Genomic DNA, 97354 nt, shown 5'->3' on the forward strand with positions numbered 1-97354 from the left:
CATTGATTGGCGAAGGTGAATTGCTGGGCAGCGATGGCAGCCACTACAAGGGCGAGTTCGTCGACTGGCGCCTGTCTGGCCAGGGCAGCCTGCAACTGGCCGACGGCAGCAAGTACGTTGGTGGCTTCCTGAACGATGCCTACCATGGCCAAGGGCGGCTTACCCTGGCCAGTGGCAAGGTTGAAAGCGGCGTGTGGACCAACGGCGTGCGCGTGCGTGACCAGAAAGGCCAGTTGCTGCCCGACCCGCTGGACCTGGCCCTGCTCAACCAGGGCCGCCTGCTGGACGAAGCGCTGGCCCGCGTGCCGCGCTCAACACCGCCCATCCAGTTGTACAGCCTGGTGGTGGCCGGCGATGGCCAGCAAAGCGTGTTCCTGCGTGAAGCCGACTATGTCAGCAACATGCTCAAGGTGCGCTTTGGCGCCCGTGGCCAGGTGACACTGGTCAACCACCGTGACCACATGGCCACCCGCCCCATGGCCACCCGCGAGAACCTGACCCGCGCCGCCCGTACCCTGGCCGAGCGCAGTGCCCCTGAAGACCTGGTATTCATCTACCTCACCAGCCATGGCAGCGAAGACCACCAGCTGGTGCTTGACCAGCCGCGCCTGCAGCTGGCCGACCTTTCCGCCGACGAACTGGCCACTGCCCTGGCGCCGCTGAAAGACCGCGACAAGGTAATCGTCATCTCGGCCTGCTATTCAGGAGGCTACATCGCCCCGCTCAAGGATGACCGGACGCTGATCATGACCGCCGCACGGGCCGACCGCGTGTCTTTCGGTTGCTCGGAAGAAGCCGACTTCACCTACTTTGGCGATGCCCTGTTCGCAGAGGCGTTGAACCAGACCGACGACCTGAAGCAGGCGTTTGAAATGGCACGCACCAGCGTTGCCGAACGGGAACAAAGGGAAGGCTTCGAAGCCTCGGAACCGCAGTTGTGGGCACCGCCCGCTGTGCTTGAGCACTGGCAGCAGCTGCGCCGCCAACAGGCCGAAGAAGCGTTGCGTAACGCCACACAGGCCAACGTGGGGCCACAGGCAAAAACGCCCGGCAGCCACTAGACTTGTGTGTAACAAGGGAGAGACATCATGTATTTGACGCCTCAGCATGTCCTGCTTGCCGGTGCCACCGGCCTGACCGGTGAACACCTGCTAGACCGCCTGCTCAACGAACCCACCATCACCCGCGTGCTGGCGCCTACCCGCCGGCCGCTGGCCGAGCACCCGCACCTGGAAAACCCGGTGGGTGACCCGGCCGTGTTCCTGCCGCAGCTGGCCGGGCGGGTCGATATCGCCTATTGCTGCCTGGGGACCACGCTGAAACAGGCCGGTTCCGAGTCGGCCTTCCGCGCGGTGGACCTGGACATGGTGGTGGCCTTCAGCAAGCGCGCCCGCGAGCTGGGGGCGCGGCATCTGCTGGTGGTCAGTGCGCTGGGCGCCGACTCGAAATCGTCGATTTTCTACAACCGGGTCAAAGGCGAGATGGAAGAGGCGCTCAAGGCGCAGGACTGGCCACAGTTGACCATCGTGCGGCCGTCGTTGCTGCTGGGCGAGCGGATCGAACCGCGGCTCACCGAACAGTTGGTTTCGCCGTTTTCCAGGCTGATACCGGGCAAGTACCGGGGGATCGAGGCTTGTACCCTGGCCCGGGCACTGTGGCGCCTGGCGCTGGAGGAAGAGGACGGGGTGCGGGTTGTGGAGTCGGATGAGTTGCGCAGGTTGGGCAAGAAGTAAACCTCCTGGCCATGCACGACACCTGTGGGAGCGGCCTTGTGTCGCGAAAGGGGCGCGAAGCGGCCCCCGAATATCAGCTGCACCGCAAATAATGCTGGGGCTGCTTTGCAGCCCTATCGCGACACAAGGCCGCTCCCACAGATTTCACAGGCCACCTGTTGCCTGGAAGCCTACACCGGCCGCGGTCAGCAACGACAACGGCAGCAACAGGGTATCGAGCAACATGCTGCCAGGCAGGTCCAGCCCAGGGTAGGCCGGTGCATCAGCCCCGTAGTGGTCCCGCGGGCAACACCCACCATTGATCACGTACAAATCCAGCCGGGTACCGGCATACACCACCGGCGCCCCGGGCTTGGCGGCATCCAGCGTACGCACCGTGGCGCAGCCCACCAGCATCACCAGCGCCAGCAAAGCCACCAGCGCTCGCTTCAATCATCCACCCCGTAATGGTGCTCGCCCCAACGGGGCAACATGTCCTGGGGAATATTCAGCAGGTTGAGAATGCGCGCCACCACAAAGTCGACCAGGTCGTCGATGGTCTGCGGCTGGTGGTAGAAGCCTGGCGCTGCCGGCAGGATAACCGCGCCCATCTGCGACAGCTTGAGCATGTTCTCCAGGTGAATGGTGGAGAACGGTGCCTCGCGTGGTACCAGGATCAGCTGGCGACGCTCCTTGAGGGTAACGTCGGCAGCGCGCTCGATCAGGTTGTTGCAGGCACCCGTGGCAATCGCCGACAGGGTGCCGGTGGAACAAGGCACCACCACCATCGCCGCCGGAGCGCCGGAGCCGGAGGCCACCGGCGACATCCAGTCTTCCTTGCCGTACACACGGATCTGCCCATCGGCGGCACCGGTGTATTCGGTGAGAAAGGCCTGCATCGCCTGGGGCTTGGCCGGCAGCAGCACGTCGGTCTCGGTCGCCATCACCAACTGCGCGGCCTTGGAGATCAGGAAGTGCACCTCGCGGTCCTCGCGCACCAGGCAGTCAAGCAGGCGCAGGCCATACTGGGCGCCCGAGGCGCCCGTCATGGCCAGGGTGATGCGTTCCGGCCCGCTCACTTCAGGGCCTCGGCCAGCTTGCCGTGCAGGCCACCGAAGCCGCCGTTGCTCATGATCACCACGTGAGTGCCTGGGCGAACCTGGCCTTTGACCCGCTCGATGATCGCGTCGAGGCTGTCGGCCACCACGCTCGGTACCTTGCATTGCGCGGCGGTGCCTGCCAGGTCCCAGCCCAGGTTGGCTGGCGCGTACCAGATCACCTGGTCGGCATCGTTGACGCTTTCCGGCAAGCCGTCACGGTGGGCGCCGAGCTTCATCGAGTTGGAGCGTGGCTCGATCACGGCGATCACCGGCGCCTCGCCAACGCGCTTGCGCAGGCCGTCGAGGGTGGTGGCGATGGCCGTCGGGTGGTGGGCGAAGTCATCGTAGATGGTCACACCCTGCACTTCGGCAACCTTCTCCATGCGCCGCTTGACGCTCTTGAAAGCGCTGAGGCCTTCGATACCCATGGCCGGTACCACGCCTACGTGGCGGGCCGCTGCCAGGGTAGCCAGGGCGTTGGCAACGTTGTGCTGCCCCGTCAGCGCCCAGTCCACCACGCCCTGTGCTTCGCCTTCGAACACCACTTCAAAGCGCGAGCCGTCGGGGCTGAGCAGGCGCGCCTGCCACTGGCCACCAACGCCTGTGGTCTGCACAGGGGTCCAGCAACCCATGCCGATCACCCGCTCCAGCGCGTGCTCGGTGGTAGGGTGAATCACCAGGCCTTCGCTCGGGATGGTGCGCACCAGGTGGTGGAACTGCCGCTCGATCGAGGCCAGGTCCGGGAAGATGTCCGCATGATCGAACTCAAGGTTGTTGAGGATCGCGGTGCGTGGGTGGTAGTGGACAAACTTCGAGCGCTTGTCGAAGAAGGCGCTGTCGTACTCGTCGGCTTCGACCACGAAGAACGGCGTATCGCCCAGACGCGCCGATACCGAGAAGTTCTGCGGTACACCGCCAATCAGGAAGCCCGGGCTCATGCCGGCGTGTTCCAGCACCCAGGCCAGCATGCTGCTGGTGGTGGTCTTGCCATGGGTGCCGGCAACCGCCAGAACCCAGCGGCCTTGCAGCACGTGGTCGGCCAGCCATTGCGGGCCGGAAACATAGGGCAGGCCCTTGTTCAGCACGTACTCCACGGCAGGGTTGCCACGCGACATGGCATTGCCGATGACTACCAGATCGGGCGCCGGGTCCAGCTGGGCCGGGTCATAGCCTTGGGTCAGTTCAATGCCCTGGGCTTCGAGCTGGGTGCTCATCGGGGGATAGACGTTGGCGTCCGAGCCGGTGACGCGATGGCCAAGTTCCTTGGCCAGCACCGCCAGCGAGCCCATGAAAGTACCGCAAATACCGAGAATGTGAATATGCATGGTCGACCTCGCAAAACATCGAGGCAGGGTAGCCCAGGGCGAGAAAAATCGCACACGATGTTTCGCTTACTCAGCCCTGGTAATGCCGTGTTTGCGCAGTTTGCGATACAAGGTATTGCGGCTGATGCCCAAGTGCTCGGCGACACGGGTCAGGTGCCAGTGTTTTGCCTCCAGGGTCGCCATCAGCGCCTGCCGTTCCGCGTCCTGCAAAACTTCGGCACCCATTGTCTCACCGTCAATTCCTGACCTAACGCGAAACCTGTGGGAGCGGGCGAGCCCGCGAACGAGGGCAACGCCCTCGCCCTGTGTTTCCTGGTAGGACGCCTTCGCGGGCGCGCCCGCTCCCACAGGGTTGGCGCTGCTGCGGACAATTGCTGGGAGATCCGAAAATGCAATCCGGGGTTCTTCGCAAAGCGCCACCAGGGTACGCAGCACATTGCGCATCTGCCGCACATTTCCCGGCCAGGCGAAGTCGAGCAGCGCCTGCCGTGCCTTGGGTTCAATGTCGATCAGTTGCCCCTGCGCCTCCTGGCGCAGCAGAAAGTCCAGCAACTGTGCCTTGTCACTGCGCTCACGCACCGCCGGCAACGCCACTTCCAGACCATTCAGGCGGTAATACAAGTCCTCGCGGAAACTGCCTTGCTCCACCCGTTCCAGCAGGTCCCGGTGCGTGGCGCTGACAATGCGCACATCCACCGCTTGCGGCTCGCCGCCAATCGGCACCACCTGGCGCTCTTCCAGCACCCGTAGCAGGCGGGTTTGCAGCGCCAGTGGCATGTCGCCGATCTCGTCCAGCAGCAAGGTGCCGCCATCGGCCTGCAATAGCTTGCCGCGCATGCCTTCCTTGCGTGCACCGGTAAAGCTGCCGCCGCGATAACCGAACAGTTCGCTCTCGATAAGGCTCTCCGGGATCGAGGCACAGTTGACGGCGACGAACGGCTTGCCGCGCCGCCCACTGGCCTGGTGCACCGCCTGGGCGAAGGCCTCCTTGCCGCAGCCGGTCTCGCCGCGCAGCAACAATGGCACGTCACGCTCAAACACCCGAACGCTACGGCGGAATTCGCTCTGCAACGCAGGGTCGAGCAGGCAGATGGCCGGCTCCGCTTGGTGCATGGGCAAGGGTTGAGCGACAGGCACCGACCACACTGGCGCACGGGCCTTCCCGCGCAGGCAGGCGAACACCTGGCGGCCATCGCGCGTATGCAACGGCCAGACGGTGCTGCCGGAAGGCGTCGCCCGGCTGAACAGTTCGTCGTGGCTACAGGCGAAAAAGCGCTCCACGGGTTTGCCCAGCACGCCACCACGCACGCTGCCCAGCAGGTTCAACGCGCTCTGGTTGGCGGCACAAATCCGCCCATCGCCGTCGAATGCCAGCAAGCCCTCGCTGAACAAGCCGACCGACTCCGCCTGCAGGTGAAAGCGCAGCAGCCACTGCTGCTCGAAATGGCGCAGGAAATAACAGCTTTCGATCATCTTCGCCGACAGGTTGACCAGCGCCATGGTGTGGAACTGGCTCTGACGGGAAACGTCCGTGCGGGCCGATGACACATCGAGCACTGCCAGCAGTTCACCGTGCGGGTCGAACACCGGGCTGGCCGAGCAGGTCAGGCCGGTGTGGCGGCCACGGAAGTGCTCGTTCTGGTGAATGGTCAGTGCCTGGCGTTCCACCAGGCAGGTGCCGATGCCGTTGGTGCCCTCACGTGCCTCGCTCCAGTCGGCGCCCAGCCACAGCCCGGCACGCTCGAAGCTGCGCCGCTCGGTGGGGGCGCTGACGCAATTGAGGATCACCCCACGGGCGTCGGTCAACAGTACGGCGTGGCCCGCCCCGGAAAGCTGCTGGTGCAGGCTGTTCATTTCATGGTCGGCAATGTGCAGCACCTGGCGCAGGCGCTCGCGGCTCTCCAGCAAACGCCCATGTTCAAGCACCACGGGCGCTTCGATCAGCGAAGGGTCGAGGTGGTAGTCCTCCAGGCAGCGCAGCCAGGAGCGGGCAATGGACGGGTCACTGCCGCCCTCCCCGGCGCCACCATGGGCAACGGTATGGACTTGCTGGGCATGACGACTGAAATGATTGCTCTGCATTTGTTGTAGTTCTCCGCAGATAGAGAGTCCCGCCAGCATCCTCCACCCGGGAAGGCTTTGCAATGCACCCTCCCGTGACGTGTCGCAAATGGCACAAAGTGTCACCCCTGCGCGTACCAGGGCTGGCACACTGAGCGCGTACCAAACCCATCCAGATGACCCAAGTCATTGAATTTACTGGTGTGCGAAACGCTGGCCCAACCTTTGCTCTACGCTTCTCAACTCCTCAACAAACATAACAGCCAGGAGACACACCATGCGTTACGCACATCCCGGTACCGAGAGCGCGAAGGTTTCCTTCAAGAGCCGCTACGGCAACTACATCGGTGGCGAGTTCGTAGCTCCGGTCAAGGGGCAGTACTTCGAAAATACCTCCCCGGTGAATGGCAAGCTGATCGCCGAATTCCCCCGTTCCACTGCCGAAGACATCGATAAAGCGCTCGACGCCGCCCACGCCGCCGCCGACGCCTGGGGCCGCACGTCCGTGCAGGACCGCTCCAATGTGCTGTTGAAGATTGCCGACCGCATCGAGCAGAACCTTGAACTGCTGGCCATCACCGAGACGTGGGACAACGGCAAGCCGATTCGCGAAACCCTGAATGCCGACATTCCGCTGGCGGTCGACCACTTCCGTTACTTCGCCGGCTGCATCCGCGCCCAGGAAGGCGGCGCAGCCGAGATCAACGAAGGCACCGTGGCCTACCACATCCACGAACCGCTGGGCGTGGTCGGGCAGATCATCCCGTGGAACTTCCCGATCCTGATGGCCGCCTGGAAGCTGGCGCCAGCGCTGGCCGCCGGTAACTGCGTGGTACTCAAGCCGGCCGAACAGACCCCGCTGGGCATCACCGTACTGCTGGAAGTGATCGGTGACCTGCTGCCAAAAGGCGTGCTCAACGTGGTGCAGGGCTATGGCCGCGAGGCCGGTGAAGCACTGGCCACCAGCAAGCGCATCGCCAAGATCGCCTTTACCGGCTCGACCCCGGTGGGCTCGCACATCATGAAATGCGCAGCCGAGAACATCATCCCGTCCACCGTGGAGCTGGGTGGCAAGTCGCCGAACGTGTACTTCGAAGACATCATGCAGGCCGAGCCAAGCTTCATCGAGAAGGCCGCCGAAGGCATGGTGCTGGCGTTCTTCAACCAGGGCGAGGTGTGCACCTGCCCGTCGCGGGCACTGGTACAGGAGTCGATTTACCCGCAGTTCATGGAAGTGGTGATGAAGAAGGTGCTGCAGATCAAGCGCGGCGACCCTCTGGACACCGACACCATGGTAGGGGCCCAGGCGTCGCAGCAGCAGTTCGAGAAAATCCTGTCGTACCTCGACATCGCCCAGAAGGAAGGTGCCGAGCTGCTGACCGGCGGCAAGGTCGAAAAACTGGAAGGCTCGCTGGCTACCGGGTACTACATCCAGCCGACCCTGCTCAAGGGCAACAACAAGATGCGCGTGTTCCAGGAAGAAATCTTCGGCCCGGTGGTCAGCGTCACCACCTTCAAGGACGAAGCCGAAGCCCTGGCGATTGCCAACGACACCGAGTTCGGCCTGGGCGCCGGCGTGTGGACCCGCGACATCAACCGTGCCTACCGCATGGGCCGCGGGATCAAGGCTGGCCGCGTGTGGACCAACTGCTACCACCTGTACCCGGCGCATGCGGCGTTCGGTGGTTACAAGAAGTCCGGGGTTGGGCGTGAAACCCACAAGATGATGCTTGATCACTATCAGCAGACCAAGAACCTGCTGGTGAGCTACGACATCAATCCGTTGGGCTTCTTCTAAACCGCGTCGCCTTCTTCGCGGGCTCGCCCGCTCCCACAGGGACCGCGCAAGGCTCCCGACCTGCGCAGTACCTGTGGGAGCGGGCGAGCCCGCGAAGAGGCCAGACCTGCTCTGGCTCGCTTCCTGCAGTACCCATCACCATCGGCCCGGACCCCTTCCCGGCCACCAAGAAAAACAACAGGTGAAACTATGCCAAGCGATCATTCCGCCGGCTCGCCGGCAGGCTCTTCTGTCGACTTCGAAAAAGTCGGCTCAGACTATTTCCAGCAACGTGAACTGAAAAAAGGCGCCGCAGGCTGGGTACTGCTGGTCGGCCTGGGCGTGGCCTATGTCATTTCCGGCGACTATGCCGGCTGGAACTTCGGCCTGGCCCAGGGCGGCTGGGGCGGCATGTTCCTCGCCACCCTGCTGATGGCCACCATGTACCTGTGCATGTGTTTCTCGCTGGCCGAACTGTCGTCGATGATCCCCACCGCAGGCGGCGGCTACGGCTTTGCCCGCAGCGCCTTCGGCCCGTGGGGCGGCTTCCTGACCGGCACGGCAATCCTTATTGAATACGCCATCGCGCCCGCCGCCATCGCCGTGTTCATCGGCGCTTATTGCGAGTCACTGTTCGGCATCGGCGGCTGGGTGATCTACCTGGCGTTCTACATCGTGTTCATCGGTATCCACATCTTCGGCGTGGGGGAAGCCCTAAAGCTGATGTTCATCATCACCGCCATCGCCGCCATCGCCCTGGCGGTGTTCCTGGTGAGCATGGTGCCCCATTTTGATGCAGCCAACCTGTTCGACATCGCCAAAACGGACGCCGTGGGCGCCAGCAGCTTCCTGCCGTTTGGTTACGTGGGCGTGTGGGCAGCCATCCCTTACGCTATCTGGTTCTTCCTGGCTGTCGAAGGCGTGCCGCTGGCGGCTGAAGAAACCAAGAACCCCAAACGTGACCTGCCTCGCGGCCTGATTGGTGCCATGCTGGTATTGCTGGCCTTCGCCCTGCTGATTCTGGTGGTCGGCCCCGGCGGTGCAGGTTCCGAAGCACTGAAAGCCTCCGGTAACCCACTGGTCGAGGCATTGTCCAAGGCCTACGGCGGCAGTACCTGGATGGGCGGTTTCGTCAACCTGGTCGGCCTGGCCGGGCTGATCGCCAGCTTCTTCTCGATCATCTACGCCTATTCCCGGCAGATCTTCGCCCTGTCCCGCGCCGGCTACCTGCCGCGCAAGCTGTCGGAAACCAACAAAAGCAAGGCCCCGGTGCTGGCCCTGATCATTCCCGGCATCATCGGCTTTGCCCTGTCGCTGACCGGCCAGGGTGACCTGCTGATTCTGGTTGCCGTATTCGGCGCTACCCTGTCCTACGTGCTGATGATGGCCGCGCACATCACCCTGCGCATCCGCCGGCCGAAGATGGAGCGCCCGTACCGCACCCCCGGTGGCATCTTCACCTCGGGCATTGCCCTGGTGCTGGCCTGCATCGCCGTGGTAGCCGGTTTCCTGGTCGACCCACGGGTGGTGATTGGCGCCGCAGTGATCTATGCGGTATTAATTGCCTACTTTGCTTTCTACAGCCGCCACCACCTGGTTGCGGGCACACCGGAAGAGGAATTCGCCGCGATCCAGAAGGCCGAAGAGGCCCTGCACTGATCGCCGCCACCCGCCGCGGGGCAACCCGCGGCTCTGGAGATTCTGTATGGCAAGTTTCGTACACACGGTCGGCCACCTGGTCTACCGCTTCGACAGCCTCAAGGACGTAATGGCCAAGGCCAGCCCGGCACGTTCGGGGGACTGCCTGGCAGGCGTCGCCGCCAGCAACGACGGTGAGCGCGTCGCCGCGCAGATGGCGCTGGCCAATATCCCGCTGACGCACTTTCTGAATGAAGCGCTTATCCCTTACGAGGCCGATGAAGTCACCCGCCTGATCATCGACACCCACGATGCCCAGGCCTTTGCCCCGGTCAGCCACCTGACCGTGGGCGGCCTGCGCGACTGGCTGCTGAGCGAAGAGGCCAATGAAGACACCTTGCGTGCCTTGGCGCCTGGGCTGACACCGGAAATGGCCGCAGCCGTTTCGAAGATCATGCGCGTGCAGGACCTGGTGCTGGTGGCGCAGAAAATCCGCGTAGTCACCCAGTTCCGCGGCACCATGGGCCTGCGCGGGCGCTTGTCCACCCGGCTGCAACCCAACCACCCGACCGACGAGCCGGCCGGCATTGCCGCCAGCATTCTCGACGGCCTGCTGTACGGTAACGGCGACGCCATGATCGGCATCAACCCGGCCACCGACAGCATCGCCTCGATCTGCACCCTGCTGGAAATGCTCGACGCCATCATCCAGCGTTACGACATCCCCACCCAGGCCTGCGTGCTGACCCATGTCACCACTTCGATCGAGGCAATCAACCGGGGTGTACCGCTGGACCTGGTATTCCAGTCCATTGCCGGCACCGAGGCGGCCAATGCCGGGTTCGGTATCAACCTCAACGTATTGCAGGAAGGTTACGAAGCGGGCCTGTCGCTGAAGCGCGGCACCCTGGGGCAAAACCTGATGTACTTCGAAACCGGCCAGGGCAGCGCGCTGTCGGCCAATGCCCACCATGGCGTCGACCAGCAAACCTGCGAAACCCGCGCCTACGCAGTGGCCCGTCATTTCAAGCCGTTTCTGGTCAATACCGTGGTCGGTTTCATCGGCCCGGAATACCTGTACAACGGCAAGCAGATCATCCGCGCCGGCCTGGAAGACCACTTCTGCGGCAAGTTGCTGGGCGTGCCGATGGGCTGCGACATCTGCTACACCAACCACGCCGAAGCCGACCAGGACGACATGGACACCCTGCTGACCCTGCTGGGTGTGGCCGGGATCAACTTCATCATGGGCATCCCTGGTTCCGACGACATCATGCTCAACTACCAGACCACCTCGTTCCACGACGCGCTGTACGCGCGCCAGACCCTGGGCCTGAAGCCCGGGCCGGAATTTGAAGCGTGGCTGGCCCGCACCGGCATCTTCACCCAGGCCGATGGCCGGGTACGCTTTGGTGACAACCTGCCGACTGCCTTCCGCCAGGCCTTGGCACAGCTTGCATAGGGATGACCATGGACCATCGCACGCCTACCCCCGACAACCCTTGGCTGGCCCTGCGCACGCTCACCCCGGCGCGTATCGCCCTGGGCCGCGCCGGCACCAGCTTGCCGACCGGGGCGCAGCTGGACTTCCAGTTCGCCCATGCCCAGGCCCGCGATGCCGTGCACCTGGCCTTCGACCATGCCGGCCTGGCTACGCAACTGAGTGACCGAGGGCGCGAAAGCCTGGTGCTGCACAGCGCCGCCAGTGACCGCCACCAGTACCTGCAGCGCCCGGACCTGGGCCGGCGCCTGAGCGAAGCGTCGATTGCCACCTTGCGCCAGCACGCGCAGGCCAACCCCGGCGGCGTCGACCTGGCCATTGTGGTTGCCGATGGCCTGTCGGCCCTGGCCGTGCATCGCCACACCCTGCCATTCCTGGCCCGTTTCGAGGAGCAGGCCGCCGCCGACGGCTGGAGCAGCGCCCCGGTGGTGCTGGTCCAGCAGGGCCGCGTGGCGGTGGCCGATGAGGTCGGTGAACTGCTGGGCGCGCGGATGACGGTGATGCTGATTGGCGAGCGCCCGGGGCTGAGCTCGCCCGACAGCCTTGGCCTGTATTTCACTTACGCACCGAAGGTTGGCCTGACCGATGCCTACCGCAACTGCATTTCCAACATCCGCCTGGAGGGCTTGAGCTATGGCATGGCGGCGCACCGCCTGCTGTACTTGATGCGCGAAGCCTGCAAACGCCAGCTTTCCGGGGTGAATTTGAAGGACGAAGCCGAGGTCCATAGCCTGGAGAGCGAAGACAGCACCCACCAGAAAGGTAACTTCCTGCTCGGCAAAGGGTAAAAAACATGTCACGGAAGGCGGATTGCACTTGTGCAGCGCATTGGGCAGCATGCCCTTGAACGCTGCAGGCATTTCGCTGTTTCCCTAAATGGACTCTGAGGGCCGCACATGCGCATCATCAAGGCAACCCTGGAACACCTCGACCTGCTCACGCCGATGTTCGTCAAATACCGTGAGTTCTACGGCCAACTGCCCTACCCCGACAGCTCGCGCAGCTTTCTGGAAAAGCGCCTGAAACGGGATGAATCGGTGATTTACCTGGCGCTACCGGATGATGACGACAGCAAGCTGATGGGCTTCTGCCAGTTGTACCCAAGCTACTCGTCACTGTCGCTGAAGCGGGTGTGGATACTCAACGATATCTACGTGGCCGAAGATTCGCGGCGCATGCTGGTGGCTGACCACCTGATGCGTGAAGCGAAAAAAATGGCCAAAGAGACCAACGCCGTGCGTATGCGGGTTTCGACCAGCGCAGACAACGATGTAGCGCACAAGACCTACGAATCCATCGGCTTTCGCAAGGATACCGAGTTCGAGAACTACATCCTGCCGATCTCCCTGGATTGACTCTATTGCCTGTACCGGCCTCATCGCCGGCAAGCCAGCTCCCACAGGTTAACCACTACCCTCAGGCCAGTGATTAACCTGTGGGAGCTGGCTTGCCGGCGATGTGGCCGGTACAGGTAATACAACCATCTGTGCCTCCCACCGTAACCCCCCGCTACAAACTCCCCGGGCATGATCCTCACTTAGCCGTATAATGCCCCTCCTGTCATGTGTGAAAATTTACCCATCCCCAGGTAACCCAGCCTACGCCCAAGAACACAGGTGCTGTACATGGATTTCAACCCGCTGGACCTTATCCTGCATCTCGATGCCTATCTCGATCTGCTGGTCACCAATTACGGTCCCTGGATCTACGCCATCCTGTTCACGGTGATCTTCTGTGAAACCGGGCTGGTGGTCATGCCCTTCCTGCCGGGCGATTCGCTGCTGTTCATCGCCGGCGCCGTGGCCGCAGGCGGGGGTATGGACCCGGTGCTGCTGGCTGGCCTGTTGATGGCTGCCGCCATCCTGGGCGACAGCACCAACTACGTGATCGGCCGAACGGCCGGCGAGCGGTTGTTCAACAACCCCAACTCGAAAATCTTCCGCCGCGACTACCTGCAGCGCACGCACGAATTCTATGAGCGCCATGGCGGCAAGACCGTGACCCTGGCGCGCTTCCTGCCCATCCTGCGCACCTTCGCACCGTTCGTCGCCGGCATCGCGCACATGCATTACCCGCGCTTCCTCGGCTTCAGTGTTGCCGGTTCGCTGCTGTGGGTCGGTGGCCTGGTGACCTTGGGCTACTTCTTCGGCAACGTCCCCTTCATCAAACAGCACCTGTCGCTGATGGTGGTGGGCATCATCGTGCTGTCGCTGGTGCCGATGATTCTCGGCCTGCTGCGTGGCCGCCTGGGCCGTGCGGCCAAGGCTCACTGAACACCTGAAAATGTGGTCTTTCAGCGCCTGGCGGCGCAAGCGCACCCTGGCGCGCTACCCCATCGCCCCCCAGCAATGGCAGGCCGTGCGCCAGCGCCTGCCGATGCTGGACGGCATCAGTGACGAAGAAGACCACTGGCTGCGCGAAGCCTGCATCCTGTTCCTGCTCGACAAACACCTCACCTGCCTGCCCGGGGTCGAGCTGGACGACGAGCAGCGCCTGTTGCTGGCCGCCCAGGCCCAGTTGCCGCTGCTGCACCTGGGTGAGTTGAACTGGTACCAGGGCTTTCACGAAATCATCCTGTACCCCGACGACTTCAAGAGCCCCCAACGCCACCGCGACGCCAGCGGCGTAGAGCACGTGTGGGACGGCGAGCACAGTGGCGAGGCCTGGCAACAGGGCCCGATCATTCTGGCCTGGAACGGCGTGCTGGCCAGTGGCGGCTGGGAGGCCTACAACCTGGTCATCCATGAACTGGCGCACAAGCTCGACATGCTCAATGGCGATGCCAACGGCCTGCCGCCATTGCACAGCGGCATGCCAGTGGATGAATGGGCAACGGCCATGCAGCAGGCGTACGACAACCTCAACCGCCAGCTGGACAACGACCCCGACGCCGAAACCGCCATCGACCCGTATGCCGCAGAAAACCCGGCAGAGTTCTTTGCCGTCACCAGCGAATACTTCTTTAGTGCCCCCGACCTGCTCCAGCAGGCTTATCCACAGGTCTACCACCAATTGTCGCTGTTCTACCGCCAGGACCCGCTGGCGCGCCTGCTGCGACTGCAAGCGGATCACCCCGAATACCGCGAAAGCCACGCCTGACGGGGCCGCACATCAGGCCAGGCGTGGCGTGCCCCGGCAGAATATGCCTATAATCGCCGCCACTTTTTTGGTCAAACACGGGGGCACTGCCCAATGAGCTACAGCAAGATTCCGGCGGGCAAAGACCTGCCGAACGACATCTACGTCGCCATCGAGATCCCGGCTAACCACGCGCCGATCAAATACGAAATCGACAAGGACAGCGACACGCTGTTCGTCGACCGTTTCATGGCCACCCCGATGTTCTACCCGGCCAACTACGGCTTCATCCCGAACACCCTGGCCGACGACGGTGACCCGCTGGACGTGCTGGTCGTTACCCCTTACCCGGTAGCACCAGGCTCGGTTATCCGCGCCCGTCCGGTTGGCGTGCTGAACATGACCGACGACGGCGGCGGCGACGCCAAGGTCATCGCTGTTCCTCACGACAAGCTGTCGCAGCTGTACGTTGACGTGAAGGAATACACCGACCTGCCAGCCCTGCTGATCCAGCAGATCGAGCACTTCTTTGCCAACTACAAAGATCTCGAGAAGGGCAAGTGGGTCAAGATCGAAGGCTGGGAAGGCGCCGACGCCGCCCGTGCCGCGATCACCAAATCGGTTGCTGCCTACAAGGGCTGATACCGGTTGAAAAAAGAACCCGCTTCGGCGGGTTTTTTTATGCCCAAAGCGGCGTCGGAATCCGTCATCGGTAAAAAGTCCTACGCAGTCCTACACCAACGCCCTACAAGCAGGCACAGTTCCTACAAATACCATCAACACGCGGTTCATTTCCTTGCGGGTACCCCATCGCTAGACTCGCGGCATGAACACTTCCGGCGACCGCCTCAAAGCCCTTCTCCACGAATGCGGCCTGACCCCTTCCGATTTCGCTGCTCAGCGCAGCGTTACACCGCAGCACGTCAACAACTGGTTCAACCGCGGCGTTCCCCTGGCCCGCCTGGACGAACTGGCCGACCTGTTCTGTGTGCATCGACGCTGGCTGCGCACGGGTGAAGGGCCCAAACACCCAAGCGCTATCCAGCGCAACTGCCCGCCTCGGCCAGCCCCCGCCAACCCGCCCAGCCCACTGTGGGCGCACCGTGCCCGGGAGCTGAAAGTACCCTTTTACGAACTGCGCAACGGCCTGCTTGCGCCGGTGGCAAACAAGCACCTGCGCCTGCCCGAAAAAGCCCTGAGAAGGTTGGGCGTGCATACGGACAACGCGATCTGCATGGCCATGCCCGACAGCAACATGCTGCCGTTGATTGCGCAGCAGGCCACCCTGGCCATCGACCTGAGCATGAAACGGGTGGTGCAAGGTGAAACCTATGCCCTGCTGCACAACGGTGTGCTCAGGGTCAACAACCTCAGCATCGGCCCACAGAACACGCTGTACCTGCACAGCCATGACCGCTACAACTACGCAGTCGAACGCTACACCCCTGCCCAGCGCCATGCGCAGGGCCTGGAGATTCTCGGCTGGATATTCCACTGGTCACATTTCCGCCAGCAGCGGCCCGGCTGAAACAACCTGTGCCATTTTTTGCTGGGCATCCGGCGCGTGCCCTTGTATGCTACGCCGCACATTCAGCCCCGACCGGCGCGAGCCGCAGTCCAGAGGGCTCGGCGATATCCCACACGGGTGTCTGCCATCTCTTTCAGGCCCTTGATGGCCACACAGTTAAGGCGATTGCGGCTTACCATAAATTAGTCGGAAGCGTCCCCGAGAAGCCGGCCACAAGCCGGCTTTTTATTTCCAATCAGCCCAGAAAAAGCTAGTTTTTAGGCCAAAGCCTTAGATCTGACCCACACCTTGACCCACACATGGCTTTGGGTCTTCAATCGATTTTCTGCTAGATCGGATATGCGGCTTTCTGCGACGGTTTAGAATTCATTATCCCATTCCGCTCGCGCTTTCCTCCGCTCCCAAGGGGGCGGAGGGCTAGCCGGTGCCTCATGAAAGTTAGCTGCGGTAGCTGCCCCCCGCCTCCCCGGCTACAACCGAAGCCGATTGACAGATACGAGAGCCGGCCTTGAGCCATCAGGGTAGGTGTAGCCGGCTATGCGCTTGCATCTGCGAATCAGGTCGTGGCTGCTCCCCGGTTGATTCATGCCCTTGGTTACGGACGGCTTACCAGGCAATCCCCTATCCTACTGACTTGATTGTAGGTAAGGCATCGCTTATGATCAGGTCATGCCAGTGACTAGGAGTATCTCCAGTCGGTTTGGAATACTGGCCTCTACAGGTGTCTAGTCTCCGTCTTACGTTTGTGTAGGCTTATGCTGGAAACAGCACAGGCCTACACAGATAGTAAGGAGATCACAACCTCCAGCCTTTACCTCCCCTCTCCTGCTTCATCCGATACCACCTCATCCCCCATCCTGTAACGCCAAGCACCTGCTCCAAACGCCGAAATTTACTTATGCAGTCTGCTGCCAAACGGCAAAGCAACCCTCAAGACTAAAGTACCACTTCCCCCCTAGGTATTCTGCTCTCTTCTCCTTCCTACGAAAATCTGGAGGATGTCGAAAACCTATCCTGAATCGACTATCATGATCGTTTATACAAATTTCAGAAACGAAATAGTTCCTGATTTAATTTGGCAGATTGAGCAGTTTAGCCATGAATAAACGACCTTTAGACCAGTTGTTTTATGCAACATTTCGAGGAAATCTGGATTTTTCAGAGTTCTTGAACCTGGATGTAAGCAAAGCATATTCAAAAATAGACTTTGAAGGCCGAACTGTATTCAGCCCTGGAAAAACCCTCAAGCTCTATTTGAGCTTCCTAAGTCGCATACTGTTTGATCGACTCCCTATCGAGAATGATGTTGTCTACTCTTACCGAAAAGGATTCAATGTAGTCGACGCAGTAGAGAAACATGCATGCAACAAATTTTTCTTCCAGTCCGACATAGAAAATTTCTTTGGAAACATAACCAGTAAAATAATAAAGAAGACCATTCTCTCCTCACTTGAAGCATGCCCTATAGCTGACATTGAGGTTTGGATAGATAGAATACTGGAATTGGTAACAATTGACGAAGCACTCCCTCCTGGATACCCGACCTCGCCAGCAATAAGCAACGCATGTTTATTCAATTTCGACAAAAAGTTATTGGCTTGGTGCAACGAGCATTCGCTTACTTATACTAGGTATGCTGACGACATAATCGTATCCGGCAACAATGAAGTCTGGATGAACACCTTGAGCGCCAAGGTCACTGAGATTTTAAACAAAGAGCTCAGCGAAACCATTAAGCTCAACCCTCATAAAACTAAGCTAACCCGCCCTGGCGAAAAAATAAAAATTCTAGGCATTGCGATTTTGCCCAACGGCAAGGTATCTGTTGATGGAAAATTCAAAAAACGATCCGAAACAGCTATGCATTTACTTCTGAAAGACAAAAGGATGTTTTCATCCTTCCTTAAGGAAAATGATCTAGAAAAAGCATTGAAGAAGTTTTCTGGGCAACTGAATTACATAAATACCGTGGATCCAAGCTTTCTGGATAAGCTCAGGAAGAAATACGGCGCCACAGCGGTTGACAAAATCATACATATTTCGGTGACTTCGTAATGCAACTGTATATCGAAGTTAGCAATGTCCAGCACATAGCCAAACTCCACGTTAACTTAGACCTTAATAGAAATGGGTTAACTTGCATTGTTGGGAAAAATGGCATAGGTAAGACCACGCTTATAAAGTCGATCAGAAATCTAAAAAATTCTGATACTTTTTCTAAAATGGCACAGGCTGGAACCATTAAACCTGGAAGCAAAATAACCTACACGTGCGATGGCGCGATTTATAATTTCGAATACGACAGCGACCTTGAAGACCTAAACAGCAAGGATGTATTCCCTCTAGAATTGAAAAAACAGATTGAGGTTGAACTCCCTATACCATGGGGCCAAAGATTTAATGCCTTCCAAAGCATTAGTTCTGCGGACAACGATATACGAACTGCTGTAATGCTATCGGAATACCATATTCCAGAAGAGTTAATACAGCTACTTGCAGATGTCTACGGCAACGATAAGTTCTCAGAACTCAAAGAAGTACGGGTAGGTAGAACACCGTTTTACATCATGCCCTTGAAAGATGACAGATATGTTAGAGAAGATCATTTAAGCTCAGGCGAATTCTTTCTGATATCTCTTTACAGAAAAATAAAAGGCAGTTCAAAACTTATAGTTATTGATGAAATCGATATATCCCTAGACGCCGCAGCCCAGAGTCGTTTAATTGAATGGCTTAGAAGATTTTGCAGAACAGAAAACGTCAGTATCGTATTTACCACGCATTCGATGGCTATAATGCGAACGATGGACGATGGCGAGCTGCACTACATGAGCTGCGAAGATGGCACGATAACGACACAGCCGGTTTCATATAATTACGTAAAATCAATTCTCTTTGGATTTGATGGCTGGGATCGCTATATCCTCACCGAAGACCCTGCACTAGAGAACTTTTTCAAATTCCTAATAATTACCCATAAAATTCCAAGCTTCTACACCTACCAGATTATCCCTGTTGGTGGTGGAGACAACGTGGCACAGTTGCTGCAGAAAAATATTCGTGAAGGCTTTTTTGGCCCGCAAGAAAACGTCCTTGCTATTCTTGATGGGGATTATGCAGGCACTCGCAACGGTAGAAAGAACAACACATACTGTATTCCATTTTTGAGCATCGAAAAAAAGATATATGAAGACTACCAGAATGGTGACTTTATTCTTCCTGAACCTTTGATAGAGCCGTTGCGCGGAGATAAACCTGAAAAAAAATTTATCAAGGCGATAAAAAGACAATTCAGAATCTCTTACGAAGACCTGTACTCGTATCTAAATGAAAAATATCCCGAGATGACTAAGGAAGTTTGTAGAGTTCTTGAAGACTTTTTGAATATGCCTGCCTCTCAACCTGATGGCGGTTAGTGGGTATACTCGCCTTAAGTGACTCTTACCAAATCGGAAAGCTACTCGTAAAGTCCGCAAACGGAGAACATTCTCCATCAGTTCACCAATCTCAAAAGGGTCAAGGGCACGACCGGAAGCCGCAGCCCGCGCAGTGAAGCGAGCAGGAACGGGTGAGGATCGTGGCGCAGCGAACCCTTGAGGCAGTTTGCTAATCGCATACTATGCAAGGGGGTGGGGAGAGCTTTCCTCCCTACCCCCGAGCATCCAGGGCGATCCCTGGGCTTTTGCCTTTAAGGAGCGAAGCGACGCGCAGTCCAGCGGCACGCTGGCCCACCTTCCGGAACGGAAGCGTAGTGGGTTACACATCCGATTTATATTATTGCAACACCTCATGCTCCATTTGCATAATGTTGATAACAACAATAAGCGACGGGGCCTTCCACCATGAAAGACTTGAGCTCAGATAACCGCGCAATGTGGTTACACGCTGGCAATGAATTCACAGCATTAAGTTTAAAATCAGAAATCCATGAAGTTATCAAATGGGCACCCTGCTTGAGCCGCAGCGGTGAAAATTATTGCGTCCCACGCAAAAGCATACCCGAGAATGTCTGGGAAGCCATGTACGAAATAGAAGAGTGGGGGATGGCCGAAAAGCTAGACACCCCTGATGGCGAGTTCTTTAGAGTAGACGCATCGCTTTTTGATTTAATCATGATGACGATCAAGCTATTACTTAACATCTTACGCCAACCACAAAACCCCAGTTTTATGAAAGAAAACCTAAGACTCACCTACGACAGCCACCCGACGCTGGGGTGATACATGTACTCAATTATTCGCACAAAAAAACTAAAAAACTTTGGCGCAATTGCTCGATCTGCACGCCATACATTTAGAGAGCAACTAACACCTAATGCTGCTCCTGGCATGCTTAATCAGAACAAAGTGATTGGTGCAAAAAATACAGCTCAGCTGGTCAACGCATTCAAGAATCTACTTCCTGAAAAGCGTCGAATTGATGCGGTACTTGGAATCGAATATATGATTACAGCATCCCCTGAAGCTTTTAAGCGCCATGGTGGTCGGCTTGACGATTTGGGGAATGGATATTTTCGAGATGCATTATCTTGGCTCCGCGACCGCCATGGAGCAGCTAACGTACTAAGTGCAGTCGTACACCTGGATGAGTCCACACCACACTTGGTGGCCTATGTGGTACCTCTGACCACGGATGGCCGGCTGAGCGCTAGGGATTATCTGGGAGGGCCAAAACTCATGCGACAACTGCAGGATAGTTTTCACTCGCGCTGTGGTGCCACTCGAGGGCTTTCGCGTGGTGTTAAGGGATCGAAAGCAAAACATGATGAAGTGGCTTCGTTCTATCGACTACTTGCAACCACTGGCGAAGCGCCGAAGCTCACAGCGCTAGACTACGCCGCAAAGGCTCTAGGCCGGGAAACAGAAGGCTGGATACATGCAGAGTCACTCGCAAGCGCTAACGCTCTGGGAGTATCAATGGAACGTCGCAAGCGGAAATCTCGTAGCTCGCGTGAGAAAGCCGTGGATAGACGAGAAGGGGAAATATACCGTGCTGAGCTGAAGCTTAAGCAATGGACTGATGAGGTTAACGAGCGAGAACTCCAGTTGAACAAAAGCCAGCAAGACGTTGCCGCCCTTGGTTCACGACTAGCAGCCGAAAAAGCAAGGGCGGATTCGTTGCAGCGAATTATCGACAAGCATATTGCAGTAAATAATCAAACCCCGCCTGCAAGGCCGATGACGCAACCAGATTTAAGCCCCATCCCTCCCGGGTGGTAGCAAATTCCACCTCTCAACCGCGAAGAGCGCCACTTCGTACAGTGCCGAATCTGCCCAGCCATCTAACTTGCGCAAATTCAGCATCTCTGTGAATAGCTCTCTGTTGGTCGCATCCAGGTGTTCATACCCGTTTAAGTTAACCTCCCAGAAGTCAGTAACCCAATACCAAGAGGCGTAAGCTCGCGCGAACCATTGAGATGCATTGCCTCCTTCGGCAATGAATGCTTTTACCTCAGAAAGCTTTTTTACAAATTCAGTTGACATAACTATTCCTAGAATCTCTACAGGCCATTGTTACCAGGGTTTGGAACATGCAGGATAGATCTGCTTCTACCCCTCTTGAACAATTAACAATAATTGCGTTCTTTCACGAAGAAGCTCGCCCCGAAATTTTCATGGCTACCCCTTCATCAAGGTCCTCGCAAAAACCAGAGATAATCACCCCAGATTCATCATCCTGGTGCTTCAGACCAATGATTCTGTCTACGGTCTCACCGAATGCGTTCAGGCTGGCCTCTTTAATGAACTCAATTTTTCCAGCCTCACTGATAAAAAAGTCCATTCTCGCTTTCAGCTGAATTTCGTTGCGACCTTCCACTCCTTGGTCAACGTGCAGACGGTTAGCCAGCTGAAGGATATTAGGAGGACAACCTGGCAGCCGCCTCACCTTTGCTAGGGCCCGCAACTTTCCATGAGAGCCTCTGATCCCGAATACTTGATATTGCCTTGCACCCATGGCCTTGATGGCGCACTGGTACTTGTAAGCCGTGCTCGATGATGAAGTGCCATCACCACCCCCTGACAGGGCGAAAGAAAGATAGTTGAATATATAAGTCGCGGCGCTTGCCGCGCAGGCATCATCTTTAGGCAATCCGATACGAATTATTTTCTCTTTATTCTTCTGAAAATATGAACCAGGCCTGCCCCTATATAAACGCTCCATAGTCTTCTCGACCACTTCAGCGATCTTAGGTTCATGAAAAACGAGGATGTGCCAGTGCGGGCAACCGTCCTCATGCACTTCTGTAACCCTGAACCCATAATAACTATCAGAGGGCTTGAATCCTTGCTCTTTTAACGCACCTCTGATTGCCTTCCAGTCTTTCCCAATAAAACCATTAGCATCACGAGGACTTAGGCCAGGATTATAGCTATTTTTTCCAATTGCCGGATTCGAGTGATATTGACTTGGAGCAGTAAGAGTAAGAAACATCCAGCACCACCCCCTGCTTTCAGCAATTTTTTCCATGGCCTTAATATCCAAATACAGCTCATTAATCCTATTGGCTTGCTGGGCCCGGGCCACCTCTAATAGTGAAAACACTATAGGATTGTTATGCTCAAGGGTACTGCTGACAGCTTTATAAGCCCGGCTCAAGTACGCATCTGTTTTAGCTTTTCTTGCTTTCATTATCGCCAGAGTGGCGGCGCTACAGCATTGCTCGCTAGCTGCTCGACCCAGCTGACGCCTGGTCTGCGCCAGATGCTCTCTTCTTTGATCTGCAATCCGATTTATCTGTCGGCGCCACCATCTGGCGTCACTGATCCTGCCGATTAGGCCACTGTGGGTTGAGCGCTTCGTGATGCGCAACGAAATATTAAATGCATGAGTTGAACGTAAATGAACAACCTGGTCAGAATGGCTAGCAACTTTGAGGTATTGCTCATGACTAGAGGCGATAACTCGAGCCAATTCTGTCAGGCCAACTTCATCATATGCAGCGATTTGATCGAGAGGCGACTCAAGACTTGGAAGGATCGAGAATAGTATGTCATCGTCCCAACCCTCGAATTGGCCATATTCACATTCGGTATCGAAATAAAAACCAATTTGCGGCCTAGTTGGAAAAAGATCTTCAAAAACATCACTGGGAGTAAGAATTCCGGCCAATGTAGGGGTGGAAAAGTTCCTCACGCTTGGACACCGGCATCGAGACGCGCGTCCACCCAAGTCTGGACGTCCTCAGAACACCAGCCCACTGCACGAACGCCAAGAGACTTTGACTTTGGAAATTTCCCTTCTCGCATCAGTTGGTAGATAGCCGAACGCTTGTAGCCGGTGGCATTGATAACTTCTGGCAAACGCATAACACGACGATTCACAGTCATACTCCAGGCTTCTTGCGACGCAAAGATGAATGACCGTGAACATTAGAGATAAATTGACAACGTAAAAGCCCTGGCCGTATCGAAAATACCCATTACCGTTACGCTTTGGGGGGTTTCCTTGGCCGTCCTCCTGCCGTGGCGTAACCTGGAGCTTCTGATTTTATCCATTCTTTGAGACGTTCATGCGACCCAGGTAAATAATCAGTCAAACCCATCTCCACCAAGTACCTATAAACTAAATCAGCCATGGTGCTACTGCGAAGCAACTGGTGGGTATCATGAGCCCAAAATTTACGAGCTGTTTCTTTCGCAAAATTCATGACGACGTCTTTCTTTTCATTTTGACTGAAAAGTGGGGCCATTCTTTTTAGCTCAGACTCCATTCGATGGCTCGCAACATACATAGCGACGTCCCACATCGAGTTCAATAGAGTTTGGGCACCAATGGCGATCCCCCGCCGGCATTCAGGATTTTCGTCAGCAACCTCCTCAAGTTTAGCTATCCCTTCAATGAACCCTCCCAACGCCGTCACCCTTAATTCCTCATCTTCGACCAGAAGACAGATCGTTTCGGCTATGTCTTTCATCCTTGGAAAACCAAGTGGATCAGCTGACCCGCCAACTTCCATTGCAATTTCGTCGTGAAGATTGAGAATTGCCTTACCAATGGCTTTATAAGTTGGAGTACCCGAGCCTTTCATGTACCACTTCCTATTACAGAGACTTTAGCGACAACCATATTGGTAGCGAAACTCGCCCACTCACTCATCAGAATGCGGCGCTTATCAAAAAAGTCGGTTCGAGAGTAAGCACTCTCTGTTTGATCGCGCTCATCGTGCGCCAAGGCCATCTCGCATACTTCTCGCGAAAAATCTGTGCACTCAGCGGCCCAATCCCTAAAAGTGCTTCGGAAACCATGCCTGGTAATCTCAACATGCCCCAGACCATGTAGTAGATTCCTAATAGCATTTGCGTGCATCGCACCGCTAGCGCCTCGTCCAGGAAAAAGAAAACCTGATGTAGCCCCTGCTCTTAAATCTTTCAAAAAACCTACAACTTCATCTGCAAGAGGAATCTTGAAAGCCACTTTCATTTTCATTCTTTCGGCAGTCAACGACCAAACTTTCGACTCTAAATCAAACTCATCCCAAGTAGCCAAACGTACCATTTGGCTTCTTGCCCCGGTTAGAATAAGTAAGCGAGCTGCATATGCATCACGCGATTTAATCTCGGAAAGTTTACACATCAAAGCGGGCACTTGACTCCAGCTCATCGCAGAGTGATGCTCCCGCTTCCTTGCCTTTTTTTTCTCTTTATTGTCGAGCAGGTTAATGAGATGTCCCCGCCACCTTGCTGGGTTCTCTCCTTGCCGCCAGCCCAGGGCTTTAGCAGCATCGAGCACATTTTCGATCTGGCCACGCACTTCATCTGCTGTACGCGTTTTAGTAGACCAAATAGGAGTAAGAATTTTAAGCACAGTACCGGTATCTACAGCTGCAACTGGTAGATCTCCTACGATGGGAAATGCATATAGTTCAAGCTTCCGCCACCACCCCAGATACCACTTTTCAGACCAAGCCCCACCATGCATTTCTCGATAACGCCGCGCTGCACTCGTGAACGTAACCGCCCGCGCCTGCTCGGCGCTAATGGCTTTTCTGCGAGACTCCTCTTCGTATGCTCGCGCTTCTAGTGGGTCAACTCCCTGGGCAAGATGCCGACGGGGGGCGTCAATTGCCTCCCTGGCTTGAGCTAGGGAAACAGCTGGATACGGGCCGATGCCCATATACCTAGATTTCCCTTCCACCTTGTAGCGGAAAATCCAGCTCACTCCGCCCGTTTTACTAATTTGGAGATAAAGCCCCCTCCCGTCGTTGGTCATTCCGGGCACTGCCAGTTTCGCTAAGCTCTTGACGCCTGCTGCTGTCAATTTTGACATCACATCACACCCACACCCTGACCCACACTAAATCGCTGCATTCACTCGAATCTCAACGACCGTTAATGGACGGATACTACCGTCAAACTCCGGTAAATCAAGGGTATAGCGGATCTTATCGGATTGGAATGGACGCGATAGAAGCCGGCCACAAGCCGGCTTTTTAATGCCTGCAGAAATGTCGGCTGCAGGTTCGACAGGCTGGTGAGCAGATGGTTATCAGTCGCTGATCGGGTTGCCCGTCGTCAGTCTCGGTCGGCGCGCGGGCTGGCAGAGAGCACCAAGCTGCTCTTGAGGAACGCCTCGCGCACTTGATGCATCTGCAAGTGTGTTTTCCCCGTCGCATAATCCAGCCCGGCGAGCCCCATTTCCAACGCCAGCTCGGGATGCCGGGTAACATGTCGAATGCGCTCTGCCAGGCTGGACGGGTTTCCGGTTTCAAACGTCAACGCGTTGTGCTCGCTCGTGATGTCCAGCACCCCGCAGGTGTCGGAACCGATGACGGGAACGCCCTGGCTGAACGCGTCAAAAATGATGCGGGGCTGTTCCTGCTTCAATGTCGGCACCAACAGCCAGTCATGCTGGGCAATGATGCTGAAAAAGTCTTTGCCATAATCAACCGCGTTCAGAAACCTCACCTGGACGCTGCCACGCTTTTCAGCGGCAAAGCGCAGGCAGTGCGCTTTCAAATCACCCTCTCCCATCAGGGTGACACTGATATCAACGCCTTCGACTTCCAGTTGCTCAATGGCTTCAAGCACTACCAGAACACCTTTATCCAGCACGAGACGTGACGGGTAAAGCAAGTGGACTGCACGGCCACGCCTGGCTTCGAATCGTTTTCTGACGGTTTCGGGGGCCACCATGAACTTTTTATCGAGCCAGCTGGCCGGGTTGATCAACGAGCGGCTGTTGGTGCGCCCTAGAAAATAGTCCTTGTAGAAGGACTGGGTAAATATTCTGGCATTCGCCAGCTTCACACAGCGCTTCAACAATACGGTGTGTACATGGTGTTCGATGATTGCCCTGAGGGTTCGCGCCTGCCCCTGAGCCAGCATCCAGAACGAAGACTCAATGACAATCACCCATTGAAAGCGCAAGAACGGCTTGAGCGGCAACACATAGAAGGACAAGGGGAATGCCCAACCGGCCCCGTCCGAATGAACGATCCTGGCGCGCTTGCAGGCGATGAAAACGGTGATGAAATTCGGAATGAAATTCTTCAGGACTGACGCAAGCCCATAGTCTTTGCGCAACCCGTAAATCCGTTTTATATCCAGATGACTGATGCTTTGCAGCCCGTCAATGTTGCCGTCGCGCTCTACAGGGCAGCACATGCTGAAGTGCTTTATGTAGCCCAGATGCAGCGCTATGTCTTTGACCCACAGGGGGTCTGTGAACACATTGCCTTGCTCGTCTACTACAACAGGAATTCGGGTGAACAGGATGTATGGGTCTTCAATCATATTCCCCTCGCAGGGATGCCAGGACACTCTCGATTTCATTGTCTACATGGGGCTTACTCCTCAATACCAGCCGTCCATCTCAACAACGCTCCAGCGTCCTTGCAGACCTCCTGCCTACACAGCAAGCGCTCCGTTGGGCATTAACTCTAGTGCGCGTTTGCCGATTGCACACGCCAAGCGGCAAAAATTTGTCATGACGCCATGCGGTTGATACAAGCCTTTGTTTTCATTATTAAATCTCCTGAAAACACTCAACCGCCTGGAGCCAGGTCTGTTCAGAGGCGGCTGTCAGAAGTCATACCGCGCTCCAACCATCATGCTGCGTGATGGCCCATAAAAGTTGAATGTCGACGTCGACCCCACACGCGACAGGTAGTCCCGGTCGAACAGATTGTTGACGTTGAAGGTGGCCGTCAGCTTCGGGGTAACCGGGTACGACAACATCGCATCCACCGTGGCATAGCCCGGTGCATCGATGCGCACGCCGCCATTCTCGGAATAGAAGTTGCTCATTGCCGATACACCGCCGCCAATGGCCAGGCCGTTCAGCGGGCCTTGGCTGATGGTGTACTTGCTCCACAGCGACGCCTGGTTGCGCGGCATGATGAAGAACGTGGTTTCGGCATCACCCTTGAGGGTTTCGGTTTCCATCCAGGTGTAGCCGGCCAGCAGTTCCCAGTTCGGCGTGAGCTTGCCGCTCACTTCCACTTCGGCACCCTTGACGCGGGTTTTGCCGGAGGCCACCGAGAAGTTGGTGTCTACGCCATCCTCGTCATATTCGGTGGTGGCGCGGTTCTTGTCGGTCAGGCGGAACACCGAGAAGCGGGTGTTGAGATCGCCGCCGAAGTAGCTGCTTTTGAGGCCGAATTCGTACTGCTCGCCCTCACGCGGCTTCAGCACCCGGCCGTTGCTGTCGGTGTCGGACTGCGGCTTGAACACCTGCGAGTAGCTGGCGTACAACGCGTGGTTCTCGGTCAGGTCGTAGACCAGGCCGCCATACGGGGTGAAGTGGCCATCCACACGCTTGCTGTCGTTGGTGGTAGCACCGCTGCTCAGGGTGGTGGTGTAGAAATCACCGCGATACCAGCTGAACCGGCCACCGGCGATCAGCGCCAGGCGCTCGATCGGGCGGAAGGTGACTTTGGAATACAGGCCGTATTCCTCTTCCTGCATGACGGTCTCGGTGCTGTAGTTGGGCGACGGTTTGGCGAACTGCTTCGGCGAGTAGGTGTTGACGTTGATGGCGCCCAGGTTGGTGGTGCCGTTCAGGTACTCGGTGTCGTAGTTCTTGTAGTCGGTGCCGACCACGAATTCGCTGACCTGGCCAAGCGCTTCGAACGGCTGGCTGTAGCTGGCGTCCAGCGAGTAGGTGTCCTGGGTAAAGTCGCGGGCACTGGCGCGCTCGGAGTTGGCACCGGTAGTGGCGTTGGTTGCGGTGAAGGCATACAGGTAATTGGTGTCGCGGTGCGAACCACGGGCGGCGACACGGCCATAACCGCCGTTGTCGAAGCGGTGGGTCAGTTCGGCGACCAGGTCGGTGGTCTTGCCGTCGAAGTAGTTCCAGTCCGCACCCAGGAAACGCGAGTGGCTGAAGTCGGGTACGTCGCCAGACAAGGTTGCCGGGTAGCCGTTGTGCGGGGTGATGTTCTTCACTTCGTGCATCAGGCCGAACGACAGCGTGGTGGCGTCATCCAGGTCGACATCCAGCGCACCGTAGTAGCTGTTGCTGGTGTTGGCGTTGTAATCGACTTCGCCATTGGTGTCGTCACGGGATGCGATGAAACGCCCGCGCACGCGGCCGGCGTCATCCAGCGGCCCGCTCAGGTCGATTTCTTCGTGGTTGGTGTCCCAGGTGCCGTAGCTGCCTTCGACGTGACCCTGGAACTCGGCGGTAGGGCGCTTGCGCACCATGTTGACGATGCCACCCAGTTCACTGGTGCTGCTGAACAGCCCGGCCGGGCCGCGCATGATTTCGACACGGTCGAACGCCGCCAGCGACGGCACGGTGCCGAAAATGCTGGCCATGGGGGCCGGCAGGCCATCGATGTTGAACTCGCTGTACTCGTAGCCACGGGCGTAGATCGACGAACGGCCACTGTCATTGGTCAGGGTGCGCAGGCCGGCAGTGTATTTGGCCAGGTCATCCAGGTGCACGAACTGGCGGTCCTTGACGTAGTCCTGGGTGTAAACGGTGATCGATTGCGGGATGTCCTTCAGCGCCGCAGGCGTCTTGGTGCCCACGGTCGCGGCATCGACACTGTAGCCACCGGTCGCTTCCGAGGGCAGCATGTCGTACAGGCGATTACCTTCGATGGTCAATGCCGGCAGGTCGAGTGAGCTGTCTTCGGCTGCCGCCTGGGTCGCTACCGTTTCGGCCAGTGCCGACAACGAAAACGGCGCCAGCAACCCCAGCACCAGCAAGCCCCGTACCCGTCGCGGGCTCCCCACACGTTTGAAACCGGTCATGACACACCCTTCGCCCAAATGATATTAATTCGCAAACGACATAAGTTGCTTTTTGCGAACGATACCGGAGGAAAAACCGGGGTGCAGCATCATTAACCTTCTTAACACATCAAGGCGTTGCCCTCTGGCCACGCGCAATGGGATGATTCGTAACTGATACAAGTTCTCATTCAAGGCTCGCCGTGCCCACCTCACTCCTCCTTGCCGAAGACGACGCAAGCCTGCGTCAGGACCTGGAACACCATTTCCTCAACCGAGGCTTTCAGGTTCACGCTTGCGCCAGCGGCACACAGGCCCTGAATGCCATACGGCAATCGCAGTTCGAGCTGGTACTGCTGGACATCATGCTGCCAGGCATGGACGGCCTTAGTCTGCTCGACGAGCTGCGCCGGCAACAGGCAGTGCCGGTCATGCTGATGTCGGCGCTGGGGGCCGAACAGGACCGCATCAGCGGCTTTACCCGGGGTGCGGACGACTACCTGCCCAAGCCCTTCAGCCTGGCGGAGCTGGACGCACGGGTCGATGCCTTGCTGCGGCGCGTGGCCTTCGATCGCGGCACGGCACTGCGGGCCGACGTCGGCGAAGTGATGCTGGACCACGACCGCCAGGACGTTATCCACAACGGCAGTGCCGCGGGCCTTACCGCGTCCGAGTTCCGCTTGCTGGTAACGCTGCGGGCGCATCCCGGCGAAGCCTTGAGCAAGCCATTCCTCTACCAGACCGTGCTGCACCGGGCCTATACCCGCCTGGACCGCGGCCTGGATGTGCACGTGTGCAACCTGCGTCGCAAACTGGCCGACATCAACGCCCAGCACCTGCAGATCCAGGCTGTGCGCGGTCAGGGGTACATCCTGGTCGACGCGGAGCAGCCCTGATGCGTCGCCACCCGTTGTTGTGGAAACTGGCCCTGCTGCAGGTCAGCTTCTGCCTGTTGCTGGTCTGGCTGATCTGGACATGGGGCCTGTCGGTGGAGCGCAGCACCTATTTCCTGTCCCAGGCCGACCAGGCCTACCTGGCGCGCTATGCGCAACAAGCTGAAGACGCCTGGGAGCAGGGCGGTGCAGTGGGCGTCGAGACCTGGCGCAGGCAACTGGAACAAGCCGAGGACACCTGGGTGGCCGTTATCGGGCCGCACTTGCAAAGCCTTGGCACCACGCCGCTGAGCGCCGAGCAGGCCAGCCACCTGACCTTCATGCGCAAACTCGATTGGCCAATGAGCCGACGCCTGCAAGATGAACTGCCATATGTCAGCATCGAATTCCCGCAACACCCCGAGCACGGCCGCCTGGTGCTGCAACTGCCCGAACGCCTGCTGCCCACCGGCCTGACACCCTGGACCCATGTGGTCACCCACGGCGTTGCCCCTGCGCTGCTCGCGCTGCTGCTGGGCCTGGCGCTGTACCGGCATTTGGTGGTGCCGCTCAACCGCCTGCGCGACCGCGCCGACGCCCTGCGAGCCGATGATCTGGACAGCCCCGCCCTGCCCTTGCAGGAGCGCCGCGATGAACTGGGTGAACTGGCACAAGCCTTTGAACACATGGCCGGGCGCCTGCGCCAGAGCCTGGAGCAACAGCGCCTGCTGCTGCGTACGCTGTCCCACGAATTGCGCACCCCGCTTGCGCGGCTGCGCATTGCCCATGACAGCGATTTGCCGCCGCCGCAGTTGCGCGAGCGCCTGGACCGCGAAGTGGCCGACATGCAGAAGCTGCTGGAAGACACGCTGGACCTGGCCTGGCTGGACACCGAGCAGCCCAGCTTGCCGACCGAGCCGGTCTTGATGGTTTCCGTCTGGGAAGCCCTGTGCCAGGACGTCTGCTTCGAAAGCGGCTGGGATCCTGCACGCCTGCCATGCTCGCTGGGAACCGACTGCCTGGTACAGGCTCACCTGGACAGCCTGGCCCAAGCCCTGGAAAACCTGCTGCGCAATGCCATTCGCCACTCACCGGCCGAGGGCCGGGTCAGCCTGGATGGCTGGCGTGAAGGCGAGGTATGGCACCTGCGCCTGAGCGACCAGGGGGCCGGGGTACCGCACGCCGATCTCGAACGCATCTTCAAGCCTTACCAGCGCCTGGCCGGCAGCGGCGCTGGCTTCGGCCTTGGCCTGGCCATCGCTCGCCGCGCCATCGAACTGCAAGGTGGCCGGTTGTGGGCCAGCAATGGCCACCCTGGCCTGTGCCTGCATTTGACCCTGACCGCCGCCCGGCACTGTTTAGAAAGTTAATGCGCTTTACGCTCAATCAGGACTGATTATCATCTGGGCGCTACAGCCTTGCGCCCCTCGCAAAGCCCTGACGAGACGCCTGATGAGCAAGATGACCCTGACACTGGCTTTGGCACTGGCCCTCGCTGCGCCTGTTGCCCTGGCGCAGCCCGAGCGAAACCAGAAGATGGACACCTCGCTGCTGCAGCGCCAGGACCTGGCCTACCGCTTCACCCAACTCGACCTGGACTCGGCCGACGGCCAGCGCCATTACCGCTTGTGGGTCGGCCAGCCAAACCGCCCGGCGCCAGCATCGGGGTACCCGGTGCTATGGATGCTTGATGGCAATGCCGCGATCGGCGCGCTGGACAGCCAGCAACTGGACAAGCTCGCCGCCGGCCAGGCGCCCTTGCTGGTGGCCGTGGGGTACCAGACCGAACAACGGATCGAGCGGACCGGGCGTACCTATGACTACACCCCGGCATTACCTGGGCAGGCGGAGCAACGTGACCCACTGACCGGTGAACCGAGCGGTGGCGTGGACGCGTTTCTTGACCTGCTGACCGAACGCATGCGGCCGATGGTGGCCGGGCTGGCCCCCATCGACGTGCAACGGCAGACGCTATGGGGCCATTCCTACGGTGGGTTGGCTGTGCTGCATGCGCTGTTCACCCGGCCCGGGGCATTCAGTGACTATGCGGCGGCAAGCCCTTCGCTGTGGTGGCATGACGGCGCAATCGTGAGCGAAGCGCAGGGGCTTGAGCAGCGCTTGGGAAGCAGCCGACCGCGGTTGTTGCTGATGCGTGGCGGTGAAGAGCCGGCGAACCCGCGCATGCCGGTGCAAGGGGATGTGGAGCGGCCGGCGCGTGAGCTGGTGGCAGACCTGGCCAGGGTGCCAGGGTTGCAGGTGCGGTTCGAGCGGTTTGCCGGCTTGGGGCATGGGCCGATGTTGCCGGCTTCGTTGAAGCGGGTGATTGAAGGGATGTCGCGGTAAGCCTGTGCGGGCCTCTTCGCGGGCATGCCCGCTCCCACGGGTACGGTGCAAGTCTTGAACGCTGTGGTGGTCCTGTGGGAGCGGGCGCGCCCGCGAAGGGGCCGGGACGGGCAGCGCACCTGCTAGCCCATGACACAGCACGATTGCGCCAAAGGTCGTAGGGCCACGGCTTGCCAGTGGGGTAGCCCTGTGCGTTATGCTTGGCCGGTCTTCAGGGCGGGGTGAAAGTCCCCACCGGCGGTAAATCGAAAGATGAGCCCGCGAGCGCCCCGGCCATGCCGGGGGTCAGCAGATCTGGTGCGACTCCAGAGCCGACGGTCATAGTCCGGATGAAAGAAGGCGTCAGGCAGGGGCCATTCGGGCGCCCCTGCGCGCGCATTTTGTTCGCCCCGAGACGTTCATCGATCATTCACGAGGAGCGTTTCATGTCCACCCTTCAACACCCGCAATACCCCAATGTTTCCGCTGCCATTGCCGCCTTCAAGGCCGGGCGCCCTGTGCTGCTGCTCGACGATGACGACCGCGAGGACGAAGCAGACATCATTGCCGCCGCCGAGAACATCACGCTGCAGACCATGGCCATGATGATTCGCGATTGCAGCGGCATCGTCTGCCTGTGCCTGGACGAAGCCACCGTCGACGCGTTGCAGCTGGCGCCCATGGTGCAGAACAACCAGGCCCGCCACGGTACCGGCTTCACCGTCACCATCGAGGCGGCCGAAGGTATCACCACCGGCGTTTGCGCCCAGGACCGCATCACCACCATTGGCGCGGCATTGCGCTCCAGCGCTGACCAGCGCCATATCGTCAGCCCGGGGCATGTGTTCCCGCTGCGCGCCCGCAATGGCGGGGTACTGACCCGCCGTGGGCACACCGAAGGCTCGGTGGACCTCGCCCGCCTGGCAGGCCTGCGACCGGCTGCGGTGCTGTGCGAGCTGATGAACCCCGATGGCAGCATGGCCCGTGGCGAGCAGGTAGCGGTGTATGCGCGGCAGTACAATTTGCCGGTGCTGACCATCGAAGAGCTGGCGCGGTACCGTGAGGCGATGCTGGAGCTGCAAGCAGAGCCTGCCTGATAGATCACCTCTGGGCCATTCGCGGGCTTGCCCGCTCCCACGGGTACATCACCACCTTCAAGACCTATGGTGTACATGTGGGAGCGGGCGAGCCCGCGAAAGGGCCCTTCAAACCCATCTCAATGCCCCTGAAGTTTGCTCCCCCCGCCCCGCTCTGCTAGTGTCGCGCCGTTCTGAATGCCACCGAGACAGTCGCCATGGCCCGCAAAAAAGCCTCCCTCGATTTCGAGCAATCCCTCGCAGACCTGCAAGCACTGGTCGAGCGCCTGGAGAACGGCGAGTTGTCGCTGGAAGAGTCGCTGGCCGCCTTCGAGCAAGGCATCGCCCTGACCCGCGATTGCCAGGGTGCCCTGGCCCAGGCCGAACAGAAGGTGCAAATCCTGCTGGAGCGTGATGGTGAGCTGGCTGCACAGCCCTTCGACGCGGAGCCGGAAGCATGATCGGCACCTACCAGGCCAATTGCCAGGCGCGGGTCGACGCTGCCCTCGAACCGCTGTTCGTCGCCCCGTCCAAAGAGCTGGAACGCCTTTACGCCGCCATGCGCTACAGCGTGATGAACGGCGGCAAGCGTGTACGCCCATTGCTGGCCTATGCGGCCTGCGAAGCCTTGGGTGCCCCAGCCGAACACGCCAACGGCGCGGCCTGCGCGGTCGAATTGATCCACGCGTATTCGCTGGTGCATGACGACCTGCCGGCCATGGACGACGACGACTTGCGTCGCGGCCAGCCGACTACCCACAAAGCGTTCGATGAGGCCTGCGCCATTCTTGCTGGCGACGGCCTGCAAAGCCTGGCGTTCAGCGCCCTGCTCGACCCACGCCTGAGCCCGCAGGCCGACAGCCTTCGCCTGGCCATGGTCCAGGCCTTGGCGACGGCTGCCGGCCCCGCAGGCATGGTCGGCGGCCAGGCCATCGACCTCGGCTCGGTGGGGCTGAAGCTGGACCAGCAGGCACTGGAATTCATGCACCGGCACAAAACCGGCGCGCTGATCGAAGCCAGCGTACGTCTTGGTGCCCTGGCCAGTGCCCGTGCCGAGCAGGCGCAGCTGGATGCCTTGCAGGGGTATGCACAGGCCATCGGCCTGGCATTCCAGGTGCAGGACGACATCCTCGACGTGGAAAGCGACACCGCTACCCTGGGCAAACGCCAGGGTGCTGACATAGCTCGTGACAAACCCACCTACCCGGCACTGCTGGGGCTGGAAGCGGCCAAGGCCTATGCCAGCGAACTGCGCGACCAGGCGCTGGTCGCACTGGAAGGGTTCGGAGAAAAGGCCGAGCCGCTGCGGGCGCTGGCGCGTTACATCGTCGAACGCCGCAACTGATTTGATTGGGGCCGCTGTGCGGCCCTTCGCAGGCATGCCCGCTCCCACAAGGACCTCACCGCTCTCGAGCCCTGTACCTGTGGGAGCGGGCGTGCCCGCGAAGGGCTGCGCCGCAGCCCCAATGCGACACCCGTCTGAATGGGCAGTATTTCCTACAATGGGGTAAACTGCCGCGTCTTCACACACCTATAACGACTCGCCTGATGCCCACGACGTTTCAAGAGATCCCCCGCGAACGCCCGGTCACGCCGTTGCTCGACCGCGCTGACACGCCCGCTGGCCTGCGCCGGCTGGCCGAAGCCGACCTGGAGACCCTGGCCGACGAACTGCGCCAGGAACTGCTCTACACCGTGGGTCAGACCGGTGGGCATTTTGGTGCCGGCCTGGGCGTAATCGAGCTGACCATCGCCCTGCACTACGTGTTCGACACCCCGGACGACCGACTGGTGTGGGACGTGGGCCACCAGGCCTACCCGCACAAGATCCTCACCGGGCGTCGTAACCGTATGCTCAGCCTGCGCCAGAAAGACGGCATCGCCGCCTTCCCGCGCCGCAGCGAGAGCGAGTACGACACCTTTGGCGTCGGCCACTCCAGCACCTCGATCAGTGCCGCGCTGGGCATGGCCATTGCCGCCCGCCTGCAAAACAGCGCTCGCAAGTCGATCGCGGTGATCGGTGATGGCGCGCTGACTGCCGGCATGGCCTTCGAGGCGTTGAACCACGCCCAGGAAGTCAACGCCGACATGCTGGTGATCCTCAACGACAACGACATGTCGATTTCGCGTAATGTCGGCGGCCTGTCCAACTACCTGGCCAAGATCCTCTCCAGCCGCACCTACGCGAGCATGCGCGAAGGCAGCAAGAAAGTGCTGTCGCGCCTGCCGGGCGCCTGGGAAATCGCCCGCCGCACCGAAGAGTACGCCAAGGGCATGCTGGTGCCGGGTACGCTGTTCGAAGAACTGGGTTGGAACTACATCGGCCCGATCGACGGCCACGACCTGCCGACCATGATCGCCACCCTGCGCAACATGCGCGACCTGAAAGGCCCGCAGTTCCTGCACGTGGTGACCAAGAAAGGCAAGGGCTTCGCCCCGGCCGAGGTCGACCCGATCGGCTACCACGCCATCACCAAGCTGGAGCCGGCCGACAAGCCTGCTGCGCCGAAGAAAGTCAGCGGGCCGAAGTATTCCGCGGTGTTCGGCCAGTGGCTATGCGACATGGCCGCCGCCGACAACCGCCTGGTGGGTATTACCCCGGCGATGAAGGAAGGTTCGGACCTGGTCGACTTCAGCGAGCGCTACCCGGAGCGTTACTTCGACGTGGCCATTGCCGAGCAGCATGCCGTGACCCTGGCGGCCGGCATGGCCTGCGAGGGCAGCAAGCCGGTGGTGGCGATCTACTCCACGTTCCTGCAACGCGCCTATGACCAGCTGATCCACGATGTGGCGGTACAGAACCTCGACGTGCTGTTCGCCATCGACCGTGCCGGCCTGGTCGGCGAAGACGGCCCGACCCACGCGGGCAGCTACGATCTGTCGTACCTGCGCTGCATCCCGGGCATGCTGGTCATGACCCCAAGCGACGAGAACGAGCTGCGCAAGATGCTCAGCACCGGTCACCTCTACAACGGCCCGGCAGCCGTGCGCTACCCGCGTGGCACCGGCCCGAATGCGCCGATCAGCGGCGATCTGGAGCCGCTTGAAATCGGCAAGGGCGTGGTTCGCCGCCAAGGCGAGAAAGTGGCCCTGCTCGTGTTTGGCGTGCAACTGGCCGAGGCCATGCAGGTTGCCGAGCAGATCAACGCCACGGTGGTAGACATGCGCTTTGTCAAACCGCTGGACGAGGCACTGGTGCTGGAACTGGCGGGTAGCCACGAGCTGCTGGTGACCATCGAAGAAAACGCCATCATGGGTGGCGCAGGCGCTGCGGTGGGTGAGTACCTTGCCAGCGAGGGCGTGGTCAAACCGTTGCTGCACCTGGGCTTGCCCGACATCTATGTCGAGCATGCCAAGCCTGCGCAGATGCTGGCTGAGTGCGGGCTGGATGCAGCCGGGATCGAGGCCTCGGTGAAGGCCCGCATGGCCAGGCTCGGCCTGTAAATTTTTGGGGCCGCTTTGCGGCCCATCGCGACACAAGGCCGCTCCCACAGAGACCGCGCCGCTCTCCCGGCCTGTGCAATACCTGTGGGAGCGGCCTTGTGTCGCGATCGAGGGCGCAGCCCTCGCAAAATGGTACTACTGATGAAATCCCCAGCCTTTGCCACCCTGCTCTGCCTCCCACTGCCGCTGTTGGCCACTGAGCGTGACGACGCCCTCAAGCTCCCCGACGTACTGATCAGCGCCAGCCGCCAGGTCGAGTCGCGCTCTGCCACCAGCGCCGCCAACACTGTCTTCACCCGCACCGACATCGACCGCCTGCAACCCACCAGCGTCACCGACCTGCTCAGCCGCGTACCTGGCGTGCAAGTGGCGCCTACCGGTGGCCGTGGTAGCCTGCCCGGCATCTTCATCCGTGGCACCAAGGCCGCACAAAGCTTGGTGCTGGTCGATGGTGTACGCATTGCCAACGCCACGTCCGGCGACAGCGGCCTGCAGTTTCTCGACGTGGACCAGATCGAACGGGTCGAAGTACTGCGCGGCTCGCGCTCGGCGGTGTATGGCAGCGACGCCATTGGCGGGGTGATCCAGATCTTCACCCGCCGCAGCAGCGGCCCCGGCCTGCAGCCGCGGCTGCGCCTGGCGGCGGGCAGCAACCAGACGTTCCAGCGCAGCCTTGGGCTTTCAGGAGGTAATGGCGAAACCCGGTTCAACCTTGGCGCCAGCCTGGATGAAACCGCCGGCATCGACTCGACCGGGCCGTCCTTCGCCAGCGATGGCGACCACGATGCCTACCGCAACAAGTCGCTGAACCTGAGCCTGAGCCATACCTTCGGTGAACGCTTCGAGGCAGGGCTGAACCTGCTCGACAGCCGTGGCCGCAGCGAGTACGACAACCCGTTCGGTGGCTTCGACCCGGTCACCTTCGAAAGCTTCGGGCAAAAGCCCTACACCGATTTCAGCGTCAGCAGCCTGGGCAGCTACTTCGATGCCCAGCTCACCGACACCTGGCATTCGCGACTGGAACTGGCCCACAGCGAGAACCGCGACGACAAGCGCGACAAGCTCAGCGCCGAACGCTTCGTGTTCAATACCTACCGTGATCAGGTCACCTGGCAGAACGACCTGGCTTTGGGCGAAAGGCACAGCCTGCTGCTGGGGGGCGACTGGTACGAAGACCGTGTGCACGCCAGCACCGACTTCACCGAAGACAGCCGCTGGAACCGCGCTGTATTCGTCCAGCATCGTTACCAAGGCGAGCAGTTTTCTACCGAAGTGGGCGTGCGCCAGGACCGTAACCAGCAATTCGGCGGCCAGACCACCTGGAGCGGCAGCCTGACCGTACCGTTGAACGCGCAGAACGATGTGCTGCTGTCCTACAGCGAAGGCTTCCGGGCGCCGACCTTCAATGACCTGTATTACCCCCAGTTCAGCAACCCGGACCTGGACCCCGAGCACTCCAGAAGCTACGAGCTGCAATGGCGTAGCCAGCTGACGGCGGACAGCCGCCTGGAAACCTCGTTGTACCGCACCGACCTGCGCGATGCGATCGTGTTTGGCCAGGACTCGATACCTCGCAACGTCGCCTCGGCGCGTATCAACGGCTTCGAAATGGCCTTGGCGCAACAATGGGGCGCATGGCGCAGCCAGCTGGGTCTGGCAATGATCGACCCTCGTGACCGTGACAGCGGCCACACCCTCGCCCGCCGTGCCCGCCGCACATTGAGCCTGGACCTGGACCGTGAACTGGGGCGTTTCACCGTGGGGGCAAGCTGGCAAGCGGTCAGCGGCAGCTATGACGATGAGGCCAACCGCAACCGCATCGGCGGCTATGGCCTGCTCGGATTGCGCGGTAGCTGGGCAGCCACCGATGAAGTGAAACTGGAAGCGAAGCTGGATAACCTGCTGGACCACACTCAGAGCCGCGCCCTTTACAGCTACGAGGGTGACTACCACCCCTACCGAGAGGAAGGCCGCACGCTGTTGTTCAGCGTTACCTGGACGCCGGCGCTTTAGCCGCGAGCAACGCGCACAAGCGGGCGGTGGCCTCGATCATCTGCCCGCTGGGCCGCTCAAGGCCTTTGTCGGGCACCACCAGCAAGCGACCATCGACAACCGCTCGCAGTTGCGGCCAGGCCTTCCAGCTCGCCAACTGCGCTTGATCGCCAGCCAGGATGACCTGCGGGTTGCGAAGCAACACCGACTCCACATTCACTTGCGGCGCCGGTTGGCTGAGGTCGGCGAACACATTGCGCGCCCCGCATACGGCCAAGGCATCGCTCACCACCTGCCGGCCGCCCAGGGTGTACAACGGCTGGTCCCACACCTGATAGAACACCTGCAAGGGCTCGTCACGCCGGTACTGCTCACGCAACTGCCGCAGCCGTGCCCGCAGGCCCTGGGCGTACTGATGGCCTTGTTCGGCACGGCCGATACGCTCGGCGATGGCTTCGATCTGCGCGATCAACTGGTCGATGTCATGGGGTTCTGCACTGAACGTGGCGATGCCCAGGCGCTTGAGCTGGTCGCGCTGGGCAGGTGGCACGCTGCCCGGCCAGAGCAGCAGCAAGTCGGGGCGCAGACTGAGCAGGCGCTCCATGTTCAGTTGCCCCTGATGCCCGACCGAGGGCAGGTCGCGCAGCGCTGCCGGCCGCTCGCCACCGTCGAGCACGCCCACCAGCAGGTCGTCGGCCTGCAGTTCGAGCATGATTTCAGTCATCGAGGGCGCCAGGCTGACCACCCGCAGGGGGTCAGCGGCCAACACGGTGCAGGCGAACAGCGCCAGCAGGCCTGGCAGCAGGCGCATCAGCCGAGCTGGCGCGGAATGCGATAGAGGTACAGCACCACCACGGTAGACAGTGCCAGCAGGATTTGCGGCACCGCCTCAAGGCCGACCAGCACCGACAGTGCAGCGACCCAGGCCGGGAAGCAGGCGTATAGCATGGCCATGCGCCGTACCCGTGCCAGCTCGATCCAGGCGGCGGGCTCTTCAGCGCTGCCCAACACCTTGGAGGTAGCGATCAACGCCCGCTTGTAGGCACCGAAACGCGGCAGGCTGAGGAACATGGTCGCCGCGCCAGCGATGAACAGAGGCATGGCCAGCACCGGGATCAGCGTGTCACCACCCCCAAAAGCCCAGGCCATAACCGGCAACGGTACAAGGCCTACCGCCAGGTATTGCCACCAGGCCAGTGCCAGGCGCCGCTTGACCTCGGCGCGGGTCACGCCTGCGGCGCCTCGCCCTGGTGTTCGTTGCCGAGCATGTGGCCCAGTTTGCCGGCCTTGGTCGCCAGGTAGTAGCGGTTGTGCGGGTTGTGACCGGTATGCAGCGGCACACGTTCGGCAACCACGATGTTCATATCGGTCAGGGCTTTGACCTTGCGCGGGTTGTTGGTCATCAGGCGCAGCGATTTCACACCCAGGTGCTCCAGCATCGGCAGGCACATGGCGTAGTCACGCTGGTCGGCAGCAAAGCCCAGGCGTTCATTGGCTTCGACAGTATCGGCACCACCATCCTGCAGCTCGTAGGCGCGGATTTTGTTCAACAGGCCAATGCCGCGGCCTTCCTGACGCAGGTAAAGCAATACGCCACGGCCTTCACGGGCAATGGCCTGCAATGCGGCTTCCAGCTGCGAACCGCAGTCGCAGCGCTGGCTGAACAGGGCATCGCCGGTCAGGCACTCGGAGTGCAGGCGCCCCAGCACCGGCTGGCCGTCCGCGATGTCACCCAGGCTGAGCACTACGTGCTCACGGCCAGTGGCTTCGTCGAGGAAGCCATGCATGGTGAAGGTCGCAAAGGGAGTCGGGAGTTTAGAGGCGGCAACAAAGACGACGGGCACGTTGTGCTCCTGGAATAAGTTGAAAATTTCTCGTGGGCCGATTGTATCAGCAGGTTGCGCCATGTGGGCTGGCTGAATACCGTGGGTTAAGATCGAAAAGTTCGATGCTTAGCAGAGAGCATTGCTCGCTCTGAGCCCTGCACAGATCCCTGTGGGAGCGGGCGCGCCCGCGAATACCGGCGTAGCCGGTGCCATCCATCGCGGTGGATTCTTCGCGGGCACGCCCGCTCCCACAAAGCCCCCGTCTAGTCATGAAACGCATTACTTAATGGGGTTTGCTGTCCGCCGTGAACGGATACGGCTGCTTCCAATGCTCGAAAATCGGCTTCAGCTCGCCACTGCGCACCAGTTCGGCCATGCGTTTGTCGAACAGGTCGCTCAGGGCTTTGGCCTCGGCGTTACGGGTAAAGGCCAGGTACAACGGCAACTCGGCCACATGCGTACGGCGGAAGCGCTCAGGCTGGGTGCTCTGGCCGAGCACGTAGTCGACCTCGGTCAGCGCATCGATATAGAAGTCCACCCGGTCATGCTCAAGCATCGGCAATATGCCCTCGCGCCGCTGGACTTCCCGGAAGTCATGCACATTCGGCAGGTAGCTGCCGTAGTCGTAGCCGCGTACCCAGGCCAGGCGATACTTGCCCACATTCTCCGGGGTGGGCACTGGCTTGCTGGCCAGCCCCAAGGCGTAGATATGGTCCATGTCGAAGTGCCAACGCGGGTACAGGTTGTCTTCGTTCTCGTCCTTGTACGAGCCCACCCAGGCATCCGCCTCGCCCCGTTTTACCAAACCGACTGCCCGGCTGTAGGGCGCACTCTGGGTCACCACCTTGACCCCGGCCGGTTCGAACACCTTGCGCAGTACGTCCCAGGCCACCCCGGTACCGTCGGCGTTGGTATAGTCGAGCCATTCTTCACTGACCAGGTGTATCTGCTTCGGCACACCGTCAGCAGCTGCCACCCATGGCGCAACGCTCAACAGCATTGCCAGCAGCACAGTCCTTATGGCCATTCACGCGCTCCTTGTTCAGGCAACCGCCCACACCAGAACCTGCATGCCCAGCCAGGCAAATACGCCGGCCAGGATATCGTCGAGCATGATGCCGACGCCCCCGTGCACATGGCGGTCGATCCAGCGGATCGGCCACGGTTTGAGGATGTCGAAGAAGCGGAACATCAGGAACCCCGCCAGCAACCACTGCCAGCCTTCCGGCACCAGCCAGAGGGTGATCCACATGCCGACAATCTCGTCCCAGACAATGCCTTCATGATCGTGTACGCGCAAGTCATTGGCGACTTTGCCACACAGCCAGAAGCCAAACAGCATGCTGACGCCGAGCAACAGCCAGTAACCCCAGTCGGGCAGCATCTGCCACAACGGGATGAACGGTATCGCTACCAGCGAGCCCCAGGTACCCGGGGCCTTGGGCAAGGTGCCGGAACCGAAGCCGAACGCGATGAAGTGCCACGGGTTGCGCCAGACCGAAGGCGGAACGAACTCCGCAGGCACCTGATTGGGGTGATCGGTCACGGTGTCTCCCTAAAGTGTTGATAGCCCCGCTGAACGGGGGTGATGTCCTGGCCCTGCGCGTCGCGCAAGGTCACGCCCTGCCCTTCGAGCACACGGCCGATGGTATGCACCTCGATGAAACCAAGGTCAGCCAACGGCGCAAGCGCCTCAGGCGCCAGTGTGAAGGCCAGTACGTAATCGTCGCCGCCAGCAAGGGCGGCCTGCACCGCTGCTTCACGCCCAAGGAACGCCTCTACAGCAGGAGACACTGGCACCTGGGCCAGGTTCACCTCCAGCGCCACGCCGGACGCCTTGGCGATATGCCCGCAATCAGCGAGCAGGCCATCGGAGATATCCAGCGCCGCCGTGGCCCGGCCACGCAGCAGCGCGCCAAGGGTGAGCTGCGGCATTGGCGACCAGTAATGGGCCAGCAGCGGTTCGGCCTGCCCGGCAGGCGCCTCGCGTTCGCCCAAAACCAGCGGCAGCGCGCCGGCCGCCTTGCCAAGTACACCACCGACGCACAACAAGTCGCCCGGCCGAGCACCACTACGGCGCAACGCCTGGCCTGCTGGCACGCGGCCGAACACGGTAATGGTGATACTCAGCGGGCCCCGGGTGGTGTCCCCCCCGATCAGGCTCATGCGGCAACGGTGGGCCATGCGGCTGAGGCCATCGGCATAGGCCGCCAGCCAGTCGGGGCCAACGTCAGGCAGGGTCAGGGCGAGGGTGAAGCCGATCGCGGTCGCGCCCATGGCGGCCAGGTCACTGGCGGCCACGGCCAACGAACGCTGGCCAAGCAGCAGCGGGTCGCAAACAGTGGGAAAATGCACCCCGGCCACCAGGGTGTCGGTCGACACCGCCAGTTGCTCACCGGGAGGCAGCTGCAACAGGGCGCAGTCGTCGCCGATCCCCAGGGCCACGCCCTCGCCGCCCTGCGCACAGGGCGCGGCGGCGAAGTAATGGTTGATCAGCTCGAACTCACCCATGGGCAGCTAGCGCCGGAATCAGCGCTTGTTCGCCTTGACTTCTGCTTCACGCAGGGCCGGGGCGAGCTTGTCCAGCACACCGTTGACGAACTTGTGGCCATCGGTGGCACCGAAGACCTTGGCCAGTTCCACACCTTCGTTGATCACAACGCGGTACGGCACATCGACGCGCTTGATCAGTTCCCAGGTGGACAGGCGCAGCACGGCCAGTTCGACCGGGTCGAGCTCTTCCAGTGCGATGGTCATGCAAGGCACCAGCGCCTTGTCGATTTCGCCCTTGATTGCCGGAACCCCATGCAGGATCTCGCGGAAGTAGGCACCGTCGACATCGGTGAAATCGTTATCGACCCGGAACTGCGCTTCGATCTCGTTCAGCGAATGCTGGGCCATGTGCCACTGGTAGAGGGCCTGGGTCGCGAGCTTGCGGGCTTCGCGGCGCTTGGCGCTCTTCGAGGGCTTGCCGGCATCCGCAGGTTTTTGATCGCGCGGGTTGAAACGATCGCTTTCGTCGCTAATCACTTGGCCTCCAACTGCGCCAGCAGGCTGACCATTTCCAGAGCGGACAGGGCAGCTTCACCGCCTTTGTTGCCAGCCTTGGTGCCGGAACGCTCGATGGCTTGCTCGATGGAATCGACGGTCAGTACGCCGAACGCCACCGGAACACCGAACTCCATGGACACCTGGGCCAGGCCCTTGGTGCATTCGCCTGCCACGTATTCAAAGTGCGGGGTACCACCACGGATCACGGCGCCCAGGGCGATGATCGCGTCGTAGGCGCCTTGCTGGGCGACCTTCTGTGCTACCAGCGGGATTTCGAACGCACCCGGGGCACGGATGATGGTGATGTCGCTTTCGCTGACACCGTGGCGAACCAGGGTATCAACGGCACCGCTTACCAGGCTTTCGACAACGAAGCTGTTGAAGCGGCCAACCACCAAAGCATAGCGACCTTTGGGGGCGATGAAGGTACCTTCGATGGTCTTCAGGGTCATTCCGATAATCTCATCTTCAAGAGCGAGGCCGCATGCAAGCGGCCTCGACAGGGGTCTGGACTCGAGCAGAGGGCGTCAATGCCGCCTCAAGTCACTCGGAGGGCACGTATTCTACAACTTCCAGATCGAATCCGGATATCGCGTTGAACTTCATCGGCGAACTCATCAGGCGCATCTTGCGCACACCGAGGTCACGCAGGATCTGCGAACCGGCACCCACGGTGCTGTAGGTGGTCGGTGCCTTGGCCGGTGCATCGCCCGCGCTTTCACGGATATGCGCCAGCAGCACATCGCCGTCCAGCGGGTGACCCAGCAGCAATACCACGCCGCTGCCGGCCTCGGCTACGGCGGCCATGGCCGCACGCAGGCTCCAGCGGCCGGGTTGCTTGACCAGCAGCAGGTCGCGCAACGGGTCCATGTTGTGCACACGCACCAGGGTCGGCTCTTCGGCGCAGATCTTGCCCAGGGTCAGGGCCATGTGCACGTCGCCTTCCACCGCGTCGCGGTAGGTGACCAGGTTGAATTCACCCAGCTCACTTTCCACCGGCTGCTCGGAAACGCGCTGCACTGTGCGTTCGTGGATCATGCGGTAGTGGATCAGGTCGGCGATGGTGCCGATCTTCAGGCCGTGCTCGGCGGCAAACACTTCCAGCTCGGCGCGGCGCGACATGGTGCCGTCGTCGTTCATCACTTCGCAGATCACGCCACTTGGCTCGAAACCGGCCATGCGCGCCAGGTCGCAGGCAGCTTCGGTGTGGCCGGCGCGGGCCAGGGTACCGCCAGGCTGGGCCATCAGCGGGAAGATATGGCCGGGGCTGACGATGTCATCGGCCTTGGCATCCTTGGCAGCCGCAGCCTGCACGGTGCGGGCGCGGTCAGCGGCGGAAATGCCGGTGGTGACGCCTTCGGCGGCTTCGATCGACACGGTGAACTTGGTGCCGAAGCCCGAGCCGTTGCGCGGCGCCATCAGTGGCAGCTTCAGCGTTTCGCAACGCTCGCGGGTCATCGGCATGCAGATCAGGCCGCGGGCGTGCTTGGCCATGAAGTTGATGTGCTCAGGCAGGCAGCACTCGGCTGCCATGATGATGTCGCCTTCGTTTTCGCGGTCTTCGTCATCCATGAGGATGACCATTTTGCCCTGGCGGATGTCTTCGACCAGTTCTTCGATGCTGTTGAGCGCCACGCGGCACCCCCTTCTCAATCAGGATTTCAAGAAGCCGTTGGCGGCCAGGAAGCTTTCGGTAATGCCACTGCCCTTGCTCGCTTCCGCGGCCTTGTCACCCAGCAGCAAGCGCTCCAGGTAACGGGCCAGCAGGTCGACCTCAAGGTTTACCCGACGCCCTGCGCGGTAGTCGGCCATGATGGTTTCGGACAGGGTGTGCGGGACAATGGTCAGCTCGAATTCGGCGCCATTGACCTCATTGACCGTCAGGCTGGTGCCGTCGACGGTGATCGAACCCTTGTGGGCGATGTACTTGGCCAGTTCCTTGGGTGCACGCACCCGGAACTGGATGGCGCGGGCGTTATCGCTGCGCGAGATGATTTCGCCGACCCCGTCGACATGGCCGCTGACCAGGTGGCCACCCAGGCGGGTGGTAGGGGTGAGGGCCTTTTCAAGGTTGACCTTGCTGCCGCTCTTGAGGTCGATGAACGCGGTGCGCTTGAGGGTTTCGACGCTGACGTCGGCCCAGAAGCCGTCGCCCGGCAGTTCGACGGCGGTCAGGCACACACCGTTGACGGCAATGCTGTCGCCGAGCTTGACGTCACCCAGGTCGAGCTTGCCGGTTTCGACGTAGACGCGCACGTCGCCACCCTTGGGGGTGAGGCTGCGGATAGTGCCGATGGATTCGATGATGCCGGTGAACATGGGGTCTTCCTCAAAAACGGTTTGCGCAAGGCAAGCCCGGCATTATACGCCGGGCGCCGGCAGGGGGATGGCTGTGACCCGCCAGTCATCGCCCACTGCGCGCATTTCGGTAATTTTCAGCCGCGGTGCTTCGCTCATTTTGTCCAGCGGCCAGTCCAGCAACGGGCGGGCGTTGGAGCCGAGGAAGGTGCCGGCGACGAACAGCTGGTACTCGTCCACCAAGCCATGCCGGGCAAAGGCGCCGACCAGGCCGGCACCGGCTTCCAGCAGGATTTCGTTGACGCCGCGGGCTGCCAGGGCTTGCAGCAGCGCTGGCAAGTCGACCTGGCCATTGTCGCCCGGCACGCTGAGCAACTCGTGGCCGGCAGCGGCATAGCCCGGGTCATCTGCGACAGCGGTCACCACCAGTGCCGGGCCGGCCTGGAAGAACGGCGCATCCAGGGGCAGGCGCAAACGGCCATCGACCAGCACACGCAGGGGCGTGCGGCTGAGCGCCAATGTGGTGGTTTCGGCATCCAGGCCCAGTTCGGCGCCACGTACGGTCATGCGTGCATTGTCGGCCAGCACGCTCGCAGCACTGGTGAGCACCACGCTGGAGCGGGCGCGCAGGCGTTGCACCGCCGAACGGGCAGCCGGGCCGGTGATCCACTGGCTTTCGCCACTGGCCATCGCGGTGCGGCCGTCCAGGCTCATGGCCAGTTTGGCGCGCACGAACGGCAGGCCATGCTCCATGCGCTTGAGAAAGCCCGGGTTGAGCGCCCGCGCCTCGGCTTCGAGCACGCCGCTGGCCACTTCGATGCCGGCCTCGGCCAAACGCCGCAGGCCCTGCCCCGCCACTTGCGGGTTGGGGTCCTGCATGGCGGCGACCACCCGCGCCACGCCGGCCTTGACCAGTGCTTCTGCACACGGCGGCGTGCGGCCATGGTGGCTGCACGGTTCAAGGGTGACGTAGGCGCAGGCGCCGCGTGCCCGTTCACCGGCCTGGCGCAAGGCATGCACTTCGGCATGCGGCTCGCCAGCGCGCACGTGCCAGCCTTCGCCGACCACTTCGCCATCGCGCACGATCACGCAGCCTACGCGTGGGTTGGGGTGGGTGGTGTACAGACCCTTGCGCGCCAGCTCCAGCGCGCGGGCCATGTAGTGGGCGTCAAGGATGGCAGCTTGGCTGGGCATGTTCACTCTTTAGCCGGCTCACGGGCCAGGCGGTCGATTTCTTCGCGGAACTCGTCCAGGTCCTGGAAGCGCCGGTACACCGAGGCAAAGCGGATATAGGCCACTTCATCGAGCTTGCGCAGCTCGGCCATGACCATTTCACCCACCACCAGCGATTTGACTTCGCGCTCACCCGTGGCGCGCAGGCGGCTTTTGATGTGCGCCAGCGCCGCTTCCAGGCGCTCGACACTGACCGGGCGCTTTTCCAGGGCCCGTTGCATGCCGGCGCGCAGCTTGTCTTCGTCGAAGGGCTGGCGTGTGCCGTCCTGCTTGATCAGCCGGGGCAGCACCAGCTCGGCGGTTTCGAAGGTGGTGAAGCGCTCGCCACAGGCCACGCATTCGCGGCGGCGGCGCACCTGCTCGCCCTCGGCGACGAGGCGAGAGTCGATGACCTTGGTGTCGTTGGCACCGCAAAAGGGACAGTGCATGGTGGCAGGCAACAAAAAAAGGGAGGGCCATGGTAGCGCATTGCACTGGCAAGACAAGCCAAAGGGGTTAACATCCATGGGAAATCTGCCCGTGAAGGACTCCCCCATGCACTACCGAGCGCTCGTCGTGCTGTGCTGCGCCGCCCTGCTCGCCGCCTGCGGCAGCGACAGGCCGAAAACCGATACTCCCGCGGCGCCCGCGCCAACCCGCTCGGCCAAACCGGCCGAAGTACTGGGCCCGCTGCCGGCCTACCAGCGTGAACTGAGCGGCACCTTGCTGGAAATACCGGCCGGTGCCGACGTGGAACTGGCCTTGCTGGTCATTGACGAACGCGACCGCCCGCAACGCCTGCTGGCCAGCAGCAACCTGACCGGCACCGGCCAGGCCCTGCCCTACCACCTGCGCTTCAACCCCGAGGCCTTCCCGGCCGACGCGCGGGTCGAGCTGCGTGGCCGTGCCAGCAGCTCCGGCCAGCTGATCATGCACTTGCCACCGGTGCGCATCACCCAGGCCCAGACCCAGGCCACCGGCCCACTGCGTTTCGAGAAGGCGCCTTAAGTGGCGCCGCTTGCCCTGCAACAGGCCCTCAGCGGCCTGATCGGCGAAGCGCGGCTGGTGGTCAGCGAGCTTCCAGGCTGCAACCTTAAGCTGTGGCTGATCGATGACCAGAACATGGACCGCGCCTTCAGCAGCGAAGAGACCCGGCGCATTCTTGAAGAGCCGCCGTACTGGAGTTTTTGCTGGGCCAGCGGCCTGGCCATGGCCCGCTACCTGGCCGAGCGCCCGGAATGGGTGGCCGGCAAGCGCGTACTGGACTTTGGCGCCGGCTCCGGTATCGCCGGCATTGCCGCCGCGCGCGCCGGCGCATTGGAGGTGGTGGCCTGCGACCTCGACCCATTGGCCCTTGATGCTTGCCGCGCCAATGCGGCACTGAACGGGGTCGAGCTGAGCTACAGCAGCGATTTCTTCGCCGAAGCCGACCGCTTCGACCTGATCCTGGTTGCCGATGTGCTGTACGACCGCGCCAACCTGCCGCTGCTGGATGCCTTCCTCGGCCGTGGCCGCCAGGCACTGGTCGCCGACTCGCGGGTACGCGACTTCAGCCACCCGCTGTACCGGCAGCTGGGCGTGCTCGAAGCGCTGACTCTGCCTGACTTGGCCGAGCCGCACGAATTCCGCCGGGTCAGCCTGTACCACGCCAGCCGCGACGCCTTATAGTGGTGCCATACATGAGTTTGCGAGAGTCGCGATGACCCAAGACACGCCTTACATTTTCGACGCTACCGACGCCACCTTCCAGCAACTGGTGATCGAGAACTCCTTCCACAAGCCGGTGCTGGTGGACTTCTGGGCCGAGTGGTGCGCGCCGTGCAAGGCACTGATGCCGCTGCTGGCGAAGATTGCCGAGGGTTACCAGGGCGAGCTGTTGCTGGCCAAGATCAACTGCGACGTGGAGCAGCAGGTGGTTGCCCAGTTCGGTATCCGCAGCCTGCCGACCGTGGTGCTGTTCAAGGACGGCCAGCCGGTGGACGGCTTTGCCGGTGCCCAGCCGGAGTCAGCGATCCGCGCTATGCTCGAGCCGCATGTGCAGCTGCCCCCAGCCCCTACAGCATCACCGCTGGACCAGGCCAAGGCGCTGTTTGCCGAAAGCCGCTTTGCCGAGGCCGAAGCGCTGTTGCAGGCATTGCTGGGTGAAGACAACAGCAATGCCGAAGCGCTGATCCTGTATGCCCGCTGCCTGGCCGAGCGTGGCGAACTGGGCGAGGCCCAGGTGGTACTGGATGCGGTCAAGACCGATGAGCACAAGGCCGCGCTGGCCGGTGCCAAGGCCCAGCTGACGTTCCTGCGCCAGGCAGCCAGCCTGCCGGAAGTGGCGGATCTGAAAAGCCGCTTGGCGCAAAACCCGCAAGATGATGAGGCGGCTTACCAGCTGAGCATTCAGCAACTGGCGCGCCAGCAGTATGAAGCGGCGCTGGATGGGCTGCTGAAGCTGTTCCAGCGTAACCGTGGGTATGAGAACGGGCTGCCGCAGAAAGCGTTGCTCCAGGTGTTCGAGTTGCTGGGTGGTGATCACCCGCTGGTTGGGGTTTACCGTCGCAAACTGTCGGCGGCGCTGTTCTGACCTGAAGCCCATTGCGAGGGCTTCGCCCTCGTTCGCGGGCACGCCCGCTCCCACAGGATACCCACCGAATTCGGGACTGGTGCAATACCTGTGGGAGCGGGCGTGCCCGCGAAGGGGCCAGAACAGGCAATACAGGCTTATCCCACCCAGTGATAAACCGGCGCGTCCACGCCACTTTCCACCTTCACATCACTGCTGTGCCGCAAGCGCACCAGCAGCCGCTTACCCGCCGCCGTGCTCCCCGCCAGCCCTTCCAGCCGGTCCAGCAACTCCGGCCCGCTCATCTGCCCCGCCAGGCGCAATACATCACGCGCCGCAGTCCACTGCCCGTCATCCTGGCGCGGTACCGCCACGGTTTGCGTTGCTGCGGTCTGCGCTACCACCGGTACATCAATCTGCCGCCCCAGCTGCGCCCACTCTTCAGGCGCCAGCTCGATGGTCAGGTCGACCGGCCACTCACCAATCTGTCCACGAATCCTCATGATGCATTCCTTGAACCCAGGTCAATGCACCCATGCTACCGCAACATGAAACCTTCGCCACACAGGCTGGCGGCACGCAGAAAAGTTGTTATAACATAACTCAACTTTCAGCCCGTTACCGGAGTCGTCCATGCGTCGTCTGCTGCTCGCCCTGCCCTTCGCCTTGCTGCCACTGGCCATGGCCCATGCTCACGATGACCATGATCACGACCATGCCCATGGCACCCTTGGCGCCCATGAGCATGGCGTGGCCAAGCTCAACGTGGTGCTCGATGGCAACACGCTGGAGCTGGAACTGGACAGCCCGGCGATGAACCTGGTCGGCTTTGAACACGCCGCCAGCAGCGATGCCGACAAAGCCAAGGTCGCCGCCGTGCGCCAGCAGCTCGAACAACCGCTGAAGCTGTTCGGCCTTTCTGCTGCCGCAGGCTGTAAAGAGGACCAGCAGGAACTTGAAAGCCCGCTGTTCGGTGACGCCCCGAAAGCCGACGACGATGGCGACGAACATGAGCACGGCCACCAGCACAGCGACATCGGCGCCCACTACCAGCTGACCTGCGCCAACCCCGACAAATTGGCGCAGGTAGACCTCGCACCGCTGTTCAAGGCCTTCCCGGCCACCCAGAAGATCAACGTGCAGCTGATTGGCCCTAACGGCCAGAAAGGCGTGGAAACCACGCCAGCCAAGGCAGCGGTCGCTTTCTGAATGAGCCAGCCGTTGATCGAACTGCATGACCTGGTGTTCGCCTGGCCAGGCCAGCCGCCGCTGCTGGATATTCCGGCCTTCCACCTGGACGCTGGTGAAGCGTTGTTCCTGAAGGGCCCCAGCGGTAGTGGCAAAACCACCTTGCTAGGCCTGCTGGGTGGCGTGAACGTGCCGGCCCAGGGTCGCATCCAGTTGCTCGGCCATAACCTCGGCAGCCTGGGCCAGGGTGCCCGTGACCGCTTCCGGGTCGATCACACGGGTTACATCTTCCAGCAGTTCAACCTGCTGCCGTTCCTGTCGGTACGTGAAAACGTCGAGTTGCCCTGTCGCTTCTCGCACAGCCGCAAGGCTCGCGCCGAGCAGCGTCATGGCAGCGTCGACCAGGCAGCCAGCCTGCTGCTGGCCCACCTGGGGCTGGACGACCCCGCCCTGCTCGCCCGCCGCGCCGATAGCCTGTCGATCGGCCAGCAGCAGCGGGTGGCCGCCGCCCGCGCGCTGATCGGCCAGCCCGAGCTGGTCATTGCCGACGAACCCACCTCGGCACTGGACGCCGATACCCGTGAAGCATTCATTCGCCTGCTGTTCGATGAATGCCGGGCCGCCGGTGCCAGCCTGCTGTTCGTCAGCCATGACCAGAGCCTGGCGCCACTGTTCGACCGCCACCTTTCCCTGGCCGAACTCAACCGCGCCGCCAAGCCCCGGGAGGCCTGATGTACCTGCTCCGCCTTGCCCTGGCCAGCCTGGCCAACCGCCGTTTCACCGCCTTCCTCACCGCGTTTGCCATCGCCCTGTCGGTGTGCCTGCTGCTGGCCGTGGAGCGCGTTCGCACCGAAGCCCGCGCCAGCTTCGCCAGCACCATCAGCGGTACCGACCTGATCGTCGGCGCCCGCTCCGGCTCGGTGAACCTGCTGCTGTATTCGGTGTTTCGCATTGGCAACGCGACCAACAACATCCGCTGGGACAGCTTCCAGCACTATGCACAGGACCCACGGGTGAAATGGGCGATCCCCATTTCGCTGGGTGACTCGCACCGTGGCTATCGGGTGATGGGGACCACCACCGATTACTTCAGCCATTACCAGTACGGCCGCAAGCAACATCTGCAGCTGAGCCAGGGCCGTGAATTCGCCAGCGACCCGTTCGAGGTGGTACTGGGCGCAGAAGTGGCCGATGCGCTGCACTACAAGCTGGGTGACAAGCTGGTGCTGGCCCATGGTGTGGCGGCGATCAGCCTGGTGAAGCACGACGACAAGCCGTTCACCGTGGTGGGTGTGCTCAAGCGCACCGGCACACCGGTGGACCGCACCCTGCATATCAGCCTGGGCGGCATGGAGGCCATCCATATCGACTGGCACAACGGTGTGCCGGCCCGTGGCGCCGGGCGCATCAGTGCGGAGCAGGCACGTACGATGGACCTGCAACCTGCCGCCATCACTGCCTTCATGCTGGGCCTGAACAACAAGATCGCGACGTTCAGCCTGCAGCGGGAGATCAACGAGTACCGCAGCGAGCCGTTACTGGCGATTCTGCCTGGGGTGGCACTGCAAGAACTGTGGAGCCTGATGGGCACAGCGGAACAGGCGTTGTTCGTGGTGTCTTTGTTCGTGGTGCTGACCGGCTTGATCGGCATGCTCACGGCGATTCTCACCAGCCTCAACGAGCGCCGGCGGGAGATGGCGATCTTGCGGTCGGTCGGCGCCAGGCCGTGGCATATTGCGGGGCTACTGGTGCTGGAAGCGCTGTCGCTGGCGGCGGTGGGGATCGTGGCCGGGCTGGGGTTGCTGTATGCCGGTATCGCCTTGGCACAGGGGTATGTGCAGGCCAACTATGGTTTGTACCTGCCACTGGCTCTGCCGAGCGCTCATGAATGGACTTTGCTGGCTATCATCCTGGGGGCTGCGTTGCTGATGGGTAGCGTGCCGGCTTGGCGGGCCTACAGGCAGTCGCTGGCCGATGGCCTGTCCATACATCTCTGAGTGCCCCTGATGATCCAGTACCTCACTGCCTTCTTCGCGGGCACGCCCGCTCCCACAGGGATTCCCACAGGCTTTGAACCTTGCGCAGGACCTGTGGGAGCGGGCATGCCCGCGAACAGGCCGGCAATGCAGATGCTATTGACCCTGCTGTTGCTGATAGCAATGCCTCTGTGGGCCGCCGAACCCAAGGAGCTGGACTGGCCCGCCCTGATCCCCGAGGGCGCCCCGGTCATCCCCCCGCAACTGGCGCCACTGCACGACATGTCACAGCTCAGCAATGCCTTGTCTGCCGAGTCCGCCCCACCCGCACGCCAGCAAGCGCCCGACGCACCGGTGGTCAAAAGCCTCGACGGCCAGCAAATCAAGTTACCCGGCTACATCGTGCCACTGGAGGTGAGCGAAGAAGGCCGCACCACCGAATTCCTGCTGGTCCCTTACTACGGCGCGTGCATCCACGTACCGCCACCACCGTCAAACCAGATCGTGCATATTTTCAGCGAAATGGGCGTGCGCGTCGAAGACCTCTACCAGCCCTACTGGATCGAGGGAAAGATGCAGGTTAGAGCCTCCAGCAGCGAACTGGCCGATGCCGGCTACCAGATGGAAGCCGAGAAAATATACGCTTATGAGCTGAAATGAGAACCGCTTCGAATTTGTAACGCCGCTTCTTTGAGCTGGGTCAAACAATCCGTTTAGACAGCTCCGTACCATTGGACTACTCGATTAATAACGTCCTTTGGGAGCTTCCATGAACAAGTCTTTGCTCGGCGCCTCGCTTGTGGCCCTTGCGCTCGCCGCCCCTGCCGCCCAGGCCTACCAGGCGGGGGACATGATCTTGCGCGCAGGCGCCATCACCACCGCCCCGAACGAGAGCAGCGGCGACCTCAAGTTCGACGGCAACAAGGTGTCGGGCACCAAGGCGACCCTGGACAGCGACACCCAGCTGGGCCTGACCTTTGCCTACATGCTCACCGACCACATCGGCCTGGAGCTGCTGGCAGCCACTCCGTTCAAGCATACCGTCGGCGTTAAAGGCCTGGGCGGCGGGCTGGACGGCAAGCTGGCAGACATCAAGCAACTGCCACCGACCCTGTCGCTGCAGTACTACCCGATGGAGCCGAACTCGCGCTTCCAGCCGTATGCCGGCGTGGGTATCAACTACACCCTGTTCTTTGACGAAGACCTGAGCAGCGCGCGCAAGCAACAAGGCTTCAGCAACCTCAAGCTGCAAGATTCGGTGGGTATTGCCGGCCAGTTGGGCATGGACTACATGCTGACTGAAAACCTGCTGGTCAACGCCTCGGTCTGGTATGTCGACATCGACACCAAGGCCAGCGTCAATGGCCCGACCGCGCTGGGCTACAGCAAGACCAAGGTCGACGTCGACGTTGACCCATGGGTGTACATGGTCGGCCTTGGCTACAAGTTCTGACCGGAACACCGAAGGGCGGCCCCAGCCGCCCTTTCTCGTCGCAGCCACAGCCAATAGCCCAGCGCGACCGCACTGATGGCCATGCCAAGCCCGCACACCGCCGCCCAACCCCACCGGGCATACACCCAGCTCGCCAGCACTGCACCCACGCCGCTACCAACCGAGTAGCAGCACATGTAGGCACCTATCAAGCGGCTGGCCATCGCGCCACGCCCGGCCAGCAACAGGCTCTGGTTGGTGACATGCACCGCCTGCACGGCAAAGTCCAGCATCAGCACACCCATCACGAAGGCCAGCAGCGAATGCTCGACGAACGCCGCGGGCAGCCACGACAGCGTTAGCAGCGCCAGCGCCAACCCGGTTGTGCGCTCACCACGCCCCATGTCAGCCAAACGCCCGGCACGCGAAGCCGCCAACGTACCCGCAACACCTGCCAGGCCGAACAGGCCGATCTCGGTATGGCTCAAGGCCAATGGCGCGGCGCTGAGCGGCATGACCATGGCACTCCACAACACGCTGAACGCGGCGAAGATCAATACGCCGAACAATCCACGCTCGCGCAGCAGCCTGTCGTGCCGGTACAAGTGGAGCTGGGAAACGATCAGCTCTCGGTAGCCAGGCCGCTGCGCCAACGGCTGCCCGCCTGGCAAACAGCGCCACAGCACCAGGGCCAGCGCCAGCAACAGCCCGGCGGCAATCAGGTAGACACTGCGCCAGCCGGCCAGGTCAGCCAGCGCACCCGCCACCAGGCGCGCCAACAGAATGCCCAGCACAATGCCGCTGGTAACGGTGCCTACGGCTTGCCCTTGCTCACCGGGTGAGGCCAGGCTGGCAGCATGCGCCACCATCACTTGCACCATGACGGCCATCAACCCGGTGATGGCCAATGCCAGCAGCAACAGCCCCCAACTCGGCGCTAGGCCCACGCCGACCAGTGCCAGCGTGGAGAACAGCAACTGGCCCAGCAGCAAGCGTTTTCGGTCGATCAGGTCTCCCAGCGGGACAATCAGCAGTAGCCCCAGGGCATATCCAGCCTGGGTCGCGCCGACTACCCAGCCAATCTGCTGCTGTGCCACCCCCAGCTCGTAGGCAATCGACTCGAGCAAAGGCTGGGCGAAGTACACGGTCGCCACTGCCATGGCACTGGTAACGGCAAGTAGCAGGGTTATCCAGCGTGTCATCGGATCGGCCTCGCCAATGTGGTTTCGAATTAAAACCACTTATGGCTATTTAGCAAATGTGGTTTTAATCTGCAACCAGGCAATCAGAACAGGCTCACCTCATGCTCGACGAAAACAATGCGCAATGCCCCGTGGCCCGAGCCCTGGAGGTATTGGGAGACCGCTGGGCGCTGATGATCCTGCGCGATGCCTTCGATGGCCTGCGGCGCTTCAGTGAGTTTCAGAAGAACCTGGGGCTGGCGAAAAACATCCTCGCCTCACGGCTGAAGCTGTTGGTGGAGAGTGGCTTGCTGGAGATGCAGCCGGCCTCGGATGGCAGTGCCTACAAGGAATATGTGCTGACCGAGAAAGGGCGGTCGGTTTTTCCGGTGGTGATTGGCTTGAGGCAGTGGGGGGAGCGCTTTCTGTTTGGGGCGGGTGAGGCGCGGTCGGAGTTGGTGGAAGGTGCTACCGGACAAGCCCTTGAGACGTTACAGGTGCGGACCCAGGATGGGCGGGCCTTGGCAGCAGAGGATTGCCTGCGCAGAGTTGTGCGGCATGGGTGATTTTGGGGCTGCTTTGCAGCCCATCGCCGGCAAGCCAGCTCCCACAGGTACAGCGCTGCCCTCAAGAGCGACCCTGTACCTGTGGGAGCTGGCTTGCCGGCGATGGGCCGCAAAGCGGCCCCAGCGTTATCAGCTTTTACCGAGAAGCTTGGCCAGACCCTCGACCATCGGCGTCGCCTTCGGAAACTCGAACCGCGCCAGCAAACGTTGGTTATCCGCCCGCGAATGGCGAATATCACCCGAACGCGCCGCTACATGGGTGACCGGCGGCAATTTGCCCACCACCTTCTTCAGCGCCACCAGCAACTGGTTCAACGAGGTAGCCTGGTTGAGGCCGATGTTCACCGCGCCCTCCCCGACCTGCTGCTGTTCCAGCGCCTGCACCATCACCTGCACCAGGTCACCCACGTAAAGGAAGTCGCGGGTCTGTTCGCCATCACCAAAGATGGTAATCGGCAAACCCTGCACAGCGCGCTCGCAGAAGATGCTGATGACCCCGGAATACGGCGAGGACGGGTCCTGGCGCGGCCCGAAGATATTGAAGAAGCGGAACACCACCGGTTCCAGCCCATGCTGGCGTCGGTAAAAGTCCAGGTACTGCTCACTGGCCAGCTTGTCCACCGCGTACGGGGTCAACGGCGCCTTGGGCGTGTCTTCGGCAATCGACTCGCCCTCGCCATTGTTGCCATACACCGCTGCACTGGAAGCGAACAACACCCGCCGTACACCCTGCACACGCATGGCTTCACATACGTTCAGGGTGCCGATGAAGTTGCTCTGGTGAGTGCGCACCGGGTCTTCAACCGAGGCCTGCACCGAGGCCACCGCCGCCAGATGCACCACGGCGCTGCAACCTGCCGCAGCTTGGGCGACCAGCGCAGCATCGGCGACATCGCCTTCGATCACTTCCAGCCGTGGGTGACCGACCTGCAGGTTGCTGCGCCGCCCTGTGGAGAAATCGTCGAGAATGCGTACGGCGTAGCCTTTGTCCAACAACGCATCGCACAGGTGGGAGCCAATGAAGCCGGCACCGCCGGTGATCAGGATGAGGGCGTCAGCCATGGCGGTAGAACCGGTCCAGTAGAGGCGGCAAGCCCGCGCGCCAGGCACGCGGCTTGATGCCGAAGGTATGAAGGATTTTCTTGCAGGCCAACACCGCGTGCTGTGGCTCTTCGCTTGCGTCCGGGCGGGCGGCATGGGCCTGCGGCGTCGGTGCCTGCACGGCCAGCTGCCGGTATTGACCTGCTTCGGTCAGGATCGCCTGGCCCAGCGCCAGCGGCGTGGTCGCCTCGTTGCCGGCGTAATGGTAGGTGCCCCACAGCGGCGCACTGCAATCGAGCTGCTTGAGCACCGACAGGATCACCCGCGCGGCATCGTCGACCGGCGTCGGGTTGCCACGCCGGTCATCGGCCAGCAGCAGCTCTTGCGGCTGCTCGGCACGGGTCAGGAAGCGGCCCAGCGACCCGTCGATGCTTTCATCCAGCAACCAGCCAAAGCGCAGTAGCACATGCTGCGGGCAAGCCGCGCGCACACTTTGCTCGATGCGCCACAGCGCCTGGCCACGCAGGCCCAACGGCACCGGCTCGTCTTTTTCGCTGTAGGCCGTGGCCCGCGAACCATCGAACACACGGTAGCTGGAAGGCTGTACCAACGTGATCTGGTGGTGCTGGCACAGTTCAGCCAGCCGCTCCACCGCCCGCTCCTGTTGAGCCAGGCGTTGCTCGCTGACCGACTCCGCCTGGAACCAGTCGAAGTAATAGGCCAGGTTGACCAGGGCGTCAGGGCGGTGATCGTCGAGCAGCTGGGTGAGGTTGGCAGGCGTCCAGCCGTTCTCGGGCGGGCGCGGCGCCAGGAATGCGATGTCCTCCTCGGCCCCAAGACGAATCAGCGCTTGCCCGAGGGCATTGCCACCACCCAACAGCATTAGGCGCATACGCATAGAGTCAGCAGATCCGGAGAGGTTGATGAAGGAAAGGGGTCATTTTGCGGTTTCCGGGCGGGGAAGTCCAACCCTCAGCCTGACGGCACTACCCCCTAAGACAATTCCTACCGCATCCATGGACATTCCCCACAGCTTGCAGGGGCTCGACCTTACATCATCGGTAAAAAATCTCTGGCTAAATAGTTGCCGTTCCAACAAGAGGTTTCACCTTCCCTTACATACAAGGAGAATAACAATGGAAGGGGTAAACGCTATGGCCGCACCCGAGATCCTCCATCTCAAATTCAGCAAACTGCAAGCCCGGATACTTGATCACGGCTCACGACAAACCGCCGATATAGGCGGCCCCGATGCTGCAGGTGCTGCTGCACTGTCCGCCTGTCAGGCAAAAATCTTGAAAAGCTCGCTGACTGATGCACAAATCGAACTGCTAGAAATCTTTGCCTCAGGAAAAATAGCAGCACTTGAATTCAGTGGAATGGAGATCCCCTCCACTGACCCCATACCAAAGTATCTGGCAGATATCCACGTTCTGAATGCAGAACCTGTAACCGTCTACATGGCATCAAGAAACCAAATTCTTTTGAGCCTTGCCGGGTACCGATCATTCGCATTCGATATCGATAATGGGGGCATGCAAGTACGACTTGTTGGAAATTTCAAAGGTGGTGGAGAACGATTGCTGCCGAATGAATTTGACCATCATCAAGCCGAGTTGAGTTCCCATGCAGGCGTTCAGCTAGGCCCTCATACCGAACCTCCTTACAACTGCTCAGTTCAGAGCGAGGGGGAGCGCTCCCCAGCCCCGAGCGCATTAATCCTGAGTGCAAGATGGAACCCACTACGGGAGCCGACAAAACTGATACCCGTACGCAATGCAATTTCAAAGCTTAACGGCCTTGAGGCACTGGCACTATCTTCCAAGTCATTTTGCTTTACCCGCAGCGACTGCTTCGTGAAAGATGAGAGTCAGGTGATGATCGCAAACTCAATCCTTCAGTTCGACCCTAAAGGTGATTTCACCCTCCGCTATAGCAGCTACAGACACTCACTACACAATGAAGCCAGCCATTCGACAGGACGGGCTTATGAAACATTGAAAGGCTTATTAGACAACGAGCAACCCTGCAACTTTCTGCCAAGACCTGACGCCGCGATATTAATCAACAACAACCAGGCACTTCACGCTCGCGACATCGTCAAGGACAACCGGAGACTGCTGGTTAGATTATTTGGTTACTCACCTGACGCCCAGCCTGTGATATTACAAGAAGATCCGCTGATCGTGCGCGGCTAAAGCCGGGGAGAAACAGATGGAGATTGAAGTTTCAATACTCTTGACGCTGGCTTCTGTCGCTTTGCTTGCCGGCTTTTTCGATGCAATAGCAGGAGGCGGAGGATTACTCACATTACCGGCCTTTTTCATTGCAGGTGTCGATCCATTGGCAGCGATGGCTACCAACAAATTTCAGGCCTCTTCAGCCAGTGTTTCAGCAGTGTGGGCGTTCGCCCGTAAGCGGATGATCCATTGGCGTACTGGCTTGCCAATGGCCGCATTGTCGTTCGCGGGTGGTGTCACAGGGGCATTGTCGATCAGCATGATCGACAATGCCCTCCTGGAGTCAATCGTCCCTGTCTTGCTAATTACAGTGGCCCTCTACTTTGCGTTCAGCCCCAAGATTGGTAACCAAGATCGCAGGCAGAGGATGCCGTATTTGGGCTTCACACTGGCAGTTGCTCCAGTCATTGGCTTTTACGACGGCATCTTCGGACCAGGTACGGGTTCATTTTTCATGGTCGCCCTCACCCTACTCCTGGGGCAGCATCTCATGCAGGCGATTTGCAGTAGCAAATTGCTCAATGCTTCCTGCAACCTCGGCGCCCTTTCGGTCTTTGCCTTCAGCGGCGCAATCATCTGGCCTTTAGCTCTGGCAATGGCATTCTGCGCCATTGTTGGAGCCCAACTCGGCGCACGTTGCGCGCTCTACTTCGGGCCACGTCTGATCAAGCCACTGATCATCACTGTTTGCTGCCTGATGTCCTTGAAACTTTTACTCAATGAGGGGCATCCGGTTGGGGAGTGGTTGCGGCAACTTTGAGTCTTCGTTGAGCTCTGAGTCGGGAACACCGCCCCTTCCCAACAGGTGCGGCCCCGGCAAGGCTGGCCCCTCAGCTGGCAATCAACCTATGAAATGGTTCGGCAATAAAGACCCATTCAAGCGCTGGGTCTATTCGATCTCGAACAGGCTGTTACGCAACGGCCCCACACTCAACCGCTCACGCACGTCATCATCTATACGCGGATCATCCGGCCGGTACAGTTTCACTTGCCTGAAGGCATTGATGCGATTGATCTCCTCTCCCAGGTATTCCCACACCACACGGGTACAAGCCGGGTTGCGCCGGTCGCCGCTTGAAACGCCGGCCTTCAGGCCATTCAGGCGGGTAATGCGGCTTTTGAAGCTGGGGATGAGGATGGTCTGGCTCATTTCGTTGTACGTGAGCGACTCGTAATCGATCAGGAACACCCGGTCCTGGAGCTGGAACGCAGCACCGAGGTAACGGCAGCGTACCTCGGCATGCTGGTCGTTGGCGCTGGAGCGCTCCTGGCGCTCCTGGCGCTCGAACAGGAAGCGGCCGCGCTCCTCCCACAGGTGCACCAGCGACACCAGGATCGTGCCCGGCACCGACATGCAGTTGGAATACTCGAAGTAGTAACCGCAATAGCGCGACAGGTTGCCGGCGTGCTCGTGCAGCGGGCGGAACAGTTCGCTGATCGGATCGCTGGGCTGCTCGGCCAGCGTCGACACGCGTGCGCCAATCAGCCGGGCGAACTGCTCGGCAGGCAAGTTCAGTTCGTAATCCTCGACCCCGAAGAAATCGCCGATGCGCTTGAGGTTGAACGGCGTCGGACGGCTCTGCCCGCTCAGGTACTTGTTGAACTGCGCGCGGTTGATCGAAAGCTGGCGGCAAACTTCGGAGATAGAGCGGTAGTGGCTGCAAGCCAGCTTGAGGTTGGTAGCGAAATGATCGCTCATGTGCGGGACCCAGGTGACGCGAATGACGCCATTGTAGCATCAAGTCGCGCCAACTAAGAGCAACCCGCGAAATTGTAACCACTCTTGTCATGGCCAACCATGCGCCCCAACGAATAGCGGTGCGCCTGCCGTCCGCTCGTCTTTCCACACGAAGAATAAGAATCGAGGTCATTCTCCAATGCTCGAAGTAATCAACGATTTCCTTTCGGGGAAACTCCTCATCGTGCTGATCGTAGGGCTGGGTAGCTACTTCACCATCCGCTCCCGGTTCGTCCAGTTCCGCCACTTCGCCCATATGTTTGCCGTGTTCAAGGAATCGCTGCGTGGCCAGGCAGGCCAGCTGAGCTCCTTCCAGGCCCTGATGCTGAGCCTTGCCGGCCGCGTGGGCGCCGGTAACATCGCGGGTGTGGGTATTGCCGTGACCCTGGGTGGCCCGGGTGCCGTGTTCTGGATGTGGGTCACTGCCCTGGTAGGCATGTCCAGCAGCTTCTTCGAATGCACCCTGGCTCAGGTGTACAAGCGCGCCGATGGCGACGGCCTGTACCGTGGCGGCCCTGCCTACTACATCCAGCATGGTCTGAAGCGCAAAGGCATGGCCATCGTGTTCTCGCTCCTGCTGCTGGTCACCTACGGCTTCGCCTTCATCGGCCTGCAATCGTACACCGTGACTCACTCGCTGCAGAACGCCTTTGACTTTGCCCCAAGCCAGACCGGTATTGTCCTGGCCGTGTTGCTGGCCATCACCTTCATCGGCGGCATCAAGCGTATCGCTGCAGTGTCGGACCTGCTGGTACCGATCAAGACCCTGGCCTACATCGGCGTGACCCTGTATGTGATCGGCACCCAGATCGAACACGTGCCGGCCATGCTGGAAACGATCTTCAAGAGCGCCTTCGGCCTCGACCCGGCCTTTGGTGGCCTGCTCGGCAGCGCCATTGTCATGGGCGTGAAGCGTGGCGTGTTCGCCAACGAAGCGGGCCTGGGCAGCGCGCCGAACGTCGCCGCCGTGGCTGCCGTGAAACACCCGGGTGCCCAGGGCGTGGTCCAGGCCTTCAGCGTGTTCCTTGATACCTTCGTGATCTGCACCTGCACCGCGCTGCTGATCCTGCTGTCGGGCTTCTACACCCCAGGCTTCGAGGGTGACGGCATTGTCCTGACCCAGAACTCGCTGGCCGCCGTGGTCGGTGACTGGGGCCGTGTGTTCGTCAGCGTGGCACTGTCGCTGTTCGTGTTCACCTGCATCCTCTACAACTACTACCTGGGCGAGAACAGCCTGCAGTTCCTCACCCGTAACCGCGTGGTCCTGATGGTGTTCCGTGGCCTGGTGCTGGCACTGGTGGTGTGGGGCTCGATGCAAGACCTGTCGACCGTGTTCGCCTTCGCCGACATCACCATGACCTGCCTGGCCTTCGTCAACCTGGTGGCCCTGGCCCTGCTGTTCAAGGTCGGCCTGCGCGTGATGCGTGACTACGACGAGCAGCGCAAGGCGGGTATCCAGCAGCCTGTGTTCGATTCGACCAAGTTCGCCGACCTGGACCTGGACCGCAATGCCTGGCCTGCCAATCCGCAGGTGGAAACAGCCACTGACAAAACAGTCGGCCAAGCTCAGCCTCAGCGCTGATACGCTGCCCTGCCCAGCCGCCCCTTCTGCGGGCGGCTTTTCTTTCTCCGCTCACCGCTACGGATGTTTTCCATGCGCGCAGTAAAGAATCTTCTCGTTCTCTATACCGGTGGCACCATCGGCATGCTCGAAACCCCGGAAGGCCTGGCGCCGGCGGGTGGTTTTGATGCACGGATGCGCGAGCACTTCGCCCACATGGCCGATGCGCCCCAGCTGCAATGGACCCTGCAGGAGCTGAACCCGCTGCTCGACAGCGCCAACATGCAGCAGCACAACTGGCTGGCGATGCGTGATGCCATCGTCGAAGCAGTGGATGTGGCGGGCCATGACGGCGTGCTGGTGCTACACGGGACCGACAGCCTGGCGTACAGCGCTGCGGCGCTGTCCTTCCTCCTGCTGGGCATGCCGGTACCGGTACTGCTGACTGGCTCGATGCTGCCAGCTGGCGCGCCGGACAGCGACGCCTGGGCAAACCTGTGCGGTGCGTTGCGCCAGTTCGAAAACGGCCTGGATGATGGCGTGCAGCTGTACTTCCACGGCCAACTGCTGCATGGCTGCCGGGCGTCGAAGCTGCGCAGCGAGGCGTTTGATGCCTTTGCTGCGCTGCCGCGCCATCGTGACGGCGAGCATGCTGCTACGGTCCCTGCCGAGCTTGGCTACAAACACCCGCGCCAACCGGTCAACCTGGCAATAGTGCCGGTGTTCCCGGGGTTGCAGGCCGGGCACTTGCAGGCGCTGATCGACAGCGGTGTACAAGGGTTGCTGCTGGAGTGTTACGGCAGCGGTACCGGGCCATCGGATGACCAGGCATTGCTGGAGGTGCTGAGCGCGGCGCGCCAGCGTGGTGTGTTGCTGGCGGCTATCAGCCAGTGCCCGGAAGGTTCGGTGGTGTTCGACACCTATGCGGCGGGTAATCGACTGCGCGGGGTCGGGCTGGTCAGTGGTGGTGGCATGACCCGTGAGGCAGCGCTGGGCAAGATGTTCGCGCTGCTGGGGGCTGGGTTGGATGTAGATGCAGCAGAAAAGTGGTTTGCCTTGGATCTGTGTGGCGAACGAGCCTGATTGTAACCTGGACTGGCCTCATCGCCGGCAAGCCAGCTCCCACAGGGATAACACAAGGCCCGAGGCCTGCGGAGTACCTGTGGGAGCTGGCTTGCCGGCGATAGGGCCATGACAGGCAAAAGTAATGGCGGAAGGCAGCGGGAGTCGAACCTGCCCGGGAACGGCTGCCGTCCCCAACCGGGTTTGAAGCCCGGCCGCGCCACCGGGCGCGATTGCCTTCCTTGAACTCAGTGCCTGGCCTGTTGCTGGGCCAGGGCGCTATCGGCACGGATGTAACGCTGGTCGGCCACCCTCCGGGTCAAGCCGATGCGGTCGAAGTATTCCAGAATCTGCACACTGCGCTTGCGACCAATACCCAACATATCGCGAAACGCGGCAACCTGCACTCTCGGCGTTTCGCTGGCCTGCCCCAGCAACAGCTCTGCCATGCGCTGTAGCGTCGCCTCAGGGTAGAACAAGTCACGCACCACCTGGTGCACCAGGCCCAGCCGGGCCAGCTTGCGCAACAACAGGCGCACATCGGCTTCGGCGCACTGCTCCTCACTCGCCAGGGTCCTGACCCAAGGCGGATCGTATTGCCCTGCCAGCAATTTCGGCTGCAAGCGCGCCCACAACGCACTGTCGGCTTCGCTCAATTGCACCTTGTGATCGGGCAAGTGCAGCCAGGGCCCGCTGCTGCTGATGGCGCGGTCATCGAGCAGTTCATCCAGCAAGCTGACGAATGCCGGTCGCTCCAGGGGCAAGGCCGCAAAGCGGCGCAAGCGGTCGCGGTCCGGGCCGAGTTGGTCGGGCTCCTTCTCGTGGAACCGCGCCAAGTGCTCCAGCACTTGTTGCTTCAGCACTAGCCACTGGTCGCTGGCAAACAGCAGTTGGCCCTGTCGCGTTGCCACCACCAGAACATCTTCTGGCAAATGCCAGGTTGCGCGCAGGCGATTGAACTGGCGCTCAAGGCGCTGGGGGTCGATGCCACCGGGAGCGCTGCCGAGCAGTGCCGGCAGGGCCTGCTCCAGGTCCTCGGCATCTCGCAGCACCTGCAACTGACGCAGGCGCTCACCACTGCGGCGCTGCCGGGTAGGCGCGAACGGGTCGAGTACCTTGCCACCCCCCAAGGTGCGCTGGGCACGCTGGTCGCGCAGCACCAGGCGATCACCGTGCACCGCCTGCAACGGCGCATTGAGCAGCAACTGGGCGAACATGCGCTGGCCTGCCGCCAGGTTTTCACCTTCCAGCAAGGCAACCCGGGCCGTTACATCCTGGGTGCCAAGGTGCACATGCACAGCGCTGAAATGTTCAAACGCGCGGGTTTCACCCGGCAGCAGGTTCAGGTCGATATCCACCCGCACGCTGGGCGCATGCAGCCACTCGGGCACCAGCCAGTCACCCCGGTGTACCTGCTCCATCGCCAGGCGCTCGGCAGCAATATTCAGCGCCACCCGCTGGCCCGCCTCGGCCACCAGCGCGGCCTGGTTCTGCGCATGCAGGCCGCGCACCCGCACCGGTTTACCGGCCTTGCCCAGCAGCAAGGTATCGCCGGCACTCACCCGCCCGGCCAGCGCCGTACCTGTGACCACCACGCCCGCACCGGTCACGGCAAAAGCACGATCAACCGCCAGGCGAAAGCCGCCACGCACACTGCGCTGTCGAACATGTGCTTCGGCATCCAGCAAGGCTTGGCGCAACGCGTCTACACCTTCACCGGTGATACTCGACAACGGGAACTGTGGCGCCTGGGCATAGGGCCCTGGCGCCAGCAAAGCAGTAACCTGTGCCTGCACCTCGGCCAGGCGCGCCGCCTCGACCCGGTCGGCCTTGCTGATTGCAACCAGCGCCTGGGGGATGCCAAGCAATTCGATGATCGCCAGGTGCTCGCGGGTCTGGGGCATGACCCCGTCGTCGGCAGCCACCACCAGCAGCACCACGTCGATGCCGTGGGCACCGGCCAACATATTGTGGATAAAGCGCTCGTGGCCCGGCACATCGATGAAGCCAGTCAGCGGCGCGCCTTCGCTCAGTGCCGCATAGCGGTAGCCAAGGTCGATGGTCATGCCGCGGGCGCGTTCCTCCTGACGCTGGTCACCGGCCTGGCCAGTGAGGGCCTGGAGCAGTGCGGTCTTGCCGTGGTCGATGTGGCCGGCGGTGCCGACGATCACTGCACTGGCCCCAGTTGCAAGGCCGGTAGCTGCGCCAGCCACTGGGCCTCATCGTCGAGCTGGCGCAGGTCGAGCCACAACGCGTCGTCATCGATGCGGCCGAGCACCGGCACCGGCAGGCCGCGCAGCGCCCGCTCCAGCACATGCAAGCCGCGCCCGCGCAACTTTTTGGAGACCTGCGGGCGCAGGCACAGCGCCGCGCTGGGCAGGCGCGCCACGGGCTGGCTGCCACTGCCGATCATGCCCAATGCAGGCTCCACGCTGACGGCCCATTGCTCGCCGAGACAAGCTTTGAGCTCAGGTGCCAGGCGCTCGGCCTGCGCCTGGATTTCGTCCTGGCGGCGGGTCAGCAAACGCAAACTGGGCAGGCGCTCGGCCAGGCGGTCGGGGTTGCGGTACAGCGCCAGCACTGCTTCAAGTGCTGCAAGCGTGATCTTGTCGACGCGCAGCGCGCGCTTGAGCGGGTTTTTCTTGATTTTGGCGATCAAGTCCTTGCGGCCAACGATGATCCCCGCTTGCGGCCCGCCCAGCAGTTTGTCGCCGCTGAAGGTGACGATATCGGCACCGTCGGCCAGGGCCTGGCGCACCGTCGGTTCGGCGGGCAGGCCCCAGCGGGTAAGGTCGAGCAGGCTGCCGCTGCCAAGGTCTTCCAGTAGCGGCAGTTCATGTTGACGGGCGATCCGCGCCAGCTCGGCAGTGGGCACCTGGGTAGTGAAGCCCTGAATGCTGTAGTTGCTGCAATGCACGCGCATCAGCAGGCCGGTACGCGGGCCGATGGCTGCTTCGTAGTCCCGGGCGTGGGTGCGGTTTGTGGTGCCGATTTCGTGCAGCTTCACGCCCGCACGGGCCATGATGTCGGGGATGCGGAATGCACCGCCAATCTCGATCAGCTCACCACGGGAGATGATGCCGTCTTTGCGCGCACCAAGGCTGTTGAGCGCCAGCAATACCGCGGCCGCATTGTTATTGACCACGGTGACGGCCTCGGCGCCGGTCAGCTCGCGGATCAGGCCTTCGATCAGGTCATCGCGGTCACCGCGCTTGCCGGTGGCCAGGTCGAACTCAAGGTTGAGCGGGTAGCGGGCAGCGGTTTGCATGGCCTCGATGGCTTCTTCGGGCAGCAGGGCACGGCCGAGGTTGGTGTGCAGCACGGTGCCGGTGAGGTTGAATACTCGGCGGACCTGGCTGCGTTGTTGGGCGGCCAGGCGTTCACCGGTGCGGCCCAGCAGCACTTCGGCGGCCAGCTCGGCGGCGTTGAGCTCACCGTTGCGGGCAGGGTCACGCAGGTCGTCCAGCAGTTGGCGCAGGTTGGCCAGGACCGCGTCGCGGCCGTGGCGGTCGATCAGCGGGAGGCAGGCCGGGTGGCGCAGGAGGGTATCGATGGAGGGCAGGCGTGGGGTGTCGCTGGCGAGGCTGTTGGACATGCGGTACTACCTTGGACTGGTCCGTTGTCTGTACTGGCCTCTTCGCGGGCATGCCCGCTCCCACAGGTACTGCACCGGCTTTTAAGTGGGTGCTGTACCTGTGGGAGCGGGCGTGCCCGCGAAAAGGGCGACTCGGTTTTTCAGTGTAGACACTCACCCACTACCGGGCGCGAGCATCAGGTTGGGCGCCAGGCGATGAAAGCCCTCCTCGTCCAGGCGCATATCCAGCGCCAGGCTGGCCAGGTCGTCGGCCAGCGCCTCGGCCGCTGCGTCGTTCTCCAGGTAGTTCTGCTTCAGGTAGCTTTCACACCCCGGGCAGCACTCGGCCCGTAATGGCGCCTTGCCGGGTGCATGGCGGTCATCCTCAAGGCTGGTATAGCGCAAGTCCTTGCTCGACTCGCAGTACACGCACTTGACCCGCACCACATGCCACTCACAGGCACACAACGAACAAACCAGATAACGCAGGCCGTTATGCTTGCCACGGTTGCGCACCACCCCGGCCATCGCCGGCGAACCACAGGCCGGGCACTGGGCCAGGCTGCCAGCAGGTTTCAGCTCCGGCGTTGGCAACGCCAGCAGCCAGCTGGACCAGGCCGCCTGCAGTGCAGCCCCGAGGAACGGCACCAGTGCTGCTGGCACCGCGTCGTACTGACCGGCAAGCAAAGCAATGCCCCAGCCTTTGCGCTGGCCGTCATCACTGCCACGCAGCACCTGCAACGCCTCACCCAGCGGGCCACGGGTTTCGTCGCTTAATTGCTGTAGCAACGCCTGCAACCACACCAGCCAGGGCCCCTCACGCACCAGGCTGTCAGCCGCCAGCGGCGGCAAACCATGACTTATGCACAGGCGCTGACGCTCCTCGGCCACCGGCATGCCGCCGGGTGGGTTATCCACAAGCTGCTGCTGAATGCGGCACAACCGTGCGACCAGTTTCAGGTAGTCGCCAAGTGCGTTGCCCTCGGCCAGTTGCTCAAGGCGCGCGGCGCGCATCTCGAACAGATTGGCGGGCGGCAGGTGCAGGAACGGCGGCATCACCGCCGATGCTTCGATCTGCCCGGGTTCGAGTATCGTGCTCAAGCGTTCATCCTTCTTTTCGTCCGTGATTGCCCGGCGTTTTGTCGCCGGTCACTTCGCGGTACCACAACTCATGGTGCTTGCGTGCCCAGGCGCGACTGACCCAGCCATGCAGCATGGCGCCGATCGAGCCCTTGATCCAGATACCGGCATAGATGTGCACGATGATGCTGAGGATGAGCACGAAGCCGGCCAATGCGTGGGCAAGCGATGCCAGGCGAATGGACCCTATGTCGAAGAAATGGCTGAAATAGGCACGCCAGATCACCACGCCGCTAAGCAGCAACACCAGCATGCACAGCAGCAGCGTCCAGAACAGCAGCTTCTGCCCGGCGTTGTACTTGCCAATGGGTGGCACGCCATCCTCACGATTGACCATCACCCGATCAATGCGACGCAACCACAGGCGGTCGTTCGCGGTGATGAAGTTGGCGCGCCAGAAGCGGATCACCAGGCCGAGGAAAAAAACGAACATCGCCACACCCATGAACGGGTGCAATATGCGTGTCCACGGCCCGCCACCAAACAAGTGGCTGAGCCAGAACAGCGCCGGGTGAAAAAGCGCCAGCCCGGAAAGCCCGGCCATGAAGAACAGGATGGCGACGACCCAGTGGTTGGTCCGCTCGTTGGCGTTGTAGCGCAGGATGGGTTTGTTGTCGTTCATGGCCGCTGCTCCCCTTGCCCACCGGGCTTCGTCGGATCATAGACATGGACCGCAGGATCAACCTGGTGCACGCTGTCATCCGGTGGCGCGGGGTGCTCGTCCTCCTCGACCCGCTGTGGCCCAACCCGCACGTAATGGAAAAACCCGGCCAACACCGCCGCGCCCATGGCCAGCAGCGCCAGCGGCTTGGTGAAGCCCTTCCACAGCCCCACCAGCGGGCTGATCACCGGCTGGTCCGGCAAGCCGGCGTACAACTTCGGCGTGTCGGCATGGTGCAGCACATACATCACGTGGGTGCCGCCGACGCCATCCGGGTCGTACAAACCGGCCTTGTCGTAGCCCCGCGACTTCAGGTCGACGATGCGCTCGGCGGCGTGCACTTTCATCTCGTCCTTGCTGCCAAACACGATTGCCCCGGTCGGGCAGGTTTTCACGCAGGCCGGCTCCAGCCCCACGGTCACGCGGTCGGAACACAGGGTACATTTGTACGCCTTGTGGTCCTTCTGCGAGATGCGCGGGATGTTGAACGGGCAGCCGGTGATGCAGTAACCGCAGCCGATGCAGTGGTCCTGGTTGAAGTCGACGATGCCGTTGGCGTGCTTGATGATCGCCCCCGGGCTTGGGCACGCCTTCAGGCACCCTGGGTCTGCGCAGTGCATGCAGCCATCCTTGCGGATCAGCCACTCCAGGTTGCCGTCGTCGCGCTCGTGCTCGGTGAAGCGCATCAGGGTCCAGGTTTCGGCCGTGAGGTCCTGGGGGTTGTCGTAGGTGCCGTGGTTGTGGCCGACCTCGTCACGCAGTTCGTTCCATTCCGAGCACGCCACCTGGCAGGCCTTGCAGCCGATGCACTTGGTGGTGTCGATCAGCTTGGCGACTTCCTGCTGCTGGCGTACCGAAGGCGGTACGGTGGTGGTGGCCGAGCGGGCGATGATGTCTTGGCTGGCCATCAGAGTTTCTCCACTTTGACGAGGAACGACTTGGACTCTGGCGTCTGGGTGTTGCCGTCACCCAGGAATGGCACCAGGGTGTTGGTCAGGTAGCCATGCCGGGTTGCGCCGGTGAAGCCCCAGTGCAGCGGGATGCCGATCTGGTGCACGGTCTGGTTGTTGACCTGCAGCGGGCGAATGCGCTTGGTCACCACTGCCACCGCATCGATATGCCCGCGCTTGCTCGACACACGCACCCGGTCGCCGGCCTTGATGCCTTTCTCATTGGCCAGCACCTCGCCGATCTCGACGAACTGTTCGGGCTGGGCAATGGCGTTGAGCCGGCAGTGCTTGCTCCAGAAATGGAAGTGCTCGGTCAGCCGGTACGTGGTCGCGGCATAGGGGAACTCGTCGTGGGTGCCGAGGGTGTCCCACACCGAGTCGAAGATGCGCCCGGCCGGGTTGCTGACCACTTTCTTGTTCTGCGGGTGCAGCGGGTTGATGCCAATCGGCGTTTCGAACGGTTCGTAATGCTCGGGGAACGGGCCTTCGGCCATCTTGTCGATGGCGAAGAAACGCGCCACACCTTCAGGGTTCATGATGAACGGGTTCATCCCCGCCTCGGGTGGCGAGTCGACCTTGAAGTCCGGCACGTCGGTACCGGTCCAGGCCTTGCCGTTCCACCACACCAAGCGCTTTTTCTCCGGGTCCCACGGCTTGCCTTGCGGGTCGCTGGAGGCACGGTTGTAGAGGATGCGGCGGTTGGCCGGCCAGGCCCAGGCCCAGTTCTGCACCTGGTGCATGCCAAACGGGTCGCTGTTGTCGCGGCGCGCCATCTGGTTGCCCTGCTCGGTCCAGCTGCCGGCAAAGATCCAGCAACCGGATGCCGTGCTGCCGTCATCTTTCATCTGGGCGAAGCCCGACAGTTGCTGGCCCGCCTTGAGCGTGGCGCCGGTGGCATCGGTAAGGTCGGTGACCGCCCAGCCGTTCATCTCCTTGGCCAGCTCCTCCGGGGATGGCTCATCAGGAATCTTGTACGGCCAGCTGATGTTCATCATCGCATCGGGGTAAGCGCCGCCCTCCGCCTGGTAGCGTTGACGCAAGCGCAAGAACAGCTCGCTCATGATCTGCACGTCGGTGCGGGTCTCACCCGGGCCATCGGCGCCCTTCCAGTGCCACTGCAACCAGCGGCTGCTGTTGACCAGCGAGCCGTCTTCCTCGGCGAAGCAGGTGGTGGGCAGGCGGATCACTTCGGTCTGGATATTGGCCGTGTCGACATCGTTGAACGGCCCGGCGTTGCGCCAGAACTCCGAGGTCTCGGTGGCCAGCGGGTCCATGATCACCAGCCACTTGAGCTTGCCCAGTGCTGCGGTAACGCGATTCTTGTCCGGCAGTGCAGCGATCGGGTTGAAGCCCTGGCACAGGTAGCCGTTGACCTTGCCCTGGCCCATCATCTCGAACATGCGCAATACGTCGTAGGCCGGCACATCGAGCTTGGGCAGCCAGTCATAGCCCCAGTTGTTTTCTGCGGTGGCGTTTGCGCCATACCAGGCTTTCATCAGGCTGACGTGGAACTTGCCGTAGTTCTGCCAGTAAGAAAGCTGGCCCGGACGCAAGGGTTTGGATGCGCGCTTGTCGATGTAGGCGGCATAGTCCTGCTCGGCATCACCCGCCAGGGTCAGGTAGCCCGGCAGCGAGTTGGACAGCAGGCCGAGGTCGGTCAGGCCCTGGATGTTGGAGTGCCCGCGCAGGGCATTGACCCCGCCACCGGGCATGCCGACGTTGCCGAGCAACAGCTGGACCATGGCCGCACTGCGGATGATCTGTGCGCCAATCGAGTGCTGCGTCCAGCCGAGCGCATAGAGAATCGTCATGGTCTTGCCCGGTGCCGAGCAGGTGGCGATCTCTTCCCAGACCTTCATCATGGCGTCCTGCTGCATGCCGCAGGTCATGCTGGCGATTTCCGGGGTATAGCGGCTGTAGTGTTGCTTCATCAGCTGGAACACACAGCGCGGGTGCTGCAGTGTCGGGTCAACCTTGGCAAAGCCGTCCTCGCCCAGCTCGTAACCCCAGCCAGACTTGTCGGCATACACGCGCTTGGCCTCGTCGTAGCCGCTGAACAGCCCGTCCTCGAAGCCATAGTTCTCTTTGACGATGAACGACACGTCGGTGTAATTGCGCACGTATTCGTGCTGGATCTTGTCGGTGCTCAGCAGGTAATTGATCAGCCCGCCCATGAAGGCGATGTCGGTACCGGTACGGATCGGCGCGTAGTAATCCGCCACCGAGGCGGTACGGGTAAACCGCGGGTCGACCACGATCAGGCGCGCTTTATTGTGCGCTTTCGCCTCGGTCACCCACTTGAAGCCGCACGGGTGCGCTTCTGCTGCGTTGCCACCCATCACCAGGACCAGATTCGCGTTGGCGATATCGGACCAGTGGTTGGTCATGGCGCCACGGCCGTACGTCGGGGCAAGACTTGCCACCGTCGGGCCATGTCAGACACGTGCCTGGTTATCGAACCCCAGCATGCCTGTTGCGCGGACGACCTTGTGGGTCAGGTAGCCGGCCTCGCTGGAGGCGGCGGATGCAGCGAGAAAACCGGTGGTGAGCCAGCGGTTGACGGTTTGCCCTTGGGCGTTTTTCTCGATGAAGTTGGCGTCGCGGTCCTGCTTCATCAGCCCGGCAACGCGGTCGAGCGCCTCATCCCAACTGACCCGCACCCACTCCTTGCTGCCCGGCTTGCGTACTTCGGGATACTGCAGGCGGCTCGGGCTGTGGATAAAGTCCAGCAGGCCGGCACCTTTCGGGCAGAGGGTGCCGCGGTTGACCGGATGGTCGGCGTCACCTTCGATATGGATGATGTTCTGTTTGACGTTTTTACCCGCGTCACCCTGGCTGTACAGGATCAGGCCGCAGCCGACCGAGCAGTAGGGGCAGGTGTTGCGGGCTTCTTTGGTATGCGCCAGCTTGAAGTGACGCACCTGCTCGGCGAAGGCCGGCGTCGGGGCCATGCCCAACGCCGCCAGGCTCGAGCCTCCAAGGCCGACGGCGGCGACCTTGAAGAACTGCCGACGGTTGAGATCCATCGTGCACTCCTGATCAGGTGGTGGACGCACGGAACATGGCCGGCGCCTCTTGGTAGTCACGGTGGCGGGTTTTGATGGCCGCCAATACATAAGACTAGTCAAGAATCGGGAAGGTGCGATGACGTGGGTCAGTGGTAGAGAAAGCCAGATGAATTGTGTCAGGGCATGTGCACAGCACTGGATGTTCGTAACCAAGACCTAATCAGACATCAGTTTCGGAAAAGGACTACATCCTCAATTACAAACGGCCTGCTAGTTTCGCGAAAAAGCCAAAGGATGGTGCTTCCATGAACAACAAGATCAGCCGTGTCGCAAGCTTCCTCTGCCTGTTTCTGCTGGCAGCCTGGTCAATGGCCGAGCCCCTGCCAACGCCCGCCGCTCCGGCTATTACCGCTGAAGCGGCGCGAACCATGACCGCCGCCGCCGAGCGCGCAGCCCGAGCCCAGGGCTATGCCATCGTTATCAGCATTGTCGACAACCACGGCAACCTCAAACACTTCCACCGCATGGACGGCACCAGCAGCGGCAGCGTCCAGGTTGCGCAGCTCAAGGCCATGACCTCAGCCCGCTTTCCACTCGCCTCCCGATCGCTCGCAGACCGCAGCGCCGAGCTTCCCGCCAACCCTTACGCGTCACTGCCGGGCTTTACCCTGCTAGGCGGTGGCCTGCCGATCGTGGACGCCAACGGCCAGCATATTGGCGGTATCGGTGTGAGCGGCGCGACGCCAGAACTGGACGTGCAGTTTGCCCAGGCAGCGGTGGATGGCGACGCCTGATCTGTGGCTTGCCAAAACAGTAGCGGCAGGACCATGCGTCATTTGGGAGGAAATTTCGCTCTGCGCCTCTGCGGGGCTGCCGAATGTAAATTTTCAGCTTCACCTGAATAAATTGGTAGAGCAGAAAGACCATGAATCAAGAACAGTCATCACCTGCAGATTCCGCTATTGGGCCAATCGCTTTGATCGACTCAGGCCCAATTTCAGGGACCCGCGAGGGAGATATTGTCTCCTTCAAAGGAATCCCTTACGCGGCCCCGCCTGTCGGTGCACTGCGCTGGCGCGCGCCCCAGCCAGTAGAGCCATGGACGCAAGTACGAATCACCGCCGATTTTGCCGCTGACAGCATGCAAACGCCTTATGCACAGCGTCCTGCAGCAAGCGAAGACTCTCTCTACCTGAACGTCTGGGCGCCCGCAGGTGGCACCGGCAATAAACCGGTGCTTGTATGGATCCACGGAGGTGGTTTCGTCAATGGCAGCCCCTCGCGCCCCTATTACAGCGGTGCTGAACTGGCCAGCCGTGATGTGGTGGTAGTCAGTTTCAACTATCGACTGGGCCGCTTTGGCTTCTTCGCCCACCCGCAATTGACCCGAGAGCAGGAACAATGCGAGGCACTGGGCAGCTATGCCGTCATGGACCAGATTGCCGCCCTGCAATGGGTCCAACGCAACATTGCGGTATTCGGCGGAGACCCAGGCAACGTAACAGTCATGGGAGAATCAGCTGGTGGGACATCAGTTCATATGCTGCTGACCTCGCCACATGCGCGTACGCTGATGCACAAGGCCGTGATTCTGTCGGGAGGCGATGGCCGGGAACAGAGCGATTTAAACCAAGCTGAACGTGCTGGCGTAGCATTCGCCCAAACCCATGGCATCTTCGAAGAGAACCCACAGGCGGTCGAGCAGCTACGCCAATTAGGGGCACAAGACATCGTGGGGGACCTTAGCCTGGCCAGCCGCCTAGATACCTCTTCCCTCCCCCAAACTTACGCCCTTCCGCTCAAGGACGGCTCGGTGGCCGTCGACATTCTCGACGCCTACCGCAAGGGTCGGTACTCGAGAGTGCCGGTCATTATTGGCGCAACCAGTGATGACCTGTTCGGGCCAAACGGCAGTATGGTCGTCGGCGCCAAGACGATTGCCGATCATCTGGCCAAATGGGGCGAAGAAACCTTCCACTTCCGTTTCACCTATGTCGCCCAGAGCATTGAGGCCGCACATCCAAGGGGTGCGACCCACTCTTCGGAGATACCTTATTTCATGGGCACGCTCAAACACCGTTACGCAGACCAGGTCACTGTACGCGACCTGCAAGCCAGCCAGATCGCCAGCGGGTACCTTGTGAACTTTCTAAGCACTGGCAATCCGAACGGGGAAGGCCTCCCAACCTGGCCCACTTACCTGACCGAGAGTCCTCAGCTGGTCGACTTCGACGCCAATGGCGGTATTGAGGTATTCGAGGACTGAGCCAACACATACCAGCATGGCTGTAAGGTTCTCCCTGGCGCTCTTCGAGGCACACACCCTGTAGAGACGGGAGTGTCCGTCAATGACTTAAGCTGCACGGCACCTGGCGCTAGAAACAAAAACCCCCGCAATGCGGGGGTTCCAGACCTTAACTTTACAGAAAAGTCTCTGGGGTTCCTCAGAAAGGAATATCGTCATCGAAGCTGTCGAAGTCAGCCGCTGGCTGCGGTGCAGGCTGCTGCGGCGCCGGGCGCTGTTGCTGCTGCGGGCGCTGGGCCTGCTGACGAGGCGGTGCCTGGTTGTACTGTTGCTGCTGGCCACCTTGGTTATAGTTGCCGCCACCCTGGTTGTACGGGTCGCCGCCTTGCTGCTGGCCCTGAGGACGGCCGCCGAGCAACTGCATGGTGCCGTTGATGTCGACGATGATCTCGGTGGTGTAACGCTTGATGCCGTCTTTTTCCCACTCGCGGGTCTGCAGCTTGCCTTCGATGTAGCACTGCGAACCTTTGCGCAGGTACTCGCCGGCGATCTCGGCAACCTTGCCGAACAGCGACACACGGTGCCACTCGGTACGCTCGACCTTCTGGCCCGACTGCTTGTCGGTCCACTGCTCGCTGGTGGCCAGGCTCAGGTTGGTCACGGCGTTACCGTTGGGCAGGTAGCGGACTTCGGGATCCTGGCCACAAGTGCCGACCAGAATGACTTTGTTAACCCCACGGGCCATAACGTTCTCCTAGGCTTCGCACGCCGAAGAGGCTGGATTCACCAGTCGCTCGAGGGTCGCACGGTCCAAAATTTTCGTATCCAGTTTGATATAGATGGCGGCTTCTTCAGCCACCACAACGGCGTCGGTCACACCCGGCACAGCCATCAGGCGTTCAGTCAGGCCGGCTTCCCGGACTGCCTCTGGCGTAAGCGGCATGCGCAGGCTGGTCACATACGGCGGCTCGTTCATGCGCAAGGCGACGACCAGCCAGATGGCACACAGCACCGCGCAACCCAGGAACACCATGTTCAGCCCGCCGTGCTGGAACAACCAGCCACCAAGGATTCCTCCCAGGGCAGCGCCGAGGAACTGGCTGGTGGAGTAAACCCCCATTGCCGTCCCCTTGCCACCTGCAGGCGACACCTTGCTCACCAGCGAAGGCAGCGATGCCTCCAGCAGGTTGAATGCGGTAAAGAATACCACGGTGCCAATCACCAGTCCGCGCAAACCGTCAGCCCACTCCCAGAAGTATATCTCTGTGAGCAACAGGACACTGACAGCACCGGCCAACACGCGTTTCATCTTGCGCTTTTTTTCGCCGTAGATAATGAACGGGACCATTGCAAAAAATGAGATGAACAGCGCGGTCAGGTACACCCACCAGTGCTGCTCCTTGGGCAGGCCACCACGCTCGACGAAAGCCAGCGGCAACGCGACGAAGCTGGCCATGAGGATGGCGTGCAGGATGAAGATGCCCACATCCAGGCGCAGAAGGTCCGGATGGCGCAGGGTCGGGCCGATTGCCTTGCGTGCCACACCGGACTCGCGGTGTTGCAGGATGCTGTGGGTGTTGGGCACCACAAAGGCGATCAGCAGGATGCCGACCAGGGCAAGCCCTGCTGTGGCCAGGAACAATCCTGACAAACCATAGGCACTTGTCAGCAAGGGGCCGACGACCATGGCGACTGCGAACGACAGGCCGATGCTCATGCCGATCATGGCCATGGCCTTGGTGCGGTGTTGCTCGCGGGTGAGGTCGGACAGCAGCGCCATGACCGCGGCAGAAATCGCCCCGCCCCCCTGCAAGATGCGCCCGGCAATCACCCCCCAGATGGAGTCGGCCTGGGCCGCCAACACACTGCCCAGGGCAAAGATCACCAGCCCGAGGTAAATCACCGGCCGGCGGCCGATGCGGTCGGAAATCATCCCGAACGGGATCTGCAATACCGCCTGGGTCAGGCCATAGGCGCCAATGGCCAGGCCGATCAGCGCAGGCGTGGCACCGGCCAGGTCCATGCCGTAGGTGGCCAGTACCGGCAAGACCATGAACATGCCCAGCATACGAAAGGCAAAGACCAGGGCAAGGCCGCCAGCGGCGCGGGTTTCGCCGCCACTCATGCGCTCGTTGTGGGTGTCGTGCATGGATTAACCTCGTGTGAACCGGCGGCGATTCTATCAGTCCGACAGCTTGACGGCATCTACGCGACGCTTTGCCGCGCCACACTGGCGCGCCGTATACTTCCTTGTTTATGCCCGCCAAGCGAGGCCGCAGTGGACAAGATCCTGATTCGTGGGGCACGTACCCACAACCTGAAGAACATCGACCTGACCCTGCCCCGGGACAAACTGATCGTGATCACCGGCCTGTCCGGTTCCGGCAAGTCGTCCCTGGCGTTCGACACCCTGTACGCTGAAGGCCAGCGCCGCTACGTGGAATCGCTGTCGGCCTACGCCCGGCAGTTCCTGTCGATGATGGAAAAGCCCGACGTCGACACCATCGAAGGCCTGTCGCCGGCCATTTCCATCGAGCAGAAGTCGACCTCGCACAACCCACGCTCCACCGTCGGCACCATCACCGAAATCTACGACTACCTGCGCCTGCTTTATGCCCGCGTGGGTACGCCACGCTGCCCGGACCACGACATCCCGCTGGAGGCGCAAACGATCAGCCAGATGGTCGACCTGGTGCTGGAGCGCCCGGAAGGCAGCAAGCTGATGCTGCTGGCGCCGGTGGTGCGCGAGCGCAAAGGTGAACACCTGGCGGTTTTCGACGAACTGCGCGCGCAGGGCTTCGTCCGCGCCCGGGTCAACGGCAAGCTCTACGAGCTGGACGAGTTGCCCAAGCTCGACAAGCAGAAAAAGCACAGCATCGATGTAGTGGTGGACCGCTTCAAGGTTCGCGCCGACCTGCAACAGCGCCTGGCCGAATCGTTCGAGACCGCGCTCAAGCTGGCCGACGGTATCGCCCTGGTGGCGCCGATGGACGACGAACCAGGCGAAGAGATGATCTTCTCCGCGCGCTTCGCCTGCCCGGTCTGTGGCCATGCCATCAGTGAGCTGGAGCCGAAGCTTTTCTCCTTCAACAACCCTGCCGGTGCATGCCCGACATGCGATGGCCTGGGCGTGAAGCAGTTCTTCGACACCAAACGCCTGGTCAATGCCGAACTCACCTTGGCCGAGGGCGCGATCCGCGGCTGGGACCGGCGCAATGTGTACTACTTCCAGATGCTCGGTTCGCTGGCCGCGCATTACGGCTTCAGCCTGGAGGAGCCATTCGGTGAGCTGTCGGCCGAACACCAGAAGGTGATCTTGCAAGGCAGTGGCAAGCAGAGTGTCGACTTCAAGTACCTCAACGACCGTGGCGATATCGTCAAGCGCTCGCACCCGTTCGAAGGCATCGTGCCGAACCTGGAACGCCGTTACCGCGAGACCGAGTCGGCCACCGTACGTGAAGAGCTGGCCAAGTTCCTCGGCACCCAGCCCTGCCCGGATTGCCGTGGTACCCGCCTACGCCGCGAAGCACGCCATGTGTGGGTGGGCGAAAAGACCCTGCCGGCGGTTACCAACCTGCCTATCGGTGAAGCCAGCAACTACTTCGGCGAGCTGACCCTTACCGGCCGCCGTGGCGAAATTGCTGCAAAGATCCTCAAGGAAATCTGCGAGCGCTTGCAGTTCCTGGTCAACGTCGGCCTCGATTACCTGACCCTGGACCGCAGCGCCGATACGCTGTCTGGCGGCGAGGCGCAACGTATCCGCCTGGCCAGCCAGATCGGCGCCGGCCTGGTGGGGGTCATGTACATCCTCGACGAGCCGTCCATCGGCCTTCATCAACGCGACAACGATCGCCTGCTGGCCACCCTCAACCACCTGCGCGACCTGGGTAACACGGTCATCGTGGTAGAGCACGACGAAGACGCCATTCGCCTGGCGGACTACGTGGTCGATATCGGCCCGGGGGCTGGTGTGCATGGTGGGCAGATCGTGGCCGAGGGCTCACCGCAGGAGGTGATGGACCACCCTGATTCGTTGACCGGCAAGTACCTGTCCGGGCGCAAGAAGATTGTCGTGCCGGCCAAGCGCACACCACGCAACAAGAAGTTGCAGCTCAAGCTCAAGGGCGCACGTGGCAACAACTTGCAAAACGTCGACCTGGAAGTCCCGATCGGCCTGCTGACGTGCGTGACCGGGGTGTCCGGCTCGGGCAAGTCGACGTTGATCAACAACACCTTGTTCCCGTTGGCAGCCACCGCCCTGAATGGTGCAAGCACCCTGGAAGCGGCGCCGCACAGCAGCATGGACGGCTTGCAGCACCTGGACAAGGTGGTGGATATCGACCAGAGCCCGATCGGCCGCACCCCGCGCTCCAACCCGGCGACCTATACCGGTATCTTCACGCCAATCCGCGAGCTGTTCTCCGGCGTGCCAGAGTCACGCTCACGCGGCTACGGTCCGGGGCGCTTCTCGTTCAACGTCAAGGGTGGCCGTTGCGAGGCCTGCCAGGGTGACGGCCTGATCAAGGTCGAGATGCACTTCCTGCCAGACATCTATGTGCCGTGCGACGTATGCAAGAGCAAGCGCTACAACCGCGAAACCCTGGAGATCAAGTACAAGAGCAAGAACATCCACGAAGTGCTGGAAATGACCATCGAGGATGCCCGCGAGTTCTTCGACGCGGTACCCGCGCTGGCGCGCAAGCTGCAAACGCTGATGGATGTGGGCCTGTCGTACATCAAGCTGGGGCAATCAGCGACCACGCTGTCCGGTGGTGAGGCGCAGCGGGTGAAGCTGTCGCGCGAACTGTCCAAACGTGACACCGGCAAGACCCTGTACATCCTCGACGAGCCGACCACGGGCCTGCACTTTGCCGATATCCAGCAACTGCTGGATGTGCTGCATCGCCTGCGTGACCACGGCAACACCGTCGTGGTGATCGAGCACAACCTGGACGTGATCAAGACGGCCGACTGGCTGGTGGACCTGGGGCCTGAGGGTGGCTCCAAGGGTGGGCAGATCATTGCCTGCGGTACGCCGGAAGAACTGAGCGAGATGAAACAGTCGTATACCGGGCATTACCTGAAACCGCTGCTGGAGCGCGACCGGGCCTGAGTGTTGCCGATGGAATGAAAAAGCCCCTGGCACCATTGGTGTCAGGGGCTTTTTCTTGAGGCTGTGGATAACTTACATCTGCGATTGCAGGTAGTTTTCCAGGCCGATGGCCTTGATCAGGCCCTGCTGCTTCTCCAGCCAGTAGGTGTGATCTTCTTCGGTATCCGCCAATTGAGCACGGAGAATGTCACGGCTGATGTAGTCCTTGTGCAGTTCGCACAGCTCGATGCCTTTGCACAGGGCACCACGCACCTTGTACTCGAGCTTGAGGTCAGCCTCGATCATTTCCGGCACGGTGCTGCCGACCTCAAGGTCGTCCGCACGCATGTCAGGGGTGCCTTCGAGCATCAGGATACGCCGCATCAGAGCATCGGCGTGCTGGGTCTCTTCTTCCATCTCGTGGTTGATGCGCTCGTAGAGCTTGGACAGGCCCCAGTCTTCGTACATGCGCGAATGAATGAAGTATTGGTCGCGTGCCGCCAGTTCGCCCTTCAGCAGCGTGACGAGGTAGTTGATTACGTCCGGGTGGCCTTGCATCGCCCTGATTCTCCATATGAAAACGTCTATGCCATATAGTGTGAACCAGCTTTTGCCTACGGTCACTGAAAAACACGCAATTAGATGCAAAAAAACGGTTAAACAGTAGTGATATTCATTGAAAAACCGCCCAAATGAGGGCGGTTCTGCTTATCACTTAGAGTTAGGCCAAATTGACGCCCAAGGCCTTGGCAATCCCTTCGCCATAGGCCGGGTCGGCCTTGAAGAAGTACTGCAACTGGCGCTGGATCACGTCTTCGCTGACACCTGCCATGGTTCCGGCAATGTTGCTGATCAACAGGGCCTTCTGCTCATCGCTCATCAGGCGGAACAGCGCGCCGGCGTGGCTGAAGTAGTCAGTGTCTTCGCGGTGATCGTAACGGTCCGCCGAACCATTCAGGGCCAGCGCTGGTTCAGCGTGGCGTGGCGACTGCTTCGGCGCATCGGCGTAGCTGTTGGGCTCGTAGTTCGGTGCGCTGCCGTAGCTGCCCGTGGCCATCGAACCGTCGCGCTGGTAGCTGTTTACCGGGCTGCGTGGCGCGTTCACTGGCAACTGCTGGTGGTTGGTGCCTACACGGTAGCGGTGCGCGTCAGCGTAAGCGAACACACGGCCCTGGAGCATGCGGTCTGGCGACAGGCCGACACCCGGAACCATATTGCTCGGGCCGAACGCCGCCTGTTCCACTTCAGCGAAGTAGTTGAGCGGATTGCGGTTGAGCTCGAGCACACCGACTTCGATCAGCGGGTAATCCTTCTGCGACCAGGTCTTGGTCACGTCGAACGGGTTCTCGTCGCGGTTGGCCGCCTCGGCCTCGCTCATCACCTGAATGCACACGGTCCAGCGCGGGTAGTCGCCACGCTCGATGGCCTCGAACAGGTCGCGCTGGGCGTAGTCCGGGTCGGTACCGGCCAGGCGTGCTGCGTCGGCCGGGGCCAGGTTCTTGATGCCTTGCTGGGTCTTGAAGTGCCATTTGACCCAGGTGCGCTCGCCCTGTGCATTGATCAGGCTGTAGGTGTGGCTGCCAAAGCCGTGCATGTGACGATAGCCGTCGGGAATGCCTCGGTCCGAGAACAGAATGGTCACTTGGTGCAACGCTTCGGGCGAGTGCGACCAGAAGTCCCACATCATCTGGGCATTCTTCAGGTTGGATTGCGGGTGACGTTTCTGGGTGTGGATAAAGTCAGGGAACTTGAGCGGGTCGCGAATGAAGAAAACCGGCGTGTTATTACCCACGATGTCCCAGTTGCCTTCCTCGGTGTAGAACTTGACGGCGAAGCCGCGTGGATCGCGCTCGGTGTCCGCTGAACCACGTTCACCGCCGACAGTGGAAAAGCGCAGGAAGGTTTCTGTCTGTTTGCCAACTTGCTCGAACAGCTTGGCGCTGGTGTAACCGCTGATATCACGGGTTACGGTAAAAGTGCCATAGGCGCCCGAGCCCTTGGCGTGCACACGGCGCTCAGGAATGTTCTCGCGGTTGAAATGGGCAAGCTTCTCGATCAGGTGGAAGTCATCGAGCAGCAGCGGGCCGCGTGGGCCGGCAGAGCGGGAATTCTGGTTGTCGGCTACAGGTGCACCGCTGGCGGTGGTGAGAATCTTGCTCATGGGCTCTCCTTATCGGTCTTGAAACGCCGGCTAATCGGCTATGGAGAGAGTATTGACGAGCAAGGTTACAGGGACAAATTCATTACATGACTTGTATCAATAGAAATTAACAATACATACGAAAACAAAAAACCGGGCACTAGGCCCGGTTCTTTGTAGCAGACAGAACGTCTTACTCAGCAGCTTCTACAGCACCGCCGACCGGACGATCAACCAGCTCGACGTACGCCATAGGCGCGTTGTCGCCAGCGCGGAAACCGCACTTCAGGATGCGCAGGTAGCCGCCCTGACGGGTGGCGTAACGCTTGCCCAGGTCGTTGAACAGTTTGCCAACAGCGGACTTCGAACGGGTACGGTCGAAGGCCAGACGGCGGTTAGCAACGCTGTCTTCCTTGGCCAGGGTGATCAGCGGCTCGGCAACGCGGCGCAGTTCCTTGGCTTTCGGCAGGGTGGTTTTGATCAGCTCGTGCTCGATCAACGACACTGCCATGTTCTGGAACATAGCCTTGCGGTGAGAGCTGGTACGGCTCAGGTGACGTCCACTTTTACGATGACGCATGATTCATTCCTTACCAAACACTACGTTCGGTGATTACGACGATCAGGCGGTCGCCTTGTCGTCTTTCTTAAGACTTGCAGGCGGCCAGTTGTCGAGGCGCATGCCGAGAGACAGACCACGAGAGGCCAGGACGTCCTTGATTTCAGTCAGGGACTTCTTGCCCAGGTTAGGAGTCTTCAACAGCTCTACTTCGGTACGCTGAATCAGGTCGCCGATGTAGTAGATGTTCTCCGCCTTGAGGCAGTTGGCCGAACGTACAGTCAGTTCCAGGTCGTCAACCGGACGCAGCAGGATCGGATCGATCTCGTCTTCCTGCTCGACTACGACAGGCTCACTGTCACCTTTGAGGTCGACGAACGCGGCCAGCTGCTGTTGCAGGATGGTCGCAGCGCGGCGGATAGCCTCTTCAGGATCCAGGGTGCCGTTGGTTTCCAGATCAATGACCAGTTTGTCCAGGTTGGTACGCTGTTCAACACGGGCGTTCTCGACCACATAGGCGATACGACGCACCGGGCTGAACGAAGCGTCCAACTGCAGACGGCCAATGCTACGGCTTTCGTCTTCGTCGGTTTGACGGGAGTCGGCCGGCTCGTAACCACGACCACGAGCTACAGTGAGCTTCATGTTCAGGGCGCCGTTCGACGCCAGGTTCGCGATTACGTGATCGGGGTTGACGATCTCGACATCGTGATCCAGCTGAATATCGGCAGCGGTAACCACCCCCGAACCCTTTTTCGACAAGGTCAGCGTAACTTCGTCACGACCGTGCAGTTTGATAGCCAGGCCTTTCAGGTTCAACAGGATTTCAATTACGTCTTCCTGAACACCTTCGATCGCGGAGTACTCATGGAGTACGCCATCGATCTCGGCCTCGACTACTGCACAGCCAGGCATGGAGGACAACAGGATGCGGCGCAGCGCGTTGCCCAGGGTATGGCCGAAACCACGCTCGAGAGGCTCGAGCGTAATCTTGGCGCGGGTCGGACTGACTACCTGCACATCAATGTGGCGGGGAGTCAGGAACTCATTTACCGAAATCTGCATGGATGCACCTATTTTCTAGCCCTTACTTGGAGTAGAGCTCGACAATCAGGTTTTCGTTGATGTCGGCAGACAGGTCGCTGCGAGCAGGAACGTTCTTGAAAACGCCCGACTTTTTAGCAGCATCCACGTCAACCCACTCAACGCGGCCACGCTGGGCGCACAGTTCAAGGGCTTGAACAATGCGCAGCTGGGCCAGCGATTTCTCGCGGACCGCGACCACGTCACCCGGACGAACTTGGTAGGATGGAATGTTTACAGTCTTACCGTTGACGCTGATCGCTTTGTGCGAAACCAGCTGACGGGACTCGGAACGAGTCGAGCCGAAGCCCATACGGTAGACGACGTTATCCAGACGGCACTCGAGCAGTTGCAGCAGGTTCTCACCGGTTGCGCCTTTTTTCGAGGCTGCAGCCTGGTAGTAACCGCGGAACTGACGCTCCAGTACGCCGTAGATACGACGAACTTTTTGTTTCTCACGCAGCTGGGTGCCGTAGTCGGACTGACGGCCACGGCGCTGGCCGTGGATACCTGGGGCTGCTTCGATGTTGCACTTCGATTCCAGAGCGCGAACGCCGCTCTTCAGGAACAGATCGGTGCCTTCACGACGAGACAGTTTGCATTTTGGACCAATGTAACGTGCCATTCTTCTGTCTCCTGATTACACGCGACGCTTCTTCGGCGGACGGCACCCGTTATGCGGGATTGGCGTCACGTCGGTGATGCTGGCGATCTTGTAGCCGCAGCTGTTCAATGCACGAACGGCGGATTCACGACCCGGACCTGGACCCTTGACGTTAACGTCGAGGTTCTTCAGACCGTATTCCAGCGCAGCTTGACCAGCACGCTCAGCAGCAATCTGGGCTGCGAACGGGGTGGATTTGCGCGAACCACGGAAACCCGAACCACCGGAGGTCGCCCAGGACAAAGCATTGCCCTGACGGTCGGTGATGGTCACGATGGTGTTGTTGAAAGATGCATGGATGTGGGCGATGCCATCAACCACTGTCTTTTTGATTTTCTTACGAGGACGAGCAGCAGGTTTTGCCATGTCTATATTCCTGGGCGATTACTTGCGGATCGGCTTACGCGGGCCCTTACGGGTGCGTGCGTTGGTCTTGGTGCGCTGACCGCGAACCGGCAGACCTTTACGATGACGCAGGCCGCGGTAGCAACCCAGGTCCATCAAGCGTTTGATCTTCATGTTGATGTCACGACGCAGGTCACCTTCGGTGGTGAACTTCGCAACTTCGCCACGCAGGGTTTCGATTTGCTCGTCGCTCAGATCCTTGATCTTAGCGGCTGGGTTTACACCAGCGTCTGCACAGATCTTCTGTGCAGTTGTGCGACCGACACCATAGATGTAGGTCAGCGAGATAACAGTATGCTTGTTATCTGGAATGTTGACGCCTGCAATACGGGCCATTCAGTGGGACTCCAATTGACAGCTACCTACGCCCCGGAAGCCAAGAAATAGGGCGCGAGATAATATCGCTGTAGAAACGAATAATCAACCCAGCAGCACACTAGCTGCTGGGTTTGAAACGCAGATCACACTCAGCCTTGGCGCTGTTTGTGACGCGGTTCCGCGCTGCAGATCACTCGAACGACGCCTTCGCGACGGATGATCTTGCAGTTACGGCACAGCTTTTTCACCGATGCACGAACTTTCATTACCGACTCCTCGAACCTTAGGGGCGTATCAGCGCAGCAAACCGCTGCCACCGTAGCCTTTCAGGTTGGCTTTCTTCATCAGGGATTCGTACTGGTGCGAAACGAGGTGCGATTGTACTTGGGACATGAAGTCCATCACAACCACTACCACAATCAGCAACGAGGTCCCGCCAAGGTAGAACGGCACATTTGCTGCCACCACCAGGAACTGGGGCAGAAGGCAGACGGCCATCATGTAAAGAGCACCGAACATGGTCAGACGAGTCAGAACGCCATCAATGTAGCGTGCCGACTGCTCACCAGGACGGATACCCGGAATAAAGGCACCGGACTTCTTCAGGTTTTCCGCTACGTCTTTCGGGTTGAACATCAGCGCTGTGTAGAAGAAGCAGAAGAAAATGATCCCTGCACTAAACAGCAGAATGTTCAACGGCTGACCAGGAGCGATCGACTGCGAGATGTCCTGCAGCCAGCCCATACCTTCGGACTGACCGAACCAGGCACCCAGCGAAGCCGGGAACAGCAGAATGCTGCTCGCGAAAATGGCCGGGATAACCCCCGCCATGTTCACTTTCAACGGCAAGTGGCTGGTCTGCGCAGCGAAGACCTTGCGGCCCTGCTGACGCTTGGCGTAGTGAACGGCGATACGACGCTGACCACGCTCAATGAACACCACGAAACCGATAATCGCTACTGCCAGCAAACCGATAGCGACCAGGGCGAAAATGTTGATATCGCCTGTGCGCGCAGACTCGAAAGACTGCCCGATTGCTCTCGGAAGACCGGCAACGATACCTGCGAAGATCAACATCGAGATACCGTTGCCCACACCGCGCTCGGTGATCTGCTCGCCCAGCCACATCATGAACATCGCGCCCGCCACGAAGGTGGAGACGGCAACGACATGGAAGCCAAGGCCTACAGAAAACGCCACGCCCTGGTTGGCCAGGCCAATGGACATGCCAATGGCTTGAACCAGTGCCAGGATAACGGTGCCGTAGCGGGTGTACTGGCTGATCTTGCGACGGCCAGCTTCACCTTCCTTCTTCAACTGCTCCAGTTGCGGGCTGACCGCCGTCATCAGCTGCATGATGATCGATGCCGAGATGTACGGCATGATCCCCAGTGCAAAGATGCTCATGCGCTCAAGCGCGCCACCGGAAAACATGTTGAACAAGCTAAGAATGGTCCCCTCATTCTGCCGAAACAGATCCGCCAGACGGTCCGGATTGATGCCGGGAACCGGGATATGCGCACCTATCCGATAGACGATGATCGCCATGAACAGAAAGCGCAGACGAGCCCAGAGTTCCGACATCCCGCCCTTACCGAGCGAAGAGAGAGCACCTTGCTTAGCCATTTATTCCTCGAATTTGCCGCCAGCTGCTTCGATAGCCGCACGCGCACCCTTGGTGGCTGCGATGCCCTTGATGGTGACTGCGCGAGTAACTTCGCCAGACAGCATGATTTTCACACGCTGAATGTGCTGGTTGATCACGTTGGCATCCTTCAGGGATTGCACGGAGATCACGTCGCCTTCCACCTTGGCCAGCTCGGACAGACGCACTTCGGCGCGGTCCATGGCTTTCAGGGAAACGAAGCCGAACTTCGGCAGACGACGGTGCAGCGGTTGTTGACCGCCTTCGAAGCCAGGAGCGATCGAACCACCCGAACGGGAAGTCTGACCTTTGTGGCCACGGCCGCCGGTCTTACCCAGACCGCTACCGATACCACGACCTGGACGATGCTTCTCGCGACGGGAACCCGGCGCTGGACTCAGATCATTGAGTTTCATCGATTAGCCCTCGACCTTCAGCATGTAGTAAGCCTTGTTGATCATCCCGCGGTTCTCGGGAGTATCCTGGACTTCTACAGTGTGACCGATGCGACGCAGACCCAGGCCTTTAACACACAGTTTGTGGTTAGGCAGACGGCCCGAGACGCTCTTGATCAGCGTTACTTTTACGGTTGCCATGATCAGAAGATCTCCTCGACGCTCTTGCCGCGCTTGGCAGCAATGGATTCAGGAGATTGCATGGCTTTCAGACCCTTGAAGGTGGCGTAAACCACGTTCACTGGGTTGGTCGAACCGTAGCACTTGGCCAGAACGTTCTGAACACCAGCAACTTCCAGGACAGCACGCATTGCGCCGCCGGCGATGATACCAGTACCTTCCGAAGCAGGCTGCATGTAAACCTTCGAGGCGCCATGGGCAGCCTTGGTGGCGTACTGCAGGGTGGTGCCCTTCAGGTCAACCTGGATCATGTTGCGACGAGCAGCTTCCATGGCTTTCTGGATCGCGGCTGGTACTTCGCGCGATTTGCCACGGCCGAAGCCGACACGACCTTTACCATCACCAACCACGGTCAACGCGGTGAAGGTGAAGATACGGCCGCCTTTTACGGTTTTGGCAACGCGGTTAACTTGAACCAGCTTCTCGATGTAGCCTTCGTCGCGCTTTTGATCGTTATTTGCCATAACTTAGAACTCCAGCCCGCCTTCACGAGCAGCATCAGCCAGCGCTTTGACGCGGCCATGGTACTTGAAGCCGGAACGGTCAAAGGCAACTTGAGATACACCGGCGGCTTTCGCGCGCTCAGCTACCAGCTTGCCAACCTTAGTGGCCGCGTCGATGTTGCCAGTGGCGCCATCACGCAGGTCTTTGTCCAAGGTCGAGGCGCTTGCCAGAACCTTGCTGCCGTCGGCCGAAATGACCTGGGCGTAGATGTGCTGCGAGGAGCGGAACACGCACAGGCGCACGACTTCGAGTTCGTGCATCTTCAGACGTGCTTTGCGAGCGCGACGCAGTCGAATAACTTTTTTGTCGGTCATTTACTAGGCCCTACTTCTTCTTGGCTTCTTTACGACGGACTACTTCGTCCGCGTAACGCACACCTTTGCCTTTGTACGGCTCTGGCGGACGGAAGTCGCGGATTTCAGCGGCCACCTGACCTACCAGCTGCTTGTCGATACCCTTGATCAGGATGTCGGTCTGGCTAGGGGTTTCAGCGGTGATACCGGCTGGCAGTTCGTAGTCCACTGGGTGAGAGAAGCCCAGGGCCAGGTTCAGGACGGTGCCTTTAGCCTGTGCCTTGTAACCAACACCGACCAGCTGGAGCTTACGCTCGAAGCCTTGGCTTACGCCTTGGACCATGTTGTTGACCAGAGCACGGGTGGTACCGGCCATGGCACGAGCTTGCTGGTCACCATTGCGAGCAACAAAACGCAGCTCACCAGACTCTTCGGTAACTTCAACAGACGAGTGAACGTTCAGTTCGAGAGTGCCTTTGGCACCCTTCACCGAAAGCTGCTGGCCTGCGAATTTTACTTCGACGCCGGATGGCAGCTTAACGGGGTTCTTAGCGACGCGAGACATGTCTATCCCCCCTTAGAACACTGTGCACAGAACTTCGCCGCCGACACCGGCAGCGCGCGCAGCGCGATCAGTCATCACACCTTTGTTGGTGGAGACAATAGACACGCCCAGACCGCCACGAACTTTCGGCAGGTCGGTAACGGCCTTGTACTGGCGCAGGCCTGGACGGCTGGTGCGCTTCAGTTCTTCGATGACCGGACGGCCTTCGAAGTACTTCAGTTCGATCGACAGGGACGGCTTGGCTTCACCAGTAACCTGGTAGCCAGCAATGTAACCTTCGTCCTTCAGAACTTTGGCAACCGCGACCTTCAGGGTAGAAGAAGGCATGCTTACGACGGACTTTTCAGCCATCTGGGCATTACGGATGCGAGTTAGCATGTCCGCTAACGGGTCCTGCATACTCATGGGCTAGATGCTCCTGATACAAGAATTATTAGCCTTGCGGCTATGACAACCACCTGAGCGGAACGGGTGAAAAACCCAGGCTCAGGTGAGCCGGTCATTCTAGACACAAGGCAGAAACGAAACAAGCCCCATGTAGGGGCTTGTTTCTTGGCGAGGTCACCGACGGTCGGAAGATTGCTCCCCTTCCGTCGGGATCACACCTGCAGCGATTACCAGGAGGCCTTGACCAGACCTGGTACGTCACCGCGCATTGCAGCTTGACGCAGCATGTTACGGCCCAGGCCGAACTTACGGTATACACCGTGAGGACGACCGGTCAGGCGGCAACGGTTGCGCAGACGCGAAGCGCTAGCGTCACGTGGCTGCTTCTGCAGAGCGACAACGGCAGCGAAACGCTCTTCTGGAGAGGCGTTAACGTTGACGATGGTCGCTTTCAGCTCAGCACGCTTCTTAGCGAACTTGGCTACCGTCAGCTGACGCTTCAGCTCACGGTTCTTCATGCTCTTCTTGGCCATTTTCCTACTCCAATCAGTTGCGGAACGGGAACTTGAAAGCACGCAGCAGGGCGCGGCCTTCGTCGTCCGAACGAGCAGTGGTGGTCAGGGTGATGTCCAAACCGCGCAGAGCATCGATCTTGTCGTAATCGATTTCCGGGAAGATGATCTGCTCTTTCACGCCCATGCTGTAGTTGCCACGGCCATCGAAGGACTTGGCATTCAGGCCGCGGAAGTCGCGAACCCGAGGCAGGGAGATCGCCAGCAGGCGGTCCAGGAATTCGTACATCTTGTCGCTACGCAGGGTCACCTTGACGCCGATCGGCCAGCCTTCGCGGACTTTGAAGCCAGCGATGGATTTGCGAGCGAAAGTCACGACCGGCTTTTGACCGGTGATCTTTTCCAGGTCGGCAACTGCGTGCTCGATGACTTTCTTGTCGCCGATCGCTTCGCCCAGACCCATGTTCAGGGTGATTTTGGTAACGCGCGGAACTTCCATCACGTTCGACAGCTTAAGTTCTTCCTTAAGCTTAGGAGCGATTTCGTTCCGGTAAATCTCTTTCAGTCGTGCCATGGTCTTCTACCTAGCAGTGTTCAAGCATCAACCGCTTTTTGGGTCGACTTGAAGACACGAATTTTCTTACCGTCTTCTACTTTGAAACCAACGCGGTCAGCCTTGTTGGTTTCGCCGTTGAAGATGGCAACGTTGGAAGCGTGCAGAGGCGCTTCTTTCTCGACGATACCGCCCTGAACGCCCGCCATCGGGTTAGGCTTGGTATGACGCTTGACCAGGTTCACGCCACCGATAACCAGACGGTCATCAGCCAGAACCTTCAGCACCTTACCGCGCTTACCTTTGTCTTTGCCGGCGATCACGATGATCTCGTCGTCACGACGAATCTTTTGCATGTCGGATCTCCTTACAGCACTTCAGGGGCGAGCGAGACGATCTTCATGAACTTCTCAGTACGAAGTTCACGGGTCACTGGCCCGAAGATGCGAGTGCCGATCGGCTCTTGCTTGTTGTTCAGCAGAACAGCAGCGTTGCCGTCGAAACGAATGATGGAACCGTCAGCGCGACGTACACCGTGACGGGTACGGACGACAACAGCGGTCATCACCTGGCCTTTTTTGACCTTACCGCGCGGAATTGCTTCCTTGACGGTTACTTTGATGATGTCACCGATGCCGGCGTAACGGCGGTGCGAGCCGCCGAGCACCTTGATGCACATGACGCGACGAGCGCCGCTGTTATCGGCCACATCGAGCATGGATTGAGTCTGAATCATAAAATTTCTCCGACCCCTAGCCCTTAGACTTCAACAGCGCGTTCGAGGACTTCAACCAGTGCCCAGGACTTGGTCTTGGCCAGCGGACGGGTTTCACGGATGGAAACCTTGTCGCCGATTTTGCACTGGTTGGATTCGTCGTGCGCGTGCAGCTTAGTCGAACGCTTAACGTATTTACCGTAGATCGGGTGCTTTACGCGACGCTCGATCAGAACGGTGATGGTCTTGTCCATTTTGTCGCTGACGACACGGCCAGTCAGCGTACGGACGGTTTTTTCAGCTTCAGCCATGATCACTTACCTGCCTGCTGGTTAAGCACAGTTTTCACGCGAGCGATGTCACGCTTAACTTGCGAGAGCAGGTGCGACTGCCCCAACTGGCCAGTTGCTTTCTGCATACGCAGATTGAACTGGTCGCGCAGCAAGCCGAGCAGTTGCTCATTCAGTTGCTGTGCAGATTTTTCACGAAGTTCATTCGCTTTCATCACATCACCGTCCGCTTAACAAAGGAGGTGGCGAGAGGCAGCTTTGCAGCAGCCAGGGCGAAAGCTTCGCGCGCCAGCTCTTCAGAAACACCCTCGATCTCGTACAGGACTTTGCCTGGCTGGATCTGGGCAACCCAGTATTCCACGGAGCCCTTACCTTTACCCATACGAACCTCGAGAGGTTTCTTGGAGATCGGCTTGTCCGGGAACACACGGATCCAGATCTTGCCGCCACGCTTAACGTGACGGGTCAGCGCACGACGTGCGGACTCGATCTGGCGAGCGGTGAGGCGACCGCGAGCAACAGCTTTCAGGGCGAATTCGCCGAAGCTGACTTTGCTACCGCGCAGTGCCAGACCACGGTTGTGGCCAGTCATCTGCTTGCGGAATTTTGTACGCTTTGGTTGCAACATTTGGCGTACCCCTTACTTAGCAGCTTTTTTACGAGGCGCTGGTGCTTGTGGTTTCAGTTCTTCTTGGCGACCACCAATAACTTCGCCTTTGAAGATCCAAACCTTCACACCGATCACACCGTAAGTGGTGTGAGCTTCGTAGGTGTTGTAGTCGATATCGGCACGCAGGGTGTGCAGAGGCACACGACCTTCGCGATACCACTCGGTACGAGCAATCTCAGCACCGCCGAGACGACCGCTCACCTGGATCTTGATGCCCTTGGCACCAATACGCATGGCGTTCTGTACGGCGCGCTTCATGGCGCGACGGAACATTACGCGGCGTTCCAGCTGCTGAGCTACGCTCTGCGCAACCAGCATAGCGTCGAGTTCCGGCTTGCGGATCTCTTCGATGTTGATGTGCACAGGCACACCCATCTGCTTGGTCAGGTCCTGACGCAGCTTCTCGACATCTTCACCTTTCTTCCCGATAACGATACCTGGACGAGCGGTGTGGATGGTGATGCGTGCAGTTTGAGCCGGACGATGAATATCGATACGGCTTACGGACGCGCTTTTTAGTTTGTCTTGGAGGTACTCACGCGTTTTCAGATCCTTCAACAGGTAATCTGCGTAAGTAGCACCGTCTGCGTACCAGACGGAGGTGTGCTCCTTGACGATTCCCAGGCGAATGCCAGTGGGATGTACTTTCTGACCCATCTGATCGACTCCGTTACTTGTCCGCAACCTTGACAGTGATATGGCAAGACCGCTTGACGATGCGATCAGCACGGCCTTTGGCACGTGGCATGATGCGCTTCAGCGAACGCCCTTCGTTGACGAAGACGGTGGAGACCTTCAGGTCATCAACGTCTGCGCCTTCGTTGTGTTCGGCGTTGGCTACGGCCGACTCGAGGACTTTCTTCATGATTTCAGCGGCTTTTTTGCTGCTGAAGGCCAACAGGTTGAGCGCTTCGCCCACCTTCTTCCCGCGGATCTGGTCGGCGACCAAGCGGGCTTTCTGGGCGGAGATGCGAGCGCCCGACAACTTAGCGGCTACTTCCATTTCCTTACCCCTTAACGCTTGGCTTTCTTGTCAGCCACGTGCCCGCGATAGGTGCGGGTACCGGCGAACTCGCCCAGTTTGTGGCCGACCATGTCTTCGTTCACGAGAACTGGAACATGCTGGCGACCGTTGTGAACCGCGATGGTCAGACCGACCATTTGTGGCAGGATCATCGAGCGACGCGACCAGGTTTTAACTGGCTTGCGATCGTTCTTCTCCACCGCCACTTCGACCTTCTTCAACAGGTGAAGATCGATAAAAGGACCTTTTTTCAGAGAACGTGGCACTGTCGTATCCCTCTAGTTACTTGCGACGACGGACGATCATGTTGTCGGTACGCTTATTACCACGGGTTTTAGCACCCTTGGTTGGGAAGCCCCATGGCGATACCGGATGACGACCACCGGAGGTACGACCTTCACCACCACCATGCGGGTGGTCAACCGGGTTCATGGCAACACCACGAACGGTTGGGCGAACGCCGCGCCAGCGTTTGGCACCAGCATTACCCAGCGATCGCAGGCTGTGCTCGGAGTTCGAGACTTCGCCCAGGGTCGCACGGCACTCAGCCAGTACTTTACGCATCTCACCGGAACGCAGACGCAGAGTCACGTATACGCCGTCACGAGCGATCAGCTGAGCCGAAGCACCAGCGGAACGAGCGATCTGAGCACCTTTACCCGGCTTCAGTTCGACGCCGTGAATGGTGCTACCTACTGGGATGTTGCGCAGCTGCAGGGAGTTACCGGCCTTGATTGGGGCCAGGGCACCTGCGATCAGCTGGTCGCCAGCGCTCACGCCTTTAGGGGCGATGATGTAGCGACGCTCACCGTCTGCGTAGCACAGCAGGGCGATGTGAGCAGTACGGTTTGGATCGTATTCGATACGCTCGACAGTGGCTGGAATGCCATCTTTGTCGTTGCGACGGAAGTCGACCAGACGGTAATGCTGCTTATGACCACCACCAACGTGACGAGTGGTAATGCGGCCATTGTTGTTACGACCACCAGACTTCGATTTCTTCTCGAGCAGCGGTGCGTGAGGAGCGCCTTTGTGCAGCTCCTTGTTGACCACCTTGACCACGAAACGGCGGCCAGGGGAAGTCGGTTTGCATTTAACGATTGCCATGATGCACCCCTTCCTTACTCAGCACTGCTGCTGAAATCGAGATCTTGGCCTGGCTGAAGGGAGACGATCGCCTTCTTCCAGTCATTACGCTTGCCCAGACCACGTGCGGTACGCTTGGTTTTACCCAGAACGTTAACAGTCGACACGTTTTCAACTTTTACGTTGAACAGGCCTTCGACAGCTTTCTTGATTTCCAGCTTGGTTGCATCGGTAGCAACCTTGAATACGAACTGGCCTTTTTTCTCAGCCAGAACGGTAGCCTTCTCGGAAACGTGCGGGCCAAGGAGGACTTTAAATACGCGTTCCTGGTTCATCCCAGCAGCTCCTCGAATTTCTTCACGGCCGAGACAGTGATCAACACTTTCTCGTATGCGATCAGACTGACCGGGTCGGAACCCTGTACGTCACGTACATCGACGTGCGGCAGGTTGCGAGCAGCCAGGTACAGGTTCTGATCAACAGCGTCGGAAACGATCAGTACATCGCTCAGACCCATGCCGTTCAGCTTGTTCAACAGATCTTTGGTTTTCGGCGCTTCAACAGCGAAGTCCTGAACCACGACCAGACGGTCGCTACGCACCAGCTCGGCGAGGATGGAGCGCAGGGCTGCGCGATACATCTTCTTGTTGAGCTTCTGCGAGTGATCTTGAGGGCGAGCTGCGAAGGTTACACCACCGCCACGCCAGATCGGGCCACGAGTGGTACCAGCACGAGCACGGCCAGTACCCTTCTGACGCCATGGGCGCTTACCGCCACCAGCCACGTCGGAACGGGTCTTTTGCTGCTTGGTGCCCTGACGGCCGCCGGCCATGTAGGCCACGACTGCTTGGTGAACCAGCGTCTCGTTGAATTCGCCACCGAAAGTCAGTTCGGAAACTTCGATCGCCTGAGCGTCATTTACATTGAGTTGCATGTCAGTTTCCCCTTAACCGCGAGCCTTGACAGCTGGACGTACAACCACGTCGCCGCCAGTAGCGCCAGGAACGGCACCCTTGACCAGCAGCAGGTTGCGCTCAGCGTCTACGCGAACTACTTCCAGGGACTGAACAGTCACGCGCTCGGCGCCCATGTGACCGGACATTTTCTTGCCCTTGAACACACGACCAGGAGTCTGGCACTGGCCGATGGAACCAGGAACACGGTGCGACACGGAGTTACCGTGGGTGTTGTCCTGACCACGGAAGTTCCAGCGCTTGATGGTACCGGCGAAGCCTTTACCTTTGGACTGACCAGTAACGTCTACCAGCTGGCCTGCAGTGAAGAGTTCAGCTTTGATCAGATCGCCAGCCTGGAAATCGCCTTCTTCAAGACGGAACTCCCAAACACCGCGACCAGCGGCAACGTTAGCCTTGGCGAAGTGGCCTGCCTGAGCGGCAGTCACACGCGAAGCACGACGCTCGCCGACAGTGACTTGCACTGCACGGTAGCCATCGGTTTCTTCAGTTTTGAACTGGGTGACACGATTCGGCTCGATCTCAATGACCGTGACCGGAATGGAGACACCTTCTTCGGTGAAAATGCGGGTCATACCGCACTTGCGACCGATTACACCAATAGTCATGTTGTAAACCTCATGAGTGTACGGGGCTTTCACCCGCTATGGCCGCCCATTTCAGAGCGTTACACGACTAGACCGAAGTCTTAGCCGAGGCTGATCTGTACTTCCACACCTGCCGCCAGATCAAGCTTCATCAGCGCGTCAACGGTTTTATCCGTTGGCTGGACGATGTCCAGAACACGCTTATGAGTGCGAATCTCGTACTGGTCACGCGCGTCTTTGTTGACGTGCGGGGAGACCAGAACGGTGAAACGCTCTTTGCGGGTAGGCAGTGGAATTGGACCACGCACTTGTGCACCAGTACGTTTCGCGGTTTCCACGATTTCCTGGGTGGATTGGTCGATCAGGCGATGGTCGAAAGCCTTCAACCTGATACGGATTTGCTGATTTTGCATTGGATTTCAGACTCCAGGCTGTTCCCAACGGACGCACTACGCCCGCTAAAAGGAGGCGTGATTCTATAGACGCCCCAATTTAGTGTCAACCCAATAAAAAAAGCCCCCGCTGAGCGGAGGCTTTTTTCAATCGGTCGAGTGATTACTCGATGATTTTGGCTACAACGCCGGCGCCGACGGTACGACCGCCTTCACGGATAGCGAAGCGCAGACCGTCTTCCATTGCGATGGTCTTGATCAGGGTAACAGTCATCTGAATGTTGTCACCTGGCATTACCATTTCAACGCCTTCCGGCAGTTCGCAGTTACCGGTCACGTCAGTGGTACGGAAGTAGAACTGAGGACGGTAGCCTTTGAAGAACGGAGTGTGACGACCGCCTTCTTCCTTCGACAGAACGTAGACTTCTGCGGTGAACTTGGTGTGCGGCTTGACCGAACCTGGCTTGACCAGAACCTGGCCACGCTCAACGTCGTCACGCTTGGTACCACGCAGCAGAACGCCGCAGTTCTCGCCAGCACGGCCTTCGTCCAGCAGCTTGCGGAACATCTCAACACCGGTGCAGGTGGTGGTGGTGGTGTCACGCAGACCAACGATTTCCAGCGGATCCTGAACGCGGACGATACCACGCTCGATACGGCCGGTAACAACGGTACCACGACCCGAGATCGAGAATACGTCTTCGATCGGCATCAGGAACGGCTTGTCGATAGCGCGCTCTGGCTCTGGGATGTAGCTGTCCAGGGTTTCAACCAGACGCTTGACAGCGGTGGTGCCCATTTCGTTGTCGTCTTTGCCTTCCAGCGCCATACGAGCCGAACCGATGATGATCGGAGTGTCGTCGCCTGGGAAGTCGTAGGTGGACAGCAGGTCGCGAACTTCCATCTCGACCAGTTCCAGCAGCTCAGCGTCGTCTACCAGGTCAGCCTTGTTCAGGAAGACCACGATGTACGGAACGCCAACCTGACGGGACAGCAGGATGTGCTCACGGGTTTGTGGCATCGGACCATCGGCGGCCGAGCAAACCAGGATCGCGCCGTCCATCTGGGCAGCACCGGTGATCATGTTCTTCACGTAGTCAGCGTGACCTGGGCAGTCAACGTGAGCGTAGTGACGAATGTTCGAGTTGTACTCGAC

106 protein-coding genes, 1 tRNA gene and 1 riboswitch (1 of these 108 only partly in view) are annotated in these 97354 nt (G+C 60.3%); of the genes, 39 read left to right on the forward strand and 68 right to left on the reverse strand.

Annotated elements, in window-relative coordinates:
- Window positions 1-1061: the 3' portion of a C13 family peptidase gene (locus ACFY9W_RS13465; protein ID WP_391130926.1), read on the forward strand. 673 nt of this gene lie to the left of the window's left edge; only the last 1061 of its 1734 coding nucleotides appear in the window; the start codon falls outside the window, past its left edge; its stop codon occupies window positions 1059-1061.
- A 27-nt stretch (window positions 1062-1088) separates the two neighbouring features.
- On the forward strand, window positions 1089-1733 hold the full coding sequence (locus tag ACFY9W_RS13470; RefSeq protein WP_391130929.1) for an NAD(P)H-binding protein: 645 nt from the start codon (window positions 1089-1091) through the stop codon (window positions 1731-1733).
- Window positions 1734-1877: 144 nt separating this feature from the next.
- On the opposite strand, the gene ACFY9W_RS13475 is transcribed toward ACFY9W_RS13470, so the two are convergent.
- From ACFY9W_RS13475 to ACFY9W_RS13490, 4 genes are all read right to left on the reverse strand, one after another.
- A complete protein-coding gene (locus ACFY9W_RS13475) occupies window positions 1878-2165 on the reverse strand; it encodes a YceK/YidQ family lipoprotein (protein ID WP_391130932.1) in 288 nt (95 codons plus the stop codon).
- Window positions 2162-2791: a flavin prenyltransferase UbiX gene (ubiX, locus tag ACFY9W_RS13480; RefSeq protein WP_186556651.1), complete on the reverse strand. Its 630-nt coding sequence runs from the start codon at window positions 2789-2791 to the stop codon at window positions 2162-2164. The genes ACFY9W_RS13475 and ubiX overlap by 4 nt, the downstream gene beginning before the upstream one ends.
- The gene (gene mpl / locus ACFY9W_RS13485) at window positions 2788-4137 is read right to left on the reverse strand and encodes a UDP-N-acetylmuramate:L-alanyl-gamma-D-glutamyl-meso-diaminopimelate ligase (protein ID WP_391130935.1); all 1350 of its coding nucleotides are present in this window, start codon (window positions 4135-4137) and stop codon (window positions 2788-2790) included. Before mpl ends, ubiX begins: the two co-directional genes overlap by 4 nt.
- A 66-nt stretch (window positions 4138-4203) precedes the next feature.
- Window positions 4204-6219 (reverse strand): sigma 54-interacting transcriptional regulator, encoded by a 2016-nt coding sequence (locus tag ACFY9W_RS13490; protein ID WP_391130938.1) that lies wholly within the window; start codon window positions 6217-6219, stop codon window positions 4204-4206.
- A gap of 256 nt (window positions 6220-6475) precedes the next feature.
- On the opposite strand from ACFY9W_RS13490, the gene ACFY9W_RS13495 reads away from it, so the two are divergent.
- From ACFY9W_RS13495 to mobV, 13 genes are all read left to right on the forward strand, one after another.
- A complete protein-coding gene (locus tag ACFY9W_RS13495) occupies window positions 6476-7996 on the forward strand; it encodes an aldehyde dehydrogenase family protein (RefSeq protein WP_391130941.1) in 1521 nt (506 codons plus the stop codon).
- 189 nt (window positions 7997-8185) lie between these two features.
- The gene (gene eat / locus ACFY9W_RS13500; protein ID WP_391130944.1) at window positions 8186-9634 is read left to right on the forward strand and encodes an ethanolamine permease; all 1449 of its coding nucleotides are present in this window, start codon (window positions 8186-8188) and stop codon (window positions 9632-9634) included.
- A gap of 46 nt (window positions 9635-9680) precedes the next feature.
- Window positions 9681-11075 (forward strand): ethanolamine ammonia-lyase subunit EutB, encoded by a 1395-nt coding sequence (locus tag ACFY9W_RS13505; RefSeq protein ID WP_391130947.1) that lies wholly within the window; start codon window positions 9681-9683, stop codon window positions 11073-11075.
- 8 nt (window positions 11076-11083) lie between these two features.
- The gene (eutC, locus tag ACFY9W_RS13510) at window positions 11084-11902 is read left to right on the forward strand and encodes an ethanolamine ammonia-lyase subunit EutC (RefSeq protein ID WP_391130949.1); all 819 of its coding nucleotides are present in this window, start codon (window positions 11084-11086) and stop codon (window positions 11900-11902) included.
- Window positions 11903-12010: 108 nt separating this feature from the next.
- On the forward strand, window positions 12011-12469 hold the full coding sequence (locus tag ACFY9W_RS13515; RefSeq protein ID WP_391130952.1) for a GNAT family N-acetyltransferase: 459 nt from the start codon (window positions 12011-12013) through the stop codon (window positions 12467-12469).
- Between the two features lie 270 nt (window positions 12470-12739).
- Entirely contained in the window at window positions 12740-13387 is a 648-nt protein-coding gene (locus tag ACFY9W_RS13520) for a DedA family protein (RefSeq protein WP_019472362.1), read from the forward strand.
- A 10-nt stretch (window positions 13388-13397) separates the two neighbouring features.
- On the forward strand, window positions 13398-14213 hold the full coding sequence (locus ACFY9W_RS13525) for a zinc-dependent peptidase (RefSeq protein ID WP_391130956.1): 816 nt from the start codon (window positions 13398-13400) through the stop codon (window positions 14211-14213).
- A 93-nt stretch (window positions 14214-14306) separates the two neighbouring features.
- Window positions 14307-14834, forward strand: coding sequence for an inorganic diphosphatase (gene ppa / locus ACFY9W_RS13530; RefSeq protein ID WP_003255365.1), 528 nt, complete (start codon window positions 14307-14309; stop codon window positions 14832-14834).
- Window positions 14835-15018: 184 nt separating this feature from the next.
- Window positions 15019-15720 (forward strand): S24 family peptidase, encoded by a 702-nt coding sequence (locus ACFY9W_RS13535; protein WP_391130958.1) that lies wholly within the window; start codon window positions 15019-15021, stop codon window positions 15718-15720.
- Between the two features lie 1098 nt (window positions 15721-16818).
- Window positions 16819-17775 carry a reverse transcriptase domain-containing protein gene (locus ACFY9W_RS13540; protein WP_391130961.1) on the forward strand — a complete coding sequence of 319 codons (957 nt, stop codon included), beginning with the start codon at window positions 16819-16821 and terminating at the stop codon, window positions 17773-17775.
- Window positions 17775-19136: an AAA family ATPase gene (locus ACFY9W_RS13545; RefSeq protein ID WP_391130964.1), complete on the forward strand. Its 1362-nt coding sequence runs from the start codon at window positions 17775-17777 to the stop codon at window positions 19134-19136. The genes ACFY9W_RS13540 and ACFY9W_RS13545 overlap by 1 nt, the downstream gene beginning before the upstream one ends.
- Window positions 19137-19562: 426 nt before the next feature.
- Complete coding sequence (locus ACFY9W_RS13550) at window positions 19563-19940, forward strand: hypothetical protein (protein ID WP_391130967.1); 378 nt, start codon at window positions 19563-19565, stop codon at window positions 19938-19940.
- Window positions 19941-19943: 3 nt separating this feature from the next.
- The gene (mobV, locus tag ACFY9W_RS13555; RefSeq protein ID WP_391130970.1) at window positions 19944-20939 is read left to right on the forward strand and encodes a MobV family relaxase; all 996 of its coding nucleotides are present in this window, start codon (window positions 19944-19946) and stop codon (window positions 20937-20939) included.
- On the opposite strand, the gene ACFY9W_RS13560 is transcribed toward mobV, so the two are convergent.
- The 7 genes from ACFY9W_RS13560 to ACFY9W_RS13590 all read right to left on the reverse strand — a co-directional run bounded on the left by ACFY9W_RS13560 (window position 20913) and on the right by ACFY9W_RS13590 (window position 28919).
- Window positions 20913-21203: a hypothetical protein gene (locus tag ACFY9W_RS13560; RefSeq protein ID WP_391130972.1), complete on the reverse strand. Its 291-nt coding sequence runs from the start codon at window positions 21201-21203 to the stop codon at window positions 20913-20915. The genes mobV and ACFY9W_RS13560 overlap by 27 nt on opposite strands.
- 103 nt (window positions 21204-21306) lie before the next feature.
- On the reverse strand, window positions 21307-22854 hold the full coding sequence (locus tag ACFY9W_RS13565; protein WP_391130975.1) for a replication endonuclease: 1548 nt from the start codon (window positions 22852-22854) through the stop codon (window positions 21307-21309).
- Entirely contained in the window at window positions 22851-23048 is a 198-nt protein-coding gene (locus tag ACFY9W_RS13570) for an AlpA family phage regulatory protein (protein WP_391130978.1), read from the reverse strand. The genes ACFY9W_RS13565 and ACFY9W_RS13570 overlap by 4 nt, the downstream gene beginning before the upstream one ends.
- 98 nt (window positions 23049-23146) lie before the next feature.
- Window positions 23147-23749, reverse strand: coding sequence for a hypothetical protein (locus ACFY9W_RS13575; RefSeq protein WP_391130981.1), 603 nt, complete (start codon window positions 23747-23749; stop codon window positions 23147-23149).
- Window positions 23746-24987 (reverse strand): integrase arm-type DNA-binding domain-containing protein, encoded by a 1242-nt coding sequence (locus tag ACFY9W_RS13580; protein ID WP_391130984.1) that lies wholly within the window; start codon window positions 24985-24987, stop codon window positions 23746-23748. The genes ACFY9W_RS13575 and ACFY9W_RS13580 overlap by 4 nt, the downstream gene beginning before the upstream one ends.
- 245 nt (window positions 24988-25232) lie before the next feature.
- Window positions 25233-26453 (reverse strand): glycosyltransferase, encoded by a 1221-nt coding sequence (locus ACFY9W_RS13585; RefSeq protein WP_391130987.1) that lies wholly within the window; start codon window positions 26451-26453, stop codon window positions 25233-25235.
- 288 nt (window positions 26454-26741) lie between these two features.
- The gene (locus ACFY9W_RS13590; protein WP_391130990.1) at window positions 26742-28919 is read right to left on the reverse strand and encodes a TonB-dependent siderophore receptor; all 2178 of its coding nucleotides are present in this window, start codon (window positions 28917-28919) and stop codon (window positions 26742-26744) included.
- A gap of 182 nt (window positions 28920-29101) precedes the next feature.
- Between ACFY9W_RS13590 and ACFY9W_RS13595 the strand changes: the two genes are divergently transcribed.
- The 8 genes from ACFY9W_RS13595 (at window position 29102) to ACFY9W_RS13630 (ending at window position 38625) form a co-directional block, all read left to right on the forward strand.
- Window positions 29102-29794: a response regulator gene (locus ACFY9W_RS13595; protein WP_391130993.1), complete on the forward strand. Its 693-nt coding sequence runs from the start codon at window positions 29102-29104 to the stop codon at window positions 29792-29794.
- Complete coding sequence (locus ACFY9W_RS13600) at window positions 29794-31140, forward strand: histidine kinase sensor domain-containing protein (protein ID WP_391130995.1); 1347 nt, start codon at window positions 29794-29796, stop codon at window positions 31138-31140. Before ACFY9W_RS13595 ends, ACFY9W_RS13600 begins: the two co-directional genes overlap by 1 nt.
- An 82-nt stretch (window positions 31141-31222) precedes the next feature.
- Window positions 31223-32113: an alpha/beta hydrolase-fold protein gene (locus tag ACFY9W_RS13605; RefSeq protein WP_391130998.1), complete on the forward strand. Its 891-nt coding sequence runs from the start codon at window positions 31223-31225 to the stop codon at window positions 32111-32113.
- A 203-nt stretch (window positions 32114-32316) separates the two neighbouring features.
- Window positions 32317-32458: riboswitch (FMN riboswitch) on the forward strand.
- Between the two features lie 80 nt (window positions 32459-32538).
- Entirely contained in the window at window positions 32539-33189 is a 651-nt protein-coding gene (gene ribB, locus ACFY9W_RS13610) for a 3,4-dihydroxy-2-butanone-4-phosphate synthase (protein WP_391131001.1), read from the forward strand.
- A gap of 197 nt (window positions 33190-33386) precedes the next feature.
- Window positions 33387-33629: an exodeoxyribonuclease VII small subunit gene (locus tag ACFY9W_RS13615; protein WP_003255380.1), complete on the forward strand. Its 243-nt coding sequence runs from the start codon at window positions 33387-33389 to the stop codon at window positions 33627-33629.
- Window positions 33626-34513: a (2E,6E)-farnesyl diphosphate synthase gene (ispA, locus tag ACFY9W_RS13620; protein ID WP_391131005.1), complete on the forward strand. Its 888-nt coding sequence runs from the start codon at window positions 33626-33628 to the stop codon at window positions 34511-34513. Before ACFY9W_RS13615 ends, ispA begins: the two co-directional genes overlap by 4 nt.
- A 203-nt stretch (window positions 34514-34716) precedes the next feature.
- Window positions 34717-36612 carry a 1-deoxy-D-xylulose-5-phosphate synthase gene (gene dxs, locus ACFY9W_RS13625; protein WP_391131007.1) on the forward strand — a complete coding sequence of 632 codons (1896 nt, stop codon included), beginning with the start codon at window positions 34717-34719 and terminating at the stop codon, window positions 36610-36612.
- Between the two features lie 141 nt (window positions 36613-36753).
- Entirely contained in the window at window positions 36754-38625 is a 1872-nt protein-coding gene (locus tag ACFY9W_RS13630) for a TonB-dependent receptor domain-containing protein (RefSeq protein ID WP_391131010.1), read from the forward strand.
- Here the strand turns inward: ACFY9W_RS13630 and ACFY9W_RS13635 are convergent.
- The 12 genes from ACFY9W_RS13635 to nrdR all read right to left on the reverse strand — a co-directional run bounded on the left by ACFY9W_RS13635 (window position 38603) and on the right by nrdR (window position 47440).
- A complete protein-coding gene (locus ACFY9W_RS13635; RefSeq protein ID WP_391131012.1) occupies window positions 38603-39415 on the reverse strand; it encodes a helical backbone metal receptor in 813 nt (270 codons plus the stop codon). The two genes, ACFY9W_RS13630 and ACFY9W_RS13635, sit on opposite strands and share 23 nt — an antisense overlap.
- Window positions 39415-39834, reverse strand: a complete 420-nt coding sequence (locus tag ACFY9W_RS13640) for an MFS transporter (protein WP_391131015.1) — start codon at window positions 39832-39834, stop codon at window positions 39415-39417. The genes ACFY9W_RS13635 and ACFY9W_RS13640 overlap by 1 nt, the downstream gene beginning before the upstream one ends.
- Window positions 39831-40448: a GTP cyclohydrolase II gene (ribA, locus tag ACFY9W_RS13645; RefSeq protein WP_012270291.1), complete on the reverse strand. Its 618-nt coding sequence runs from the start codon at window positions 40446-40448 to the stop codon at window positions 39831-39833. Before ribA ends, ACFY9W_RS13640 begins: the two co-directional genes overlap by 4 nt.
- A 265-nt stretch (window positions 40449-40713) precedes the next feature.
- A complete protein-coding gene (locus ACFY9W_RS13650) occupies window positions 40714-41457 on the reverse strand; it encodes a substrate-binding periplasmic protein (RefSeq protein WP_391131019.1) in 744 nt (247 codons plus the stop codon).
- A 15-nt stretch (window positions 41458-41472) separates the two neighbouring features.
- Window positions 41473-41976, reverse strand: a complete 504-nt coding sequence (locus ACFY9W_RS13655; RefSeq protein ID WP_003255391.1) for a phosphatidylglycerophosphatase A — start codon at window positions 41974-41976, stop codon at window positions 41473-41475.
- The gene (gene thiL, locus ACFY9W_RS13660) at window positions 41973-42941 is read right to left on the reverse strand and encodes a thiamine-phosphate kinase (RefSeq protein WP_391131022.1); all 969 of its coding nucleotides are present in this window, start codon (window positions 42939-42941) and stop codon (window positions 41973-41975) included. The genes ACFY9W_RS13655 and thiL overlap by 4 nt, the downstream gene beginning before the upstream one ends.
- Before the next feature lie 18 nt (window positions 42942-42959).
- Window positions 42960-43460: a transcription antitermination factor NusB gene (gene nusB, locus ACFY9W_RS13665; RefSeq protein WP_391131025.1), complete on the reverse strand. Its 501-nt coding sequence runs from the start codon at window positions 43458-43460 to the stop codon at window positions 42960-42962.
- Window positions 43457-43933, reverse strand: coding sequence for a 6,7-dimethyl-8-ribityllumazine synthase (gene ribE, locus ACFY9W_RS13670; protein WP_391131027.1), 477 nt, complete (start codon window positions 43931-43933; stop codon window positions 43457-43459). Before ribE ends, nusB begins: the two co-directional genes overlap by 4 nt.
- Window positions 43934-44024: 91 nt before the next feature.
- Complete coding sequence (ribBA, locus tag ACFY9W_RS13675; protein WP_391131030.1) at window positions 44025-45116, reverse strand: bifunctional 3,4-dihydroxy-2-butanone-4-phosphate synthase/GTP cyclohydrolase II; 1092 nt, start codon at window positions 45114-45116, stop codon at window positions 44025-44027.
- 18 nt (window positions 45117-45134) lie between these two features.
- Complete coding sequence (locus tag ACFY9W_RS13680; RefSeq protein WP_391131033.1) at window positions 45135-45800, reverse strand: riboflavin synthase; 666 nt, start codon at window positions 45798-45800, stop codon at window positions 45135-45137.
- Window positions 45801-45842: 42 nt separating this feature from the next.
- Window positions 45843-46973, reverse strand: a complete 1131-nt coding sequence (gene ribD / locus ACFY9W_RS13685) for a bifunctional diaminohydroxyphosphoribosylaminopyrimidine deaminase/5-amino-6-(5-phosphoribosylamino)uracil reductase RibD (protein ID WP_391131036.1) — start codon at window positions 46971-46973, stop codon at window positions 45843-45845.
- A 2-nt stretch (window positions 46974-46975) separates the two neighbouring features.
- Window positions 46976-47440 carry a transcriptional regulator NrdR gene (gene nrdR, locus ACFY9W_RS13690; RefSeq protein WP_009685710.1) on the reverse strand — a complete coding sequence of 155 codons (465 nt, stop codon included), beginning with the start codon at window positions 47438-47440 and terminating at the stop codon, window positions 46976-46978.
- Window positions 47441-47546: 106 nt separating this feature from the next.
- Here nrdR and ACFY9W_RS13695 point away from each other — a divergent pair, with 106 nt between their 5' ends.
- Genes ACFY9W_RS13695 through trxA form a run of 3 tightly spaced genes read left to right on the forward strand, consistent with a single transcriptional unit; the run spans window position 47547 to window position 49563 of the window.
- Window positions 47547-47999, forward strand: coding sequence for a YbaY family lipoprotein (locus ACFY9W_RS13695; protein WP_391131040.1), 453 nt, complete (start codon window positions 47547-47549; stop codon window positions 47997-47999).
- On the forward strand, window positions 48000-48659 hold the full coding sequence (locus tag ACFY9W_RS13700) for a 50S ribosomal protein L11 methyltransferase (protein ID WP_391131042.1): 660 nt from the start codon (window positions 48000-48002) through the stop codon (window positions 48657-48659). It begins immediately after the preceding gene.
- Window positions 48660-48690: 31 nt separating this feature from the next.
- Window positions 48691-49563: a thioredoxin gene (gene trxA, locus ACFY9W_RS13705; RefSeq protein WP_391131044.1), complete on the forward strand. Its 873-nt coding sequence runs from the start codon at window positions 48691-48693 to the stop codon at window positions 49561-49563.
- 137 nt (window positions 49564-49700) lie between these two features.
- On the opposite strand, the gene ACFY9W_RS13710 is transcribed toward trxA, so the two are convergent.
- Complete coding sequence (locus tag ACFY9W_RS13710; RefSeq protein ID WP_391131047.1) at window positions 49701-50045, reverse strand: hypothetical protein; 345 nt, start codon at window positions 50043-50045, stop codon at window positions 49701-49703.
- A gap of 130 nt (window positions 50046-50175) precedes the next feature.
- On the opposite strand from ACFY9W_RS13710, the gene ACFY9W_RS13715 reads away from it, so the two are divergent.
- The 5 genes from ACFY9W_RS13715 (at window position 50176) to ACFY9W_RS13735 (ending at window position 54159) form a co-directional block, all read left to right on the forward strand.
- Window positions 50176-50751, forward strand: a complete 576-nt coding sequence (locus ACFY9W_RS13715; protein WP_391131050.1) for a DUF2796 domain-containing protein — start codon at window positions 50176-50178, stop codon at window positions 50749-50751.
- Window positions 50752-51462 (forward strand): ATP-binding cassette domain-containing protein, encoded by a 711-nt coding sequence (locus ACFY9W_RS13720; protein WP_391131053.1) that lies wholly within the window; start codon window positions 50752-50754, stop codon window positions 51460-51462. It abuts the gene before it with no gap.
- Window positions 51462-52727, forward strand: coding sequence for an FtsX-like permease family protein (locus ACFY9W_RS13725; RefSeq protein ID WP_391131056.1), 1266 nt, complete (start codon window positions 51462-51464; stop codon window positions 52725-52727). Before ACFY9W_RS13720 ends, ACFY9W_RS13725 begins: the two co-directional genes overlap by 1 nt.
- Before the next feature lie 126 nt (window positions 52728-52853).
- Window positions 52854-53366 (forward strand): DUF3299 domain-containing protein, encoded by a 513-nt coding sequence (locus tag ACFY9W_RS13730; RefSeq protein ID WP_391131151.1) that lies wholly within the window; start codon window positions 52854-52856, stop codon window positions 53364-53366.
- A 109-nt stretch (window positions 53367-53475) separates the two neighbouring features.
- Window positions 53476-54159 carry an OmpW family outer membrane protein gene (locus tag ACFY9W_RS13735; RefSeq protein WP_391131059.1) on the forward strand — a complete coding sequence of 228 codons (684 nt, stop codon included), beginning with the start codon at window positions 53476-53478 and terminating at the stop codon, window positions 54157-54159.
- Here the strand turns inward: ACFY9W_RS13735 and ACFY9W_RS13740 are convergent.
- Window positions 54147-55340: an MFS transporter gene (locus tag ACFY9W_RS13740; RefSeq protein ID WP_391131062.1), complete on the reverse strand. Its 1194-nt coding sequence runs from the start codon at window positions 55338-55340 to the stop codon at window positions 54147-54149. The two genes, ACFY9W_RS13735 and ACFY9W_RS13740, sit on opposite strands and share 13 nt — an antisense overlap.
- Before the next feature lie 101 nt (window positions 55341-55441).
- On the opposite strand from ACFY9W_RS13740, the gene ACFY9W_RS13745 reads away from it, so the two are divergent.
- Window positions 55442-55885, forward strand: coding sequence for a winged helix-turn-helix transcriptional regulator (locus ACFY9W_RS13745; RefSeq protein ID WP_391131065.1), 444 nt, complete (start codon window positions 55442-55444; stop codon window positions 55883-55885).
- A 129-nt stretch (window positions 55886-56014) separates the two neighbouring features.
- On the opposite strand, the gene ACFY9W_RS13750 is transcribed toward ACFY9W_RS13745, so the two are convergent.
- Entirely contained in the window at window positions 56015-56947 is a 933-nt protein-coding gene (locus ACFY9W_RS13750; RefSeq protein ID WP_391131068.1) for an NAD-dependent epimerase/dehydratase family protein, read from the reverse strand.
- The gene (locus ACFY9W_RS13755; protein WP_391131071.1) at window positions 56940-57824 is read right to left on the reverse strand and encodes a sugar nucleotide-binding protein; all 885 of its coding nucleotides are present in this window, start codon (window positions 57822-57824) and stop codon (window positions 56940-56942) included. Before ACFY9W_RS13755 ends, ACFY9W_RS13750 begins: the two co-directional genes overlap by 8 nt.
- Before the next feature lie 238 nt (window positions 57825-58062).
- Between ACFY9W_RS13755 and ACFY9W_RS13760 the strand changes: the two genes are divergently transcribed.
- On the forward strand, window positions 58063-59124 hold the full coding sequence (locus ACFY9W_RS13760) for a hypothetical protein (RefSeq protein ID WP_391131074.1): 1062 nt from the start codon (window positions 58063-58065) through the stop codon (window positions 59122-59124).
- A 16-nt stretch (window positions 59125-59140) separates the two neighbouring features.
- Complete coding sequence (locus ACFY9W_RS13765; RefSeq protein ID WP_391131077.1) at window positions 59141-59926, forward strand: TSUP family transporter; 786 nt, start codon at window positions 59141-59143, stop codon at window positions 59924-59926.
- 129 nt (window positions 59927-60055) lie between these two features.
- Here ACFY9W_RS13765 and ACFY9W_RS13770 read toward each other — a convergent pair whose 3' ends face one another.
- Window positions 60056-60865: a helix-turn-helix domain-containing protein gene (locus ACFY9W_RS13770; RefSeq protein ID WP_391131081.1), complete on the reverse strand. Its 810-nt coding sequence runs from the start codon at window positions 60863-60865 to the stop codon at window positions 60056-60058.
- A 178-nt stretch (window positions 60866-61043) separates the two neighbouring features.
- On the opposite strand from ACFY9W_RS13770, the gene ACFY9W_RS13775 reads away from it, so the two are divergent.
- On the forward strand, window positions 61044-62486 hold the full coding sequence (locus ACFY9W_RS13775; RefSeq protein WP_391131084.1) for an amino acid carrier protein: 1443 nt from the start codon (window positions 61044-61046) through the stop codon (window positions 62484-62486).
- A gap of 72 nt (window positions 62487-62558) precedes the next feature.
- Complete coding sequence (locus ACFY9W_RS13780; RefSeq protein ID WP_391131086.1) at window positions 62559-63548, forward strand: asparaginase domain-containing protein; 990 nt, start codon at window positions 62559-62561, stop codon at window positions 63546-63548.
- A 125-nt stretch (window positions 63549-63673) separates the two neighbouring features.
- Here the strand turns inward: ACFY9W_RS13780 and ACFY9W_RS13785 are convergent.
- From ACFY9W_RS13785 to fdnG, 7 genes are all read right to left on the reverse strand, one after another.
- Window positions 63674-63769: transfer RNA gene (locus ACFY9W_RS13785), tRNA-Sec, on the reverse strand.
- A 6-nt stretch (window positions 63770-63775) separates the two neighbouring features.
- Window positions 63776-65698: a selenocysteine-specific translation elongation factor gene (gene selB / locus ACFY9W_RS13790; RefSeq protein ID WP_391131154.1), complete on the reverse strand. Its 1923-nt coding sequence runs from the start codon at window positions 65696-65698 to the stop codon at window positions 63776-63778.
- On the reverse strand, window positions 65695-67122 hold the full coding sequence (selA, locus tag ACFY9W_RS13795) for an L-seryl-tRNA(Sec) selenium transferase (RefSeq protein WP_391131089.1): 1428 nt from the start codon (window positions 67120-67122) through the stop codon (window positions 65695-65697). The genes selB and selA overlap by 4 nt, the downstream gene beginning before the upstream one ends.
- 153 nt (window positions 67123-67275) lie before the next feature.
- A complete protein-coding gene (gene fdhE / locus ACFY9W_RS13800) occupies window positions 67276-68202 on the reverse strand; it encodes a formate dehydrogenase accessory protein FdhE (protein WP_391131092.1) in 927 nt (308 codons plus the stop codon).
- Between the two features lie 4 nt (window positions 68203-68206).
- A complete protein-coding gene (locus ACFY9W_RS13805) occupies window positions 68207-68863 on the reverse strand; it encodes a formate dehydrogenase subunit gamma (protein ID WP_391131095.1) in 657 nt (218 codons plus the stop codon).
- On the reverse strand, window positions 68860-69810 hold the full coding sequence (gene fdxH / locus ACFY9W_RS13810; RefSeq protein WP_391131098.1) for a formate dehydrogenase subunit beta: 951 nt from the start codon (window positions 69808-69810) through the stop codon (window positions 68860-68862). The genes ACFY9W_RS13805 and fdxH overlap by 4 nt, the downstream gene beginning before the upstream one ends.
- On the reverse strand, window positions 69810-72878 hold the full coding sequence (gene fdnG / locus ACFY9W_RS13815) for a formate dehydrogenase-N subunit alpha (protein ID WP_391131101.1): 3069 nt from the start codon (window positions 72876-72878) through the stop codon (window positions 69810-69812). The genes fdxH and fdnG overlap by 1 nt, the downstream gene beginning before the upstream one ends.
- A 287-nt stretch (window positions 72879-73165) precedes the next feature.
- On the opposite strand from fdnG, the gene ACFY9W_RS13820 reads away from it, so the two are divergent.
- Together ACFY9W_RS13820 and ACFY9W_RS13825 are read left to right on the forward strand one after the other, a co-directional pair.
- The gene (locus tag ACFY9W_RS13820) at window positions 73166-73654 is read left to right on the forward strand and encodes a heme-binding protein (RefSeq protein ID WP_391131104.1); all 489 of its coding nucleotides are present in this window, start codon (window positions 73166-73168) and stop codon (window positions 73652-73654) included.
- Window positions 73655-73785: 131 nt separating this feature from the next.
- Entirely contained in the window at window positions 73786-75126 is a 1341-nt protein-coding gene (locus tag ACFY9W_RS13825; RefSeq protein WP_391131107.1) for a carboxylesterase family protein, read from the forward strand.
- Between the two features lie 178 nt (window positions 75127-75304).
- Here the strand turns inward: ACFY9W_RS13825 and ACFY9W_RS13830 are convergent, their stop codons facing one another.
- Both ACFY9W_RS13830 and ACFY9W_RS13835 read right to left on the reverse strand, forming a co-directional pair.
- The gene (locus ACFY9W_RS13830) at window positions 75305-75850 is read right to left on the reverse strand and encodes a single-stranded DNA-binding protein (protein ID WP_391131109.1); all 546 of its coding nucleotides are present in this window, start codon (window positions 75848-75850) and stop codon (window positions 75305-75307) included.
- 9 nt (window positions 75851-75859) lie between these two features.
- Window positions 75860-77254 (reverse strand): MFS transporter, encoded by a 1395-nt coding sequence (locus ACFY9W_RS13835; protein ID WP_391131112.1) that lies wholly within the window; start codon window positions 77252-77254, stop codon window positions 75860-75862.
- Between the two features lie 129 nt (window positions 77255-77383).
- On the opposite strand from ACFY9W_RS13835, the gene uvrA reads away from it, so the two are divergent.
- On the forward strand, window positions 77384-80218 hold the full coding sequence (gene uvrA, locus ACFY9W_RS13840) for an excinuclease ABC subunit UvrA (protein ID WP_391131116.1): 2835 nt from the start codon (window positions 77384-77386) through the stop codon (window positions 80216-80218).
- Window positions 80219-80290: 72 nt separating this feature from the next.
- Here the strand turns inward: uvrA and bfr are convergent, their stop codons facing one another.
- From bfr to tuf, 31 genes are all read right to left on the reverse strand, one after another.
- Entirely contained in the window at window positions 80291-80755 is a 465-nt protein-coding gene (gene bfr, locus ACFY9W_RS13845; RefSeq protein ID WP_003257116.1) for a bacterioferritin, read from the reverse strand.
- A gap of 163 nt (window positions 80756-80918) precedes the next feature.
- The gene (locus tag ACFY9W_RS13850) at window positions 80919-82358 is read right to left on the reverse strand and encodes a catalase (RefSeq protein ID WP_391131120.1); all 1440 of its coding nucleotides are present in this window, start codon (window positions 82356-82358) and stop codon (window positions 80919-80921) included.
- A gap of 172 nt (window positions 82359-82530) precedes the next feature.
- Entirely contained in the window at window positions 82531-82917 is a 387-nt protein-coding gene (gene rplQ / locus ACFY9W_RS13855; protein ID WP_003255451.1) for a 50S ribosomal protein L17, read from the reverse strand.
- A 42-nt stretch (window positions 82918-82959) separates the two neighbouring features.
- Entirely contained in the window at window positions 82960-83961 is a 1002-nt protein-coding gene (locus ACFY9W_RS13860) for a DNA-directed RNA polymerase subunit alpha (RefSeq protein ID WP_003255452.1), read from the reverse strand.
- Window positions 83962-83983: 22 nt separating this feature from the next.
- On the reverse strand, window positions 83984-84604 hold the full coding sequence (gene rpsD / locus ACFY9W_RS13865) for a 30S ribosomal protein S4 (protein ID WP_012270238.1): 621 nt from the start codon (window positions 84602-84604) through the stop codon (window positions 83984-83986).
- 15 nt (window positions 84605-84619) lie between these two features.
- The gene (gene rpsK / locus ACFY9W_RS13870; protein WP_012270237.1) at window positions 84620-85009 is read right to left on the reverse strand and encodes a 30S ribosomal protein S11; all 390 of its coding nucleotides are present in this window, start codon (window positions 85007-85009) and stop codon (window positions 84620-84622) included.
- Window positions 85010-85027: 18 nt separating this feature from the next.
- Window positions 85028-85384, reverse strand: coding sequence for a 30S ribosomal protein S13 (gene rpsM / locus ACFY9W_RS13875; RefSeq protein WP_003255457.1), 357 nt, complete (start codon window positions 85382-85384; stop codon window positions 85028-85030).
- A gap of 131 nt (window positions 85385-85515) precedes the next feature.
- Window positions 85516-85632: a 50S ribosomal protein L36 gene (gene rpmJ, locus ACFY9W_RS13880; protein ID WP_002555468.1), complete on the reverse strand. Its 117-nt coding sequence runs from the start codon at window positions 85630-85632 to the stop codon at window positions 85516-85518.
- 28 nt (window positions 85633-85660) lie between these two features.
- Window positions 85661-86992: a preprotein translocase subunit SecY gene (secY, locus tag ACFY9W_RS13885; RefSeq protein ID WP_003257108.1), complete on the reverse strand. Its 1332-nt coding sequence runs from the start codon at window positions 86990-86992 to the stop codon at window positions 85661-85663.
- A complete protein-coding gene (rplO, locus tag ACFY9W_RS13890; RefSeq protein ID WP_003255461.1) occupies window positions 86993-87427 on the reverse strand; it encodes a 50S ribosomal protein L15 in 435 nt (144 codons plus the stop codon). It lies immediately after the preceding gene.
- A 3-nt stretch (window positions 87428-87430) separates the two neighbouring features.
- Window positions 87431-87607, reverse strand: a complete 177-nt coding sequence (rpmD, locus tag ACFY9W_RS13895; RefSeq protein ID WP_003255463.1) for a 50S ribosomal protein L30 — start codon at window positions 87605-87607, stop codon at window positions 87431-87433.
- Between the two features lie 2 nt (window positions 87608-87609).
- Window positions 87610-88110 carry a 30S ribosomal protein S5 gene (gene rpsE, locus ACFY9W_RS13900; RefSeq protein WP_003255465.1) on the reverse strand — a complete coding sequence of 167 codons (501 nt, stop codon included), beginning with the start codon at window positions 88108-88110 and terminating at the stop codon, window positions 87610-87612.
- A 3-nt stretch (window positions 88111-88113) separates the two neighbouring features.
- The gene (rplR, locus tag ACFY9W_RS13905; protein ID WP_003255467.1) at window positions 88114-88464 is read right to left on the reverse strand and encodes a 50S ribosomal protein L18; all 351 of its coding nucleotides are present in this window, start codon (window positions 88462-88464) and stop codon (window positions 88114-88116) included.
- A 10-nt stretch (window positions 88465-88474) separates the two neighbouring features.
- Entirely contained in the window at window positions 88475-89008 is a 534-nt protein-coding gene (gene rplF / locus ACFY9W_RS13910; protein WP_003255469.1) for a 50S ribosomal protein L6, read from the reverse strand.
- A gap of 12 nt (window positions 89009-89020) precedes the next feature.
- Entirely contained in the window at window positions 89021-89413 is a 393-nt protein-coding gene (rpsH, locus tag ACFY9W_RS13915; protein WP_391131129.1) for a 30S ribosomal protein S8, read from the reverse strand.
- Window positions 89414-89622: 209 nt separating this feature from the next.
- Window positions 89623-89928 (reverse strand): 30S ribosomal protein S14, encoded by a 306-nt coding sequence (rpsN, locus tag ACFY9W_RS13920; RefSeq protein WP_009681970.1) that lies wholly within the window; start codon window positions 89926-89928, stop codon window positions 89623-89625.
- 13 nt (window positions 89929-89941) lie between these two features.
- Complete coding sequence (rplE, locus tag ACFY9W_RS13925) at window positions 89942-90481, reverse strand: 50S ribosomal protein L5 (RefSeq protein WP_003255474.1); 540 nt, start codon at window positions 90479-90481, stop codon at window positions 89942-89944.
- 20 nt (window positions 90482-90501) lie between these two features.
- Window positions 90502-90816, reverse strand: coding sequence for a 50S ribosomal protein L24 (rplX, locus tag ACFY9W_RS13930; RefSeq protein WP_003255476.1), 315 nt, complete (start codon window positions 90814-90816; stop codon window positions 90502-90504).
- Window positions 90817-90827: 11 nt separating this feature from the next.
- Window positions 90828-91196 carry a 50S ribosomal protein L14 gene (gene rplN / locus ACFY9W_RS13935; protein ID WP_002555479.1) on the reverse strand — a complete coding sequence of 123 codons (369 nt, stop codon included), beginning with the start codon at window positions 91194-91196 and terminating at the stop codon, window positions 90828-90830.
- A 23-nt stretch (window positions 91197-91219) separates the two neighbouring features.
- A complete protein-coding gene (gene rpsQ, locus ACFY9W_RS13940) occupies window positions 91220-91486 on the reverse strand; it encodes a 30S ribosomal protein S17 (RefSeq protein ID WP_008089812.1) in 267 nt (88 codons plus the stop codon).
- Window positions 91487-91488: 2 nt separating this feature from the next.
- A complete protein-coding gene (rpmC, locus tag ACFY9W_RS13945) occupies window positions 91489-91680 on the reverse strand; it encodes a 50S ribosomal protein L29 (RefSeq protein WP_002555481.1) in 192 nt (63 codons plus the stop codon).
- Window positions 91680-92093 (reverse strand): 50S ribosomal protein L16, encoded by a 414-nt coding sequence (rplP, locus tag ACFY9W_RS13950; protein ID WP_003255479.1) that lies wholly within the window; start codon window positions 92091-92093, stop codon window positions 91680-91682. Before rplP ends, rpmC begins: the two co-directional genes overlap by 1 nt.
- Before the next feature lie 12 nt (window positions 92094-92105).
- Window positions 92106-92792, reverse strand: coding sequence for a 30S ribosomal protein S3 (rpsC, locus tag ACFY9W_RS13955; protein ID WP_003255481.1), 687 nt, complete (start codon window positions 92790-92792; stop codon window positions 92106-92108).
- 13 nt (window positions 92793-92805) lie between these two features.
- Window positions 92806-93138, reverse strand: a complete 333-nt coding sequence (rplV, locus tag ACFY9W_RS13960) for a 50S ribosomal protein L22 (protein ID WP_003103908.1) — start codon at window positions 93136-93138, stop codon at window positions 92806-92808.
- A gap of 11 nt (window positions 93139-93149) precedes the next feature.
- A complete protein-coding gene (gene rpsS, locus ACFY9W_RS13965) occupies window positions 93150-93425 on the reverse strand; it encodes a 30S ribosomal protein S19 (RefSeq protein WP_003255482.1) in 276 nt (91 codons plus the stop codon).
- A 16-nt stretch (window positions 93426-93441) separates the two neighbouring features.
- Window positions 93442-94266, reverse strand: a complete 825-nt coding sequence (gene rplB / locus ACFY9W_RS13970; protein ID WP_391131137.1) for a 50S ribosomal protein L2 — start codon at window positions 94264-94266, stop codon at window positions 93442-93444.
- A 14-nt stretch (window positions 94267-94280) separates the two neighbouring features.
- Entirely contained in the window at window positions 94281-94580 is a 300-nt protein-coding gene (rplW, locus tag ACFY9W_RS13975; protein ID WP_003255484.1) for a 50S ribosomal protein L23, read from the reverse strand.
- A complete protein-coding gene (gene rplD / locus ACFY9W_RS13980) occupies window positions 94577-95179 on the reverse strand; it encodes a 50S ribosomal protein L4 (protein ID WP_003255485.1) in 603 nt (200 codons plus the stop codon). Before rplD ends, rplW begins: the two co-directional genes overlap by 4 nt.
- Window positions 95180-95191: 12 nt before the next feature.
- Complete coding sequence (rplC, locus tag ACFY9W_RS13985) at window positions 95192-95827, reverse strand: 50S ribosomal protein L3 (protein WP_003257089.1); 636 nt, start codon at window positions 95825-95827, stop codon at window positions 95192-95194.
- Window positions 95828-95907: 80 nt separating this feature from the next.
- Window positions 95908-96219, reverse strand: a complete 312-nt coding sequence (gene rpsJ, locus ACFY9W_RS13990; RefSeq protein WP_003186070.1) for a 30S ribosomal protein S10 — start codon at window positions 96217-96219, stop codon at window positions 95908-95910.
- Window positions 96220-96361: 142 nt separating this feature from the next.
- Window positions 96362-97354 (reverse strand): elongation factor Tu (gene tuf, locus ACFY9W_RS13995; RefSeq protein WP_391131142.1); only part of this gene is annotated, 993 nt, incomplete at its 5' end.

It is taken from the genome of Pseudomonas sp. NPDC008258 (assembly GCF_042956345.1).
In the GTDB taxonomy this organism is placed as follows: domain Bacteria; phylum Pseudomonadota; class Gammaproteobacteria; order Pseudomonadales; family Pseudomonadaceae; genus Aquipseudomonas.

Excerpts from the sequence above, each read along its gene's own strand:
- ACFY9W_RS13635 (WP_391131012.1), bottom strand. The coding sequence starts at position 39,415 with ATGCGCCTGCTGCCAGGCCTGCTGGCGCTGTTCGCCTGCACCGTGTTG.
- mobV (WP_391130970.1), top strand. The coding sequence starts at position 19,944 with ATGTACTCAATTATTCGCACAAAAAAACTAAAAAACTTTGGCGCAATT.
- ACFY9W_RS13525 (WP_391130956.1), top strand. The coding sequence starts at position 13,398 with ATGTGGTCTTTCAGCGCCTGGCGGCGCAAGCGCACCCTGGCGCGCTAC.
- rplQ (WP_003255451.1), bottom strand. The coding sequence starts at position 82,917 with ATGCGTCATCGTAAAAGTGGACGTCACCTGAGCCGTACCAGCTCTCAC.
- ACFY9W_RS13580 (WP_391130984.1), bottom strand. The coding sequence starts at position 24,987 with ATGTCAAAATTGACAGCAGCAGGCGTCAAGAGCTTAGCGAAACTGGCA.
- rpsQ (WP_008089812.1), bottom strand. The coding sequence starts at position 91,486 with ATGGCTGAAGCTGAAAAAACCGTCCGTACGCTGACTGGCCGTGTCGTC.
- ACFY9W_RS13730 (WP_391131151.1), top strand. The coding sequence starts at position 52,854 with ATGCAGATGCTATTGACCCTGCTGTTGCTGATAGCAATGCCTCTGTGG.
- ACFY9W_RS13770 (WP_391131081.1), bottom strand. The coding sequence starts at position 60,865 with ATGAGCGATCATTTCGCTACCAACCTCAAGCTGGCTTGCAGCCACTAC.
- rpsK (WP_012270237.1), bottom strand. The coding sequence starts at position 85,009 with ATGGCAAAACCTGCTGCTCGTCCTCGTAAGAAAATCAAAAAGACAGTG.
- ACFY9W_RS13600 (WP_391130995.1), top strand. The coding sequence starts at position 29,794 with ATGCGTCGCCACCCGTTGTTGTGGAAACTGGCCCTGCTGCAGGTCAGC.
- mpl (WP_391130935.1), bottom strand. The coding sequence starts at position 4,137 with ATGCATATTCACATTCTCGGTATTTGCGGTACTTTCATGGGCTCGCTG.
- ACFY9W_RS13830 (WP_391131109.1), bottom strand. The coding sequence starts at position 75,850 with ATGGCCCGTGGGGTTAACAAAGTCATTCTGGTCGGCACTTGTGGCCAG.
- ACFY9W_RS13630 (WP_391131010.1), top strand. The coding sequence starts at position 36,754 with ATGAAATCCCCAGCCTTTGCCACCCTGCTCTGCCTCCCACTGCCGCTG.
- ACFY9W_RS13550 (WP_391130967.1), top strand. The coding sequence starts at position 19,563 with ATGAAAGACTTGAGCTCAGATAACCGCGCAATGTGGTTACACGCTGGC.
- ACFY9W_RS13760 (WP_391131074.1), top strand. The coding sequence starts at position 58,063 with ATGGAAGGGGTAAACGCTATGGCCGCACCCGAGATCCTCCATCTCAAA.
- ribB (WP_391131001.1), top strand. The coding sequence starts at position 32,539 with ATGTCCACCCTTCAACACCCGCAATACCCCAATGTTTCCGCTGCCATT.
- secY (WP_003257108.1), bottom strand. The coding sequence starts at position 86,992 with ATGGCTAAGCAAGGTGCTCTCTCTTCGCTCGGTAAGGGCGGGATGTCG.
- ACFY9W_RS13765 (WP_391131077.1), top strand. The coding sequence starts at position 59,141 with ATGGAGATTGAAGTTTCAATACTCTTGACGCTGGCTTCTGTCGCTTTG.
- ACFY9W_RS13470 (WP_391130929.1), top strand. The coding sequence starts at position 1,089 with ATGTATTTGACGCCTCAGCATGTCCTGCTTGCCGGTGCCACCGGCCTG.
- ACFY9W_RS13545 (WP_391130964.1), top strand. The coding sequence starts at position 17,775 with ATGCAACTGTATATCGAAGTTAGCAATGTCCAGCACATAGCCAAACTC.
- ACFY9W_RS13695 (WP_391131040.1), top strand. The coding sequence starts at position 47,547 with ATGCACTACCGAGCGCTCGTCGTGCTGTGCTGCGCCGCCCTGCTCGCC.
- ACFY9W_RS13575 (WP_391130981.1), bottom strand. The coding sequence starts at position 23,749 with ATGAAAGGCTCGGGTACTCCAACTTATAAAGCCATTGGTAAGGCAATT.
- rpsJ (WP_003186070.1), bottom strand. The coding sequence starts at position 96,219 with ATGCAAAATCAGCAAATCCGTATCAGGTTGAAGGCTTTCGACCATCGC.
- ACFY9W_RS13710 (WP_391131047.1), bottom strand. The coding sequence starts at position 50,045 with ATGAGGATTCGTGGACAGATTGGTGAGTGGCCGGTCGACCTGACCATC.
- ACFY9W_RS13715 (WP_391131050.1), top strand. The coding sequence starts at position 50,176 with ATGCGTCGTCTGCTGCTCGCCCTGCCCTTCGCCTTGCTGCCACTGGCC.
- eutC (WP_391130949.1), top strand. The coding sequence starts at position 11,084 with ATGGACCATCGCACGCCTACCCCCGACAACCCTTGGCTGGCCCTGCGC.
- rpmD (WP_003255463.1), bottom strand. The coding sequence starts at position 87,607 with ATGGCAACCGTAAAAGTAACGCTGATCAAGAGCGTCTCGGGCCGTCTG.
- rplB (WP_391131137.1), bottom strand. The coding sequence starts at position 94,266 with ATGGCAATCGTTAAATGCAAACCGACTTCCCCTGGCCGCCGTTTCGTG.
- rplD (WP_003255485.1), bottom strand. The coding sequence starts at position 95,179 with ATGCAACTCAATGTAAATGACGCTCAGGCGATCGAAGTTTCCGAACTG.
- rplC (WP_003257089.1), bottom strand. The coding sequence starts at position 95,827 with ATGACTATTGGTGTAATCGGTCGCAAGTGCGGTATGACCCGCATTTTC.
- ribE (WP_391131027.1), bottom strand. The coding sequence starts at position 43,933 with ATGACCCTGAAGACCATCGAAGGTACCTTCATCGCCCCCAAAGGTCGC.
- rplO (WP_003255461.1), bottom strand. The coding sequence starts at position 87,427 with ATGAAACTCAATGATCTGAGTCCAGCGCCGGGTTCCCGTCGCGAGAAG.
- rpmC (WP_002555481.1), bottom strand. The coding sequence starts at position 91,680 with ATGAAAGCGAATGAACTTCGTGAAAAATCTGCACAGCAACTGAATGAG.
- ACFY9W_RS13680 (WP_391131033.1), bottom strand. The coding sequence starts at position 45,800 with ATGTTCACCGGCATCATCGAATCCATCGGCACTATCCGCAGCCTCACC.
- rplR (WP_003255467.1), bottom strand. The coding sequence starts at position 88,464 with ATGACCGACAAAAAAGTTATTCGACTGCGTCGCGCTCGCAAAGCACGT.
- nrdR (WP_009685710.1), bottom strand. The coding sequence starts at position 47,440 with ATGCACTGTCCCTTTTGCGGTGCCAACGACACCAAGGTCATCGACTCT.
- ACFY9W_RS13740 (WP_391131062.1), bottom strand. The coding sequence starts at position 55,340 with ATGACACGCTGGATAACCCTGCTACTTGCCGTTACCAGTGCCATGGCA.
- ACFY9W_RS13820 (WP_391131104.1), top strand. The coding sequence starts at position 73,166 with ATGAACAACAAGATCAGCCGTGTCGCAAGCTTCCTCTGCCTGTTTCTG.
- trxA (WP_391131044.1), top strand. The coding sequence starts at position 48,691 with ATGACCCAAGACACGCCTTACATTTTCGACGCTACCGACGCCACCTTC.
- rplN (WP_002555479.1), bottom strand. The coding sequence starts at position 91,196 with ATGATTCAGACTCAATCCATGCTCGATGTGGCCGATAACAGCGGCGCT.
- ACFY9W_RS13805 (WP_391131095.1), bottom strand. The coding sequence starts at position 68,863 with ATGAACGACAACAAACCCATCCTGCGCTACAACGCCAACGAGCGGACC.
- ACFY9W_RS13780 (WP_391131086.1), top strand. The coding sequence starts at position 62,559 with ATGCGCGCAGTAAAGAATCTTCTCGTTCTCTATACCGGTGGCACCATC.
- rpsN (WP_009681970.1), bottom strand. The coding sequence starts at position 89,928 with ATGGCCAAGAAGAGCATGAAGAACCGTGAGCTGAAGCGTCAGCTGACG.
- ACFY9W_RS13725 (WP_391131056.1), top strand. The coding sequence starts at position 51,462 with ATGTACCTGCTCCGCCTTGCCCTGGCCAGCCTGGCCAACCGCCGTTTC.
- rplE (WP_003255474.1), bottom strand. The coding sequence starts at position 90,481 with ATGGCACGACTGAAAGAGATTTACCGGAACGAAATCGCTCCTAAGCTT.
- ACFY9W_RS13495 (WP_391130941.1), top strand. The coding sequence starts at position 6,476 with ATGCGTTACGCACATCCCGGTACCGAGAGCGCGAAGGTTTCCTTCAAG.
- dxs (WP_391131007.1), top strand. The coding sequence starts at position 34,717 with ATGCCCACGACGTTTCAAGAGATCCCCCGCGAACGCCCGGTCACGCCG.
- rpsH (WP_391131129.1), bottom strand. The coding sequence starts at position 89,413 with ATGAGTATGCAGGACCCGTTAGCGGACATGCTAACTCGCATCCGTAAT.
- ACFY9W_RS13860 (WP_003255452.1), bottom strand. The coding sequence starts at position 83,961 with ATGCAGATTTCGGTAAATGAGTTCCTGACTCCCCGCCACATTGATGTG.
- ACFY9W_RS13825 (WP_391131107.1), top strand. The coding sequence starts at position 73,786 with ATGAATCAAGAACAGTCATCACCTGCAGATTCCGCTATTGGGCCAATC.
- rplP (WP_003255479.1), bottom strand. The coding sequence starts at position 92,093 with ATGTTGCAACCAAAGCGTACAAAATTCCGCAAGCAGATGACTGGCCAC.
- ACFY9W_RS13750 (WP_391131068.1), bottom strand. The coding sequence starts at position 56,947 with ATGGCTGACGCCCTCATCCTGATCACCGGCGGTGCCGGCTTCATTGGC.
- ACFY9W_RS13835 (WP_391131112.1), bottom strand. The coding sequence starts at position 77,254 with ATGCACGACACCCACAACGAGCGCATGAGTGGCGGCGAAACCCGCGCC.
- ACFY9W_RS13745 (WP_391131065.1), top strand. The coding sequence starts at position 55,442 with ATGCTCGACGAAAACAATGCGCAATGCCCCGTGGCCCGAGCCCTGGAG.
- ACFY9W_RS13850 (WP_391131120.1), bottom strand. The coding sequence starts at position 82,358 with ATGAGCAAGATTCTCACCACCGCCAGCGGTGCACCTGTAGCCGACAAC.
- thiL (WP_391131022.1), bottom strand. The coding sequence starts at position 42,941 with ATGGGTGAGTTCGAGCTGATCAACCATTACTTCGCCGCCGCGCCCTGT.
- bfr (WP_003257116.1), bottom strand. The coding sequence starts at position 80,755 with ATGCAAGGCCACCCGGACGTAATCAACTACCTCGTCACGCTGCTGAAG.
- rpsC (WP_003255481.1), bottom strand. The coding sequence starts at position 92,792 with ATGGGTCAGAAAGTACATCCCACTGGCATTCGCCTGGGAATCGTCAAG.
- rplF (WP_003255469.1), bottom strand. The coding sequence starts at position 89,008 with ATGTCTCGCGTCGCTAAGAACCCCGTTAAGCTGCCATCCGGCGTCGAA.
- rplX (WP_003255476.1), bottom strand. The coding sequence starts at position 90,816 with ATGCAAAAGATTCGTCGTGACGACGAGATCATCGTGATCGCCGGCAAA.
- ACFY9W_RS13720 (WP_391131053.1), top strand. The coding sequence starts at position 50,752 with ATGAGCCAGCCGTTGATCGAACTGCATGACCTGGTGTTCGCCTGGCCA.
- ACFY9W_RS13505 (WP_391130947.1), top strand. The coding sequence starts at position 9,681 with ATGGCAAGTTTCGTACACACGGTCGGCCACCTGGTCTACCGCTTCGAC.
- ACFY9W_RS13615 (WP_003255380.1), top strand. The coding sequence starts at position 33,387 with ATGGCCCGCAAAAAAGCCTCCCTCGATTTCGAGCAATCCCTCGCAGAC.
- rplV (WP_003103908.1), bottom strand. The coding sequence starts at position 93,138 with ATGGAAGTAGCCGCTAAGTTGTCGGGCGCTCGCATCTCCGCCCAGAAA.
- rplW (WP_003255484.1), bottom strand. The coding sequence starts at position 94,580 with ATGAACCAGGAACGCGTATTTAAAGTCCTCCTTGGCCCGCACGTTTCC.
- fdxH (WP_391131098.1), bottom strand. The coding sequence starts at position 69,810 with ATGGCCAGCCAAGACATCATCGCCCGCTCGGCCACCACCACCGTACCG.
- ACFY9W_RS13590 (WP_391130990.1), bottom strand. The coding sequence starts at position 28,919 with ATGACCGGTTTCAAACGTGTGGGGAGCCCGCGACGGGTACGGGGCTTG.
- ACFY9W_RS13650 (WP_391131019.1), bottom strand. The coding sequence starts at position 41,457 with ATGGCCATAAGGACTGTGCTGCTGGCAATGCTGTTGAGCGTTGCGCCA.
- ACFY9W_RS13755 (WP_391131071.1), bottom strand. The coding sequence starts at position 57,824 with ATGCGTATGCGCCTAATGCTGTTGGGTGGTGGCAATGCCCTCGGGCAA.
- ACFY9W_RS13490 (WP_391130938.1), bottom strand. The coding sequence starts at position 6,219 with ATGCAGAGCAATCATTTCAGTCGTCATGCCCAGCAAGTCCATACCGTT.
- selA (WP_391131089.1), bottom strand. The coding sequence starts at position 67,122 with ATGTCCAACAGCCTCGCCAGCGACACCCCACGCCTGCCCTCCATCGAT.
- ACFY9W_RS13515 (WP_391130952.1), top strand. The coding sequence starts at position 12,011 with ATGCGCATCATCAAGGCAACCCTGGAACACCTCGACCTGCTCACGCCG.
- ACFY9W_RS13605 (WP_391130998.1), top strand. The coding sequence starts at position 31,223 with ATGAGCAAGATGACCCTGACACTGGCTTTGGCACTGGCCCTCGCTGCG.
- ACFY9W_RS13520 (WP_019472362.1), top strand. The coding sequence starts at position 12,740 with ATGGATTTCAACCCGCTGGACCTTATCCTGCATCTCGATGCCTATCTC.
- ACFY9W_RS13735 (WP_391131059.1), top strand. The coding sequence starts at position 53,476 with ATGAACAAGTCTTTGCTCGGCGCCTCGCTTGTGGCCCTTGCGCTCGCC.
- ACFY9W_RS13560 (WP_391130972.1), bottom strand. The coding sequence starts at position 21,203 with ATGTCAACTGAATTTGTAAAAAAGCTTTCTGAGGTAAAAGCATTCATT.
- ispA (WP_391131005.1), top strand. The coding sequence starts at position 33,626 with ATGATCGGCACCTACCAGGCCAATTGCCAGGCGCGGGTCGACGCTGCC.
- rpsE (WP_003255465.1), bottom strand. The coding sequence starts at position 88,110 with ATGGCAAATAACGATCAAAAGCGCGACGAAGGCTACATCGAGAAGCTG.
- rpsD (WP_012270238.1), bottom strand. The coding sequence starts at position 84,604 with ATGGCACGTTACATTGGTCCAAAATGCAAACTGTCTCGTCGTGAAGGC.
- rpmJ (WP_002555468.1), bottom strand. The coding sequence starts at position 85,632 with ATGAAAGTTCGTGCATCGGTGAAAAAGCTGTGCCGTAACTGCAAGATC.
- ACFY9W_RS13775 (WP_391131084.1), top strand. The coding sequence starts at position 61,044 with ATGCTCGAAGTAATCAACGATTTCCTTTCGGGGAAACTCCTCATCGTG.
- ACFY9W_RS13540 (WP_391130961.1), top strand. The coding sequence starts at position 16,819 with ATGAATAAACGACCTTTAGACCAGTTGTTTTATGCAACATTTCGAGGA.
- ACFY9W_RS13570 (WP_391130978.1), bottom strand. The coding sequence starts at position 23,048 with ATGACTGTGAATCGTCGTGTTATGCGTTTGCCAGAAGTTATCAATGCC.
- ACFY9W_RS13535 (WP_391130958.1), top strand. The coding sequence starts at position 15,019 with ATGAACACTTCCGGCGACCGCCTCAAAGCCCTTCTCCACGAATGCGGC.
- ACFY9W_RS13585 (WP_391130987.1), bottom strand. The coding sequence starts at position 26,453 with ATGATTGAAGACCCATACATCCTGTTCACCCGAATTCCTGTTGTAGTA.
- ppa (WP_003255365.1), top strand. The coding sequence starts at position 14,307 with ATGAGCTACAGCAAGATTCCGGCGGGCAAAGACCTGCCGAACGACATC.
- eat (WP_391130944.1), top strand. The coding sequence starts at position 8,186 with ATGCCAAGCGATCATTCCGCCGGCTCGCCGGCAGGCTCTTCTGTCGAC.
- rpsM (WP_003255457.1), bottom strand. The coding sequence starts at position 85,384 with ATGGCCCGTATTGCAGGCGTCAACATTCCAGATAACAAGCATACTGTT.
- ribD (WP_391131036.1), bottom strand. The coding sequence starts at position 46,973 with ATGCCCAGCCAAGCTGCCATCCTTGACGCCCACTACATGGCCCGCGCG.